Consider the following 115,343-nt stretch of genomic DNA (forward strand, 5'->3'; position numbering starts at 1 on the left):
GCACGCGGATCACGGTCACGCCGTTGATCTCCTCGCGGTCGCCCACGCCGTCCCGGGACAGGGTCAGTACGCCGACGGTGTGGCCCCGGGCGGCGAAGCCCTCGGCCAACTGCTGCACGGACAGTTCCGCGCCGCCCACCTGGATCGGCGTGTAGAAGGTGTTCACGATCAGTATCTTCATGGCAGCTCTCCCGCTGTGCCGAGAACCCGGTTCACCACCCGGTTCAGGTTCTGCGCCAGCCGTTCCCGCTCGGCGTGTTCGGCGCGGGGCGTCTCGTTGCCCTCAAGCACCTGGCGCAGTATTCCGCCCAGTTCCCTTTCGTCATAGACCACCTGGGCCAGGCCGCGGGCCTCCACCTGGCGGGCTGTGGCGATCTGGTGATCATTGCGGTGTTCGTTCAGGTCGTAGCGACGCGGCACCACCACCACCGGAATCCCGCGGTCGTTGCAGGACAGGATGGTCCCGATGCCACAATGGCCCACCACCACCTGGGCGGCGTCCAGGTATTTCTGGTAGCTCTCCGGCTCCAGGTAGCGTTCGTAGCTGATGTGGCGCGGCAGGTACTCGCCCCGGCCGATCTGGGCAAAGGCCGGGTAGGTGTGGTCCGGCCCGATCCATTCATCCAGGCTGCGGACCAGCCGGTCGAACGCCAGTTGTGTGCCTACGGTCAGAAAAATCAAAATGCCGGCTCCTAAAATCCGGGTCCTGTCGTCCAGGCCCTAAAGAACACTGCCCAGGTACACCGGGCCCTTGTTGCTGTCGTCGTCGTTCGCCAGATGCGGCCACTGGGTGCAGCACAGATCCACGAAACGCGCCGCCATGCGCCCGGAACTGGACAGTTCTTCGGCGTTGGCGACGCTGTCGATCCAGATGACCCGGGTGCCGGTCAGCTTGGCGGCCAGCGCCAACAGCAGACCGGGCAAGGCGCCGGTGGTGATCAGCAGATCGGGACGCAGACGCAGCATCAGGCGCAGGCTGCCGCCCAGGCAACGCAGGGCATTGAGGCGCTCACCGGCGTTACAGTCGGTGACCCGGTAATAGTCGGCACCGGCCGCCTCGGGCGGTATCTCCGGCGAGGTGGACACGTAGCTCAGGCGCCGGCTGTCGCCGTCCAGCAGACGGTCGATCACCATCAGCTGTTTCCAGTGGCCGCCGAAGGACGCCGCCAGCATGACGTGCCGGGGCGACTGTTTGGCGGTGCGTTCGTGAACGGGCTCGGCTGTGGTCATAACGATTCCTATGATGCCGCTCGGGCGAGGCACTGCTGGTACTGGTTGAGAATGGCGCGTACTTTTTCGTCCCAGGAATACTGGCTCACGCTGGCCTGCAGGCGCCGCCCCAGATCGTCGAGCGCCGGTGCTTCAGCGGTCTCCCGCAGGACCGCCGCCAGACTGCCCGGCTCGCCGAAGTCGATCAGGTGGCCGCCATGATTGTCGACCAGCTCGCGGAACGGCGGGATGTCGTTGAGGATGGGGATCAGTCCGGCGCCCATGGCCTCCACCGCCGACAGGCCGAAGCCCTCGAACGACGAGGCGCTGACGAAGTAGCGACAGCGGGCGGCCAGCGCCGCGATCTCGGCGGTGGAAATACTGCCGTGGAAGACGACGCGCTCGGGCAGGTTGCGCGCCTGCAGGCGCGGCAGGGTGCCGTCGAAATCGCGGCCCACCAGGTGCAGGCGACGGCCGTCGTCGTCCAGCTCCAGGAAGCGGTCGATCAGCGCCTCCACGTTCTTGTGCCCGGCCATGCGGCCGATGTAGACCATGTCACCACTGCGTTCGGCGTCCGCCGCCGGCAGGAACTTGTCCAGCGCCACGCCGTTCTCCACCAGCATCAGGCGCTCGGGATCCGGAATGATGCGCCCGATCAGCTCGTAGTCGTTGCGGCTGCAGGCGAACACCCGGTCCACCCGGGCCAGTGCCCGGGGCGTGACGAAGCGGTAGAAGAAACGCTTGATGCGGGCAAACTTCTCGGTATGGAAGTACAGCCCGTGGGTGGTCAGGAACACCGCACCCCGGATGCGCCGGCGCAGGAAGATCATCTTGTCCAGCATGGAATCGACGCAGTGGATGTGGAACACGTCGAAGCGATTGACCGTGTCCAGATCCAGCTTCACCAACGGGTACTGGCGAATGCCCCGGAACGGGACCCGGGTGATGCGGATGCCGTCGATCTCGTCCGTCTCCGGCAGGATCTCGTCGCTGCCGAAGGTGCGGTTGAGGGTGAGCACTTCCACCTCGTGGCCGGCGGCGATCTGGCGCCGGGCAATCTGCAGCACCACGTCCTGGATACCGCCCACGGACGGATGGAACTGCCTAACGTAATGCAGGATTCGCATGGGCGCCTCCCCGGAAAGTTTCGAGCAATTGTCGGTGATAGAGGAAAATCATCACGAAGTGCAGCCACACCAGCGGGTAGCGGATGAAGTTGTTGGACATGCAGTTCACGATGAAATAGACCAGCCCCAGCACCAGGAACAGGGCAATATCCCGCTGCGGCGCCATTCGCGCCCGTCGGGTGATGCGGTAGCTGCGCAGGGCCGTTCGGAACAGCACGGTCAGCACCGCGATGACCACCAGCAGGCCCAGGATGCCGGAGTCGAACAGGCTGGTGAGGAACAGGTTGGTGCCCCCGCGCCCGGCGTTCATGATGCCCCCGCTGGCGTACTGCTCGCGCAGGTCGATGCGGTCCACCAGCTCCTGGATGCTGCCGGCGCCGTTGCCCCAGAAGGGCTCCTGCTGCACGAAGTACCAGGTCATCTCCAGGGCGAACAGGCGCGAGTCCAGCGCCCCCGAGTCTGTACTGCTGTCCTCGATGGTCGACACCACGTTGAAGCGCTGGACCAGCGAGTCGGGGATGAACGGTGCCTTGAGCTGGATGCACAGCATCAGCATGAACACCAGGGCGCCGCCCACCGCGATGATCCCGAAGCGCCGACGCACCAGCAGGAAGATCCCCAGACAGCCGATGTAGGCGAAGGTCGCGGTACGCCCGAACGACAGGATCAGCGACATCAGCGTCGCCCCCAGGGCCAGCTGGTAATGCAGTTTCTCGCGGATCAGGTGTTTGCCGCACACGGTCAGCAACAGACCGACATAGCCCATGTACATGGCGTGCCAGTCGGTTTCGGTGAAGATCGACTCCGCCCGCGGGAAGCCCACCGTGTGCGCGTGGGACACCCCCAGGTTGATGCCCCCGAAATAGCCCACGATCTGCAGGAACGAGAGCCCCGCGCAGAACATGCCCACCAGGATGTGCGCGTTGAGTACCTTGATGACCCCGTTTTCGCGATCGTAGAGGTAGGTGTAGGTCAGCGTCAGATAACCCAGCAACAGCAGCTGCCCCAGGGCGATGACGATGAAGTGGTGCATCGAGATGATGGTGCCGCCCAGCGCCGGGATGAACAGGCTGAGCCACCAGGCCACGAACACATTGAACTCGGGCCGCCAGCGAAACCGCTTCACCATGATGCCGTAGTGAAACGCCAGCGCCAGGATCACAATGATGAAGGGCTTGAGGTTCGCCAGACGGCCGATATCAATCTTGACGCTTTCCAGGATCGTCATGAAGACGAAGAACAGCACCATGCCGTCGCGCGCCCGCTGGATCAGCAGGCGGCGACGCGGAGACATCCGCTGTGCGTTATAGGAACTGGCGACCGTGGTCATTGACATGGGCTGGGCAGGCTCGTTCGTTGCTCGAATGACCGCCTGAACGCCTTGCCACCAAAGCGTTCAGGCGCTCCCCAAGGGCGCAGCAGACGGGGCATCAATACTTGTACTGGTACACGTAGTTGCCGCGCTGCTGGTTCTGGCGATGCAGTTGCACGTCGTTGAAGACCACGCCGTTGACGGTGACGCCGGCCTGCTGGAGCTGTTTGGAGGACTGCTCCAGCTCGCGCATCGGATGGGTGCGGTCCTTGACCACCATCAGGCTGGTGCCCGCCAGGCGGCCGATGATGGCCGCGTCGGTCACCGCCAGGATCGGCGGCGCATCGATCAGCACGTAGTCGAAGTGCTCGGCCAGTTCCAGCACCTTGCGGCCGAAGGACTCGTGCAGCAGCAGCTCCGCCGGGTTGGGCGGCAGCTGGCCACCGCTGAGCAGGTGCAAGCCCGGGATCGTGGTCTTGCGCACGTAGCTCATGGGCGAGCCGCCGCGGGTGATCATTTCCGTGACACCCTGGTCACGGCGCATGCCCAGCGTCTGGTGCATACGGCCCTTGCGGATATCGGCATCGATAATGAGGATGCGCTTGCCGCTCTGGGCCAGTACCGCCCCCAGATTCACGGTCACGAAACTCTTACCGATCTGCGGGCTGGGACCGGTCAGCATGATCAGGTTGTTCTTGGCGCCCAGCAGGGAGAAGTGCAGCGTGGTACGCAGGCTGCGCAGGCTCTCCACCGCCTTGTCGTCCGGCGCCACGTCCGCCAGTATCCGTGATTTGCGCGAGGCCTTGCTGCGGCTCATCTTGGCCTGGCGATCACTGTGGATCACCGTGGCGTAAACCGGCAGCCCCAAGTTGCGCTCGATCTCGTCCGGATCCTCGACGCCGCCACGCAGGGCGCGCAGCACCAGCACCACCAGAATGCCGAAGAAGACACCGGCCATGCCGGCCACCAGGACAATCAGCTTACGGTTGGGCGCAACGGGCACGTTCATCGGCACCGCGTCATCGATGATGCGGACGTTCCCCACGGTACCCGCCTTGGCCACCCGCAGCTCTTGTGCGGTGGACATCAGCTTGGTGTAGAGCGCCTTGTTGACCTCCACATCCTGACTCAGACGCAGCAGCTTCTGCTGGGCCTTGGGGAGACTCTCGGACTGCTGGTCGAGCTCCGCCTTGCGCGATTCCAGTCGATTGATCTTCTGGCTGATCGCAATCATGGTCGGGTGGTCGGGCTTGAAGCGTTGACGCAGCTCGTCCCATTTCTGCTGCAGCTGCAGCAGTTCCTGATCCACCTTGACGGCGGTATCGAGCATGACCTTGGTTTCTTCGTCCAGGTTCACCGAGCCGTACTCGATACGGTAGTCGTTGTAGGCTTCCTCGGCGGCGGTCAGCTTTTCCTTGAGCTCCGGCAACTGGTGCTCGAGGAATTCAAGGGATTGCTGGGCCTCGGCGGAGTTGCGGGCGATGTTCTGCTGGACGTAAACCTGGGCAACCTCGTTCAGGATGCGGCTGGCCTGCGCCGGATCGGTGTCGGTCAGGGACAGCCCGAGAATGCCGGAATTCTTGCTGCGCTCGCTAACCGAAAAGTTGCCTTCGACGTGCTTGATGGCTTCCAGCGGCGACACCCGCTCCATGTTGAACTGGGTGCCGGGACGGGCCACCAGCTCGGAAATCATCACTTTCAGCGGCTGGCCGCCGTCGAACGCCGTCTCGCTCACCTGGCCCACCTGACCGGTCAGCAACAGACGACCCTCGGCATCCTTCACCTGGTACTGGCCTTCCTGGCCGGCGACCACGGTAAGCGGCTTGTTGAGCAGCGACTGGGGCACTTCCAGGTTATCGAGCTGGATGGACTCGCCGCCCCAGGCGTACTCGTTGAAGCCGAACATGGGGTCCGCCAGACCCTCGTTATCCCGCTCAAACCGGCGGGCGAAGGTGGCGCCGATCACCGGCAGGTGGCGTGGCGAGGCGCTGTATTCCAGCCCCAGATTGCGGACGGCGTCACCGAGCACCATGCGCGAGCGCAGGATTTCCACATCGGCGACGATGGGCGGCTCCTGGGTCAGCATCGACGCCGGATCGCCGCCCAACTGGCGCAACCCAATCGGTTTCTGCTGCTCGATCTGCAGCAACGCATCGGTCTGGTAGACCGGCGGCGCGGTCAGCGCGTAGCCGACCCCGCCCAGGGTCACCAGGGCCGTAATCAGGACGATCAGCCATTTGCGCTCCATCAGGATCGCAAAGTAATCCCCCAGCTTGACCGACTCCTCGCCCAGTGGGTCCTGCTGGACATGCGGCATGGCGGCAGGCGCGGCCTGCCCCGCCATTCCCGGACGCTCCGAGGTGTAGTTATCCGAGTTCTGCATCGCTATCCCTGCCTAGTTGCTTTGCCGGTTATTGAAAAGCGGGTAACTGGTGTTACTGGTCGATTCAAGCACGTTGACCGTGTTCACCAGGTTGCCGATCACGCGGTTCCAGCGCACGATGCCGGCGGTTTCCACATAGACCAGGTCGCGCTCCTGCAAGGGGAAGCGATCCGCCAGCAGCATGGCGTCCACGGAGCTGGCATCCAGGTGGAAGATCTCCGGCTCCCCGTCGACACCGGCGCCGCGCAGAACGAAGATCTGCCCCGGATCCGATGTCGCCGGATTCACGCCGCCGGCTTCGCTGAGCGCCTGGGCCAGCGTCTTGCGGTTGTTCTCCATCTGGATGTCGCCGGGTTCGACCACCTCGCCCACGACAAAGACCTTATCGTTCTTGATGTCAGGAATATTGACCACGTCGCCGTTCTGGAGCATGAACTCCGGGGGCTTGCGCGCGTCTTCATACAGCGCCTGCAGGTTGACCCGGTAGGTCTGGCCGTCACGACTGAGCGTCACGTCCCTGCGATCCGCCAGGTCGGTGAAGCCGCCAGCACGGTTGACCATCTCCAGCAGGGTCGGCGGCACGTCATCGATGGCCTGCACGCCCGGGGTGTCGACTTCGCCCACCACGTAGACCCGCTGACTGCGGAAGGAAATCACGCGCACGTCCAGTTGGATGTTCTCGATGAAGGGATCGAGCGCCAGCGTGAGGGCTTCGCGAATCTCCTCGGTGGTCTTGCCCGCGACCTGAAGACGACCTGCGTAGGGGAAGAAGATGTAGCCGTCACTGTCCACCAGGTTGCCTGCCTGCTCGGCGGAGCGGAAGGAGCCGGCCGGGATGGTCAGTTCCGGATGTTCCCAGACGGTGATCGACAGGATATCGCCCGGACCGACCTCATAGGCGTAGCTCGCCGGGTCGGCGGAGCCATCCGGCACCTCACCGAGCGATTGCGGTGTCTGGGAGCGCATGGCCGCAATCAGGTTGGCCGTGATCGGATGCACTTTGACCTGGACCGGCCCCTGTCCGGTGTCTTCACCCTTCAGCGTGACCTCATCGGGTACGCCCGTGCCAGACATCTCCATGCCCGGGGCGACGGCGCATCCCTGCAACACCAGGGCCACACCGGCCAGTCCCAGCAATCGCCCATTTTTCCAACGTGGTGGCAACATACACTTTTTCCTAATCCAATCGTGAAATCCGGCTTCGGCGAGCGTCCGATCAGGCGTCGGCCAGCGCTTGTGACAGGCGGCTGACCCAGTCCTCCGAGCACTGGCTCAGGAGCTGATAGGACGCTTCAAACAGCGAGTAATCGCCCTGGTAGGGGTCGGGGACCTGGGCCTTGCGCCAATGGCCAATCAGGAACACCTTGCCGCGCGCCTCGGGGAACTCGCTCTCGATGTACTGTTTCTGGAAGTCTTCCATCACCAGGATCAACTCGGCCCAGGCGATCATTTCCGACTGCACCCGCTGGCTGTGCAGCCCCTGGGATTCCAGGCCGTTGACCTGCAGGACCCGGCGCGCGTTGGTATCCGGCTCGCGTCCGTCGATCGTGGAAATACCCGCTGAACGGATCTGGACCCGGCCCGCTCCGCGGCGTCGGAACCCTTCGCGCAGCAGCACCTCAGCCATGGGGCTGCGGCAGATGTTGCCGACGCACAGCACGAGGATTCGGGAAATGCTCAGTGAAGAAGACACGTTATCGATACCCTGGCCCGTCAATAGGCCTGTTGACCAACGAAGCCGCGGAAGATCGTGAACCAGACAATCTTCAGATCGAGCCACAGCGACCAGTTGCGAATGTATTCAAGGTCGTAATCAATGCGTCCGGTCATCAGGTCCATCGTGTCGGTCTCACCGCGGAAACCGTTGATCTGGGCCAGACCGGTGATGCCCGGCTTGACCTTGTGGCGCAGCATGTAGCCCTGGATCTGGCCACGGTAGAACTCGTTGTGAGCCACCGCGTGGGGACGCGGGCCGACGATCGACATGGTGCCACCGAGCACGTTGAAGAACTGCGGCAGCTCGTCGAGGGAGGTACGGCGCAGGAAGCCGCCGAACGGGGTGATGCGCGGATCCTCCTTCTGCGCCTGGGGCACGTCCGGGCCGTCCTCGCAAACGCTCATGGAGCGGAATTTCCACACCTTGATCTTCTCGCCACGCATCCCGTAACGGGTCTGCTTGAAGAAAACCGGTCCCGGCGAGGACAGTTTCACGCCAGCGGCGATGATCAGCATGGGGATCGCGATCAGCGTGAGGATCGCCAGGGACAGCACCACATCTTCCAGGCGCTTGCTCCAGCCATGATCCACCAGCGGGGTGTCGTAGATGCTCAGGGCGGGAATGCCCTGGATGCCGGTCAGCCGGGAATGGACCAGGTTGAAGCTGAACACATCCGGAATCAGGTAGACCGAGGCAGTGGTATCCGCCAGGCGATCAACCATCTCGCGGATGCGGTCTTCGGCCTTCATCGGCAGGGTGACGAAGATGATGTCGATCTTGCCGTCGCGGGCGTCCTCGAACAGTTGGTCGAAGCCACCGCACACGTTGATCTCCTCACCCTCCAGACGACGCGCCATGTCCTTGGCCGGAGCCCGGTCGTCGTAATAGCCGGTCACCTGGTAGCCCATCCAGGGAATCCCTTCCATGGATTCCACCAGACGCGACCCCAGACGATTGGCACCGGCCACCGCCACACGGCGCGGCTGGGTGCGCTGGCCGCGGTACAGCGACAGGAACTCACGACGCGCCCAGTGCAGGAACACCATCGCAACCGGCGTCACCGCAATCCAGGTCAGCACGGCACTGTGGTCCACGGACTTCACCAGCCCCACCAGCAGCGCCACGGTAAAGGTCACCAGGGCAGTGGCCGCCCAGGCCGCCAGCAGCCGGGAGGCCAGTTTGGGCGTGGACAGGCCGCGCCACAGGTAATAAACCTCGTTGCTCTCGGCGAAGAACCCGAACAGGATGATTGAAAGCACACCCAGGAAGGTGTAACCGTTGTCCAGCGGCACACCCACCACGTTCAGTACACCCCAGAGCATAAACAGGATGACGAAGCAGTCGAATGCGCGGAACAGCGCAAGAATGCGGGACTGGTGCAGTCGAATCACTGGCGACTGCCCTTCCCTAACCACACTGTGAGGCGTGGCATCTTTCAGATGGTGCCCACCCATAAAATCCTCTCCATGCGTTTTATGGCCTGCACTCCAGGAACTACCACAATCCCGGTCTGTCTATACCGCCAGTCACCACTTCCCAGGATGGACAGGCAGCCCGTACAGCACCGATTCGAAGGTCCTCAAGCGAACGCTGCATAATTCAGACCAGCGAGCCGGGCGCGGACCCTGATCCGCACACCGGGCGTCGCCGGGGCTTACATTCCGTGAGTTGTCGGCACGGGCCTTTTACGGTGCGCGACCGTCGACGAAACGGTCAATGTATGCATTGTGGTCACACTGCAAATGTAAAACGGCGCAAAAAGGCGCAAACGCCCGTCCTGTGCGCCCCAAAAGCATGCACCGTTTGCCATGAAGATCAGACTACAAAGCCATGAAGTTTGCGTAAGGAAGATTTAACTCCGAAGGGGATTCGGAAAAGCTGGAAAACCACTATCCTTATGACCACGCTGCCCGCCCTCTAACCTGAAGACAGGCAGGTACTTGCGCCCTCCTACTGCGACGTCGCCCGACGCCATTGCCGGGCATGCATCCACGGATTCACAGATAACCGTTGTCATAGCGCGGAGGCTGCTGCCCCAGACGCACCCGCCAGAGCTGCCGGTACACCTCCGGCAAGGTGGCGAAGCCCCGATCCGCAAGCCTGTTCTGGAACGCTGGCTCCAGCAAGTCGCCCAGCGCCGGCGCCAGACGCTCGCGTCCGCCGGCCTCGGGCGGCAGGTTGACGTAGAGGTAGTAGGCCACCTGCGGGTCGGCGCGGTAGAAATTCGCCTGGTCAGAGTCTTCTTCAGCGGCCTCGCCGTCCGCCGTTTCCCTGGCCGCCACATGAGTCAGGGGCAGCACGGTTGGCCGGTAGCCGTGGGCCTGGCTGAAGGCGAGCACATCCCCTTCCGACCAGGGCCCCTGGGACAGGGCCGCATCAGCGCCGCCCAGAATCAGGACCGCCGGATCCGGAGACACCTTGAGTGGCTGCTCCGCCAGCAGATCCAGCAGCGGCTCGTCGGCCTGCGCCACCTGGCTCGCCAGGACGGCCCACAGGATCAGTCCGTATTTCATTGGGAAGCCTCCTGCCGCTGGTTCTCGGTGGTGTAGATGGTCCATTTGGGAATCGATTCAAGCTGAGGGTAGAACACCCGGACGATGGTACGCCGCTGACGTTGCTGCATGATGTTCGTCAGCGCCGGGTCGTCGTAGACCATATCCACCACCCGGCTTCGGTCCATGCCTCGCCCCACCAGGGCATTGACGATGGTGTTTGCACGGCGCTGGCCCAACCGGTGGTTGTAATCGTCCGTGCCTTCGCTGCTGGTGTCTCCCACCAGCACGATGCGGGCCTGTGGATGCGCCCGTAACATCTGCAGCACCTCGGTCAGCACCGGAATCTGGTCCTCGCGCAGGGCCTGCGTGTCGAAATCGAAACGGAACACGAAGTCCCGGTGGCGCGACTCCAGGGTCCACTCGGCACAGCCGTCCACACCCACTTCGCTGGTGGTCGGTGTGTCGCCGCAGAGGTCCCGGACGTTGACCACGCCGTCGCCGTCCAGGTCACGGATGTCCAACAGTTGGGTACGGCTGTAGCCCTCCTCCACGTGGGCCGACTGGCAGCCCGCCAGCAGTAACCCCGCCAACAGAACAACTGGCAATGGATGGTTCATTCGCTGTCCTCCCGGTTGGCTTCATTCCACTCGTCCGGATAGTTCAGGCGCAGGGCGTAGCCCAGGCGTCCGGTGGCGTTCAGCACGCGGTAGCGGGCCTGGAGCTGGTCGTAACGGGTGTTGATGTAGGTGCGCCGGGCGATGAACACCTCGACTTTGGCGTTGAGCAGGTCCAGCAGGGAACGCTTGCCCAGTCGGAACTGGGTGATGTAGGCGGTCTCCGCCAGGGTCGAGGCGTCCACGCTTTGCTGCACCAGGGCGCGCTGGTCATTCAGGGCCTGGTAAGCGTTCCACGACAGTCGAGTCCCCTCGACCAGATCTTTCTCGGTCCGCTCACGCACCGCCAGGGCCTCGTTGTAGCGCCAGTTGGAGGATCGGGACCGTGCCTTGTCGCGCCCGCCGTTGTAGAGGTCGTATTCCATGACCAACATCAACCGGTAATCCTCCTCACGGCCCTCGAAGCCGCCGATGTCCTCGCCGGTGGTGGCGTAGCCCTCCAGGCTCAGGCGCGGGTAGTAGCCCGACTGGCTGGCTTCCACTTCTTCTTTCGCGGCACGGATATCGGCGAAGGCGGCCTGCAGCTGGGGATGGGTCTGCCGCGCCCAGTCGATGGCCTGGGTGACGGTGTCCGGCAACAGGGTATCGTCGGTAACCGGATCCTTCAGATTCACCGGGGCCTGGTCCACCAGCCGCAGGAAGCGCGCCCGGGCATCCTGGTAGTTGTTGTTGGCCGCCACCAGCGAGGCGCGGGCGTTGGCCAGGCGGGCGCTGACCTGGGCGATGTCGGCTTCGTTGGCGTAACCGCGCGAGGCCAGGTTACGCACGTCGTCGAGGATCTCCAGGTGCCCGCGCACGTGGCGCTCGGTCAGTTCGACCAGCTCTTCGGCCTTGCGCACATCCAGGTAGACCTGGCTGGTGGCCAGGGCCAGATCCTCGGCTTCGGCGAGCAGCTGCAGGCGTTCCGCATCCGCTTCGTATTCCAGCCGGTCGCTGTTGGCACTGGTCTCGAAGCCGTTGAACAGCAATTGGGAGACGCTCAGGCTGGCCTCGCTGCGGGTCAGGTCCTCGTCGATCAGCTGCCCCGAGCTGTATTCCGTATGCTCCGGCCCGATGCCGGCCCGCACACTGACCTGGGGCAGATACTCTGACGTGACCGCTTCGCGATCCTCCAGCACCGAGCGGTAGCGCGCGAAACGCTCGCCCAACCCCGGGTTGCTGTCGACGGCCGCCGCAACCGCTTCCTCCAGCGTCTGGGCACCGGCCGCTCCTGCCAGGCTGCAGGCGAACATCAACACTGCACTCCTTACGGTGTGACGTCTCACTCTCATGAAATACCTCAATCAGGGTTCTCGCATTGCCTCAGCCTGCGCACGCAGCAAGGGCTTCAGCCAGTATTGAAGGATGGTTTTTTTGCCCGCCAGGATGTCCACCTGTGCCTGCATGCCGGGGATCAGCGGCTTCCCCTGCCAGCTTGCAGCGCCCCAGTCGCCGGAGTCGCCAACCACGTGGGCGAGGTAATAGGATTCGTCGTCTTCGTTGGTCAGCGCGTCGGGGCTGATGTGCTCCACGCGTCCGCGAATGCCGCCGTAAATCACGAAGTCGTAGGCGCTGAGCTTGATGATGGCGTCGTCGCCCTCGTGGATATGGGCAATGTCCCGGGGCGCGATGCGAGTCTCCACAAACAGCCGGTCGCCCTCGGGCACGATGTCCAGGATGGTTTCGCCGGGGCGGATCACGCCGCCGATGGAGGTTACGTCGATGGCTTTCACGGTGCCCGCCATGCCGGCGTATAGACGGGTCTGCTGCAGCTGGCTGTTGAGGCCGGCCAGTTGCTCACGCACCCGCGCCAGCTCGGCGGTGGTGTCGGACAGGTCAGACTGGGCCCGGGCGCGGAATTCCTGGAACAGTGAACCGCGCGCCTGTTCCGCCTCGGCGATGGTGGACTCGAGCCGCCCGATCTCGTAATCCAGCGCTTCGATCTGGCCCTCCAGACTGACCCGGTCGCGCTTGAGCTTGCGCAACTCGGCCGCGCTCAGGGCGCCCTGGTCGACTGCATCGGCGGTGATGCCGATCTCGTCCCGGAGCAGGGCCAGTGAGCGTTTCAGGGTCTGGCTTTTCTGCAGGGCCTCGGAGTAGCCCCGGCGCTGCTGGACGATTTTTTCGCGGGCGCTGTTGATGCGGCCCTGCAACTGCGCCAGGTTGGCGCGATAGCCGGCCGCTTCGCCGCCCAGTTTTTCCAGCGAGGCGTCTGTCAGCGGCGTGCTCTCAAACCCGCCGCCCGCGACCGCCTCCAGCTCCAGCAGCAGCCGGTTGCGGCGGGCCTCCAGCGCATTCTCCCGCGCCAGCGCTTCGGCGTAGCTGGCCCGCGCTCGGGTTTCATCCAGGGTGACCAGCAGTTGGCCTTTTTCCACGGTCTGGCCCTCCCGCACGTGGAGCTGGCGCAGGATGCCGCCATCCAGGCTCTGCACCCGCTGCACCGAGGCCGAGGGCACGAGCTTGCCCTGGCCCTTTACCACCTCGTCGATGGCGGCAAACGCCGACCAGGCGATGCTGCTGATCACCAGCGCCCCGATCAGCCAGATCACCTTGCGGGCGCCGTAGGCGCGCCGGAGCTGTTGCCAGTATCCGGACGTGCTCATGAGCCCTCCGCCCGCGATCGCACGGTCACCTTGCGCCGTGCCGCGGTCTTGCTGCGGACCCGGGAACGCTGCTCGAAGTCGGCGCGGGGCTGGTCGAGCACGACGCGCCCCTGATCCATCACCAGCACCCGATCGCAGAGTTTCAGCAGCCCCTGGCGATGGGTGGCGATCACGAATCCGCGGGTCTGGGGCAGGCCCGCAAGCGTCGCCGCCACCCGTTGCTGCATGGCGTCATCCATGGCGCTGGTGGGTTCGTCCAGCAGCAGCCACAGGGGATCGCGCGCCATCGCCCGGGCCAGCGCCACCAGTTGCCGCTGGCCGCCGGACAGGGCCTGACCGCCCTCGCCCACCTGGGACTGCAGGCCGTTGCCCAGTTGCGCCATGAAGCGGTCGATGCCCAGGTCGACGATCAGCCGGCGCAGGTCGGTCTCATCGGTGACCGGCTGGCCACAGGTGATGTTTTCCAGCACCGTGCCCCACTGCAGCAGCGGCGACTGGGGCAGCCAGCCGATGTGTTCGCGCAAATGCGCCAGGGGCCAGCAGGAACGTTCCACGTCGTCGTAGTACACCAGCCCCCGGCTGGGCTCATGCTGGCCGGCCAGCAGCGACAGCAAAGTGGACTTGCCGGAGCCGCAATTACCGACAATCGCGACCCGCTCCCCCGGCTTGAGCTGCAGTGACAAGGCCTCCAGCGCCGCTTCGTTCTGCTCCGGGTAGTGGAAGCTGCAGGCGTCGGTACGGATGGCACCGGCAAAGGCCAGCTCGGTGACACTGTGCTGCTGGTTCTCCTGCTCCATCGCCATGATCGTGTCCAGCCCGGTGATGGCCGAACGGGTCTGGGTGTAGCGCAGCAGCAACACCGCCACCTGCCCCATGGACTGGGCCGCGCGCCCGCTGAGCATGACGATGGCGATGAGCCCGCCCATGCTGAGCAGGCCTTCGGAGATGCGCATCACCCCCATCACCAGCAGCGCCACGGTCACCAGGTACTGGCTGAGCATCATCAGGTGGGACAGCGACGCGGTGACGCCCCGGGAGCGGATGCCCTGGTCCGCCAGCTCGCCGACCAGTTGCTGCCAGCGCCGGGACAGGCGATCTTCCTGGTTGGTCTGTTTGAGGTCCGGCAGGGTCTGCAGGGTTTCAATCAGCTGCGCCTGGCGCTGGGAGGACAGCCGGCCGGTTTCGGTAATCGCGGCTGCCATCCTGGGGCGAGCGATTAGGGCAGCCGTCACCAGCACCGCCAGCGCGACCATCGGCACCAGCACCATGGGCCCGCCAAGCCAGGCGATCAGCCCCAGGAACATCAGCGTGAACGGCAGATCCACCAGCGCCACCAGCGTGGCGGAGGTCAGGAACTCGCGCACGCTGTCCACGTCCTGCAACTGACGGGCGAAGGCGCCGGCGGACTTGGGGCGCTGGGACAGTTTCATGCCCAGCACCTTGCGATAGAGCTGGCCGGACACGGACACATCGATGCGGCGCCCGGCCATATCGGTAATCTCCGCCCGGGCGTTGCGCAGCAGCCAGTCGAAGAACAGTGCCAGGGTCACCCCGGAGGCCAGCACCCACAGGGTGTCCATGGTCTGGTTGGGCACCACCCGGTCGTAGACGTTCATGGTGAACAGCGGCACCAGCAGCGCCAGTACGTTGACCATCAGCGAGGCGAACAGCAGGTCGCGGTACCAGGGTCGCGCATGCCACAGGGCCTGCAGCAACCAGTGCCGCTCCTTGCGCGGAATCAGGTCCTCGGCGCGGGCGTCGGACGGGCTCCCCGCCGACACCACCAGACACGGCCCCGTCAGCGCCGCCAGAGGCGCATGAAAGCGCAGCCGTTCATTGCCCAGCGGGCAGAGGATCGCCTGGTCGCCGTCGACTGACTCCACCAGGGTCAATTGCTCGTTGTGGATCACCAGAACCGGCAAAAGGTTGACGTCAGCCTGTTCCCTGGCCCGGAAACGTCCCGGTTCCAGCTCGATGCCGAAGCGGCGCGCCAGGGCCAGCGGCGCCGGCGAATTCAGCGACAGCTGCTCTTCCTGATCCAGCTCCCGCAGCTCCGCGCCGGGTATCGCCGGGCGCTGGAAGTGCTGGCACAGGTAACGCAGCAGGCCGGCCCACTGTTCAGCCGGCGTGAGGCGCTGGTGGGACGATTCCGGCTGGATGGCGGCGGTCGGTGGACTCATGGGTCAGCCTCCCGTCAGCAGCGTCTGGTCATCCAGCATCTTCTGCAGGATGTCGGCGTCCGACACGCCGGAGCTGGACGCCCCGTAGAGATCGTCCTTGCTGACGCCATCCAGGGCGATGGTCTGGACGTTGCCGGATCCCAGATCCACTTCCAGGGTGGTGGTGCCACCGCTTTCCTCGAGGTCTACCACGGTGTCCACCTCGGCGCCGGTGCTCAGGCCGGCGGCCAGGTCCGACAGGTTGACCGCGTCATCGCTGACGCTGAAATCGGTAATGGTATCCGCCGCCGGCGACCCGGCCGCTCCGGCGTCGACCGACCGGAACAGAAAGGTGTCGGCGCCGCCATTGCCGGTCAGCGTGTCGTTCCCGTCGCCACCGATGATGACGTCGTTGCCGGCGGTGCCAATGAGCGTGTTGTCGCCGGTGGTCGCGTCGACGGTGATATCGATGGCGCTGACCGCCCCACTGACGGTGTCGCCATCCAGGGTCGCCCGTGGCTCAATCCGCAGGGAGTATGCATCCCCCGGATTGGCGTTGGTGATGCTCAGACCCTCGACATCCGCCGCGTCGATGATCCAGTCCGATCCGGACCGGGTCCCCGCGCTGAGGGTGATGCCGTCCGGCAACCCGGACACTACGATATCGCTGGTCTCCCCCGGCGCCGGGTTGATGGTTTCCAGGGTGATACCCAGCGGAATGACCGTGTCTGCCGCGACGATCTGGTCGCCATCCAGCGTGATCAGCGGCGGCGTCGGCTCCGGCTCGATGCTGACCGAGACGGTGTCCTGCAGGGTGCTGCCATCGGCGGTTTCCGCGGTGACGGTATCGCCCAGCACCACCGCTGAATCCACCGCCCCCACTTCAATGCTGATGTCGAAATCGCCGTAGGCGTGTTCGCTGGTCAGCAGTTGCATCGTGGCAATCTGCGCCGCTGTGGTGACCACCCGCGCCACGAGCTCACCGCCCTGGGACTGGAACAGCCCCACCTTGCCGTCCGGCGAGCGGATACCGATCAGGCCGTCGGGCGCCGGTTCGGTAATGCGGAAGGTGACCACCAGGGTCTCGTTGGGATCGACCGCCTCCTGAGTCTGGGCATAAAGGCCGATGGTGATGGGATCGCCCTCGCTGGCGCTCACGCTGTCGTCATTATCGCGGTAGAACGCTACCGGATCGGCCACCGGATTGACGCCCACGGTGAAGTCCGCCGAGCTGGTCACCACCTCGCCGGTCGAGCTTTCCGCCGAAATGGACGTCAGGGTCAGGTCGATATCGCCGGCGAAATCCCGGGGCGGGCGCAGCACCAGGTCGTCGATCTGGTCCGCGGCGAAGGTCCAGACAGTGCCGCCGTTCCCGTCCGGTCCGGCCTGGGAGAGCTGCACCAGACCGCTGCCGCTGTCCCAGAACAGGACCGCGCCGCTGGGCACACCGGAGATTTCCATCGACAGGGATTCCGAGCCGTCGTCGTCCACGTCCGTCACGCTCAGGCCGGTCAGGGCGATGTCGCTGTCCTCGTCGCCGATGACGGTGTCGGCAGTGACCGGTGCCTCGTCGGTGACCGCCCGGATGTCGAACGTCACGCTGGACTGGACAGTGTCTTCCGCCGGGTTCTCAAGGCTGCCCAGGGTCAGGCCGGTGGTTTCATCGCGGATGGTGAGTTCGAAATCGAGCTGGACACTGCCGTGTTTGTTCTCCGGCGGGACATAGAAGATATCGGAGATACGGCTCGGATCGCTGAGGATGTAGCCGCCGGAGCCGTCGCTGGTGAGCAGTCCGTCCGGATCCAGGAAAGAACCTTCCACCGGACCTATGAAATGCAGTTCGGTGACCGTTTCAATGCCCTCGGTGGCCTCGGTGCTGCGATCCCCCACCAGCGTATCCAGGTCGATGTTCAGCCGCTGGGGCGTGTCTTCCAGCAGTTCGTACGTGCCCAGCGACGCCACGTCGTCCACTACCGGGCCAATCTCGATGGCGAGATCTTCCTGGATGACCACCGTGTCCCCCAGGGGATCGGTCGAGATCTTGTTGACCGTCATCGACGTGGCACCGGCAAAATCCCCATCGATGCCGACAATCTGCAGGCTGCCAAGGCTCGCGTTGGTGAACAGGTACTCGATCGGCGTGGTGCCGTCGTCGGCGTAGCGGACGATCACGTCGTCCCCGCTGATGGCGCCGCCGTAGGGCACATCGGCGGCGTCGATGCGGAAACTGACCACGTCGTTGGCGTCGCCGGCCGCGCCGGTGTTGAGGTGGCCGTCGGTATCGACGGTCTCGTTTTCCAGGCCATCGATAATGGAATCCTGAACCGTATCCACCGCGTCGGCGGAGCCGGCACTGCCGCCGGCCTGGAAATCCACCTGGAGCGTATCGCGGATGATGTCCGCGTCATCGCCCACGCTGGTGTCGATCACCCGCGCCTCGATCAGCACCTCCACCGCACCCGAGGTGCTGTGGTCGCTCACCAGGGTGGCGCCGGCCAGCAGTTCGGCGGCGGCATCCACGGCACTGGTCGAGGTCAGGCCGGTCGCCGGGATCAGCCAGGTGCCGTCGCCGTTGTTGATGGCCCCGTTGGGATGGGACACAAACCAGCCATCGGCTTCCGGTAGCGTGATGCTGATGTAGTCCAGGTACTCCGAGCCGTCGATGTCCTCTTCCACGAACTGCGCGGCGCCGTCGAGGCTGATGGCCGAGCCGTCGCTGGACACCAGCGTGTCGTCGGTGGTTTCGATGCGGGTAATGCCGTCTTCCGGTTCGTCATCGACAATCGCGGTGACGCTGGCATCCAGCGAACCGGACACGGTGCGAACCGCCGTCTCGCCGCCCGGCGCGGTGTCGGTAATTTCGAACACGGCGGTAACACTCTGCGTACCGGCGGCGTCTTCCGACGGCTGGACCGTCAGGTCTCCGGACGCGTTGAGTTCGGCCAGGGTCAGGCCCTGGCTGTCCGCGAAGGCCGCCAGATCCAGACCGCCCGGCGGGATGTTCAGCACGGTGCCGGCATAGAACAGTTGGGCGTCGTTGGGCAACGCCTGAATGATGATATTGGTAACCGTCTCCGAGCCGTCGATGTCGGCCGTTGCCGGGAAGAGATTGATCTCGATTAAACGATCCTCCGCACCGGTACTACCCACCGAAATACCATTTTCGGTGTCCACCACCGGCGAAAGAGTGATATCCACCGTCAGATCGAAGCCGCCGGTATCCCCATCCGGTTCGGTGTTGAACTGCTGCAGGCTGAAGCTGAGGTCGCCGCTGTAATCCTGAGGCGGTTTTACATACAGGTTGCCAAGCTGGGCGGCGGTCAGCGAATAAGTGGGTTGGCCGTTGTACTCACCGCTGATCAGCAGGTCCACGGGATTGCCATCGGCATCCACCAGCGCCACACCCTCGGGCAGGTCGCGAATAACGAAGTCGAACACTTCCGAACCGTCGTCGTCGTTGGTGCCCACCTCGAAATTGAGCGGGATCAGCTCATCTTCGTCGTAGGTGCCGCCGATCGTCAGGGAGTCCTGATCGAAATCCCAGGCGTCGTCCGGGCCGGGGCCAACGGACGGGGTGTCCACCACGCCCTTGATCACCAGGGTCACGTCCCGGGGATTGGAGCGGGTTTCCTCAACGCTGGGTTCGATGCCGTCGGCGCTGGATTCGGTCGCGATCGCCACCACCGACACGGTGAAGTTGCCGTTGATGGAGCTGATGTCTTCCTTCGGTTTCAGGAAGACGTCGCCGTTGGCCACCGCCTCCGCCGACACCCGGAACACGCCGTCGGACACGCCCCCCAACGGGTTGCCGTCGGCATCGGTAACCGCCCAGTCGGCCGGCACGGTCAGTTCGAAGCTCAGGGTCTCCGAGCCGTCGGTATCGGTCAGTTCGCCATCAATGACGTTCGACAGCGGGATCAGCTCGTCCTCCAGGCTGAAGACGTTCGAGGTCTGCAGCGTCGGGGTGTCCGCCACCGGCGCCACGTCCAGCGTGACCGTCTCCTGGATCTCGGCGGTCTCGCCGGTGGACGTTTCCTCGGCAATGGCGATCACGTCGAACGTCTGTCGCCCGGCGTAGTTTCCGGTCACGCCAACCGTCAGGCTCGCCAGCTCCGCCGGGGTCAGGGTGTCGCCGTTGCCGATGGTGCGCCCGGACGTGCGCAGGGTGATCTCGCTGCTGATGTTCTCGATGCGGTAGCCGAGCGCTTCCGAGCCATCCGTATCGAACAGGTTGGCCTGCAGGTTCAGGTCCGGCGCGGCGGCGTCCTCGTCCATGGTGTAGCTGAACACCGCGGCGTCGTCCCAGACCGGGTCGTCCACCACCGGCGTGACGCTGAGGTCGAAGCTGGCATCCTGGCTACGCGTCCCCGAATCCGCCTCGACGGTCATGGACACGTCCAGTGCAAAGTCGTGGGTGGGATCCGAGGTGTTCAGCGCCGGGGTGAACACCAGCGTGCCGCCGGGCTGGACGTCGCCGGTGGCGGCATCCACCAGCACCAGCGACCCATCGGCGATGCTGAGCACCGGATTGCCGCTGCCGTCCGTGGCCAGTGGCTGGCCATCCAGCGTCAGGGTGCCGCCCTGCAGGCCAGCGAGGTCGAAGGTGATCGAGCGGATCACCTCGTTGTCGTCCAGGTCGCCGGGGTTGGCCGTCAGCGTGAGCGTGAGCGCCGTATCCTCCGGCGTTTCCAGCGGGCCGATGTCGATGACGCCCTCCTCGTCCCGGATGTCCAGGTCGAGGGTGTTGGTGGCCTCGTCGCCGTCGAAATCGGTGACGGTGAAGTCTAGGGCATCGGCAAAGCTGGCGTTGAGGGACGGTATGGTTTCGATGGTCACCTGGCCGTTGGACCGGATGGTCGCCTCGCCGTACTGCACGTCGCTGGCGTCGAACAGCGGAATAACCAGCGGGTCGCCGTCGGTGGCGAAATCGTAGCCGGTGCCGTCGTAGGTGATGCTCGTCAGGGTGGCGCCGTCCGCCCCGCCGCGACCATCCGCCAGCAGGTTGATGGACCGGCTGGAGCCTTCGGTCAGTCGCAGGGACTGGTCCTGCTCCACGGGCACATCGTCGGTCACGTCGACGGTCATCGTGACCGCATTGGACACGTCGCCATCGCCGTCCAACGCCGTTACCGAGAAGTCCACCGGCAGATTGTTCTCGCCGGCCCCATCCGGATGATCCAGCGGACCGGCTAACCGGAACTCGGTCGTGCCATCCAGCCCCAGGCGCACCCGGAAGACCTCGTTTCCGCCGGCGCTGGCGATCCACCAGCCGTCGGCGTTGGCCGACGACGCCAGGGTCACGGCATTGCCCTGGCTGGTGAGCGCGGTATCCAGTGTCACGCCAAACCCGGTCAGGCCGTCGCTGCCCACCAGGCCGCCCACCGTACCGGTGTCGTCGGACGTGCCGGACAGGGTTTCGTCTTCGTCGGTCGCCAGATCGTCGATGCTGGAGATGTAGGGGTCGCGACCGTCGTAAATGCTGACGTCCGCGTCGAGGCTGGTTACGGTGCCGTCGCTGTCGGCGAAGCCAATGCTGACCGGCAGGGTCAGGTTGTCCGAGGCAATGTGATCGATGTTGGCCAGCACCTCGACCGTCAGGGGGACGGTCTGGCTGCTTCCGGACGCGATATCGATGGTGGTTGGCAGGCTCAGGCGCACTACGGTGCTGCCCTGGCTGTCGACCGCTTCCCAGCGGCGGCCATCGAGTTGCGTCCAGGTCAGCGCCTCACCGTTGCGCGTTAGGGTGTTGCCGCCATCGTCCTGGACGGTCGCCCCCTCGGTCAGGTCGAAGACGGCGTCCACGATGGGGTCCTGGGTCGCGGTCAGACTGAAGTCGACCGAGGCCGATGACGGCGTTCCGGGATTGGCCAGAGCCACCGGCGATTCGGTGAGCTGGACCGAGACACCGCTGCCCGTGGCCGGGTCGCCGTCGCTGACGCTGACACTGATCTGGCCGTTGGTGCGGTCACCATCGGCATCGTCGACGTGGTAGTTCAGGCCGAAGTCCAACGGATCGGAGCGGCTGCCGTCCGCATCCAGCTGGTCCAGCGCGCGATACAGATCGAAGGTATAGCCGACGCTGGCATCGGCGGTGCCCGCCCCGTCCCCGTCCAGCCCGATCTGGAATACCGGGTCGCCCGGATCGTCGGTATAACCGGTCAGCGTCAGGCCATCCGCGGACACCTGGAACTGGATCGGCTCGCCGCCACTGGTCAGGGTGGCCGACTGCTCGGCGCTGAACGCCAGACCATCGATAGTGTCGCTGCCGATCGTCAGATCAACCGATCCGGTGACCTGGGCCGTGGTGGCCAGGTCATCCTCGCTGAGGGCGGCATCCGTGGATGTGGTGCTCGGGTCGGCCCCATCGGCGATAACGAGCGTGGACTGTGCAGTGGCTTCGGTGTCATCCAGATCCACTGCCACGGCCACCAGCGGAAAGGACAGTTCCTCGCTGTCCAGATGATCCAGCGGCAGGCTCTGGGTCAGCGTGGCCGTCGCCTGCAGGTCGCCGTTGTCATCCACCGCTGACAGCACCATCTCGAACACGGTGTTGCCACCGGCCGAGGCGGTGACGTTATTGCCCGATACCGTGTAGGTGACCGCCACACCACCGCTGGTCATGTTGAGGGCGTCAAGCAGCGCCTGCTGGCCTTCACCGAAGGCGATCGAGCCCGGGTCCAGGTCGTCGGAACCAGCCTCCACCCGGAACGCCACTTCTTGCTGTGTGCCGCTGCCGTACACCGGTTCGCCGGCATTCACGACGCCGCTGCCCACCACCCCCGGAGCCCCGTCGCGGATATCAATGGTGACTTCCGAGGTGTCGAAGTCCCGGTCCTGGTCGAGGGCGTCGTATTCGAACGTCAGGCTCTGGTCGACGGTGTTGTCCAGGTTGCGGGATGAGGTAAAGGTCCAGCTGCCGTCGACGTTGACCGTCAGTTCCCCCTTGGACGTGCTGACGACCGCGGGGTTGGCCCGCGTCACCGTGTACAACGTGCCATCGACGCGGATGCTGGTGAGCGTCAGGGGGCCCTCGGCCAGGTTGTCGTTGTCGAACACGTTGCCGCTGACCGGCTCAGCCTCAACGGCGGTGTAGGTATCGTCGACCGTAAAGGTACCCGCATCGCGGATATCCACCTGCGCATCCACGATTACGGTTTCGCTGGTGCCGTCGGCGTCGTTCTGGGTGGCTTCCAGGGCCAGCGCCGTGCGGGCCACATTGGTCAGCAGTGTCTGGTCCACGGGCTTAAGCAGGGTGACGGTGATGGTGCCGTCCGCGCTGATCATCGCGGTCAACACATCGTCCGTACCATCGCTCGCCGTCAGCGACTGGCCATCGGCGGCCACGTCCACCGTGAGGGGTATACCACCGGCGGTGATGCTGGCCAGGTCATCCTGGCCCTCGCTAAAGCGCACTTCGTCGTATTGCTCGATGCGGATCGTGCTGGTGGCGGAATAGCCGTCCGGGAACACGTCCAGCGCCTGCTCCGAAAGAATCGCCCGGGTGGGGGTGATCAGGGTCGGCGTCGCATCGGCGGCGGTATTGCCCGCCACGTCGGTCACGCTGGCGTTGAGGGTCCAGGGCGACAGACTCCCCAGTTGGTCCACCTGCACCGTCGTCGACCAGGTGCCATCCGCCTGGACCGTCGCGGTAAAGCGCTGGGACTGCCCCAAGTTATCGGCGAACGTCAGGGTCACCGTCTGGCCGGCCTCGGCATCGGTCACCCCGGAAATCACCACCGGAGACTGGGTCCGCAGGGCCTGGATATCCAGTGCTGTGTCAGCATTCACGTCCGCATCGATGTCGATGGTGACTTCGGTGTCCTTCTCGGTGGTCGTGGTGTTGCTGGCATCGTTGCCGGCCACGTCGGTGACGTCCGCCTCGGCGGTCAGGGTGCCATCGTCCCAGTCGCTGACATCCAGGGTTTCCGTGGTCCAGGTGCCATCGTCGGCAACGATCGCGGTGACCGTTTCGCTGTTGGTGCCATCGCTGACCGTCACCGTCACGGTCTGGCCCGCCTCCACGTCCTGCACGGTGCCGGTGACCGCAATCGCCCCCACCTCACCCTCACCGTAGGGCGGGTCGCCGGCGAAGCGCAGATCGATGGCCGCCTGGGTATCCTTGACGATCGTGGTCACGCTTTCGGCGATGTTGCCGGGCAGGTCGGTGCTGGTCAGGGACACGCTGATGTCGCCGTCCGCCAGTCCGGACAGGTCCACGTCGCCGATGGCGTAGGCGCCGTCCGCATCCAGGGTGGTTTCACGGCTGACCGAGGCGCCGGCACTGTCGGTGAAGGTGATCGTGATGGCCCGCCCTTCGCCGATGTCCGAGGTGCTGCCGGTCATGTCCACGTCCAGCACTTCCTCGGCGTTAAGCAGCGTACCGCCGTTGTACTGATAGTCGTCGTTGATCTCGGCCAGGGTGTCGATGACGGAGCTGTCGGTGGCGGACACCGAATTGCCGTAGTTGTCCCGCGCGGTGACCACGACGGTGACCTCGCCCTCGGCCAGGGTGCTCAGATCCCGCGCCGGCAGACTCCAGGCATTCCCGTTGACGCCGGTGCCGAAGGTGATGGACTGCCCCTCGGAATCGGTCACCACCACGTCGAGGAACTGACCGTCGCGCAACTCGACCGTGTCGCCGAACAGGTCGACCACCGGAATCTCGTAGCGATTGATGAAGCCGTCGCCGTTGTCGTCGATGGTGACGGTGACGGCGGCGTTGGGGTCCAGCGGCGGTAACGGCGACTCCTCGCCGAAACCGCCGGCCTGCAAAGCCCCCAGGCGGCTGCTATCGTCAAACTGGCGGGTCTGGAAGCCGGATTCCGGCAGGACCTCGTCGCCATCGCGGCGGACCGTGTCAAAGAACGAAGCCACATTGATGGTCGGGGGCGCACCGCTGATGGCTGAGGGCGCCTCGCCGCTGTCGGCCGGCGGCGCTTGTGGGCTGGCGCTGATGCCGTCGATGGCATCGATGACCTGGGCCTCCGGCGGGATGTCGTCCGGGGACACCGCCACCAGGGTGCCGTCGTCCAGCACCTGCCAGAACTGGCCATCGATCAGTATGTAGAGAGGTTCGCCTTCCTTCGCCACGCGACTTCCGTCCTGGATTGCAATCGACACCGACCTGTCGGCGAAAGCGCCTGCTATAACAGCGTGACATCAAGGCGCTACGTTTAATTAAGACTAGATCAAGGGCGAAAAGCGTCAAATTGTGTTAAGGAGCGCCCTGGCGAGCGTCTCAGTAATGTGGCCGCGATTGACGACGCTCGGGGTTCGGGCGACGATAAGCGCCAAGGGAACATGCGACGCGCCTTCACATGACAGAGCGCACAAGCAACGACTAAAAAAGCAAAGACCATAAAAAGAGCACGACGACACAGAAGCGCCTCATCGGTTGCCACCCCGTCAGGATGCCACCCAGCTCGCCTCCGCACAGACACCGGAAAGCACGCCGTCCCAGGATGGTGTGACGTCGCCTGCCCCAACCGCAGGCCGATTCATTCAGCGATTGTAAGGAGTCACTCACCGTGTCAGAACCAACCAAGCCAGCAACCGCCGGGTCCGACAAGCCCAGTGTCCTGATCGTCGGCGCCGGCGCCATCGGCAGCTTCTACGGCGCCATCCTCAAGCGGGCCGGCTGCCCGGTGAGCGTGGTTATGCGATCCGAGTACGACGCCGTGGTCGCCAACGGCATCCAGATCGAGAGTGAACTGGGCGACCTGTCCTACCACCCCGATCACGTCTACCGCGACGGCGACTCGCCGGCCGCCGCCCCCGACTACCTGATCCTCTGCGTGAAGGTACTGCCGGGCGTAGACCGGGCCGCGTTGATCCGCCCCTGGCTGGGGGACAAGACCCGCATCGTACTGATCGAGAACGGCCTGGACATCGAGCGCGAAATCGCCGAAGCCTACCCCCAGAATCCGATCATAAGCTGCCTGGCCTTCATCGGCGTGAGCCGCGTGGGACCCGGCCAGGTGCACCATAACTCCTACGGCCGGCTGGTGATGGGGCAGTTCCCCGAGGGCGTCGGTGAAGACTGTCAGACGCTGGCGGGGCTGTTCGACGACGGCGGGATCAAGGTCAAGCTGACGGAAACGGTGGTGGGCGAACGCTGGAAAAAGTGCCTGTGGAACACCCCGTTCAACCCGCTGTCGGTACTGGCCGGCGGCGCCGACACCGACACCATCCTCGACAGCGAGGGCGGTGAGGATCTGATCCGGGCGCTGACCGAGGAAGTGATCCAGGTGGCGGAAGCCGACGGCTACCCCATGGACCGGGACATCATCGACAAGCAGATCGCCGGCACCCGCAAGATGACCGCCTACAAGAACAGCATGGCGCTGGACTACCTGAACGGCCGGCCCATCGAGCTGGACGCGGTGCTGGGCAACGTGGTGGCCATCGCCGAACAACACGGCGTGGCGGTGCCGCACCTCAACACCATGCTGGTGACCCTGCGCATGCGCGAACTGCTGAAACAGCGGGAAGCGAACTAGCCGGACGGGACACTAGGCCGACAGCAGCCTTTTCAACTGATCCACCACCCGGCGGAACAGGGCCTCGTCGAAGCAGTCGGCGGGGTCAAATCCTGCTGATCGATAGGCCAGCTCGCCGCACAACAGGGCGCCTCCGGCCCGCGCCAGCCCGCAGTCGAGCATCAGGTTGTCGGCCAGACCAAAGGGTTCGATGGCGGCGCCGTTGGCATCGGTATCGCCCGGTCCCACCCGCTGATTGTACGGCGTGGCGCAAACCGAAAACCCCATCGACGGCTTGCTCAGCGCCAGCATGTAGCCCAGTTCGTAAACGGTCCCGGCATCGGCGCTGGGACCGCGAAACGGCGTGAGGTTGGCGATCAGCGCCGAGGCCTGTTGCATCAGATCCCGGTTGGCGTCGTAGATCCACTGCGCCGGGTCGTCCACGCCATCCGGTAACACGTTGTCGGACGGCGACAGGCCTTCCAGCCCCGCCTCGTGCAGGACAGCTTTCTTGCGCTGGTCGATGTGCGCACGCACCGGCTCCGGAAAGAAGACTTCCGGGCCAGCCAGATAAACCGTCGCTGGCGGCGCCGCTGCCACCTCCGCCGATCGCCATTCAGGGCGTGTTTCTGAAACAGGCTCACTTCGTCGATTCACGTTCAGTCCGCCGGCTCAATGGTCGGGGGAGTCCAGTCGCCGTTCGTGATCGCCTCCTTCGGCCAGTACGCCCGGATGTACAGCGAGAAGTGGTCCTCGGGCGCCGGCAGCCAGTTGGCCTCGCGCTCACCGCCGGGATTCTCATTCTGGACGTAGATCGTCAGGCTGCCGTCGTCGTTGGTGACGAGGGACTTGTTCTTCGTGCCCAGCGAGAAGCGGTCGAGCTCGTTCGGGTAGAAGAAATGCTGTTCGTTATAGAGGGTCAGCGACCAGAAACCGTTGACCGGCGGCAACTGCCCGGCGGGGAAGGTAACGGTGTAGTTCCCGGCGCCATCAAGCCGATCGCCAGTGCTGTCGAAATCGGCCCCGAAATACATCGTTTCCTGGGGCACGTTCGAGAACATGTTGCCCTTGGCCGTTGCGGTGCGCTGGAAGTAGTCGTAGCCGAAGCGAGCCGCGTTCTGCTGCGTCCGCCAGCCGTTGCCCGCATCGACGCCGTTATTGCGGAACTCGAACATGTCCGAGATGACCTGCTCTTCGGTCTCTACCGCCGTTTGCGTTAGCGCCTCCATCAAATCGGGATCGTCCGCGGCGGCGTCCAGCACCTGCCGCACCGTCGCGTAAATACCTTCCTCTCCCGGCAGCGGAGGGGTTTCAGCCAGCACCTCCGGCAGGACCTTGAAGAACTCCTCGGGCACAACCCACTGGGTTTCGCCATCGCCGCCCTCGTTGGGGTTCGGGATGGTGGGCGATTCCGACCAGTCCGTGGTTTTCATCTCGCCGGTGTACTCGGCCAGCGGATAGGCCATCACCTGATCGATGAGGGGCTGGATTGCTTCCCGGTCTTCTGCGGTGTCATCCATAAAGATGCGGGGAAAGACCGCGCCGAGATGGGTCTGGGAGTGAAAAACCCCCTTGATCCCGTCCGGCGTTTCACCGTCCCAGTCCGGCCCGACCAGCAGGTAATGACCGGGTTCGGTACCGTACTGGATCCCCATCGCCGCAAACGAATCCGACCGCTGGTCGACAACCTGATAGACCCAGAAGCGGTCGCCGAAATCGGGCACCTGAACCACGACCGCATCCTGATCAAGCGCGAGGAAGCCGGCCCCATAGACCACATCCTGATTGGGCGAGGTAACAAAGCGCTGTTCCGGTCGCAAATAGTCCGACAGCATGCTGACCTGGTTCAGCGGCGCAACAGGCAGGACGCCGCCCAGAAGCCCGGGTTTCGGCGCGGTGGCGAACAGCGTCTGGCGGTTGTGCATGTTCACCAGCGGCCAGCCCCAGACGTACGCCATTCGACCGATGGCCGACGCGTACTCCGGGGCGAGAGGCGCGCCGGACACGGGTTCAGGCACATCGCTGGCGGATTGCGGAGGAGGCACCTGCCCACCGTCTTGCGCCGCTTGCGCGGCGGGGGTGAGCATCATCATGAAAAGCGCTGAGCCGAGCAGCGTGTTGAAGTAGCGTTTCATCGTCCATCCTTGTCGTCTTGAGGGTGCGGTCAATGCGGGAGCATCGTGAGCGCCCGAGGTCCGTGCAGCGCCCCACTCTGGACAAAGTCTAGACAAAGAATTCGCCACCGCCAGTTTTCGGAAGCATTACAAACGCTTACCCATTGCGGCCTTTGGTGAGCCTGAACAGCATTTCCGGCGCGATCCGCTTGACCCACAAAGCCGCCATTTCCTTGCCCTTGCCGACCGGGATTTCACGCGTCTTCGCGTTCAGCCCCTTGACCACCACCTCGGCGCACTCGTCCACGTCCATGCCGCCGGCGATGTCGTCGTCGACCTGCCCGAAAGCCGACCCATCGGCGGCCAGGGCGTTCTCGGCAATCGAGGTACGGATGAAGCCGGGCACGATGGTGGACACGTGCACGCCGGCGTCCTCCACTTCCGCCCGCAGCGCGTCGAAGAAGCCCATCACGGCGTGTTTGGCGGCGCAGTAGCCGGTGCGCTGGGGCACGCCCACCTTGCCCGCGACGCTGGCGGTTACCGCGATGTGGCCGGAACCGCGTTCCAGCATGTCGGGCAGCACGGCCTTGGTCAGGGCGATCTGCCCCATCACGTCCACGTCCATCAACTTGCGGTAGACACTCATGTCCGTGTCCTTGCACAGCGAGCGCTGGGACACGCCGGCGTTGTTGATCAGCAGGTCGATAGAGCCGAATTGCGCCGTCACCCGGGACACCGCCCCCGGCAGGGATTCCCAGTCGGTCACGTCGAGCGGCAGCACCAGCACCTGATCGGCGTGCAGCCCGGCGTCCAGGCAGCGGTTTTCAACCCGCCGCAGCTCGCCTTCGCGCCGCGCGGACAGAACCAGGTTGGCGCCCTCCCGGGCAAAGCGGATCGCCAGCGCCTCGCCGATGCCCGAGGAAGCGCCGGTGATCCAGATGGTACGGGACGTCATGAATGCTCCTTGTTATGGTTTTTGACAGCCCCGTTAATGTACCCGACGGCGTCCCTTCCCGCCTAATCGCGCGGACCAGCGTCAAGGAATTGAGAAGCGAACAGGACCACCAACCCGGTTTTTTCGCATTGAACGAGGCTTTCGCTTTACCCGCCCGCGCCACTGGCCGACAATAGCCGCCTTTCTCTTATCCCTGCGAGACCGGCCATGGCGCTCAAGTCCACGGTATTCAAAGCCCACATCAACATCGCGGATATGGATCGCGGCTACTACGCGGACCATACCCTGACCCTGGCCCGGCACCCTTCGGAGACGGACGAGCGGCTGATGTTGCGGCTGCTGGCGTTCGCCTATTACGCCGACGAAGCGCTCGCTTTCACCAAGGGGCTGAGCACGGACGACGAGCCGGATCTGTGGCGGAAAAGCCTGAGTGACGAGATCGAGCTCTGGATCGAGTTGGGGCTTCCGGATGAGAGCCGTATCCGCAAGGCCTGCGGCAGGTCGGAACAGGTGGTGATCCTGGCCTACGGCGGCCGGGCGGTGCCGGTGTGGTGGGACAAGATGGCAGGCAAAGTCAGCCGCTTCGACAACCTGACCATCCTGCAGGTCAACGACGACGATGCGGACGCGCTCGCCGCCCTGGCGGAGCGATCCATGACCTTCCAGTGCACCATCCAGGATGGCCAGGCCAGTATCGGCGACGGCGAGCAGATTGTGGTGGTCGAACCGGAGCGGCTTTACCCGCGCCCCTGACCCCGCGTCCCCTAGCCCCCCGTTACAAGGCGGACTGGAAACGTTTCTTCATTGCCTTGAACACCGCCAGCGGCTGCCCTTCGGTATTGAGCAGCAACAGTTCATCGTCCTTGATGTCCACCGCCACGGTCTGGCGCATGGCTTTCATGAACGCCGGCTCCACCGGCTCGCCCGGGCAGATCTTGCGGGTGGCGGCCATTTCGACGAAGCGGAACTGGCCTTCGAAGGTGCCGTAGCGGCCGCGAAAATCGTTACAGCCGGCGAAGCCGTTCACCCGGCCATCGTCGAGGAAGACGATGTAGGGCGCGTTCACGCCGTTCTCCGCCGCCACCTTCTCTCCGCCCACGTGCGCCAGGCGCCAGAAGGTGTTGGTAAAGGTGATTTCAGCTTCGGCGGCTTCTTCTTCCGCCGGCACCGTGGTGCAGGCCGACATCACGCAGCCGGCCAGCAGCAATAACAGAACGCGCAGATAGGGCGCCGCCTTCATCATGGGGTATCAGTCCGTTGTGTCGTCCCGGCCCTGGTTGAGCAGGGAAGGTTTCTTCAGGGCTTTCTGGAACAGGTCCTTCTCTTCGGCGATGGCCAGGGCGCATTGCTCGGCCAGCTCATCGGACAGTCCGTCCACCCGACCCTGCAGAAATACCATGATTTCCTCGGACAGTTCCAACATCCTGTCCCGTGCGTCGGCGTCCGCCTTGTTGGCAAACAGCATGGTATCCGGATGCTTCAGTGCCATCGCCTGCCCGTCCCTCTCTGAAAAGTACAGCGCTTTTACTGCCATGAATCAATCTCCTGTCGTCATCGCCGGCGCAGCAATCGGTCGCCGGCGCTCGCGTCGGAGCAGCATAGCAGCAAATTACTGTATATAAAAACAGTATCGAGAGAGCGACACGTCAGTCGCGGAACTCGGCCTTGTCCAGGCCGTGCTTCTTCATCTTGTCGTACAGGGTCTTACGGGCAATACCCAGTTGCACCATGGTGTCCTTGAGGCTGCCCTGGCAGGCGTTGAGGGCGCTGACGATGGCGGAGCGCTCGAAGGCGTCCATCATCTCGCCCAGGGTGCGCCGGCCGGGCACGTTATCGGTGACCGCGGTGCCGGTTTCCTCCAGCGCCGTCGGACCCAGCAGCACGTAGCGCTCGGCCAGGTTGCGCAGCTCCCGCACGTTGCCGGGCCAGGTGTGCTGCATCAGGCGCGCCGCTTGCTCGGCATCCAGCGGCACACTCTCGCGGTCGTAGCGGGCGGCAGCGATCAACACGAAGTGGTGGAACAGCAGCGGCACGTCTTCCTTGCGCTCGCGCAGGGACGGGATGTCCACCTTGACCACGTTGAGCCGGTAGTAGAGGTCGGCGCGGAAGTCGCCGGCATCGCTCAGCGCCTTCAGGTCGGACTTGGTGGCGGCAATCACCCGAACATCGGTGTCCAGTGGCGTGTTGCTCCCAAGCCGTTCCACCTTACGCTCTTCCAGTACCCGCAGCAGCTTCACCTGCAGCGCCAGGGGCATGCTCTCCACTTCGTCCAGGAACAGGGTGCCCTTGTCGGCGTGTTCGATCTTGCCAATGCGGCGCTTGTCCGCGCCGGTAAACGCCCCCGCCTCGTGGCCGAACAGCTCGCTTTCGATCAGGTTCTCCGGCACCGCGCCACAGTTGATGGCGACGAAGTTGTGGGCGCTGCGCGGGCTGTTCTCGTGGATGTAGCGCGCCAGCGCGTCCTTGCCGGAACCGGTCTCGCCGTGGATCAGGATGTTGGCGGAGATGTCCAGCAGCGGCTCGACGGTGGCGATCACCTTCTGCATCGCCGGCGAATCCCCCAGGATGCGCGGGCCGGGTCGGGCCAGCTGGCGCAGTTGGGCCTTCAGGCGCCGGTTTTCCAGGGCCAGGTGGCGTTTCTCCAGAGCATGGCGCAGCAGCTCGATCAGTTCGTCGTGGTCGAACGGCTTCTCGATGAAGTCGTAGGCGCCGCGCTGCATGGCGGACACGGCGGTGCTGATGTCCCCCTGCCCGGTCAGGATGATCACGGGAATGGCGTCGTCCATGGCCTGGACCTTGTCCAGCAGTTCCAGCCCGTCCATGCCCGGCATGTTGTAGTCGCACAGGATCACGCCTTCGTAGTCCGGCCCCAGACCGGCCAGGCCCGAGGCGCCGTCGGCGTGGCAGTCCACCTTCAGGTCCTCCAGCGCCAGGGTCTGGGCCATGGCCTGGCGAATCGACTCGTCGTCGTCGATGAAGAGTACGTCAGCGTCTGTCATTCCATGGCCTCCCGTCGGGTCAGGGTGAGGATGAATTCGGCACCGGGTCCGTCGCTGCGGTTGTGTCCGGTCAGTGTACCGCCCAGGGCGTCGACGATCTGCCGGGAGATGGACAGCCCCAGACCGAGCCCCTGCTTCATCGACTTGGTGGTAAAGAAAGGTTCGAACACCTGCTCGGTGTCCGCCGGCAGGCCGGTGCCGTTATCCCGCACCCGGCATTGCCAGCCGTCGGCATCGGCCAGCACGTCGATCAGCACCTCCGGCTGGTCGGCGCCCTCGACCGCCTGCACGGCATTGGCAATCAGGTTGACCATCACCTGCTCGATGCGGATCAGGTCGCCGTGGATCATGACCGGATCGTCCGGTCGCTGCCAGCGGATACCGACGCCCTCACTGTTGCTCTGGGCAGCGATGATCTTGAGCGCGGCGTCCACAGACTGGCGCAGGTCCACTGGCGCCGGCGGCCCCTCGGACTTGCGCGCGAACACTTTGAACTGGCGGGTCATCTCCGCCATTTTCTGGCACAGGTTCTGGATCTCCTGCAGGTTGGCGTCCACCATCGCGCCCTCGCCCCGCTCCAGGAAGCGCCGGCTGTTGCGGGCGTAGGTCTGGATGGCGGTCAGCGGCTGGTTCATCTCGTGGTTCAGGCCCGCCGACATCTGCCCCAGCACCGCCAGTTTGGCCGCCTGGATCAGCTCCTGCTGGGTTTCCTTGAGTTCGTTCTGCGCCTCTTCCCGCTGGCGGATTTCCTCCAGCAGCTGGCGGTTGGAATTCTCCAGATCGGCGGTACGCTCCGCCACGCGTCGCTCCAGTTGTTCGCCGCGCTGGGCCAGCTCCGCCTCGCGCCGGTAGCGCTCGCGCAGATAGAGCCAGGTCAGGAAGACGCCGATAAAGGCCAGGAAGCCTCCCACCAGGAACTGCAGGCGAATCCACATCACCGGCTGGGTGCCGATCATCACCTGCAGCGACCAGTCCATCTTGGGCAATGGCGAGCGGATACTGAGGAACTCCGCCGGCGTTTCCCCTTCGGAAATCAGCACTTTGCGCGAACGGTCGGACACGCCCCATGGCTGACTCAGCGCCTCGATGGGCATGGGCGCCAGATCCCGCTTGGGATAGCGCAGGTTGGGTGTCTGCGCCTGGCTGGCGGGTTCGAAGTCCCGGTACAGCCAGCTGTCCCGGCTCGCCAGGAAGCTGATGCCGCCGCCGTCGAGCACCGCCATCTCCGAATCGTGCAGCAGGTCGGGCCGCTGCCACTGGGACTCCAGCTCGTCCACCTGCACTTTCACCGCAATCACGCCCAGAATGCCGCCGTCCGTGGCTTTTACCGGATGGGAGAAGTACAGCCCGCGGATATCGGAGGTGGTGCCCAGGGCGAAATACACCGCCGAGCCACCGCTGGCCATGGCCTGCTGGAAATACGGGCGGTAGTCAAACTGACGCCCGATGAAGCTGTCCTGCCGACGGTAGTTGCTGGCGGCGATGGTGTAGCCGGTGCGGTCCATCAGGTAGACGTCGGAGCTACCGACGATTTCCGCCATGCGCTGCATTTCCTGGTTGGCCTGCAGCACCAGGGACTGGTCGCCCGGCTCGCGCAGCACGCTTTCCAGCAGCGGATGCTCGGCCATCAGCTCGGGAATGGGCCGGTAGCGCTTGAGCTCGTTAGCCACCAGCTGGCTGTAGCGAAAGGATTCCTCCTGCCCTTCCTGCTCCAGCATCCGGTATCCGGCCCAACCGCCCAGCAGCCAGCACACGCCCATCGTCAACAGGAAAAGCAGCAAGGCCCAGAGTCGATAGGTCATGGGTGCCTGCTCCTGAAAGTCCGGAGCAAGCCTACTCTTGAGGCGGGATGGGAACAATAGCCGGCGCAGCGGCAGGCGCAAAAGAAACGACCGGCCGGCTGACGCCGACCGGTCGTTCGGGGACGGGCATGAGGTCACGCCGGAATCAGGACGCCTCGGCTGCCTGGCCATGCCCCGGTCCCCGCTGCTTCTGCAGCAGGTAGGTGACCACGGCCAGGGCGATGCCCGCCAGGTCGGAGACCCAGCCACCGGCAATCATCAGCAGCGCGGCCGACAACAGCAGGAGACGGGTGAACCAGGGCGCGAAGGCCTGGAAGATCCAACCCTGCACCGCACCGGACAGCAGGTAGACACCGAAACCGGCGGTGATCAGCGAGCGACCGATGGCCAGCCAGCTGGCATCCATCAGCAGTGCCCCGTTGTAGAAGAACATGAAGGGCACGATGAACGCCGCCAGGCCAATGCGGAACGAGGCCACCGACGTCTGCATGGCGTTGGCGCCGGATATCCCCGCCGCCGCGTAGGAGGCCAGCGCCACCGGCGGCGTGATGGCCGAGACCACCGCGAAGTAGAACACGAAGAAGTGCGCGGTCAGCGGCTCGATGCCCAACTGCACCAGACCCGGCGCCACCACGGAGGCGGCCACGGCGTAGGCGGCCGTCGTCGGCATCCCCATCCCCAGCAGGATGGAAATGAACATGGCGAACACCAGCGCCAGCAGCTGGCTGTGCTCGGCCACGCCCAGCAGCAGCGCGGAGAAACGCGCGCCCACGCCGGTCAGCGAGATGACACCAACGATGACACCGGCACAGGCACACACGGCGATGATCTGGATCGACATGATGCCGGCCAGTTCCAGCGCGTGCAGGATCGAGCGGATGCCCATCTTGTGCGGCGACAGCCAGCTCACCACCACCGCGGACACGGTGGCCAGGGTGCCGGCGCGGATCACCGAATAGCCCATGAACAGCGCCACCACCAGGATGACGATGGGCACGAACAGATAGATCTGCTTGATCAGCTTCGACAGCTTGGGCAGCTCGTCGGAGCGCATGCCGCGCATGCCCAGCTTGGCGGCCTCGAAGTCCACCATGAAGAACACCGAGGCGAAGTACAGGATCGCCGGGATGATCGCGGCGATGGCGATCTCGGTGTACGGGATGCCGGTAATCTCGGCCATGATGAAGGCGCCGGCACCCATGATCGGCGGCATGATCTGCCCGCCGGTGGAGGCGGCGGCTTCCACCGCGCCGGAAGTCTGCTTGCTGTAGCCCACCCGTTTCATCAGCGGGATGGTCAGCGAGCCGGTGGAGACCACGTTACCGGCACTGGTGCCGTTGATCATGCCCATCAGGCCGGAGGCGAAAATCGACACCTTGGCGGGGCCGCCGCGGGAGCGACCGGCGCAAGCGAAGGCGAAGTTGACGAAGTAATCACCGACTTTCGACGCCTGCAGGAAGGCGGCAAAGATGATGAACAGGATGATGTAGGTGGAAGACACCGCCGTGGTCGGCCCCAGTACGCCGGCGTCGGTGTAGACCTGGCTGAAGAAACGCTGCACCGACAGCCCCGGATACCCCAGGAAGCCCGGCATGTACGGCCCGGCGAAGACGTAGCCGAGGAAGATCAGGGCGATGACAACCAGCGCCAGACCGGCGACCCGGCGGGTCATTTCCATGATCAGGGCGGTGCCGGCAATGGCCGCGAAGGAAATGCCGATGGGCGCAAACGAGGTGCCCGTGCTCATGCGCATGGAGGTGTTGTAGACCTCCAGGAAGTAGACCGCGCTGGCCACGGAACACAGGATCAGCACCAGGTCCGGCAGGCTGAACAGCGAGCGCTGGCGCTGGTGGAACCAGCTCAGCACGATACCGCCGGCGGTGGCGGCCAGCAGCGGCCAGCCAAAGTGCCAGCTTTCCAGCTCCGGCGGCAGGCGCATGGTGCCGCCGGCAATCATCTGGTGGAAATTGAACGTCTGGTACAGGGCGTACAACGCCGGCAGCAGAAAGACCGCGGCCAGCCAGGTGGTCCAGCGATGACGGGCCTCACCCTCCTGCTCGGACACGAAACGCGCGCCGGTGTAGAGGATGAAGCCGAGAATCAGCGCGCCGCACACGTGGACGATACGGAACGACCACGTTTCCAGGGGCGCAATGTTCAATGTGTACAGGTGAAACGCCGAGTACAGGATGGCGAGCGCGCTCACCACCTTCAGCACCCAGCCGGAGTAGAGTCGGCGATTGGGTTCAACCGGTTCGTCGTCCACTCCATGGGCCAGCATGTGATCGTCGTCCGGGTTGACCGGCGCCTGATCCTTGTTGGAGTTATCAGTAGTCATGATGCAACCTGATCGGGAAAGAAGAGTGGCCGGAAGGCGGCCAACAGCCTGAAGAAAAGGACCGGCCTCGTGGCCGGTCCGGTCAAGTCACGATTCCCGTGGAACGCTTACTTGATCTGGCTATCGTCGATGTCGTAGCCGTTCTCATTGAACCAACGAGCCGCACCCGGGTGCCACGGCAGAACAGTGTTCTTGCTGTAGTTCTCGGGGATGGTGGACTTGGCGGCCTTGTGGATGCCTACCATCTTGTCGTTGTTTTCCATGGTCAGCTTGGTGATTTCGTAGACAAAGTCTTCCGGCATATCACAGTTGACGATGGAGAAGTTCCACATGGACACCACGTGGGACTCGCCTTCCAGCGACTGGTAGGTACCGGACGGAATGTTGAACTCGGCCACCGGGAAGTTGTCGATGATCTTCTGACGCTCGGCGTCGGTCATGCCGATGATGTTGACGTCAGTCTGGACTTCCAGCTGGCTCACGGCCGGGATGGGAATACCGGCGGCAAACGCCACCACGTCGATCAGGCCGTCCTGGAGCTGACCGCCGAGGTCGGACCAGCTGCCGTTACGACGCTCGTAGTTCACGCCCAGGGTATCCATCATCTTCGGGAAGTAGGTGTCCGAGGTGGAGCCGGCCGGGCCGAAACCGATCTTGGCGCCATCCGGAATGTCGGAGATGGAGGTGATACCAGAGCTGGACAGGGCCGTGACGGAGAACGGGGTCTGGTACATGGGGAACATGGCGCAGACGTTGTCCATCTTCATTCCCGGCGCCAGCGGGCTGTTGCCGTCGATGGATTCCTGGGCGGGCCCCAGGGTGGTCAGGCCGAACTTCAGGTCGCCGGTGTGGACCAGCGCCATGTTCTGCATCGGTCCACCGGTGATTTCAGCACCGCCGGACACGCCCAGGCTTTCGGAGATGTAGTGCGCCCAGCCCGAACCGTAGGCGAAATAGGTACCGCCCTGACTCGCCGTGCCGACGGTGAATTTTTCCGGCCAGTCGGAACGATCCTGGGCCGAAACGGAACCGGATACGATCAGTGCAGAGGCGAACGTCGCCGCCAGCAGGGATTGCGCTTTCATTATTCTTACTCCTGTACTGTCATTGTCGTTATGCATGACGCGCCGGAACAGCCAGCTCCGACGACGTGAATCTTCGAGGCCTGCGCAGGTCCTCTATCAGCAGTCAGTAGCTCAGCAAGCAACGGGCCAGGTCAGTAGAATTCGCGACTTTTCGGGCCTGGCAGGCTATGGGCATAATAGACCACTCACCGCCAATGGGTGACATTTCACCCAGACTTTCCGGACCAATGGGTAGAAACCCACACATGGATCCGGCAAAGACATGACCTTGGCAAAGGCCAATTACCGGCCGTTCAGCCAACCCCATCCCCAAAATGCGCTGTTTTCGCTACAATACGACTCCGGTTGGCGACACCGGATCCCAAGCACCATCCCCCGAAAGCCTGTCACGGACAGCGCTGTCCCCCTGACAGACCGGATCCGGCCACAACCGGCGCGTCATCTCTTGACGCCATCCTGTACGGGCAATGAGGCCTGTCCCAGCCAAGGAATGCGACAACGTGTAGCTATTTGCGACCTATACGTTTGGCTACTAGATTACGCGTAACGTGAACAAATCGACGGCAGTTATGGTACGAATGGGGGTGGTCCGAAGTGTAGGGAGTCTCTGAAAACGCCCTGACGTTTTCCCGCGTCGGGCAGGACGTTTTCAGCGGTTTCCTGGTACTGGGAGTTTCTGAACAGCTCCCCGGTTCACCCTGATGACTACCAGCGGATGCAGCCCACAAGGCCGCATCTGAACCATCCGTCCTGACCCACAACGACGACCTGAAGACGAAACATGACAGAATCCAAATCCAAGATTATCTATACCCTGACGGACGAAGCTCCCGCCCTGGCCACCCGCTCTCTCCTGCCGATCCTGGAGACCTTTGCCAAGCCGGCCGGCATCGACTTCGAAACCAGCGACATTTCCCTGGCGGCCCGTATCCTGGCGGCTTTCCCGGAGCGTCTGAACGACGACCAGAAAGTGCCGGACCACCTGGCCGAGCTGGGTGAATACACCAAGAACCCGCACGCCAACATCATCAAGCTGCCGAACATCAGTGCCTCGATTCCGCAGCTGCGCGCGGCGATCAAGGAGCTGAACGAGCAGGGCTTCGACGTTCCCGAGTACAAGGAACACCCGGAGACCGACGAGGAGAAGGACGTCACCGCGCGTTACGCCAAGGTCCTGGGCAGTGCCGTTAATCCGGTCCTGCGGGAAGGCAACTCCGACCGTCGCGCCCCGGCCGCGGTCAAGGCGTTCGCCCGCAAGTACCCGCACAGCATGGGCGAATGGAGCCCGGCGTCACGCACCCACGTGGCCCACATGCGCGGTGGTGACTTCTACTCCAGTGAACAGTCCCTGACCCTGGACAAGGCCACCAGCGTCAACATCGTCTTCGAGAACAAGGCCGGCAAGCAGACCGTGCTGAAGTCCGACCTGGCCCTGCAGGAAGGCGAAGTGCTCGACGGCATGTTCATGAGCTGCAAGGCGCTGCGCAAGTTCTTCGCCGATGCCATCGAGGACTGCCAGAACACCGGCGTCATGTTCTCCCTGCACGTCAAGGCGACCATGATGAAGATCTCCCACCCGATCGTGTTCGGTCACGCGGTGAAGATTTTCTACAAGGAGCTGTTCGACAAGTACGGCGACCTGTTCGACGAGATCGGCGTCAACCCGAACAACGGCCTGTCTTCCGTCGTCGAGAAGATCAAGCAGCTGCCGGAGTCCAAGCAGGAGGAAATCCAGGAAGACCTGCACGCCTGCTACGAGCACCGTCCGGAAATCGCCATGGTCGATTCCGTCAAGGGCATCACCAACCTGCACGTGCCCAGTGACGTGATCGTCGACGCCTCCATGCCGGCCATGATCCGTAACTCCGGCAAGATGTGGGCCCGCGACGGCAAGCTGAAGGACACCAAGGCGGTCATGCCGGAGTCCACCTACGCCACCATCTACCAGGAAGTGATCAACTTCTGTAAGACCCACGGCGCCTTCGACCCGACCAAGATGGGTACCGTGCCGAACGTGGGCCTGATGGCGCAGAAGGCCGAAGAGTACGGCTCCCACGACAAGACCTTCGAAATCCCCGAAGACGGCACCGTGCGCATCGTCGATGCCGACGGCACCGTCCTGACCGAGCACAACGTCGAGAAGGGCGACATCTGGCGCGCCTGCCAGACCAAGGATCTGCCGATCCGCGACTGGGTCAAGCTGGCCGTCAACCGCGCCCGCGCCACCGGCATGCCGGCGGTGTTCTGGCTGGACGACGAGCGTGCCCACGACGCGCAGCTGATCAAGAAGGTCGAGACCTACCTCAAGGATCACGACACCGACGGCCTGGACATCCGCATCATGTCCCCGGTCCGCGCCATCCGCTGGACCATGGAGCGCCTGATCCGCGGTCTGGACACCATCTCCGTGACCGGCAACGTGCTGCGTGACTACCTGACCGACCTGTTCCCGATCCTGGAACTGGGCACCAGCGCCAAGATGCTGTCCATCGTGCCGCTGCTCAACGGCGGTGGCCTGTACGAAACCGGCGCCGGCGGTTCCGCGCCCAAGCACGTACAGCAGCTGATCGAGGAAAACCACCTGCGTTGGGATTCCCTGGGCGAGTTCCTGGCCATCGCGGTCTCCCTGGACGAGCTGGGCGAGAAGGAAGACAACGCCCGCGCCCGTCTGCTGGGCCAGACCCTGGACAAGGCCACCGAGCGCCTGCTGGAAAACAACCAGTCGCCGTCACGCAAGACCGGCGAGCTGGACAACCGCGGCAGCCACTTCCACCTGGCCCGCTACTGGGCGGAAGCACTGTCCAAGCAGGACGAGGATCCCAAGCTGCGCGACTTCTTCGCCAACCTGTCCAAGGAGCTGGAGTCCAACAAGGACAAGATCCTGGAAGAGATGACCGTCATCCAGGGCAATCCGGCGGACATCGGCGGCTACTACCACGCGCCGTCCGACAAGGTCTGCGCCGTGATGCAGCCGAGCGAAACGCTCAACGGCATCCTCGCCAAGGCAGGCGAAGCGGCCAAGAACTCGTAAGCGCCGCCTGAAACAGAAAGCCCGGCCGGGGAAACCCGACCGGGCTTTTTTGTGTCTGCCGTACTTCCAAATCAGGAACACTCCGTCCATGTAGCGGGAGCTTCAGCTTCCGAGCAGGCCAACGGCCTGCCCCGATCTATGGCCCGGCACAAGCCCTCCGGCAGGCTTCCGCCGGCTCCGAAGCTAAAGCTTCGGCTACATTAGAACCTGCGCCTCAAGCTCATCCACACCATGCCGACACAATCCACCAGAACGGCAGTGAACTCCGTCCATGTAGCGGGAGCTTCAGCTTCCGAGCAGGCCAGCGGCCTGCCCTGACCTACGGCCCGGTAAAAGCCCTCCAGCAGCTCCGAAGCTCAAGCTTCGGCGACAAGGTCGCGTGGCCGTTGCCTTCCCGCAAGAAGGGCCCGACGATCTCCCAAGAACTCAGGTCCCGATCACCCCGCCATCGTCCCTGGTCACCAGCATCGTCGACGACCGGGGCCGGGTCTGGCCGTCGGAGGCCGGGAAGCTGCCGCCGGGATGCTGGATATTGACCCACAGGGTGCGCCCGTCCGGCGTGCCGGTGACCCCGGTGACCTCGCAACCGCGCGGCCCCACCAGGAATCGCTTCACCTCGCGGGTGGCGGGATCGGCGCACAGCATCTGGTTGGTCCCCATGTTGGCGTTCTGCGCGTCGTCATCGCCATAGTCGGTCTGAATCCAGAGCCGCCCTTGCGGATCGAACCAGAGACCGTCCGGCGAGGAAAAGATGTCCCCCTTGATGGTGCCGGTCAGGTGGTCCGGGCTGCCCGCTTCAGGCCGGTCGCCGGCCAACAGGAATACCTCCCAGGTGAATTCGGTGGCGTCCAGCCGACCGCCCTGCTCGCGCCAGCGCACGATCTGGCCGTGCAGGTTGGTCGGGCGCGGGTTGGCGGCGTCCACCGGCTGGTCCGGTTTGTTGCCGCGATGCTTGTTGTTGGTCAGGGTCACGTAGACGTCTTTCGAGTGGGGGTGCACCGCCACCCATTCCGGCCGGTCCATGGGCGTCGCCCCCAGCACGTCCGCCGCCGCGCGGGCGTTGACCAGCACGTCCTGCTGGCTGAAGAAGCCGTTGCGGGCGGTCAGCCCCAGGTTACCGTGGCGCAGGGCGCGCCATTCGCCGCGGCCGTCTTCATGGAACACCGCCACGTACAAGGTACCTTCGTCGAGCAGTCGACGCTGACCCGCCGTGTCGCCCTGGCGATAGCGGCCGGCGGGCACATACTTGTAGACGTACTCACCCCGGGTGTCGTCGCCGGAATAGACAGCCATGGTGCCGTCGTCGTCCACCGCCACCGTGGCGCACTCGCGGACCAGCCGGCCCATGGCCGTGCATTTGCGCGGCTGGCTGTCCGGATCGAACGGATCGATCTCCACCACCCAGCCGAAACGGTTGGTCTCGTTGACGTGGCCCTGGTGCGGCTGGTCGTCGTCGGGCGTGGCGTTGAAGCGGGCATCCACGCTTTCCCAGGCGTAGTACTCGCTGTTCTGGCCACTGGCCACGCCGTAGCGCTTATGACCGATGCGGCGCTCGTAATCCTCGGGGTCGCGGTTGACGAAGTAATTCTTCCAGTTCTCCTCGCAGGCCAGATAGGTGCCCCAGGGCGTGGCGCCCATGGAGCAGTTGTTGAGGGTGCCGAGAATGGTCTCGCCGGCGGGATCACTGGCGGTTTTCATGGCCTCCGCGCCACGCATCGGCCCGCTGATGGCGATGGGTGTGGTGGCGGTGATGCGGCGTCCGAAGCGGGAGTCGCTAACCTGCTGCCAATGGCCGTCCGCGTCGCGGCGCACCTCGATCACGCTCACGCCGTGAGCGGCCTGCTCCTTCTTCACTTCCGCTTCGGGCCGGCTGATACGGCCATCGTCCGACGCGCTGGACGTAAAGCCGCCGGGATGCAGGGTCGGGTTGATGTACTCGTGGTTCATCACCAGCAGACCGTGGTCGTTGGGCGCCTCCGGAAACGGGAAGTAGGCCATGCCGTCGTTGTTCTGGCCGGCCTGTTTGGCCTGGGCGCGCCAGTCGTCCGACGCATCGGCCTTCCAGGCGGTCGCGCCCTTAACCACCGGATCGCCCCAGGAGAAAAAGCGTTCGGCCCGGTAACCGTCCGGCACCCGCACACGGTCGAAATCCGGATCCAGCATTGGCGGCAGCGGTTTGAAACCGATGTGGCCGTCCGCCAGCCCCGGGAACAGGGTGTGCGCCTGGGCGGCCTCGGCGCGCGGCGCCGGCACACCACCCAGGAAGAAAGCGCCCACCGCGGCGCCCAGGCCACCCTGCAGGAACCGGCGGCGGGAGCGGCCGATCACCTGGTCCAGACCTGGCTCGGCGCTGGTGTGGTCCGGCGTGTCGTCCACACGCTCGATGGCGTCGTGATAATCCGCGTCGGACGCGGGGTTCGAATGGATCAGGCTCATCAGGGTCTCCTTGTTCGGCTCGGGCCGACTCGCGTTAGTGGGCGGCGACGCGTTGGTCGAGGAAGGTCAGCCATTGCTGCGCCGCGGATCGGGTTGAAGGGTCGTTGGCGGCCCGGGCCAGCGCCTGACGGGCCGCCCCGAGTCGATTCGCGCGCAGGCGGGCCACGCCCAGCAGCAGGTTGGCGCGGGCCCGGTCGTCCACCTGTTCCGCCAGGGCCTGTTCGAAGGCCCCGGCGGCCTCGGCCCAGCGCAACTGGCGCAGGTAGGTACGCCCCATCAGCATCTCGGCGGCGCCGTCGTCGGTGGATCGGGCCAGATCCTCCAACACGGCCAACGCCTGATCGTTCTCGTTGGCCTGGAACCAGGCCTGGGCCAGGTAGCGGCGGTTCTCGACGCTGGCTGCAAGCTGGCCGCGCTCGATGCCGGAGGCCATCAGCCGCGCCGCGCGCCAGGGCATGTCCTGCTGCAGATACAAACTGGCCAGCGCCTGCCACTCTTGCGGGGCATCGAGGGCGTCCTGGCTGTGCAACGACGCCAATAGGCCCAGCTGCCGGCGCGGCTGGTCGAGCATCCCGTACAGGGTGGCGAGCGCACGCAGGTAGTCGGTTTTGGGGTAGCGGTCGACCAACCGTTCCAGGGTGTCGGCGGCGGACGCGTAGTCCCCCAACTGCTGGTATGCCGCGCGCAACAGGTTGAGTGACGCCTCTTCAGGCTGCTGGGCGACGGTTTTCTCCAGCTGTGCGGCGGCGTCGGCGTACGCCTCCAGCAGGTAGAGACAATGGGCACGCAGACGCTGGAGCGGGATGTCGTCTGCCAGCACCGACGGCGGCAGCGCATCCAGCCAGGTCAGGGCCTGTTCGTAGCGCTCGAGTTGGTAAGCGAGCTGCGCCAGGTTGCGCCGAGCACTCTGGAGCAGGGCGTCGGGCAAGCCGGGGATGGCCACCAGGCGTTCGTAGCGTTTGACCGCCGCGGCCGAGCGGCCCTGCCGGCTCAGGGCATAGCCCCGCAGGTTGAAGATCTGGGCCCGCTCGTAGCCGCTCAGGTCGTCCAGTCCGGCCAGGCGCTCCAGCGCGGCCATCGCCGCCGGGTACCGCGACTGGCCGACCTGGTCGCGGGCCTTTTCCAAGCCGTTGTACACCGACTCGCGCATGGCGTTTGCCTGGGCCTGGGTCGGCGTCGTCCCGAGCAGCAGCAGGAGGCCGGCGACGCAGGCCAGCCAACGGGAAGGCGTCATCTCACTGCTCCTGTATGCGAAATTCGAACTTGTTGCGCACGCCCTGCACGGCCACCGCTTCGCCGTTCACCATCCGTGGCTGGTAGCGAAACCGCCGGGCCGCGTCGATGGAGGGGGTCTCGAACAGGTAGCTGTCGCAGGCGTCCTCGACCACCGCCACGTCGGTCACTGTGCCCTGCGGCGTGACGGTGTAACGGACCGTACAGTCGCCCTCCACCCCGCGGTTCAGCGCCCGGCCGGGATAGACCGGCGCGATTTTGACCAGCGGCTGGAACTCCCCCGCCTGGCGCTGCCCCAGGTTGAAGCCGGAGCCGTCCACCGCGAACCGGTCGATGCCGGGCACGTCGATGGGCGGCAACTCCGCGCGGGGCGCCGCCGGCGCGGCCATGACCGGCATCGAGGGCGTCGTGGGCGTGGGTTCGGGTTTGGGCGGTGGGTCGGGTTGCTCTCGGGGCTGCGGCGCTTCCGTAGGCGGCGGCAGACGCACGAAGTCCAGCCGGCTGCCGCTACGCGGTTCGTCACCGTCGGCGCCATCCACCGCCACCAGCACGCGGATGCCGGACACCAGCAGCACGCAGGCCAGCACACCGCCGATCAGCGCCAGCAGCGCGACTGGCACACGCGGACCGGTCTGCAATCGCTGTTGGATGCTGGCCGCCGCGGTCATTGCCCGTTCCCCTGGGTGGCCAGGGCGATATCGCTCACGCCGGCCCGGCGGGTGGCGTCCATCACGCGGACCAGGGTGTCCGTGGTGGCAGCGGCGTCGGACTGGATCACGACGGTGCCACGCGGGTTCTCCGCGTGCAGCCGCGACACGTTGGCGGTCAGTGCGGCGGGGTCCACCTGGCGCTGGTCGATCCAGATGCGGTTGCTGGCGTCGATGGCCACCAGAATGGCGGCGTCCTCGCGGGACTCGGCGGTGGTGGCCTCGGGCCGGTTCACCTCGATGCCGGTCTCGCGCACGAACGAGGCGGTGACCAGGAAAAAAATCAGCAGGATGAACACCACATCCAGCATGGGGGTGACGTCGATGCCGGTATCGGCGCTGTCTTCGGCTTCGTTCCAGGCAAATCTACGCATGGGCAACGCCCTCCGGGGCGGCATGAACTGGGGGCAAGTCACCGGCGGCCAGTCGCCGGTCCAGGCGCTGGCGCCGTACACGAATCTGGCGTTGCAGCATCATCACGGTGATCAGCCCGCTCAGGCTGACGGCCATCCCCGCCAGGGTCGGCAGGGTGGCCCGGGACACACCGTCGGCCATGGCGCGGGCGTTGCCGGTGCCGGTGAACGCCAGCACGTCGAACACCACGAGCATGCCGGTGACCGTCCCCAGCAGGCCCAGCAGCGGGCAGACCGCCACCAGCGAGCGAATCATCGGGATACCGCGTTGCAGGCGCTGGTCGACGATCGACACCAGCCGCGCCCGCAGGCGGTCCCTGACCCAGGCGTCCGCCGCCGGCAGGCTGGCCCAGAGTTGCAGCACCTGGCGCTCGAAGCGGCGATGGGGCCAGAGCAGGTAGATCGCCCGTTCCAGGATCAGCGCCCAGAGCAGCACGGTCACCAGGGCGATCACCCACATCACCGGACCGCCCTGGTTGAGAAAGGCCGCCAGCGGCTGGATCAGCGCGGAAGACAGGTCAGGCATCATCCCTCCAGCGGCTCGGTTGCCGGGTGCGGACGGCGCGCCGGGCCGGTCGGTACCGCGTCGGCCGCCGGCAGCAGCTGCTCGGCGATCAGCCCCGCCGCCTGTTCCTCCAGCACCTGCCAGACCGAGCGCGAGCGCGCCGCCACCAGGGTATGCAGCAGCAGGACCGGGATCGCCACCGCCAGCCCCAGCACGGTGGTCACCAGCGCCTGGGAAATACCGCCGGCCATCATCTTGGGATCGCTGTTGCCGAACAGGGTGATCGACTGGAAGGTGAGGATCATGCCCACCACGGTTCCCAGCAGGCCCAGCAACGGCGCCACGGCGGCGATGATCCTGATAAAGCCCAGCCCGCGCTGGATGAGCGGCCGTTCCCGCAGCATGGCCTCGCCCATGGCGGTTTCCAGCACCTCCGGCGAGCGGTGGCGGTAGCGCTGCGCCGCCTGCAGGATACGGCCCAGGGGATTGTTGCCCGGCGCAGTCGGGTGGCGCGCCTGGCGCGCGACCTTCGCGCCCATCACACCCAGCACCAGCAGCCGCTCCAGAGCCACCAGCAGCGCCAGTGCGCCCAGCCCCAGGATGATGTAACCGACAACGCCCCCCTGCCCGATCCGCTCGGTCACACTGGGCGACTGCAACAGCATGTCCAGCAGCTGGCCGCGGGCCGGATCCAGCGCGGCGACCACAGGCTCGCCCTCCGGCCTGGCGTCCGCCGCCAGCGTGGCGTACCCGCTGCCCGGCTGGCGCGCCAGGGCGTTGAGCTGACCGGTGGCCGGGGAATACTGGATGTAGTGGCCGTCGGCAAACACGTTGAAGGGGCCGGCGCGGACCACGGTCCTGTCCTCGGTCGTGCCGTCCAGGCCCACCACCGGCGCCTCGAAGCGCACCACCCGGCCGGACTCGACGATACCCCGCTGGATCTCGAACCAGAGCCGGCGGATGTCCGCCAGGGCCGGCAGACGGTTGGTGTTCTCCAACTGCTGCGAGAAGGTCGCCAGGAAGTCGGTCCGTTCCGGAAACTGCACCTGGCTGGGAGAATCTTGGAACCGGGCGCGGGCCTGGCTGGCCGCCTGGCCCAGCACGCCGAACAGCTCCTGCAGGTCGCCCAGCGTCCGTTTCAGCTCAGCGCGCTGGCTCTGCAGATCGGTGGCGTTGTCCTCAAACGCCTGCTCCAGCGACTCGCTACGCGCCCGGGCCTGTTGCAGCTCAGCCCGCAACGCCTCCAGCTGCGCCGCCTGGTCCGACTGCTCGGCCCGGAAGCGCGCCAGCCGCTGCTGGTTGAGGCGGCTGTCTTCCCGGGAGGCCTGCTGGATGGAGTCCAGCAACCCGTCCAGGGACAGGGCGTCCTCCTGCGCCAGCGCCGTGGAACCAGCCCCTAGAAGGCAGGCGCAGATCAGAATGCGGGACAGGGTTTTCATCACTCGCCCTCCTCGATGTTGAACACCGGCATGGCCAGCAGGTCCGGCGCGGTCTGTTTGCGGGCCACGCGCAGGGCGTTTTCGAAGCGCCGGTCCCAGACACCGGCGTCCAGCGGCTGCCACTGTGCACTGTCCGGATTCCAGGCGCCCAGCGCCTGGTGATCAAGGCTTCGGTAAAGCAGCGCCACCCGGCCGAAGCGCAGGATCTCCACCTCCCGTTCGCCGTCGCCCAGGGCAATGCGGTCGCGATAGGTTTCCAGGGTGCGGCCGTAGTCGGCTTCGGCGTCGTAGGCGGCGAACACCTTGCGCAGGGTCGCGGCCAGGGCATCGCCCGGGTCTTCCAGGCTGGCGCGCAGGGCGTCGACGCGCGCCTTGCGTTCATCCAGCAGGAACGGCCGGTCCAGGCCGACGAAGCGGTCCAGGCCATCGATCATGTCCGTCACCAGCGGCAACAGGCGCTTCTCCAGGCCGGCGGAGGATTCGATGGAGGCCTGGATGTCGGCCAGCTCGGCGCTCTGGCTGTCCACCTGGGTCTGCAGCAGCGTGTTGTACTGCTGCACCTGGTCCAGCTCCGCCAGCAACTGGCGGTATTCCAGCTCCATCGAGCGGGTCTGGCCGGCGACCTCGGTCACCTGGCGTTCGGCGGCCTGGTTCTGCTGCACCCGGGCCTGGGCCTGGCGGTCGACATCCGCCAGGTCCGCCGCCGGCACCCCGGCGCTGCCCAGCACCAGCAGGGCGGCAACCAGCCGGAGGGTTATGGGGCGGGATGGGCCAATATTCACAGGCTAGTCTCCTTGTCCGGACAACGCCGGGCCGTCATGAGCGGGCAGGCCCAGGGTCTCGCGCACCGCGCGCCAGGGCACCAGCTTGAAGTTCTGGGTGTCGGCGGGCAGCACGTTGCGACCGTCCTGCACCACCAGCAGGCCGTCACTCCAAGGGCCGCCCAGGTCGCTGGCCACCACGGTGAGGCCATCGGTCTCCGAGGCGCCGTCGATCATGGCGCCGTGGTTGGCGCCGATACGGAATCCCCCCACCGGCGCAAACGGCGGCTTGGCGTCGTAGACCACGTAGCTGTTGTTGCCCTGGCTGGAAGCCACCAGGTAATCGCCGGCGTAGAGCGACAGGCCCTCCACGTCGTCGTGCAGGCGCTCGCCCACCGCATCCACCAGGGTCAGGCGGTCGTCGCCATCCGGCTCGGCGTCCAGCACCCAGATCCCGTAGCCCTCTTCGCCCACAAACAGGCGTTGCCGGTCGTCGTCGGCGACGCAGCCTTCCGGCTGGCTGTCGAGGCTGAATTCACGCACCGCCTCGCCGCCCCAGTGGTCTTCGGTCAGGTCCAGACGGTACTGGACGTAGCGGCCGGACTTGTCGTTGGCAAAGGCGTAGAGCCGGTCCGGCCCCGGCTGGTAGAGGCACAGACCGTAGATTTCCGGCAGGTCGGTGGCCAGCTCCACCACGGGAACCACGGTGCCGCTGTCCCGCTCGATGGCGAACAGGCTCAGGCTGTTGCGGGTGCGGTTGCTGGCGACCGCCACGTCGGCAACCTGGCCGCGGTAGTCGACGCCGTAGCGCACGTCCACGTTGTTCACGCGACCCACCGGCAGGGATTGCCGTTCGCGCCCGTTCAGGTCGTAGACGTGCAGACCCTGGCGCTTATTGGTGCCCAGCACGCGGCTGGCGCCGGGGTCCGAAGCGTTGACCCAGACCGCCGGATCGTCGGCCGCGTCCCCGGCGTTGGGTACGGGCGCGGTCTCCACCAGCGGCGCCACCGCCGGCAGGCGTTCGACGGGCTCGGCCGACGGCGCCGGGGCGGCCAGCTCCGCGCTCCGGTAGAAGCCGGTGCTGTCGTCGAAAATGGCGACCTGCGCGCGGTCATGCGACCAACGCACGCTCAGGGTCTCCGGCGCTTCGGCACCATCGAGGGCGATGTCGCGGGTATCGCCCGTACGCAGCTGCAGACGGTCGCCGGCCAGCACCAACAGGCGCCCCGGGGCCGCGGCCAGCGCCACCGGTCCGCCCGGCAGATCGCCGAACGGCGTTGCCATGGCCACTGGTGTGCGTTCGATGGCCGCTTCGGGATCGGCGTCGTAGCCCCAGACGCCGACGCCGGCTTCGGCCACGTAGAGCCTGCCCGAACGATCGTCCACCGCGCAGCCCGCCGACTCCGGCGGAATCGGCAGGCTGCGCACCGGTTGCAGCGCCAGCTCCGGGCCATCCTCACGCACCCGGTACTGGTCGGCCCGGTGCAGCTCGCTCAGGACGAACAGGTAGAGGTCCTGGTCCGCGTCCCGATACAGGCACAGGCCCTCCACGGGATCGTTGATCGGGGCTGGCTGGGTGACCGGCTGGAACGACAGGGCCGCGTCGTCCGCGCGATAGAACAGCAGCCGGCCGCTCGCGCTGTCGAAGCTGACGAACAGCCCGCCGCGCTGGTCCAGGTACTCCGCCGCCACAGGGTGGTGATCCAGCGTGTCGGCGCCGTCGCTGAGGCGGATGCCGCTGGCCTCGCCCACGCTCAGCCAGCGCTCCGAATCCAGCGGGTAGGCCCATTCGCCGGCCAGGTCGCGGGTCTGCCAGGCCACGTTCTCCACTGTGTCGGCGCGGGTGGACGTATCCTGGCGGGTTTGGCTTTCGCATCCTGCAAGCAGCGTGACGGCGAGCAGCGAGGACGCCAGGCCGGCCAGCTGTGCTTTTCGGTTGTTGATCATGTTGTTGCCTGTGTGCGTGAAACGATCGCCCGGCCCTGGCGAGGAACCGCGCCGGAACGCGGCTCCCCGGGGATCGGGATCAGAAGTTGGTGTAGGTCAGTCCCAGCCGGTAGGTTCGGCCGTAAGTTTCGTACTGGGCGTTGTAGTCCGAGCTGCCGGCGTAGGTGTAGTAGGGCTCGTCGGTGATGTTCACCGCGTCGAACTGCACCTGCAGGTTCTCGGTCACGAAGTAGCCGGCGCTGAAATCGAGCTGGAACTGATCGTCCTGGTAGACGTCGTAGCGGGCGTCGTCCGGGTCACTGACTTCCATCAGGTAGTCGGACTTGTAGTTGCCCGCCAGGCGCAGGCTGAGGCGGTCGTCCTCGTAGCCCAGGGTCAGGTTGCCGGTGGTGTCGGACTGGCCGGGCAGGGAGATATCGCGATCACCGGCACTGGTTTCGATGGTCGCATCGGACCGGGTCCAGGCGGCGTTGGCACCGATCAGCAGGCCGTTCCAGGGCGCGGGCAGGCGGCTGAACTTGTGGTTGATGGCCACTTCCAGGCCGCGCAGCGTGGCGTCCTCGCCGTTGCGGTAGGTGATCGCTTCGTCGAAGGCGGCGAAGTCGCCGGTACCGGCCAGGTCGCGGGTGTAGACGAAGTTCTGGATGTCCTTGTAGAAGATGTAGGCGGACACGGCGCTGTCCGGGCCGAAGTAGTGCTCGATCCCCAGGTCGATGTTGTTCGACTCCATCGGGTCCAGGTCGGGGTTGCCGAACTCGGCCTCGTCGCCGTCGATCACATAGGCCGGCGAGAGCTGCTCGAACGTGGGCCGGGCAATGGACTGGGTGAAGGCGGCGCGGACCTGGGTGCTGTCGGTCAGCTCGTAGCGGGTGTGGAAGTAGCCCAGCAGGTTGCCGTAGCTGTTCTCCACGCGGCGGTCGCTGAAGGTGCCGTCTTCCAGCCGGGTGCCGCGGGCATCGGTGTCGGTGTGCTCGTAGCGGGCGCCGGTCAGGATGTTGAGGCCGCGGATGTTGATGCTGCCCATGAGGTAGCCGGCGTTGATGTCCTCGTCGATGCGATAGTCGTTGACCCGTGAACCTTCCTCGTCTTCGTTGCCGGCTTGCCCCTGCGCGGCGATCATCGAGCGCAGGGCGCTGGCGCCGGTGTTGGCGTTCGCGTCATCGAGATCCTCATAGACCCAGACGTTCTCGTCGTTTTCCTTTTTGCGCCGGCTGGCCTTGGCGCCGAACTTGATCCGCGCCGGGTTGTTGTCGATCGACAGATGGCGGGTGATGTCGAACCGGGCGCTGTTCTGGCGGTCGGTGGCGTCGGATTCGGTCTGCTCGACCTCGTCCAGGGTGTAGGAATCCGCCGCGTAGAAAGACGCCGGCGCGCTAATGTCGGGCGAGACCGTACCGGTGTAACCCACGCCGCTGAAGGTGTCGTTGCCGGCAAAGGTGGCGTTGATCTCATCCGGGTTCTCTTCCGACGCTTCGCTGGCACTGGCACTGTACTCGATGGTCCAGTCGCGCAGGTGGTGCTCGGCGCCCAGGGTGGCGGACAGGATCTCCTGGGTCTCCTCGCGGGATTTCAGTTCGCGCGCCGCCTCGGCGTCGCCGGATTCGCCCGGCGTCTGCGGCTCGTCGAACTCGACAATGTGGGCCCACCGCTCCTCGGTGTCGGAATAGCGGCTGTAGAGGGTGTGGAGGTACACCCGGTTGTCGGGATCGAGTTCGTAATCCAGGTTCAGCGCCGCGCCCAGACGCTCGCGGGTGATGTTGTAGTCCCGCTGCTCCAGTTCCTCCAGCGTCGCCGGATCCTCGTCGAAATCCCAGGCCCCGCCGGTTTCCACATTCTCGGAGCCGAACTTGCGTTTCTCCCAGCTCAGCGCCCCCGCCACGCCCAGGCGCTGGCCGTTGTCGAAGTCGAAGGTGCGACCGCCGGACACCGAGCCGCCGGGGCTGGTCTGGTCGGTCAGCTCGTTGTAGCTGCCTTCCACGCTGGCCTTGAAAAAGGGACGGTCCTTGTCCAGTGCGGAGACGCTCTTGAGCTCGATGTTGCCGCCGATGGAGTTGGCGTCCATGTCCGGCGTCAGGGCTTTGGTGACCACCAGCGAGGACAGCAGGTCGGATGGCAGCACATCCAGCGCCACCGCACGACGGTCGGCTTCCGGCGCCGGCAGCTGGGTGCCGTTGACGGTCACCGTGTTGAGGTCAGCACTGGTGCCGCGCACCCGCACGAAGCGCCCTTCCCCCTGATCCCGCTCCACCGACAGGCCGGGCAGGCGCTGCAGCGATTCGGACACGTTCTTGTCCGGCAAGGCGTTGATGGCGTCGGAGTTGACCACGGTTTCCAGGTTTTCCGCCTCGCGCTGCTGGTTGAGGGCGGAGCGGATGCGTGCGGCCTGGCCCACCACCGTGATGGTTTCCAGGGCGGTGGTATCACTCGCGGCGCTGGATTGCTCACTACTGGATTGGTCACCGCTGGATTGACCACCGGACCTGGCGGCGTCGTCGGACGCCATGGTCTGGGCCGGCGCTGTCAGCGGCAGGCTGCAGGCCACGACCGCCAGCCACAGGCGGGCACGCCGGCATGACGCAACGGTCGCGGGACGGGCTGTCACAGAAGGGGAAGTCATGATCAGGTTGTCCTTGCGTTTCGGTGTCTGAACGGGCCGGCGCATCCGGCCATCGGCGTTGGAGCTGTCGGCAACGCTAGGCAGGACAGATGTCAGAACCGTGACAACTTTTTGAACAAGGCCTAAAAATCAGCAAGTTAAGAGACGATTCAGGCTACCGATGAGCTTTTTTGACCGCCTCGCCGGGGTCCCGCCCGGCCATGCCTCCCCTGTATTGGCGGGCCCGTGCACCGCTCCGCCGACCGATCGGATACGAAAATTTCCCCGTCTGCCCCTCGGAAGAGTGAGCCAAATTGACCCCCTGCCCTGTCACGGATCTGTCATCCGCCCCTGATACAGACAGGACTACACAGACATCATGAACCCTTCAGGAGATTGCGATGGCACCCCGGAACCTGCGACTGCACGGTCCCAAACTGGTGGCCCTGGGCCTGGTCGCCAACCTGTCGCTGGTGGCCTGCCTGGCGCTGGGCGACACCAAGACCTGGGCCGAGATCCAGTGGCTGGACGTGTTCGGCGAGGGCGGCGGCGCGCTGATGGTGCTGGCCTGGCTGGTGATGGTGCTGGGCAGCCGGCCCGCCGGCCGGGTCAGCAATCTGATGTTCGCTGGCATCGCCTTCATCTTTCTCGCCATGTGGCAGGACGCGCTGGACGAATTCATCCGCATGCCCCCCGGCCAGTGGTGGGATACCTGGCTGGAGTCCGCCTCTTTGCCCATCGGCATGGCGCTGCTGACCCTGGGGCTGTTCCACTGGCATCGGGAGCAACTGGTGATCAGCGAGCAGCTGCGCAAACGCGAGCGCCACTTTCGCGAGCACAAGGAAGTGGACCGGCTGACCCAACTGGCCAGCGTGGGTTACCTGCGCCGCCAGTTGGAACAGGAGCTGGGCCGGGCACGGGAAGCCGGTACGCCGGTGTGCCTGCTGATGGTGGACATCGACCGTTTCGACGACCTCAACCGCCGCTTCGGCACCCGGGAAGGCGACCGGCTGCTGCAGGCCATGGCACAGCTGATCGTGATGAACATCCGCCAGACCGACCTGGTATGCCGCTATGCCGGCGACCGGTTTGCCGTACTGCTACCCAACACCGGCGAGGTGCTGGCGCGGATCCTGGCCCGCCAGATCGAGGCGGCGGCGAGCCATTTCGCCTACAAGACCAGCCTGGAGGGCGAGACCGCCTATCACACCGTCAGCGTCGGCACCGCGCTGGCGCTGAACGCTTCACCCCAGGACCTGCTGGAACGGGCCAACCGCGACCTGGCCTGGGCCAAGTCGGACAAGGCCCCGGACCGGGTCGCATGAGCCGCACCCCGTCCCAGGCCGCGGTCGAGACACGCTGGTACGATGCCGACAGCCGGTTTATCGCCGCCCATCACCAGCCCGCCCTGCTGATTGAGCTGGCCCAGGACCGCGGCGCCCGCAGCCACAAGCTGCTGCGGCACACCGGCCTGTTCCTGGACGACCTGTACCGCGGCCAGGCCTGTATCAGCCCGGCCCAGTCCCTGCGTCTGATCGACAACGCGCGGCAGATGGAGCGTGGCCAGGAACTGGGATTCCTCTGGGGAAGCCGCCTGTTTCCGGGCCATTACGGCGCAATCAGCACCCTGCTGCAGCAGGCCGGGAGCCTGGCGGACATGCTCGCAGTGATTCGCCGCTACCAGCCGCTGCTGTTTCCCTGGCTGGTGCCGCAGGTGGTGGAGGACGAACGCTGGTGCTACCTGGTCTGGCTGGACCCCATCGGCACCGGCGCGTTGCGCCCGTTCCTGACCGAAACCGCCATGAGCGCGGTCGCCTCTGTCAGCGCCTGGCTGGCCGGCCGCAAGCTGCCCTGGCGCTACCTGTTCCACGGCAAGGCCCCGGCCCACCGGGCCCAGTACGACGTCTATTTCGGCGAACACCTGCGCTTCAGCGCGGCCGTGGACGTGATGCTGATCGAACGCCAGTGGCTGCACCAGCGCTGGCGCCCCGGTTCCGAGATGATCACCACCGTGGCCCGCGGCGAGGCGGATACGCTGCTGGCTGAGCTGGGTGCCGGACGCGGTTTCCTGGAAGTGGTCTATCGCCATCTCTACCAGAACCTGTCGCGGCCGCTCAGCCTGGAGCAGGTCGCCGGTCATTTCGGCATGAGTCCGGCCACCTTCAAACGTAAACTCAAGCACCACCAGTGCAGCTTCCAGCGTCTGCTCGACGACGCCCGCCTGCACGCCAGCCTGTACCTGTTCCACATCAAGGCCTGGAGCAATGAGCAGGTGGCGGACTACCTCAACTGCAATGACCCCACCAACTTCCGGCGCGCCTTCAAGCGCTGGACCGGCAGTACCCCCAGCGACTACCGCGGCCAGATCCTGACGCCGTGAACCAGGGCCCCGAGCGTCCTTTTTCGCCCACCCGGGACGTTGCGTCGGGGACGACCTGCCGCCGCATCAGGCCGTCCGGAATCGACGACACAGCCCGGATTGCGACACATCCACTCCAACGGGCAAAATGGAGGGAGAATCGTTACGCGGAACCACGCATGCGCTTGCACCGGGCAACTTTCACGGCACTGATCATTACCCTGCTTCTTACCCTGACGGCCCACGCCGACAGCTCGTTCCGCCCCGCGATCCTTTTCAACTCCGACGTGGTGCAGGACAACGCCTTTAATCAGCAACTGCTGGAAGGCGTGCAGACCTACGCCGAACGCAAGGGCATCGACTACGCCTACAAAGCCTCCGCCAACCCGCGACAGTACCACCGCTACCTGGATACGCTGATCCGCGGCGGCCGCAACCCCATCCTGGCCCCCGGCGCCGCCACCGCGCGTATCGTCCGTGCCGCCGCCGAGGCCCATCCGGACACCACCTTCATCACCATCGACTACTCGCTGGACCTCCCCAACGTGCGCTCGATCCTGTTCCGCGAACGGGAAGCCGCCTACCTGGCCGGGGTCCTCGCCGCCTATCGCACCGAAAGCCAGGTGCTGGGTTTCGTCGGCGGCATGAAAATCCCTGCCATCGAGGATTTCCGGGAGGGGTTCTTTGCCGGCGCCCATTCGGTCAATCCGGTGATCCAGACCCGCACGCTGTACCTGTCGGACAACAGTGCGCGCCCCTTCGACGACGCCGACGCCGGCTACCAGGCCGGCCGGAAACTGCTCGCCGACCAGGCCGACATCGTCTTCTCCGCCGCCGGCAGTAGCGGCGAAGGCACCCTGCGCGCCCTGGCGGAAGCCGGCGCCCTGGGCATCGGAGTGGACAGCAACCAGAATGACGTGGCCCCCGGTCATGTACTGACCTCGGTGCTCAAGAAGCTGGACCGGGCGGTCTACGTGGCGCTGGTGAGCGAGCGCTGGGGGCTGTGGCGCAATCGCGTCAAGCATCTGGGATTGGCCCAGGACGGCGTCGGCCTGGCCATGGACGAGCACAATGCGCCGCTGATCACCCGCGCCATGCACGACGCGGTGGACCAGGTGCGCAACGACATCCTGGCCGGCCGGCTGATCGTCAGCGACAGCGACGGCAGCGCCATCGCCACCGAACGCCGCCCCCTCAGCATCCGCGTGCTGCTGCCCGATACCCCACAGTGGCCCTACATCACCAACGCCCCCCAAACCGGCGGCGCCGACCGACCCGGACTTGTCATCGACGCCCTCAACCTGGCCAGTCAGGAACTGGGTGTGCCCTTCCACTACGAGCGCCAGCCCCTGCGCCGCGGAATCTACAGCCTGGGCCGCAACGAGGCCGACGCCCTGCTGGTCAAATCAATCAGCCCGGAGCTGGACAACATCGCCGTCTATCCGGTGGAGGACGGCCGGCCGGATCCTTCCCGTGCGCTCATGCACTGGGACCTGGCCGTCTATCGCCGGGCCGACAGTCCAACCGGCGTCGATTACCGCCTGATGCCCATCGCGGTCCCGCTGGGCACGCGCATCGCCGAGGACCTGGCGCGCAAGGGCGTCGACCTGTCACGCAACGACAACCTGCGCAGCCGCCTGGGGATGCTGGAACGGGCCCGGGTCAACACGGTGGTCGCCGATCCACTGCACGCCGACTACCTGATTGGCCGTTCACCCCGGTTGCGCAACACCATCGTCAAGACGGCGGATGCAATCGGCGAGGAAGCCAGCTACCTGCTGTTGAGCCGGGACTTCTACCGCACCTACCCGCGCTTCAGCGAGGAACTCTGGAATCAATTGTCCCAGGTGCGCGAGTCCGTGGCGCTGTGGGACCAGGCCGATCGCTACTTCGAGGGTCCGGGCGTCGAGACGGGTAACAACGGGGTTGAAAAGACGAAGGTCGATGAGGCGAAAGCCGATAACCGACCACCGGGAGCGGCATGGACCCAGTGATCGACGCCAGGGTCTATACTCCCGGTTAGCCATCGGAGGCTCCGCCGGATAGCACGGCCCAACATCAGGGAGGAAGCAACCATGGACGACGACACGTTCGATGCATCCGAATCCCGCAGCACCCGCGATTTCGAGGAAAAAAGCAGCCTGGCGCGCAAACTTGAGCACCTGCAGCAGCAATTCCGCGCCCATCTCCCGGCCCGTATCGATGCCATTGTCGCCGCCATCCATCGCATACAGCGCACGGAGCAAGCCCCCGACCCCGGCGCGCAGGCGGCGGCCCGCCTGGCCGGCGACGGCCTGCATAACCTGATCGGCGCCGCCAGCACCTACGGATACCGGGAAGTGGGTCGTACCGCCGAAGCCATGGCCCGGCTACTCCGGCGCCAGGCGCTGGAAACGGCGCCAAGCGACAGCATCGAGTGGCGCGAACTCCGGTTCCTCGCGGATCACCTGACCACCTTGCGCGATCAGCCGCCAGACCAGATGCTGATCTCGGTCCTGCCGCCGGAGGCGCCCCCGCAAACGCGCCACATCCATATCGTCGATGACGATCCCCAGCAGACGGCTCTCATCGCGCACTGGCTGACGGAGGCGGGCTACCGCACCGAAACCTTCCATTCCATCGCCGTCTACGCGGACCTGTTCCCCGGCCTGACACGACCCGACGCCATTATCATGGACATGCGCTTCGACGGCGCCACCTACGCCGGGGCCGAATACCTGAAACGGCTCAAGCGTCACTGGACCCACGCCATCCCCATCCTCTTCGTGTCGGTGATGGACACCCTGGAAGCCCGCCTGCGGGCCCTGCGCGCCGGTGCAGCGCGCTACCTGACCAAACCGGTGGAGCGGGAGACGCTGTTGCGGCTGCTGGAGCCGTTCAGCAACCCCGATAGCGACACACCGCTGCGGGTCCTGCTGGTGGACGATGACGTGGATCTATTGGCAGCGGCCGCCGCCAGCCTGCGCGTGGCCGGCCTGGAGGTGCGGGAAATCGCCAGCCCCCTGGATGCCTTTGACGGCCTCGACGGCTTCCGGCCCGACGTGATCGTGCTGGACGTGATGATGCCGGACGTGTCCGGCCCGGAACTGGCAAGTATCATTCGCGAGAAGGAGGCCTTCCAGTTCACACCCATGGTGTTCATCTCGGGTGAGATCCAGCACTGGCGGGAACTGGAAGCGGCGAGCCTGCTGACCGAGCTGTTCCTGATCAAGCCGGTGCCGCCGCAACAGCTGACCCTGACCGTTCAGGCCCTGGGCCATAAGGCCCGGCGCCGGGCCCGATTGCAGTCGGCGCGTACGTAACCGGTTACCAGGGCAGTTCTTCGCCGTTGCTGTGCCAGAAGGAGCCGGTGTTGTCGAGATTCAGGGCCTCGATGCGGGTGGCCAGCCCGAGCGCCGATTCGGCCGGTGTGATCAGGCCACCGAAGTTGACCATGCGGGTCTTCACGAAGCCCGGATGCAGCTGGGCCACGGCGATTCCGCGGGGTTTGAGGTCCATGGCCAGGGAACGGCCAAAGGCGTTGAGGGCTGCCTTGGAGGCACGGTACCCGTAGCGGCCACCGGAGTCGTTGTCGGCGATCGAGCCCATGCGGCTGGTGATGTTGGCGATCTTGGCGCCCTCGCGCAGATAGGGCAGCAAAGCCTCGGTGACCCGCAGCGGCGCGTAGGCGTTGATTTCCATCTGGGCGCGGATCGAGTCGAAGTCGATGTCGCCCAGCACTTCATCGTGCAGCAGGCCGGCGTTGTTGATCAGCAGGTCCAGGCCGTCGGTCTGGCTGACCGCCGACACCAGCCGCTCAATGCCCGCCGCCTGGGTCACGTCCACGCCGTCGATGACCTGCTCGGCCACCGCGGCCAGCTCCTCAGACGACTGCCGGCAAACGCCAATCACGGCCCATTCCTGGCGGGCATAATGGCGCGCCAGTTCCAGTCCAACACCACGGTTGGCTCCGGTAATCAGTACCCGTTCCATCTGTCTCTCCTGATCGTTATCCGCTGAACCTGATTGGCGGATCAATGCATAAGGCGCAACACGCTGCGCGAGACCCTATAACAGCGACGTCCCCCGCGACAAATACCCAGTCAGCCCATAACTGGATCGTCAGGAAGCGGTAATCGCCAGTTCAGGCGGTTGCTCCGGTGCTTTGCCCTGCCGCTCGGACTGCCACTGGTCGCGCACCAGGCGGGCGAACACCTCCAGTTCCGGCAGGTCGTGATGGCGGTCGCAGCGCATCACCAGGTACAGCGGAACCCGTGCATTGGTCTCCGAATAGAGCGTGACTTCGCCGCGGCAAGCCGCCATCTGGGCCAGGTTGATTTCCACCAGCCCCAACCCAAGCCCCGCCTTCACCATGGCGATGGTGGAATACTCGTCGTCCGAGGTGGCCACCACGTTGGCGCCGGCATAATGGTGCCCCAGGGTCTGGCGCATGAGGTTGATGTAGGGGCATTGCTCGGTGGGCGAGATCCACGGACGGCGGGCCAGCTCGCTGACGTCGGTGGGCAGCGGTCCCTGGTCGCCACAGGGCGGACCGATGGTGACGATGGTCACATGGCCCAGCTCCATGCGCAGCAGGTCGGGGTGGTCGCGACCGCTGAACACGAACCCGGCGTCCAGTTCCCCGGCCAACACGGCGCGCTGGTTATCCGGCGAGGTGCCGGAGCGGATCACCAGCGACACGTCCGGCAACGCCTTGGCGGTGGCGTCCATCAGGGGTTCGAAGCGCAGCAGCTCGGGCAGCGCGTTGAGACCGAACAGCAACTGGGTGCGCGCCCGGCCGGCGATGGCCTTGGCGGTGGTTTCGAATTCCGCCAGATTGCCCAGAATACGATTGGCCAGGGGCAACAGGCGGCAGCCCGCGTCGGTCAGCAGCATGCCCTTGCTGGTGCGTTCGAACAGTTGCAGCTCGAGCGCGTCCTCCAGCTGTTTGAGCTGGGCGCTGACCGCCGCCGGCGTGGAAAAGCGCCGTTCCGCCGCCCGCGTCAGGTTCTTTTCCTCCGCAATCAACGCAAAGGAACGGAGTTTGTCGATCTGTATGTGCATCTCGCCCTCCCTTCCAGCCGGTTCTCCTTCCGACTGCTCCCGGCAGAATAGCAGGGTGCGACACCGGCGTCTGCCGCGCCGCCCTTCCCCACGTTCAGGATTTCTTAACGCCGCGTGAAAAATTAATAGATTCCGCCCCGAACGCTCAGTGCCTAGCATCAAAGGACGTTGACCAGCGCGGCACCGCCGACGCTTACAGGGAGGAACTGCCATGTCCACCATGATCCTGAACACCCATCGCCGTTCGCTGCGGGGTTTCGATCCCGCCCGCCTGACCCTGGTCCGCCGCTGGCGCATCTGGCGCCGCCGCGCCGCCAACCGGCGCGCCCTGCGTGACGAATTCGGCCGCGCCACACCGGCCTGGCTGGCACACATGGAACGGGATATCGGCCTCGAACCCGGTAGCCTGCAGCGCGAAATGAACAAGCCGTTCTGGCAGGAATGATCCCCCGGCCTGTCGCGGGGCCCAACGGCCCCGTTTGGGGTGAGCTGTGCCGGCTCACCCCTTTTTTTGTGCGGGACTTTTATTCAGGGGCATGGTGTACGCGGGCATGTCTCCAACAGACATTCAGTGCCCGGAAGGCTGTTCAGAAAGCGGTCTGACGGGTAACACAAGACGCAGAGCACGCTGACGGCGGCGGAGGATCCCGCCTGCTCGTTTGCGGGACCCTTCGGATACGGCCACCGGTCAGCTCAAGCGGGAAGCGAATGCGTGTGCTTGCCGAACAACGCCAGGGATGGCCGTTAGTAGCCGCATCGACAAGATCACCCATTCGCTTCCGATCACCGCCACAGCCCAGTCACGCGGACGGCACGCGCTTCAGCGCGGGCTGCGGCGCGGTGGCCGTCCGGCGGCGACGCTGGAAAAGACTGCGCAGGAACTGCGCGCGGGCCCGGCGGGTGGGGTCCGCCGCGGTGCCCTGGGTGTGGATCAGTTGCTCGAGTTGGTGGGTGCGATTCGGTTTCATGACAAACCTCCCGATGACGACGGTGTTGGATACTGGCTCAACACCATGACAACGCAGTTGCCCTGTCCCGATCCATCGAAAGGTTTTTGACGTCGGCGTTCAGCAAAACTGAACGCCCGCATCTGGCGCCTCAGGCCGGGTCGTTTTCGGGGAGTACGGCGCCCTGCAGCTGCTGCCTCTGGCGGTAGCGCCAGCCCACCACCGCCGCACCGGACAGGTACATCACCAGGGAGTACACGGCCGCCGGAACCGCCATCTGGGCATTCCCGAGAAAGGTGGTGGCCACCAGGATCGCCAGGGTGGAATTCTGGATGCCAATTTCGAGGGTGATGGAGGTGGACTGGTCGGCATTGAGACGGAAAGCCCGGGCCAGACCGAATCCGATCCCCATCATGCCCGCATTGAGCACCAGCGTCGCCAGCCCGGTATCCGCCACCTGGGTGATCATGGTTTCGCCCTGCTGGGCCACGATCACCACGATCAGGAACACCAGGAACAACGCGCCGAACACGTTCACCTTGGGCTCCAGCCAGGCGGCCACGCGCTCGGCCCGGGCACGCACCCCCATACCCAGCATGACCGGCAGCAGAGTGATCAGGAACAGGGCGCCCATCATCGTGCTGACCGGCACCTCCACCTGAGTCCGGGCGTCGGCAAAGGCGACAAACGCCAGGCCGGTAATCAGTGGAATCGTGACCAGTGTGAGCAGGCTGCTGATGGCGGTGAGGCTGACCGACAGCGCCAGGTCGCCCCGCGCCAGATAGGTGACCAGATTGGAGGTGGTGCCGCCGGGACAGGCCGCCAGCAGCACCAAACCGATGGCCAGTGCCGGCGTCGGCAGCAGCCAGGCGGCCACGGCAAACCCCATCAGTGGTAAAAGCAGCATCTGGCCAACGCTGCCCAGCAGGACGGCACGGGGAAAACGGGCCACGCGGGTAAAATCCGCCACCCGGAGCGACAACCCCATGCCGAACATGATGACAAACAGACTCAGGGGAAGAATCACCTGCGAGAACACGGAACTGGTCATGATCGGAACACCTGAATGATTGTTGTTATTCGTCCACCGCAGCGGCGATTATGGACAGCCTACCAGCCGGCCAGACGGCTAAACTGTCAACGCGTTGACGTTTGTCCACGAAACAGTCGCGTCACAAAAGGCGTGCTAAGCTGGCTGACACATCATGGGTTCCGAGCCATTCATGAAGCATCTCTTCCTGATACGCCACGGCAAGTCCAGCTGGTCCGATGCCGCGCTAGAGGACTGGGAACGCCCCCTGAACAAGCGCGGCCAGCGCCAGCTCGGCCTTATGGCCGGCGCCCTGCGACGGATCGGCGCGTTCAACGGCGTCATCTACGCCAGCAACGCCATGCGGGCCCGGCAAACCATCGAAGGCATGATCGCCAGCCTCAACGACGACCGCCTGCCGCCGCGGGTTCACTTCAAGTCCCGACTCTACACCTTCAGCGCCGACACCCTGTGGAAATGGCTGCTCAAGCGCGACGAAGACCGCGTGACCCTTGTGGGCCACAACCCCGCCCTGGAAGAGCTGGCCAACCGCCTGTTGCGCAAGCCGGTGGATGCCCTGCCCACTGGCAGCGGCGTGCACATCCTGCTGCCGATCCAGCACTGGTCCGAGCTGGAGCCCGACACGGGCGCCCTGGGCGAACACCTGAAACCGGGCTGGGTGAGCTATCACGAGTTCCAGCGCAAGCAGCCCGGCGACCCCGGCAAGAAACAGGGCGGCAGCGCGCTGCGCGGCATGGCGCTGTCGCTACAGCATCTGATGGCACGGTTACAGGCATTGGAACCCGGCACGGCGCTGGGCTTCGACCCCGAATTCCTGCACCAGTACCGGATCAGTATCCGCAAGGTACGCGCGGTGCTGGAAACCCTCTACGCCCTGTCCGGCGACAAGGCCCTCAAACCGTCGGTGAAGCGACTCAAGCGCCACGCCCGGGCCACCAGCGACCTGCGCGACCTGGACGTGTTCATGGACACCCTGGCCGACTGGGAGCGGGATCCCGACTACCGTGACGCCCTGGCCGACACCGGCGCGCTGGCCGCCTTCCGCGAACGCCAGCAGGCGGCCCAGACCGGGTTCGCCGGGCATATCCAGACCCGCGTCTACCTGGACGACATGGAGAGCCTGAGGGAATTCATGCACTCCGCCACCCTGGAAAAGACACTCAAACAACAGAACAAGCACCTTATCCGCGAGGTCCTGGACGCCCGCATCGCCGACCACAACGCGCGGCTGGTGGCGCTGTCGGACCTGTCCGCCGACGAGGACTTCCATCGTCTGCGCAAGAACCTCAAGCGCATCCGCTACCTGGCGGACCTGGACCGCGCCCTGCCGTCGGATTTTCGCAAGGATCTCAAGCAACGCCAGTCGATCCTGGGGGAATTCCAGGACCGCCATGTGCAGGAAACCTTCATGCAGGCCTACCAGCGCGACAGCGACCCGGACGGACGGCTGACGCCGCTGATCCAGCGCCTGACCGGCCAGAAACAGGCCGCCCGCCAGCACATCCTGACCCTGGACCCCATCGATCCACCGGAACCGGTGACCCGCGCCCGCAAGACCCGCCCGGCCCCGGAAGGCGCCTGATCAGCGGTCGAGCAGTTCGATCCAGTGCTGCACCGGCCGGTCGGCGCGGCTGCCCAGGTGCAGCTGGCAGCCGATGTTGGCGGTGACGATGCGGTCGGGCTGGTCCACGGTCAGGGCCTTGAGCTTGTTGCCCAGCAGGCGCTGGCTCATCTCCGGCTGGAGGATGGAGTAAGTCCCCGCTGACCCGCAACACAGGTGCTTGTCGCGGGTTTCCGCCAGATCGATGCCGGCCTTGCGCAACACCTGCTCCACCACCCCATTCTGTTTCATGGCGTGCTGCAGGGTGCAGGGGCAGTGGAACGCCACCCTGCCGGTGTGCTCCCCCGGGCGCAGCAGCGACAGATCCTGCTTGAGCAGATAGGCGCCCAGATCGCAGGTCATGGCGCTGATCTTCGCCGCCTTGTCGGCGTAATCCGGATCGTTGCGCAGCAGGTGGCCGTAGTCCTGCACCATGGCACCGCAGCCGGAAGCGGTCATGACGATGGCCTCGGCGCCGGCCTCCACCTGCGGCCACCAGGCGTCGATGTTACGGCGCATCTGCTCCAGACCCGCTTCGTGGGCGGACAGGTGGTGATTGATGGCGCCACAGCAGCCGGCGTCCGGCGCTTCCTCGAAGGAAATCCCCAGCCGGTCCAGCACGCGCGCCGCCGAGGCGTTGGTGTTGGGCGTGGCGGCCGCCTGCACGCAGCCGGCCAGACCGATCACCACCCGCTCGTGGTGGGCGCTGGGCCAGGCGCGCGGGGTCTGTTTGGGCGGCACCTTGTCCTTCAGCGCGGTCGGCAGCAGGGGGCGGAACAGCTGCCCCAGGGCCAGCAGCGGCGTGATCAGCTCGCGGTTGGGCACAATGCGGCGCAGGGCCCACCGGAGCAGCCGTTCCCGGCGCGGGCGTTCGATCTTCTGATCGATGAAACCGCGGGTGATGTCCACCAGACGCCCGTACTGAACGCCCGACGGACAGGTGGTCTCGCAGCTGCGGCAGGTGAGGCAGCGATCCAGGTGGGTCTGGGTCTTTTCCGTCACCTCGCCGCCTTCCAGGAACTGCTTCATCAGGTAGATGCGACCGCGTGGGCCGTCGCGCTCGTCGTTGAGCTCCTGATAGGTGGGACAGGTGGCGGTACAGAAGCCGCAGTGCACGCAGGCGCGCAGGATGGCTTCGGCCTCCTGGCCTTCTTCGGTGGCACTGAATGCCTGAACAAGATTGGTCTGCATAGGATTACAACCCGCTGTAGAGACGTCCGGGATTGAAAATGCCCTGGGGATCGAAGGCCTGTTTCAGACGCTGCTGCAGGCCACGCAGGGCCTCGGGCTGGCGATGCATCACCTCGCCGCTGCGGTCGCCGCCCCGGAACAGGCTGACCTGGCCGCCGGCGGCGGCCGCCAGAGGCTCCATGTCGGACAGGTTGGCCTCGCCGCGATACCAGCGCTGGGCGCCGCCCCAGTCCAGCAGCCAGGGGCCGTCGAGCGGGGGATTGGGAGCCGTCGGACTGACCGAGAAGCGCCACAGCGGCGCGTCGCCGGCGAAGAAATCCAGCCGCTGGTCGCGCAGGTCGGCCCAGAAACGCTCGGCGTCCTCGATCACCTCGCCGGGCCAGTGATGGGCCGTGGCCTCCACCGCCGACCGGGCGCCGGACAGGCGCAGGTAGAGCTGGCCGTCGAGCCAGCAGGCGCCGGTCAACGGCTTGGGCTCGCCGGCGCGCTGGTTCATGAAGGGAATGGCATCCTCCATTGGCATCGGCTGCACCAGGGTCAGGCTGTGGGCCGGGCGCGGCATGACTTTCAGGCTGATCTCGGTGATCACCCCCAGCGTGCCGAGGGCGCCGGCCTGCAGGCGGGACACGTCGTAGCCCGCCACGTTCTTCATCACCTGGCCGCCAAAGCGCAGGTGCTCCGCGTGGCCGTTGATCAGACGCAGCCCCAGCACCTGGTCGCGTACGGAATAGGTCCAGGGCCGGCCGGGGCCGGACTGGTTGCAGGCCAGGGTGCCGCCGATGGTGGCGCTTTCGGAAAAATGCGGCGGCTCGAAGGACAGGCACTGGTTGTGCTCCGCCAGCGCCGCCTCGATCTGGCGCAGCGGCGTGCCGGCGCGCACCGTGAGCACGAGTTCCACCGGCTGGTAGTCGACGATGCCGCTGTGGCCGGACAGCTCCAGCGAATCACAGGGCACGTCGCTCTGCCGCCCCATGAACGCCTTGCTGCCGCCACCGACGATGGCCAGCTTGCGGTTGTCCTGCAGCGCGGCGCGGACCTGCGCCTGCAGGTGTTCGGTCTGGTCGCTCATCCGGCCTCCGCAGGGGCTTGCTTGGGTTCCAGGGCACGGTATTCCTGGCACTGGCGCAGGGTGGGCACCCCTTTGCCCGGGTTGAGAATGCCCTGCGGGTCAAAGGCCGCCTTGAGGGCATGGAACTGGGTCAGCTCCAGGTCACCGAACTGCACTGCCATCTGGCGGATCTTCTCCACGCCCACGCCGTGCTCGCCGGTGATGCAGCCACCGACCCTGACACACAGCTCCAGGATACGGCTGCCAAAGGCTTCGGTGCGCTCGAACTCGCCGGGGACGTTGGAATCGAACAGGATCAGCGGGTGCATGTTGCCGTCGCCGGCGTGGAACACGTTGGCCACCCGCAGGCCAAATTCCTTTGACATCTTCTGCATTTCCGTCAGCACGTAGGCCAGCTGGCCGCGGGGAATGGTGCCGTCCATGCAGTAATAGTCCGGCGAGATGCGGCCCACCGCCGGGAACGCGGACTTGCGGCCTTTCCACAGCAGCGCCCGCTCCTGCTCGCTCTGGGAGGTGCGCACCGAGGTGGCGCCGAACGAACGGAACAGGTTCTCGGCCTGTTCGATGTGCTCCTGCACTTCCTCCTCGGTGCCGTCCACCTCGCACAGCAGCAGGGCCGCCGCCTCGCGCGGGTAGCCGGCGTGGGCGAAATCCTCGGCGGCGGAGATGGCGTAGCCGTCCATCATTTCCAGGCCTCCGGGAATAATGCCCTGGGCGATCACGCCGCCCACCGCGTCGCCGGCGTTCTGGATCGAGTCGAAACCGGCCATCACCACCTGGGCCTTCTCCGGCTTGGGCAGGAGTTTGACCTTCACCTCGGTGACGATGCCCAACAGCCCCTCGGAGCCGGTCATCAGCGCCAGCAGGTCCATGCCGCAGCTGTCCAGGCCGTCGCTGCCGACGATCACCACCTCGCCGTCCACGGTGACCATTTCCACGCTGAGGATGTTGTGCACGGTCAGCCCGTACTTGAGGCAGTGCACACCGCCGGAGTTCTCGGCCACGTTGCCGCCGATGGTGCAGGCGATCTGGGAGGACGGATCGGGCCCGTAGTAGAGGCCGTACTGGGCGGCCTCCTCGCTGATGGCCAGGTTGCGCACGCCGGGTTGCAGGCGCGCGGTCCGGGCCAGCGGGTCGATCTCGAGGATGCGGTTGAACTTCGCCAGGGACAGCACCACGCCGTCCCTGTGGGGCATAGCGCCGGCGCTCAGACCGGTACCGGCACCGCGGGCCACCACCGGGACGCCGAGCTCGTGACACAGGCGCATGGCCTGCTGTACCTGCTCGACGGTCTCGGGCAGGACCACCAGCAACGGCATCTCGCAGTACATCGACAGGCCGTCGCATTCGTAGGGACGGATGGTTTCGTCATCCTCGATGACGAAATCGGGGTCGATGAACGTCCGGAACCGGCGCGCCAGCTCCGCACGATCGACCGTGGACTCGGTAGCCATCGGGCTCTCTCCCGGCCATGAATGGCCGATCTATTATTGTCGTTGTTCTTAGATTTACAGGGAGAAGCGGCCGAATCAACCCCGCTTTTCGAGGAAATAGTCCAGCCCGGCCTGGGCGCACTCCATGTCCTGCTGCGGGGTGCCGGAACTCAGGCCGATGCCGCCGACCACCTCGCCGTCGACACTGACCGGCAGGCCGCCGCCGACGGAGCTGATGCGCCCGCCCACTTCGGTGTGGATACCGAACGCCAGTTGGCCCGGCTGGTTGGCGGCGTTGTACTCGTGGGTGGCCTTGCGCGCGGCGGCGGCGGTGTAGGCCTTGTCCTGGGCGATGATGACGCTGGAGGTCTTGCCGCCGTCCATGCGTTCGAACGCCACCAGGTTGCCGGATTCGTCGGTGATGGCGATGCACATGGGCACGCCGATCTCCCGGGCCTTGGCGGCGGCGCCTTCGATCAGGATGCGGGCGTCGGCGATGTCCAGGCGTTTGAGTGTCAGCATTGCAGTGTCTCCTTGTTCATTCGATGGAAAGCCGTCCCCGACTATAAACGGGGACGGCCGGATCCATCATGCGACTTTTATCGGAACCGTCTTCATCCCCGCTTACCGTCAGCCATAGACGATGCTCGGCAGCCAGGTGATCACCGCCGGGAACAGGATGCACATGGCCAGCCCCACGCACTGCAGCGCCAGGAACACCAGCGATGAACGGAAGATGGTGCCCATGGAGATTTCCGGCGGGCACACGCCGCGAATGTAGAACAGCGCGTAACCGAACGGCGGGCTGAGGAAAGACATCTGCATGTTCACCAGGTAGAGCACACCGAACCAGAGCACCACGTCCTCGCCGGGCACCGCCGGCAGGCCGAACAGGCCGTCGAAGGTCAGCGACTCGACGATGGGGATGAAGATCGGCACCGCCAGCAGCAGGATGCCCACCCAGTCCAGGAACATGCCCAGCACCACCAGCAGGAACATCAGCAGGAACAGGATGCCGTAGGGCGACAGGCCGGTGCCCAGGATGGCGTTGGTGATGAAGTCCTGGCCACCCTGCAGGATGTAGAAGCCCACGAACACCGAGGCGCCGAACATGATCCACAGCACCATGGCCGATGCCTTGGCGGTGGTGATCGACGCTTCCTTGAGGGTCTGGATGGAGAAGGACTTGTGCATCACCGCCACCACCATGGCCCCGAAGGAGCCGATACCGGCCGCCTCCACCGGCGTGGCGATGCCGCCGAACAGCAGCCCCAACACCAACGCCACCAAGATCAGCGGCGCGATCAGGTCCTTGAGCAGCAGCAGTTTCTGGCCCAGGGAGATGCGTTCCTCTTTCGCCACCGGCGGCCCCAGTTTGGGGTTGATGGCGGTGCGGATCAGCACGTAGGCGATGTACATGCCCGACAGCATCAGCCCCGGCACTACTGAGCCCAGGTACAGCTCGCCCACCGACTGCTGGGCCACCACCGCGTAGAGAATCGCCAGGATCGACGGCGGGATCAGGATGCCCAGGGTGCCGCCGGCCATGATCGACCCCAGGGCGATCTGGTGATCGTAGCCGCGCTTGAGCATCGCCGGCAGGGCGATGATGCCCATGGTGACCACCGCCGCGCCGATCACGCCCACCATGGCCGCGAGGATGGTGGAGGCGAGGATAGTGGCCGAGGCCAGACCGCCGCTGAGGCCGCCCATCCACTTGTAGACCACGTTGAACATCTCCTCGATCAGCCCGGCCCGCTCCAGCATTGCCGCCATGAAGATGAACAGCGGGATCGCCGCCAGGTCGGAGTTGGTCATCATCGGGAAGATGCGGCTGGGCACGATGTTGAGCATCAGCGCATCGCCCACCAGGTAGATGAACACCACCCCCAGGCCGCCGGTCACAAACGCCAGCGGCAGCCCCATCATCAGCGCCACCAGCAGGGAGCCGAACATGAGGAAGGTCAGCGTGCTGATTTCCACGCCGTAGAGGCTGCCCGCCAGGCGGAACAGGAAATACTCGTCGCCGTAGGGGTCGTAGAACAGGATGTTGATCAGCTCGACGGCGATGATAAAGGCCAGGGACACGGTCGCAATGATCATCAGCCAGGTACCGAACTGGCCGATCATGCGGTTCGCGGCGCTGGCCGCCGGATTGTACTTGCCGGTGTCGGTGCTCATCAGGCGCCCTCCTTACCCAGACGGACAAACAGGGCAATGTCCTTGATCAGCTTGGACAGGCCCGCCAGGAAGATAAGCACCGCGCCCACCAGCATCATGAACTTCACCGGGTAATACTGGATGCCCCAGGTTTCCACGGTGGTTTCCTTCATCGAGAGAGAGTTCTGGAAGAAGGTCCAGGAGGTGATGGCCAGGATCAGCGCGAAGATGAAGAAGAACATGGATGTGAAGATGTCCATGCCCACCTGGCCGCGCTCGGGCAGCAGGTTGTAGAGCACGTCCACCCGCACGTGGGCGCCGTGCAGCATGGCGAAGGCGCCGGCCAGCAGATATTGCATCCCCAGCAGCAGGAAGCTGGCCTCGTGCACCCAGATGGTGGGCATGTTGAACACATACCGCATCACCACTTCGAAGAAATAGAAGCACACCGCGTTCACCGTCCAGAAGGCCACGAACACGCCGGAGTGCTCGCTGATCCAGTCGATGGTGCGGGTAAACCAATTGACGCCGGCATCCGGGTGGCGCGTGTAGACGGTATCTTCCGCGTCCTGCCCCTCGCCGGGTGTGGCCGTCTCATCGCGAGGCTCGGCCGGTTTGCGTTTCTGGTACCAGCGGTCGAGTGCCATCATCAGCAACGGCATGACCGCCAGCCAGCCCCAATAAAGCCAGTGCGGCAGTACGAATCCAAAGCCTTCCAGATCGGACATGGTTTCCCCCGGGACACGCCCGAGCCCCCGGCGTTTCAGCCGCCGGGGGCTCGATGGGGCAGGCCTGAACCAGCCCGCCCGCCTGTTGTTGTTTTATCGACCTCGCAGGCACCGCCGGTCGATACGGCGGCGCTGTTCGCGGGTGTTACTCCATGCCTTCGATATCTTCCGGGCTCACGTACCCCACCGTCTCATTCATCATGTATTCGAGCTGCATATCGAAGATGGCCCGGGCGTCCTCGTCCTTGTTGGCCCACTTGTACCAGATGGGAATGGCGGCCTGGCGGAAGCGCTGCAGGTCGTCCGTGCTCAGGCGCGAGACGGTGTCCCCGGCTTCCTTGAACTTCTCCATGGCCTCCACATTGCGCTTCTGGATGGTCAGGTAGTGTTTCTGGGAGTAGATGCGCACTTCGTCCTCGACCAGTTGCTGCAACTCTGGAGAGAGGTTGTTCCAGGCGCGCAGGTTGACGGTCAGGTCCATCAGGTCCACCGGCTGGTAGATGGACATCACCCCCGGCGGTCCGAACAGGATGTAGTCGGTCACCTGGGAGAAGCCCAGTTCCCAGTTCACCGCCGGGCCCACGTAGTCGGCCGCGTCGATGGTGCCCTTCTCCAGGGCCGGGAAGATGTCGGAACCGGGCAGGCTGACGGTGGACACGCCGAACTGCTGGAACACTTCGGCCACCATGCCGCCGGGCACGCGGATCTTCATGCCCTTGAGGTCGTCCAGGCTGCTGACCGGCTCCTTGGAGTGGATGATGTTGGCGTCATGCTGGATGGGCCCCACGTAGAACAGGCCGTATTTGCGGTAGATCTCCCGGGTTTTCTCAAGCATGCCCAGGGAATAGAACATGGTGTCCCACTGGTGCGGCTGATCCGGGCCGGCCGGGTAGGAGGACAGGAACACCGTCGCCGGGATCTTGCCGGACCAGTACAGGGTGAACGGGTTCATGCCCTGCAGCACGCCGTTGCGCACCGCTTCGAACAGGGCGTTGTTGTCCGCCGCCACCGCCTTGGCTGGGAAGCACTTGAAGACCAGCTCACCGCCGCTCTTCTTCTCCATGCTGTCGCACCAATCCTCGAACAGCGAATAGCCCACGGTGCCGGCATCCCAGACGGACTGGATCTTCCAGGTGGTGGCCGCCGAGGCGGACGAAGTCGCGAACAGGGAGGCTGTCGCCAGCGCCAGGGCGCTCAGGAAACCACGGCGAAAAGCCACGGTCTTTCGGATGATTCCGCTTGCACGTGTCGTCATTTGCGTTGTCCCCAATCTTTGTTGTTGTCAGCGTTCGGGGCCTTGTCGGAGGCTCCTCCGGGCACAGGCAATCCGGGCCCGGGAGGGTCCGGCTGTTTCTGGAAAGATGCTTTTTCTGATTGTTGCTGTACCAAACTAGAGCATCGTCACAGATCGCGGTTTCGTCCAGAAATTGAGCAATAAACCCAGGCTATCACCACAATTAGCCAGCCATGAACGTGTAACCAATTGAGGGAAAAGCAGTTATCCCGTGCTGTCACAAAACTGCCATTTGGCTGCTATAACGTAGGGAGCGACTTGAGACCGTGCAGTGCCGCGGAGGTTGTCGGCGACTGCCGGAACAACAAACCAGGTTCAACGACCAGGGATAAAAAACCATGAAAAAGTTGCTCGCCCTTACCTGTGCTGCGCTGCTGTGCCCGGCGCTCTCCCACGCTGAATTCAAACTCGACAGCCGCTACACCGACGCCGACGGCGACCTGGTGGCGGACATTCCCAGCGACCCGTCCCAGCAGGTGGACCCGTCCACGCTGATCTTCGCCTACACCCCGGTGGAAGACCCGGCGGTCTACAAGGACGCCTGGTCGGACTTCCTCGACTACCTGTCCGAGAAGACCGGCAAGAAGGTCCAGTTCTTCCCGGTACAGTCCAACGCCGCCCAGATCGAAGCCATGCGTGCCGGGCGTCTGCACATCGCCGGCTTCAACACCGGCTCCAACCCGCTGGCCGTGGCCTGCGCCGGTTTCCGCCCGTTCACCATGATGGCGTCCGAGGACGGCTCCTTCGGCTATGAGATGGAGATCATCACTTACCCGGGCTCGGGCATCGAGGAAGTGGAGGACATCAAGGGCAAGGAGCTGGCGTTCACCTCCCAGACCTCCAACTCCGGCTTCAAGGCGCCGTCCGCCATCCTCAAGGCCGACTACAACATGATCGCCGGCGAGGATTTCGAACCGGTGTTCTCCGGCAAGCACGACAACTCCATCCTGGGCGTGGCCAACAAGGACTATCCGGCCGCCGCCATCGCCAACTCGGTACTGGATCGCATGCTGCGCCGTGACGTGGTGAGCGAGGACCAGATCAAGACGGTCTACACCTCCCAGACCTTCCCCACCACCGGCTACGGCATGGCCTACAACCTCAAGCCGGAGCTGCAGGAGCAGATCAAGGACGCGTTCGCGACCTTCGACTGGGAAGGCACCTCCCTGCAGGAGGAGTTCTCCAAGTCTGGCGAGGCGCAGTTCATCCCCATCACCTTCAAGAAGGAATGGGAAGTGATCCGCAAGATCGACGCCGCCAACGGCGTCCAGTACAACTGCCAATAAGGACCGGATAGCCCGTGCTGGAACTCAAGGCCGTATCCAAGACGTACAAGACCGGCGACCAGGCGCTGACCGACGTCAGCTTCACCATTCCCGCCGGTCAGGTGGTGGGGCTGATCGGCCCTTCCGGTGCGGGCAAATCCACCCTGATCCGCTGCATCAACCGGCTGGTGGAGCCCACCGCCGGTCAGGTGCTGCTCGGCGGCACCGACCTGACCCGCCTCAACGGGCGTGCGCTGCGCCAGGCGCGCCGGCGCATCGGCATGATCTTCCAGGAGTACGCCCTGGTGGAGCGGCTGACGGTGATGGAGAACGTGCTCTCCGGCCGTCTCGGCTACGTCTCCGCCTGGCGCTCCTTCCTGCGCCGCTACGCCCAGGCGGACATCGACCAGGCCTTCGCCCTGCTGGAGCGGGTGGGTCTGGGCGACCATTTCAACAAGCGCGCGGACGCCCTGTCCGGCGGCCAGCGCCAGCGGGTGGGCATCGCCCGCGCCCTGGAACAGAATCCCGAGCTGCTGCTGGTGGACGAACCCACCGCGTCGCTCGATCCCAAGACCTCACGCCAGATCATGCGCCTGATCCAGAGCATGTGCCGCGAGCGCAACCTGCCGGCGATCATCAACATCCACGACGTGATGCTGGCGCAGCAGTTCGCCGACCGCATCATCGGCCTGCGCAACGGCCAGGTGGTGTTCGACGGACCGCCGGATGATCTGGGCAACGAGGTGCTGACCACCATCTATGGCGACGAGGACTGGAACCAGCTGCGCGGGGACGGCGAGCACGCCGAATCCGACGCCGGCAACCTGTCCGTGGCGGAGGGCCTGTGACCGCGTCGTCCACCCCCGAATCCAACGCGCCGCGCCCCTGGAAACGCCCACCGGCGCTGTTCACCCACACCGGCTGGCGCCGCACGATCTACATCGGCGCGCTGGTCTACCTGGTCCTGGCGGTGCAGTCCATTGAGGTGGACTGGATGCGCGTCTACGAAGGCCTCGAACGGGGCTGGCGCTTCGTGCAGGGCTTCCTGGTGCCGGACTTCACCAGCCGCTGGGACGACATCCAGGCCGGACTGATCGAGAGCCTGACCATGACGGTGACCTCCACCGTGGCCGGCATCCTGATTTCGGTGCCGATCGGCATCGGCGCCGCCCGCAACCTCACACCCATGCCGGTGTACCTGCTGTGCCGGGCGATCATCACCGTGTCGCGCTCGTTCCAGGAGATCATCATCGCCATCCTGCTGGTGGCCATGTTCGGCTTTGGCCCGTTTGCCGGCTTCCTGACCCTGGCGTTCGCCACCATCGGCTTCCTCTCCAAGCTGCTGGCCGAGGACATCGAAGCCTGCAACGCGGTGCAGATCGAAGCGGTGCGGGCCACCGGCGCGGGCTGGTGGCAGGTGGTGAACTACGCCGTGCAGCCCCAGGTGATGCCGCGTCTGATCGGCCTGTCCCTGTATCGGCTGGACATCAACTTCCGCGAATCGGCGGTGATCGGCATCGTCGGCGCCGGCGGCATCGGCGCAACGCTCAACACCGCCATCGACCGCTACGAATACGACTCCGCCGGCGCCATCCTGATCATCATCATCGCCATCGTGCTGCTGGTGGAATACAGCTCCTCCCATGTAAGGCGGTGGGTGCAATGACGACCGGGACCCACGAATCGCAATGGCAATACCGCACCCCGAAGCAGCGCCTACTGCGCTGGGTGGGCTGGTTCTGGCTGGTGGCGCTGACCGTGTTCTGCTGGCAGGTGATGACCCGGGACACCATCTGGGCCTTCGTCACCGACGCCCCGCGCCAGGCGGCCGACATCGGCGGGCGCATGGTGCCGCCGGCCTGGGGCTACATCAACACCCTGTGGGAGCCGCTCTGGGACACCCTGAACATCGCCACCCTGGGCACGCTGCTGGGCGTCATCATCGCGGTGCCGGTGGCCTTCCTGGCGGCCCGTAACACCACGCCCAGCGTGTACCTGGTGCGGCCCGTCGCGCTGCTGATCATCGTCGCCTCGCGCTCGATCAACTCGCTGATCTGGGCGCTGCTGCTGGTGGCCATCATCGGCCCGGGACTGCTGGCGGGAATCATCGCCATCGGCCTGCGCTCGATCGGCTTTGTCGCCAAGCTGCTGTATGAGGCCATCGAGGAAATCGACGAGAAACAGGTGGAGGCGGTGCGCGCCACCGGCGGTTCCAGGCTGCAGATCATCGATTACGGCATCGTGCCGCAGGTGCTGCCCACCTTCTGGGGCATCAGCGTGTTCCGCTGGGACATCAACATCCGCGAATCCACCATCCTGGGGCTGGTCGGCGCCGGTGGTTTGGGTCTACAGTTACAGGCATCGCTTAACGTACTGGCCTGGCCCCAGGTGACCATGATCTTCATCGTCATCCTGGCCACGGTGGTACTCTCGGAATGGGTTTCGGCCCGGGTGAGACAGGCAGTCCTGTAGTCATGACAACATCGGAATCGTTATCGGCGGTGCACGACCTGATGCCGCCGACCCCCCGCTGGGCCTTTTCGGAATACGAACGCATTCGCCATCGCCTGCCGCGCCGTTCGCCACTTGCCACCACGCGCCCACCGTCGGTCTACCACTCGCTGGATGGTCTGACGGCGCTGTTCGACGCCTTCGTGTTCGACGCCTTCGGTGTCCTCAACACCGGCGACCGGCCGCTGCCCAACGCGGTGTTCCGTTTCGCCGAACTGCAGAAGGCGGGCAAACGCTGCCTGATTCTGTCCAACGCCGCCACCGCCAGCACCCGCGACCTGGTCGCCAAGTACCGCCGCTTTGGCTTCGCCATCGAACCGGAGCAATTGATCTGCAGCCGCTGGCTGCTCGAACAGGCCCTCGCCGAGAACCCGCGCCAGGGCTTGTGGGGCGTGATTGCCCCGCCCCATGCGCGCCCGGAAACCCTGCCGGTCAACGCCCTCGCCATTCACGGCAACGCCGACCGCAGCCTGCGCGAACGCATGGACCGCTGCGACGGTTTCCTGTTCCTGAGCACCCAGGACTGGACCCGATCCCACCAGTCCATACTGGAAGCCAGCCTGTCCAGCTACCCGCGCCCGCTGGAAGTGGCGAACCCGGATCTGGTGGCCCCGCGCGGCGACCGCCTGACCCTGGAACCCGGTTTCTTCGCCCATCAACTGGTGGACCGAACCGGTATCACGCCGGTGTTCTATGGCAAGCCCTATACGCCCGCTTTCGAGGCGGCGATGGCCCGTCTTGGCAACCCCGATCCGGATCGGGTCCTGATGGTCGGCGACACCCTGCATACCGACATCCTGGGCGGGCAAAGCGCCGGCATGAGCACCCTGCTGGTGACCGAACACGGCGCCCTGAAGGGCCTCGACGCGGGCCGCTGTATGGAGCGTTCAGGCATATTCCCGACGTATCAGGCGCCGGCGATCTGAAGCCGGCCCCTGTCAGCCGAGGCCTGCTACCAGCCCTCCAAACCCCGCCATGGACTTCGGCAGCAAGGGGCCGCCCAGGGTCCGCAGCTCGTCCGGAAAGTCCTCCCCGCCCACCGGTTCACTGCGGCGTGACAGCGCCTGCCGGGCGAACCCGGCGACGGCGGGATCGCGTTCCAGGCCGATGAAATCCTGCACCCATTCCAGCGTCTCGCAGGGTCGTGACATGAGTTCGCCGTAGCTGATCTCCATGAAATCCTCCGGCGGCAGGGTCGCCAGGAAATCCACCACCGCTTCGGTGCTCATGCGCCACTCCAGCAACCCGCGCTGGAAGTCGCTCAGGCAGTGTGGCGCCAGCGATGCGTAGTCCGGATGGCTCCCGGCGAAATGCGCCAGGCGCTGCCACTTGTAGCCGTCCGCGCCGAACCAGGGCTTTTCGGCCTTGAAGCGTTCGATGGAGCGGGCCACTTCCAGGCCGTTGCGGTAGATGTGGATGAAGCGGGCATCCGGGAAAGCGGCGCGGATGAACGGCAGCCGGAAATTGTTGATGGGCAGTTTTTCCACCAGTATCGGCCGCCGCCGGCGCAGGGTCTCGAAGCGGAACAGGCGGGCCAGCTTGCGGCTCCGGACCGGGTCGGCGTGCTGTTCGTCCAGGCAGAGCCGGCCACCGCGCCGGACCGCCTTGCGGCTCCAGATATCCGTTTCGGGAAACGCCGAGAACCAGAGATCACGCCGTTCGTTCAGATAGGTGACCGCATCGTGCCGGGACAGCGCGGTTCCGAAAATCGTGGTGCCGGAACGACCGCAGCCGACGATAAACACCGGGCGTTTTACGCCGGGCAGGGGCAAGCGGCAAAACAGGGACCGGGCGAGCGAACGAGGTTTAAGGCGAGACCTCAGGCGGGGCATACGGCAACTCCATAGACAGCAATCGCGAGCAGTATATGGAGGCCGCTTCCATAGCCACAACCTAATTAACCTAACTTTACGATAGTAAAGAGTATGTATTCTACAGCTTGCCTTCCCTGGCCGGGCACCGCTCCGTAGCGGGCCAATTGTGCGGTTTCAACGGGCGCCTTAATCCCCACCTGTGGCCGTCACCCCGGCCCCGGTAAACGCGCTCTCGATCACGTCCCGGTAGTTGCGGATGCGCGTGACGTAGTGCACCGGCTCATAGCCCCGGGCGTAGCCGTAGCGCAACTGGGCGTAGTATTCCTCTTCCGCCAGCAGCGGCAGCACGTCTTTCATGTCCGACCAGGAATCCGGGTTCTTGCCCAGCTTCCGGGCCAGGGTGCGGGCGTCCAGCAGGTGGCCGCGGCCGACGTTGTAGCTGGCCAGCGCCAGGAAGGTACGGTCCGGCTCGGGGATGGTCTCGGGCAGGCGCTCGTGGCGGTCGGCCAGGTAGCGGGCGCCGCCGTCCACGCTCTGCACCGGGTCCAGCCGGTTTTCCACACCCCAGGCCTTGGCGGTGTTCAGGGTCAGCATCATCAACCCGCGCACACCGGTGGGGCTGCGCGCCTGCGGGTCCCAATGGGACTCCTGGTAGGACTGGGCCGCCAGCAGGTCGGCAGGCAGGCCGGTGCTTTCTTCCGCCTGCAGGAACAGCGGTTTGTATTTGGGCAACCGGTCGTCGATGCGCCGGTTCAGGGCGCGCAAATCGACGAAGTCAAATTCGCTGATGTAGGCGTAGTAGCGGTAGTCGACGCTGTTGGCCGCCAGCGCACCGCTGTCGCTGTCGAACCAGGCGCGGGTGGTCTGGGCCAGCGCCTCATACTCCTTGGGCAGGTACCACCCCAGCGACTGTGACGGCGTCAGATCCATGGCGATGTCCAGGTGTGGCATGTAGCGCCGGTTCACCTGCACGATGTTGGAGTCGGCGACCGTACAGTCGAGCTTGCCCTGCTCCACCTGGCCCAGCAGGCGTTCGGTGCTCATGCGGTCGTCTTCCTCGAACAGGATCTCCGGGTTCTCGGCCTGCAGCGCCGCGAGCGTTTCCACGTAACTGGAGCCGGCCGTAACGCGGATGTTAAAGGTGGCCATTTCCGCCGCCGTATCCGGCAACGGGCGCAGGGCCCGGTTGCACACGAGTTGCTCGGTGATGGCGCGATACTGGCCACCGCGCAGGAACGCGGCGTCCCGCGAGGCCAGATGGGTCAGGCCGGCGGCGGCCAGATGCACATCACCGGCCCGCAAACGTTGGAGCACCTCGGCCGTGGACGGCACCACAACCCATTCCACCGCCCAGCCCTGCTGCCGGGCGAACGCCTGCACCAGGTCGTGTTCGGGACCGGCGGGCTCCTCCAGACGGTCCAGGTAATAGGTGGTGGAACCGTTGCGGGTGACCACCCGCAACACACCGCTTTCGCCGGGCGGCTGCAGGCGATCTTGCTCTTCACGCGGCGTTTCGGCCGGTGGCGAGTCCGTCCCGCCGGCGGTCGCGGCCTGATCCTTCGAAGTGTCATCCCGTGTGTCGCACGCGGCCAGCGTGAGCGATAAGCACAGCGTGGCCAGGCAGGGAACCGTCGATCTCATAATGGGATCTCCCCGTTGTTCTGTTTTTTCCTGCTTCCTGCTTCCTGTTTTCTGTTTTCCTGATTGCTTTCTTTTTTCCAGCCGATTACGTCAGCGGATGCCCGACGGATGCCCGCTAACCACCGCCCGCCTGTCGACGGGCGTAGAAATCCGCCTTCTGTGCCTGCCCCGTCGCGCGCAGGTAGGACACCAGAGCCGCCAGCACGTCGCGGTCGCCGGGATCGTCGTTGTGGGTCATTTCCAACACCTCGATGGCCCGGCGCACATCGCCACTGGACTGCAGCGCGACGGCATACACATAACGATAGCGGGTGCTGGCCGAAGGCGCCTCCGCCGCCTGACGCAAGTGGGGCAACGCGGCGCCAAGCTGCTTCTGGCGCACCAGCAGTAGCCCCAGGGCGTGATGAATCGGCGCCGGATCGCGCACGCGGCTCAATCCCTGTTCCAGCACCTCGCGCCCCGCCTCATCACGGCCCTGGCTGCGCAGGAAATCCGACAGGTTGACGTAGGCCGGGGTGTATTCCGGCGCCAGGTCGATGGCGTCGCGGTAGCTGGCCTCCGATGCTTCGGCGTCTCCCTGCCGGCCCCGGATGTCCCCCAGGTTGGTCAACGACTCCGGCCGGTCGGCGTTGTTGCGCTGGGATTCGATGTATTCGCCGAGCGCCGCGTCATAGCGCTGCCGCAGATCCGGCGGATTGGCGGGAATGCTTGAGGGCGACAGGCTGCTGGCCGTCAGGCTGCGAATGACCCGGTGGCCATCGTACAGGCCGGGCAGGCCAAACATGGGACGGTACTGCTGGGGAAGGCCATCCAGCGACTCGGCGGCACCCAAAGCGATCAACGGATCGTCGGAGCGGCTGGCCTGCTGCAGCACCGGCGCCGATTGCTGGGACAGGTAGCGCGGCAGCAGCGACACCGCCGTGGCCCGGGCGATGGCCGGCTGGGTGGTATCGAGGATCAGGTCGGACAACCGCTGTTCCGCCTGCGGTCCACCGTAGCGCCCGGCGTACAGCGCCCGGGCGAAATGCCCCTGCGGCGGTTCGCCGTGGCGCTTCTCCAGGGCCTCGGCGGCCCACTGGGCATCGCGGTCGTCGTGGCACTGGGTACAGGCGTTGGGCACGCCCAGCTCGACGCTCAGGTCCGGACGCGGGATGCGGAAGCTGTGATCGCGCCGGTCGTCGACGCCCATGTAGGTTTTCTCGGGCATGTGGCAATTCACGCACTGGGCGCCTGGGCTGCCCTGGGGGTGGCCGTGATGGGTTTCCGCGTCGTACTTGGAGACCTGGTGGCACTGGCCGCAGACGGCGTTGCCCTCGGCTTTCAGCGCCAGGCTGTGGGGGTTGTGGCAATCCGAACAGGTCACGCCCGCCTGATGCATCTTGCTCTGCACGAAGGAGCCGTAGACGTAGACTTCCCCGTCGATCTGGCCGTCGGCGTGGTACAGGCCATCTTCCAGCAGGGACGGCATGAAATGGTTGAACAGGCCGTCGTCCGGGCGCGCGCCGTGGAACTGGGTGGCGCGGCGGGAATGGCACTGGGCGCAGACTTCCAGCTCCGGCTGGGCTTCGGGGCCGCTCTGCCAGGGGTGCGGATTGCCGGTTTTCGGGTCGATGGCCCAGACCCGGGTTTCCGCCCGGGACAGGGAGAGCTGGAAACCGCTGTGAGGCAGATCCCAGTTGTCCGCCTGCATCGCCTCCACGTGGGGCTGACCGGGCCCGTGGCAGCTTTCGCAGGCGACATCGATCTCGCTCCAGGTGGTGGCGTAGGTGTGCGATTCGCGGTCGTAGTTTTTCTGCAGGTTGGTGGAGTGGCAGTCGGCGCACATGAAGTTCCAGTTCTGGTCGCGCCCGGTCCAGTGCAGCGGATCGCCAGCCCGGATTGGCTCGTCCGGAAACAGGTGGTACCAGCGCTGCCCGCCGTCGCTTTCGGGGCGGGCATCCCAGACGATACTGAGTGCCTGCAGGCGGCCGCCGGGCATCTCAATCAGGTACTGCTGCAGCGGTTCCACGCCGAAGGTGTAGGCGATGCGAAAGTCCGCCAGTTCGCCGTCCGGGCCGTCGGTACGGACGAAAAAATCGTCGCCGCGACGAAAAAAGCGGGATTCCGTGCCGTAGTAGTCAAAGCGGGCATTGTCGAAATCGCCGAGCACGGTGTCCGGCGTGGCCGGCTCCATCGCCAGATCGTGGTGGGAATCCCGCCAGTCGGCGGTCGCTGTCTGGTGGCAGCCGGCGCAGGTTTCGGTACCAACGTAGCCGGCCGCATCCGGCAGGGATACACCCCGTTCCATCGCCATAACGACACCCACGTGGCACAACAAAACCAGACACATCCATCGTCTGCTCAAGACATCAACCTCTGCTCAGGGAGTGGTACCCGGTGGGCGAACACTGAACGGCACCCCGCTCGTCGACCCGGCGGTAATTCCCTTGCTGGCCAAGCCGTTATACATTTCGAGACGCCTGAGATAAGCCTAGAAGGAAACCGGGAGATTGCCACTGGTCGGGCTGGATTCCGCGCGGCATGCATCCGGAAGCCGTTTGCGACGTATGCATTGGAAACCTATCGTTTAGACAACACACAACATCGAAAACCAAGGATTCACGATGCGGTTACCCGGACGTTTGCTGGCTCTTGTTGCGCTTACCCTGCTTTGTTCCCTGTCCTACGGCCAATCCACCACGCCCCTCAAAGTGGGTATCACCGAAGTCCCCCCGTTTGTCATCCAGGACGACGACGGCACGTGGTCCGGGATCAGCATCGAGCTGTGGCAGCAGATCGCCGACGACTTGGGACGGGACTTCGAGTACGAGCCCCTGCCCTTTCGCGAATTGCTTGAGCAGGTGGAAAGCGGCGAGATCGACGTCGCCGTGGGCGCGCTGACCATGACCGCCGACCGGGAAAACCGCTTCGATTTCAGCCACCCGTTCTATCAGACCGGCCTGTCCATCGCGATTCCGCCGGTGCCGGAAACCAGCCTGTTCAGCACGTTCAGGGCGCTGGTGAGCTGGCAGTTCCTGAGCGTCATCGTGGGCCTCGCGGCACTCCTGCTGGCCGTGGGCTTTGCGCTGTGGCTGGTGGAGCGGCGGCGTAATCCGGAGCAGTTCGGCGGCACACCGGCCCAGGGCATCGGCTCCAGCTTCTGGTGGGCGGCGGTGACCATGACCACCGTGGGCTATGGCGACAAGGCGCCGGTGTCCCTGGCCGGGCGCCTGATCGCGCTGGTGTGGATGTTCGCCGGGTTGATCATGGTGGCCAGCTTTACCGCGGCGATCACCTCGTCGCTGACCGTCAGCAACCTGCAGAACCAGATCCAGGGTCCCTCCGATCTGCCCGGAAACCACATCGCTACCGTCGCCGGCACCGCCAGCGAGGAGTACCTCAAAGAACAGCGCGTGCGCCACTCGCTGTACCCCGACCTGACCAGCGCCCTGCGCTCCACCGCCAGCGGCGACACCGACGCCATCGTCTACGACCAGGCCCTGCTGCAATACCGCAACCAGCAGGAAGGCCGGCCGCTGACGGTGCTGCCGGGCGTGTTCGAACAGCAGCTCTACGCCCTGGCCCTGCCCGAGGGCAGCCCGCTGCGCGAGTCCGTATCGGCGGAAGTGTTGGCGGTCACCGAATCCCCCGGCTGGCAGGCGACCATCGATCGCTACCTGGGACGGCGGGACTGATCTGGCGTAGGATAGGGGCGGACACTCGCAAGAAGCCTGATTATGCCCTTCCGCCTCAACGGCAACGTCACCTACGAGACCGGGGATGCCCTGGGTCCCATCCGCGTTCTGGATTACCGCAAGCACCGGGTGCTGACTTTCGACTCGGTGTTCGAACAGAGCAAGATCGCCCGCCGGAAACCCTGGCTGCCGGTGCACGAATACAACCGCGCCATGCTGCTGCCGCTGGCGTTCACGGAGCCGGCGCGGGCCACGGTGCTGGGTGTCGGCGGCGGCGTGATGATCGGCGCCCTGCACCGGCTGCTGCCGGACTGTGACATCCACGGCGTGGAGCTGCGCCAGGCGGTGGTGGACGTGGCGCGGGAATATTTCCACATGCCGGACGACCCGCGCGTGCGCATCAGCGTCTCCGACGTGCGTCCGGCCCTGCGCGACATGCCCGACACCAGCACCGACCTGATCCTCACCGACCTCTACAGCGCCGACCGCATGAGCCCGGTGCAGGCCCACCGTCGCTTCATCGACCAGTGCAGCCGGGTGCTCAGCGACACCGGCTGGCTGGCCATGAACTTCCACCTGGCCCCGGCCCGGGACGGCACCCTCGTCCGCCATCTGGCGCGGCTGTTTCCCGAAGTCATGCTCTACCGCACCCGGACCAACAACTACGTGATCTACGCCAGCAAGCAGCCGGTCGCGATCCCCCCATCCAGTGACCCCACCCTGGCCGCGCTGGAAAAGCGTCTGCCCATCGGCTGGAGCGGACTGGTGGAGAAGTTGATGCCGCAGTATCGGGCGATGGCTGAGGCGGAGGAAACGACCGCCTGATCCACGATTCTACCTGGGAAAAAGAAACACGATGTTGACCCGCGCGCCCCAGCCTTCGGGGCCGCTGTCCGGGCTTTCGGCGTAATAGCGTGGCCCGGCCTGGACCTGCATCGTCTGCGATCCGACCTTAAACACCTGCGCGGCGAACAGCCCGACGGGGATCGTCCAGTCGTTGGTTTTCCAGTTGTAGGTGGAGTCGGCGGTCAGGGTAACGCTTAGCGCGGTGGGTGTGGTGTAGGTGAAAAACGGCTGGACGAACGTCTGGCTCACGTCCTCGCGGTCGTCGTCCCCGGCCACGGACCAGATGTGATTCGCCAGGCCGCCGGTGGTCCAGGGGCCGGACTGCTTGAGCGCCACGGCCGTCGGGCCGAGGCCCCATTTATCCGAGCCCAGCAGGTCGTCCGTTCCGGTCGGCAACAGGAACACCGGCCCGGCACCCCAGATCCAGCCGTTGGCGGTGGGTTCCACCGGCGACAGGAAAAGGCTCTGGACCGTGTCCCCCAGCCCGGACTGGCTGCCCGCCCCGGGGAAAATATCGCTCTGATCGATGATCGGCAGGATGGTCCGGCTGATCAGGTTCCAGTCGTCATTCAGCGAAAAGGGCACCACCGGCTGGACGTTGACCGTCAGGCGTTCGCCGTCGTCTTCCGGGCCGATGTTCCAGTCGAAATTGGACTGGATCGGCACCGAAATCAGACTGGCGACGGGATTGGCCAACTGCTTGGCCAGGTCGGACGCGTCCTGCGCCCAGGCTGCCGGGCTGGACAGACTGGCCCCCAGCGCCACCGCCAGACCTACCGCAAAGTTACCGGTTCGCGCCGATAGACGCCTTATTTCCATCATTATGATTCTCCCTGACTGGCCAACACATTCCGGGCGCCGGCCGCACTATGCGTGCCGGCGCCGCAAACCATTACATAGCGGCCTGTTTAGGCGTCACAATCGGCCACCAGGGGTCGAACTCAACCAGCGTCGACCGGAATTCGTCGAACTGGCTGGAATTCCCATCGATCGTGGCATCGCCCGCCTCGATCAGATCCTGCAGGGACGACTGCCCCATGATGACTTTGTTGAAGTTCTCGCGGGTGACCGAAATCGACAGATCTGCCTCATCCTGCGGTTCGGCGTAGTAGTTCAGAACCGCGTTCTCCAGCACCAGGCCATAGCGCTTGTCCAGATCCGGCAGTTCAATATTCATGACGATGGTTTTCCCCGCCGCCTTCTCGCCATCCACATGCACCGCCAGGAAGTCGAAGAACATTTCCATGGGCATGCTTTTCACGATATCCGGCGAACTGGTGTTGGGCATCGGCAATACCTTGACGCCCTGACGCAGTTCCTTGGCCCCGGACAGGTAGAAGTTACGCCACGGCCCACTCTCGGCCTGGTAGCCCATTTGCGTGAAGGCGGCCGCCATCAGATCCTTGGCTTCCTGGTTATCCGGCTGGGCCATGACCAGTTTGTCCAGCACCTGGGCGACCCAACGGTAGTTGCCTTCGTCGTAGTCCTTTTGAGCTTTTTCCAGGATGGCGTCGGCCCCGCCCATGTACTCCACGAACTTGTCGCCGGCTTCCACCGGGGGCAACGGATGCAGGCGCGCCGGGTTGCCGTCGAACCAGCCCAGGTAGAAGTTCCAGGTGGCCTTCACGTTGTGGTTAAGGCTGCCGTAGTAGCCATGGCTGGGCCAGTACTGGTCGAGCTCGTCCGGCAGCTCGATCATCTCCGCCGCCTCGATCATGTTGTAGCCCTGGTTGGCCAGACGCAGGGTCTGGTCGTTGATGTACTTGTACAGGTCTCGCTGCTTCTTGAGGTGGTTGACGATGTTTTCGTTGCCCCACATGGGCCAGTGGTGCGGCGCGTAGAGCACCTCCACCTCATCGCCCCAGCGTTCCAGGGAGGCGTGCAGGTAACCGGACCACGCCTTGGCGTTGCGCACCTTGGCCCCGCGCAGGGTGTAGAGGTTATGCATGGTGTGGGTGGCGTTCTCCGCAGTGGTGAGCGCTTTCAGCTCGGGCGCGTAGAAATGCATCTCCGCCGGCGCCTCACTGCCCGGCGCCATCAGGAACTCGAACTCGACGCCATCCAGGGTCATTTTCTGTCCGGTTTCCGTGATGAGATCGGTGGGCTCAATCAATGTGGCGGTGCCCGTCGAGGTGGAGAGCCCCAGCCCTGTCCCCAGACTGCCTTGCGGCCCTTTTTCAATCAGGTTGCCGTACATGAAACCGGCGCGGCGAGTCATGTGGTTACCCGCGAAAACGTTCTCGCTGACCGCTTCCTCGACAAAACCTTCCGGCGCCACGACCTTGGCCTTGCCAGCCTCGACGTCGGCTTCATCCAGCACGCCGCGAACGCCGCCGAAATGGTCGATGTGACTGTGGGTGTAGATCACCGCCGTGACCGGCTTGTCCCCGCGATGCTCGCGGTAGAGTTCGAGAGCCACCTTGGCGGTTTCCGCAGAGATACAGGGATCAATCACGATGATCCCCGAATCGCCCTCGATGAACGTGATACCGGAGAGATCGGCCCCGCGCACCTGATAGATGCGATCGGTGACTTCATACAGCCCGGGCTGGGCCAGCAACTGGAGCTGACGCCAGAGGCTGGGGTTGACCGTGTCGGGCGCGTCCTTGTCCCTGGCGAACATGAACTGGCTGGCGTCCCAGATGGTATCGCCCTTCTCATTCTTGATGACGCCGTTGTCGGGTAACGGAGCGATGAAGCCCCGGCTGGAATCATCGAAATCCTGCCGGTCGCTGAACGGCAGTTCTTCCAGGAGTTTCTGGTTGGCGGATCGCGTCGCGTCCGTGGCGGCGTCCTGAGCCGGGGCAGTGCCCGCACCGAATGCGAGCAAGCCGGCGGCGAGGCCGGAAAGCAGCCGATGGCGTTGGAACAGGTGTTGCATATTCATGTCTGGATGACTCCCTTTCGAGCTTGAGACTCAAGGGAAGACGAAAACCGATACCACGTGCCTTCCACTTGGCTGGGATCGGCGCCAACGGGTGCGGCGCATCGACCATCACAGGAGGGCGTCACACACGCCCGACCGCAATTCGAGATAACCTGTTGTTCGGGTACGGCAGGACGGCACGCGATATCGATCTGGTTCAGGCAGGATGCGGAGTGACTCTATGGCCTCGACACACTTGAGGCATCCGACAGCTATGACCAGCAACTCCATCTGCAATGGCGCAGGGCAAAGACCCTGCCTCACCGTCGCTACTTCGGTGGCCCGTGGACTCCCTCTCAACGGGCCAACCGCCTCAGACGTAAACAAGACGTTTCATTGAAACGCCTCCTGTAAGCGTAGAAGGCGTTCGAAAAATATCCACTGTACAACAGCCTGGAGCTCTCTACCGGACGTCCGGGACGACTCAAAAAGCCCGGCCAAAGCGCACGTAAAAGCCGCTGTTTTCGCCTTCGCCCTTGGCGTAGTCGAGCGTCACCACCATCTGTTCCGACGGTTTGAGCAGGTAGGACATCCCCACACCCGCACTGGGATAGAGGTTATCGCGCTCGCCACAGTCTTCCCCGTCACCATAGAGACAGGCGACGCCGGCAAACACGTTGACACCGAAGCGTTCGTATAACGGCAGGCGTTCTTCCACTTCCAGGCTCACCGAATGCGGCGCCAGGTACTGCCCCCGGGTGTAACCGCGCAGGTGAACACTGGAATAACCGCTATTGGGGGCGTCGTGCGTCCAGCGTCCGGCAATGTGATAGGCAAACACAGCGCCCTTGGCGTGGGCGATGTAATGTGTGAAATCGAGATTAAGGGTATCGAAGTTTTCTTCCCCACCGAACGCTTCGCGGTAGGCGAAATTGTTGATGTCGAGCAGTTTACCGGCGCTGGGGTCGTTCTGGTTGTTGCGGTCGTCGTACATCAGCACGAGCCCCAGCGCGCCGGAATCGACGCCGTTCAACCCCAGGGCCTTGAGGACTTCGTCGGTGCGGAAGTCATCGCCCACAGCCAGGTAGTTGGTGTAGACACCCTGAACACCCACGAACCAGTCGGACCGCACGGCCTGAAGGTAGCGCGCGTAGGCCAGTTTCATCTCGTCGGTGGTGGAGGCGGGCAGGCCGGAGCCGAGGAAATCGGAATAGTCGTTCCTGATCCGACCGCCGCCGATGGCCGCCGTCAGGCGCTTGCGGTCTTTGTCCCAGTAGGAACGCAGGAAGGCCGTGGCGAGGTAGGAATCGGTGTTGCTGTAGGTGCCCATGGCCCCGGCCATCGACGATGTGGAGCCGGGATCGAGCTTGAACAGGTAACCGGCCAGGAAACCCAGCGACGTGCCAACTTTCGGGTCACTGCTGAACTTGGGAGCGACCACCCAGGGCGACGGTGCCGGTTCGGATGACTGAGTGACTCTCTCAGCGCCCGCCCCGAATAACGGGACTAGACAGGCACACGCACCGCAAACCAGACGCCATCCCAGACTCCTACCCCGCACCCTGATCTCCCATCCCTGAAAGCGTGACTCCAGTGTTGTCGGCACGGTGCGTTTCGTCCAGTTCACAATCGGGCATGAGGCCAAACCGCTCGGGACGTTGATTGACCTGGCGGGCCCGCAGTGCAGACCGCTTCGAAACCGGAACAGACACCGGCCCACATCGTCGAGGGGAAGCAGACACGTGCCGCGGGGGTGGCCCCCGCGTCTGTAAACTTACTCCACCACGTCCACCTCGGGCGGCTGCCAGGACCCTTCCAGAATCCCCTGTTTGCCCCAGTAGGCGCGGATATAGAGGGAGAACTCACCGTCAGGCGCCGGCAACCAGTTGCTCTCCTTGTCCGCGCCGGGCGAGGTGCCCCCCGCGTACAGGGTCAGCGAGCCGTCGTCGTTGCGCTTGAGGTTCTTGTTCTTGGTCCCCAGGGAATAGCGGTGCAGATCATTGGGGTAAAAGAGGTGTTTGTCGTTGTAGAGGGTGAGTGACCAGAATCCGTTCACCGGCGGTTCCTGTCCTTTGGCGAAGGTCACGGCGTAGGTCTTCGAGCCATCGAGCTGCTCGCCGTCGGAATCGTAGTCGGTGTAAAAATACTGGGTCTCACTGGGCCGGTTGTCGAACATGTTCGACTTGGCGGTGCCAGTGCGGTTGTAGTAATCAATGCCCCACTCCGAGTTATGCACCGAACGGTTCCAGCCGTTGCCGGCGGGTTTGCCATTGTATTCCCAACGGAAGAACGGCTTGATGACGTCCTTGTCGGCGGCGACGGCCTCGTCGACGATGACTTGTCTGATGTCCGGATTGGTTTCCGCCACGGCCAGTAACCAGCGCAGTTGCGCGTACAGGGCTTCCTCGCCCGGCAGCGGCGGCACGATGTCGAGCACCGTCCCCAACTCGTCGAAGAATTTTTCCGGCACCACCCACTGGGTTTCTCCACCGCCGCCCTGGTCCGCATTCGGATTGGGAATCGACGGCAGTTCACTCCAGTCCATGGTCTTCATCGAGCCATCGAACTCGGACAGCGGATAGGCAACGATCTGATCCACCGCGGACTGAATCGCCGCGCGGTCGGCCTCCGTATCGTCCATAAACGCCCGTGGAATGACATTGGCCAGCGATGTGGTGCCGTGAATCACACCGTTGATGCCATCCGGCGTCTCGCCCTCCCAGTTGGGTCCGACGACCAGGTAAAAGCCGGGCTGACTGCCATAAGGCTTGCCAAGTTCGCCGAACTGGTCGGTGCGGGCATCGTAAAAGGCGTAGATCCAGAAGCGGTCGCCAAAATCCGGCACCTGGATAACGATCGGCTGGCTGTCCAGGTCGAAGAACCCCAGTCCATATACCACGTCCTGGTTGGGGCACGTCACGAAGGTTTCGGCGGGATCGATATAATCGCTGAGCATCGCGATCTGCCCCTGCGGTGCAACGGGCAGGATGCCGCCCAGGAGGCCGGGCTTTGGTGCCTGGGTAATGGTCGCCCGGCGGTTGTACATGTTGACCATCGGCCAACCCCAGACGTAGGCCTTGCGAGCCAGCATCTTCGCGTACGCCGGCGTCATGTTGACGTCCGTACTCGGTTTGGCCAGTTCGTCGAAGGTGGGTTTCTCGGGGGCTGCAAGCGCCGCCGCGCTGATCACCCCCAGCACGACCGAGAAAGCCGCGCACAGAAATCTATCGATAACCGTTTTCATGTCGGATGCTCCATTCCGGAATGGTCAAAACGATTGAACCCATGAGCCCCGCGCCGGAAAGCCTACCCTGCGCCGGCCGGGGCGTCTTTGCAGTTACTCCACTTTCACGATGTCGTCCGGCTTCCAGGTCTGGTCGTAAAAAGCATCCTCCGCGCCATAAAGCCGCAGGGCGACCAGGAAGTTGCGCCCCGGTATGGTCTTGATGAAGGCCGCATTTACCACACCGTCCGGCTGTTCCGGTCCGAACCAGATGTCGATGGAGCCATCGTCGTTCTTGGGAATGTCGTAGTAGCCGTTGGTGGATGGCAGCAACTGGTCGGTTTCCGGCATGGTGCCGTCGGTCACGTTATAGGCCGTGACCGCCCAGAACAGGGCCGCCGGGGGATTGGGCGGCAGGTGCAATTTGTAGGTGTTGCCGCCGGTCAGGAAGGCGCCGTCCTTGTCACGGGCGGTGAACGGGTACTTGGACCCGGCGCCGGTGGTGCGCATGACCATCGCCGGCGCGGAGGAGTAGGCGTACTGGAAGAACGCCGAGCGGGCAGTCAGGTCCAGGTAACTCTGCTGCATCCATTCGGCGGTGCCGGCGGACCAGGCGCGTTCGTACTGGCGATCTTCGTAGTAGAGGTTCCGGCGATCTTCCCGGCCCAACTGGCGCGAAGCCAGGATCATCTTGGGTGCGGTCTCGACGGCCTTCTCCAACAGTGCCTGCTGCCGGCCGTTGGGCTCGAAGGGCTGGCCCTTCACGATGCCGATGGAGGCCAGCACGCCCCGCAGCTCTGGATCGATGGCGCTGACCGGCTCATAGTCGACAAAGGCCTTGAGCTTGGTCCAGTAGTCGAAGTCCGTCGGGTACATCATGTTCACCCGCTCGTCACTGGCGTTGGGGAACTCCATCGCCGGAATGGTTTTCTCCTCCGCCCATAACGGGTAAATCCGGGTGGTTTCGGCCAGCTCGACCGCGGGCTTGGGATCGGGCACGCCATCGCCCTTGGCCATCACCGTGCGGAAGAATAGGAAGACGTTGTAGGTGCGGGAACGGACCGCGTAGTAGCTCGACGGCACGTGTCCGTCGTAACCCGGCGGCAGCAGCAGGTAGAGGCCACCCCGCGCCCGGTCCGGTCCAATGGCGCCGACGTCGGTGAGGGTGCGCTGGAAGAAATCGGTGAACATTCCGATCACGTTGGGCGGCGCCTTGACCACCAGCGGCCCGGTTCCCTTCAGGTCCAGATAATTCATCGAATAGATGACGTCCGCGTTGGGCGTGGGCACCCAGGTGCGGCTGTCCATGCGGTCCTTCCAGATCGGCAGCACGTTGTAGCCCGATCCGAAAGCCTGCTCCGAACCGTCGCGCATGCCGATCACATTCATGGCCGGCAGCATGGTCATGTAGGCGTACACGGCCCGCTGGTAGTAGAGCTCCTCGCGCAGGGACTCGGCCTCGTCCTGCGGCAGCCAGTTTCCGTCGTTGATCTGCTGGACCAATGGCGGCGCATCCGCCGCCTCGGCAACGGCGCTTCCCGTGCTGAAAGCCAGCAGGCCAAAAGCCAGTCCGGCGATCACCGCGCGGCGTGGAAACGGTGTCTTGCGGTTCATGTCTGGAATGCTCCCCTTCGTTGATACAGAGGCGTCGATGCGCCTGCGTCAATACAACTACGGGGAAGGCAAATACCGAACAGCGTGCCTTCCATGTCACTTCGGAACGAACGACCCGCAACCCGAGCCGCTATCCTTCAGGAGGAAGCAGGAAGGCTCTGTAGCTCCCAGCAGCGGGAGTCAGCCAACGACACCGCTTGCCATGACCTCCAGTGCATCCTGCAACGACGGCGCTGATCACAGCGCCTGGGGTACGGTTACCCTCTCGCCAATGGCGGGTGGAAACCTCGAAATCCGATGCAGATTACTCAATAAGCGTAGAAAGGTTTCAGGCAAATGCCACCGCATCAGCACTCGGCCAAGGACCCTGGTCCCATCAGCGACCGGGCCACTCCCGATTGAGTGACAGGTGCCCCGGAACGTCAGGATTCCGCCAGATCCAGCAAGGCCTGTCCGGTCAGGCGGTAGCCGATCCACTCGCTCTGGGGCTTGGCGCCGATGGATTCGTAGAAGTTGATCGCCGGTTCGTTCCAGTCCAGCACGTTCCATTCGAAACGGCCGCAGCCTCTGGCCACGGCAATCTGCGCCAGGTGCCGGAGCAGGGCCTTGCCGGCGCCGCTGCCGCGCTCGTCCGGGGTGACGTAGAGGTCTTCCAGGAACAGGCCGTTCTTCGCCAACCAGGTGGAATAGTTGTAGAAATACACCGCAAACCCGATGGGTTGGCCGGCTTTCTCGCAGATCAGGGCGTGGACGGTGGAGTCCGGCCCGAAGATGGACCCGGCGACGGTCGCCTCGGTGGCCACGACCTCGTGCTCGGCTTTCTCGTAGATGGCCAGTTCGCGCACGAAGGCGAGGATTTGCGGCACGTCGTCGACGGTCGCGGTGCGGATTTCGATAGCGGACATGGTGACTCCGGGAATAAGGGGGTCGACCATGCCATCACAATCGCCGGAGTTTGGCCAGTCGCGGCCGTGGTAAGCTGAGTCACAGGAATCCGTTTACAAGGCACCACAAGGAGGTGCGACAGGCATGATTCGCCCTGCCACACCCGACGACGCCGAAGGCATCGTCCGCATCTACAACCACTACATCCGCGATACGGTCATCACCTTTGAGGAAGAGGCGATCACGGCCGGCACCATGGCCAAGCGTATCGAAAGCGGCGTCAACGCCGGCTTCCCCTGGCTGGTGGCGGAGGAGGACGGTGCCGTGCTGGGCTACGCCTACGCCGGCCCCTGGCACCCGCGCTACGCCTATCGTTTTTCGGTGGAAGTGACGGTTTACCTCGATCCCGACGCCGGCGGGCGGGGCCTGGGCTCGCAGCTCTATGAGTCGCTGTTCGAGGCACTGATGGGCCTCGGCGTGCACGCCGTCATCGGGCTGATTGCCCTGCCCAACCCCGCCAGCGTGGCCCTGCACGAGAAGTTCGGGATGACACCGGCGGGGAAGCTGCACGAGGTAGGCTACAAGTTCGACCGCTGGGTCGATGTGGGTCTCTGGCAGCGCACCCTGACGGCCGACCGCTAGCGCCAAAGGCCCTCGTGTTCAAGGCATACCTTATTGCAGATCGAATTATATGTCGATAATATTGGACATATGGACACATTAAACACCATCGAAGCATTCGCGGCCCTGGCTCAGCCCACACGTCTGGACGCTTTCCGCCTGTTGGTCGCCCACGAACCGGAGGGGCTCGCCGCCGGCGATGTGGCCCGTCAGCTGTCGGTGCCGCACAACACGATGTCGGCCCACCTGAGCGTGCTGAGCCGCGCCGGTCTGGTGCGTTCGGCACGCCGCAGCCGCTCCATCATCTACCGTGCCGACCTGGAAACCGTGCACCAGGCAATCCGCTTCCTGGTCCAGGACTGCTGCGGTGGCCGGGCGGAACTTTGCCAGCCGCTGATAGACGACCTGGCGCCCTGCTGTACCCCGAAAACAGACGCCTGAGAGACTGACATGATCACCGTGATCTATCACAACCCCGACTGCGGTACATCGCGCAACACGCTGGCCATGATCCGGGCGTCCGGTGAGGAACCGCACGTCATCGAATACCTGAAAACGCCGCCTTCGCGGCAAAAGCTGGAAGCCATGCTACAGGCGATGGCCATGCCGCCCCGGGAACTGTTGAGACGCAAAGGCACCCCTTACGACGACCTGAATCTCGACGACCCGGCGCTGACTGACGGCGAGCTGATCGACGCCATGATGGCACACCCAATCCTGATCAACCGGCCCATCGTGGAAACCGACCTGGGCATCCGGCTGTGCCGTCCGTCCGAGACTGTATTCACCCTGCTGGCCCACCCTCCCGCACGCTTCGTCAAGGAAGACGGGGATGTCGTGGTCTCCGGAGATAATGACTTATGAGCCTGTCCCTGCACGATCTGCCCAACATCGACCCGGAGCAGCTCCGGCCCATCGATCACGACCGCCTGGCCGCCCCCGGTGCGCCGCAACACGCGCCGCGCATCCTGGTCCTGTACGGCTCGTTGCGGGAGCGGTCCTACTCGCGACTGTTGTCGGAGGAAGCCAGCCGCCTGCTGCGCTGGTTCGGCTGCGAGGTGCGCACGTTCGATCCCCACGGCCTGCCGCTGCCCGACGCCGCCGAAGCGGACCACCCCAGGGTGCGGGCACTGCGTGACCTGGCCGAGTGGTCCGAAGGCATGGTGTGGGTCAGCCCCGAGCGGCACGGCGCCATGACCGCGGTGATGAAGGCCCAGATCGACTGGATTCCGCTGTCCCTGGGTGGTGTACGCCCCACCCAGGGCAAGACCCTGGCGATCATGCAGGTGTCCGGCGGCAGCCAGAGCTTCAACGCGGTCAACCAGCTGCGGGTGCTGGGCCGGTGGATGCGGATGCTGACCATCCCCAACCAGTCATCGGTGCCCAAGGCGTTCAACGAGTTCGACGACGCCGGCCGCATGAAACCCTCGCCCCTGTACCTGCGGGTGGTGGACGTGTGCGAGGAGCTGGTGAAATTCACCTGGCTGACCCGCGGCCACGACGCCTACCTGACCGACCGCTATTCCGAGCGGGTGGAGAGCGCCGAGGCCGTGTCCCGGCGCGTCAACCAGACGTCCATCTGACGGAATCGATATGCTGGCATTCGCAATCTTCGTCGTCACCCTGGTGCTGGTGATCTGGCAACCCCGGGGGCTGGGCATCGGCTGGAGCGCGCTGGGCGGGGCCGCCGTGGCGCTGGCCACCGGTGTCGTGCACTGGCCGGATGTGGCGGTGGTCTGGGACATCGTCTGGGACGCCACCTTCACTTTCGTCGCCCTGATCATCATTTCCCTGATTCTGGATGAGGCCGGCTTCTTCGCCTGGGCGGCGCTGCATGTCGCTCGCTGGGGCGGCGGGCGCGGGCATGTGCTGTTCCCGCTGATCGTGGTGCTGGGCGCTTTCATCGCCGCGTTTTTCGCCAACGACGGCGCCGCCCTGCTGCTGACGCCGATCGTCATGGCGATCCTGCTGCGGCTGCAGTTCCCGCCGCCGGCAGCCCTGGCGTTCATCATCGCCACCGGCTTCGTGGCGGACACCACCAGCCTGCCCCTGGTGATCTCCAACCTGGTCAACATCGTCAGCGCCAACTACTTCGACATTTCCTTCGAGCACTACGCCCTGGTGATGGTGCCGGTGAACCTGGCATCCCTGGCCGCTACTCTGGCCGTGCTCTGGTGCTTCTTCGGGCGGCGCATCCCCCGGCGTTACGACGTGAGCGCGCTGGCCGAGCCGGCCACGGCGATTCGCGATCCGCAGGTGTTCCGCGCCGGCTTCCCGCTGCTGACGATCCTGATGGTGGCCTATTTCGTGACCGCGCCGCTGGATCTGCCCATCGCGCTGGTCACGGGCATCGCCGCCCTGATCCTGATGGCCATCGCCGGACGCTGGTACGTCGCCAAGCGCGGCCGGGTGATTTCCCTGAAACGGGTACTGAAACACGCGCCCTGGCAGATCGTGCTGTTCTCGGTGGGGATGTACCTGGTGGTCTACGGCCTGGGCAACGCCGGCCTGACCGACCGGGCGGCGCAACTGCTGGGCTGGCTGGCGCAGCAGGGGCCGCTGGTCGCGACCGTGGGGACGGGGTTCGCCTCGGCGCTGCTGGCCTCGATCATGAACAACATGCCCGCTACGCTGGTGGGCGCGCTGGCCATCGACCAGGCGCCGGTGTCGCCGCTGATCCGGGAACTGATGGTGTACGCCAACGTGATCGGCAACGACCTGGGGCCCAAGTTCACGCCCATCGGCAGCCTGGCCACGCTGCTCTGGCTGCACGTGCTCGCGCGCAGCGGCCATCGCATCAGTTGGGGGCAATACATGAAGGTGGGGCTGATCATCACACCGCCGGTGTTGCTGGTCACCCTGCTCGCCCTGGCCTGGTGGCTGCCGCTGGTTAACGGCGGCTGAGGTGGATCTGGTACGCCAGGCAGTCGATCCGACGCGGGCCGACCTCAGCCATACCGGGGCGGCGCCCAACGACCCGGAAGCCCTGCCTCTCCAGCACCCGTCGGGAGGCCGGGTTATCCACAGACACAAACGCCGTGAGCTGGCGCAGTTTGTAAGTCGTTCTGGCTAGATCGACGATCGCGCTCACCGCGAAGCGGCCCACGCCCTGCCCGGCCGCATTCTCGGCGACACGGTAGCCCAGCCGCGCGGTGCCGCGAGTCCGGTCGATCTCCCGCAGATTCACCCGCCCCAGTAGCGCGCCGCCCTGCACCACCAGTCCGGGAAACATCACCCCGTCGGCGTGTTCGGCGAGACTCGTCCGGACGTGGTCCGCCACCGACCGCGCGGAGTAGAACGCCTCCCCACGGCTCTCGATAAACCGCTCGAACCAGTGACGGTTGTCGCGCTCGAACGCCAGCAAGGCGTCGCTGTCGTCGTGGCGGAGCCGGCGTAATCGCATCGATCTTCCCGGGTCAGGTGTTTGTGGCTTCAGACGGCGGCGGGCCGTCGTGCGTCCCCCGCATACTGGCGCTCGAACCGTTCCATCAACTGAGCCGCGAGTTGCCGCGCCGCTTCGCTGGGACGGCCGGGGCTGCGGTGCAGGGTGATTTCAGTGTGGGGCAGGTCCGGCAGTCCATCGTCGACGCCCAGCGTGCGGATCTCCGGCCCCACCATGGAGGGCGTCAGCACGGTAAGCGCCAGACCCGCGCGCACCGCCGCCGACAACCCGGACAGGCTGGCACTGGTGTAGGCAATGCGCCAGGGGATGCCGGCCGCGTCCAGCGCCGCCAGCGCCCGTTCGCGGAAGACGCACACACCTTCCCGGGAGACCGCCAGCGGCAGCGGCGAGCGTTGGTGGGTGTCGTAGCCGGTGGCGCCGGCCCAGACCATGGGCTCGCGCACCAGCACTTCCCCGCCCGGGCTTTTCGGCTGCCGGGTGACGATGGCCAGATCCAGCGACCCGGCTTTGACCTCTTCCATTAACTCCACGCTCAGACCGCAGCGCACCTCCAGTTCCACGCCGGGATAGCGGGCCTCGAACTCGGCCAGGGCCTCCGGCAGGTACACCACGTAGTCGTCCGGGATGCCCAGCCGCACCACGCCGTCGAGGCGCTGGTCCAGCACGTCCTGCCAGGCCAGGGCATTCTGGCGCAGCATCTGACGGGCGTGGGCCAGCAATCGTTCGCCGGCTGGCGTGGGCACGGCGGCGCGGCGCCCGCGCTGCAGCAACGGGCGATCCAGCGTGTCTTCCAGCCGCGCCATGTGGGCACTGACCGTGGACTGGGCCAGGTGCAGGCGCTCGGCGGCGGCGGTGAAGCCACCGCTTTCCACCACCGTGACGAAGGTTTTCAGCACCGCCAGATCGAGGGGTCTCGGGTTCGGCATCGTTGCATCACGTTTCGTGATCGATTGATCGAAAGACTTCGTTTCACCGATTGAGCTGTGTTCTCCAAAATACGCCGGGTAATGGCATCGGACAAGCGTTAACAGGAGTGACATCGATGTGTCATAAACGTCAGTACGCGGGCATGTTGGCGGGGCTTGTGACGGTCCTCCTGTGGTCCTGTCTGCCGGTCCTGCGCAGCTTTGCGCACCTGCCGCCGATGCTGATCGCCGCCGTCGCCATGATCTGCGCCGCGGGGCTGGCTCATATGGCCAGCCTGCATTACGTGCGCAAAGACACCAGCCGGATCCGGGAAGGACGTTACTGGCTGATGGCCGTGGGCGGCCTGGCCGGCGCGCTGTATTTCTACTTCCTGGCTTTGCAGAACGGCGATCCGGCCAGGATCACCCTGGTGACCTACACCTGGCCGCTGGGCTTTGTGCTGATCGCCAACCGTCTCGCCGGCCAGGGCCTGAGTTTGCGGCTGCTGCTGGGCTCGGCGATCGCCTTCACCGGGCTGGCGCCGCTGGTGCTGTCCGGCAGCGAGGGCCAGGCGACGTCGCTCATCGCCTACGCCGCAGGACTGGCCGCCGGCATCTGCTGGATCGCGTTCTCCGTCTACCTGCGGCAGGCCGGCGCCCTGTCCCTGCACGGCTACCGCTCCCTGTTCCTGCACGTGAGCCTGGTTGCCCTGGCGATGCACGGGCTGTTCGAGCAGTTGCCCGAAGCCGCCACATCCCGCGACTGGGCGGTGGCCGGCCTGATCGGCCTGGGCCCCTACGGCGCGGCTTTCATCAGTTGGGGCTTCGCCCTGCAGCGCGGACCCGCCACGTTGCTGGGGCTGATGACCTATCTGGTACCGGTTCTGGCGGCGCTGCTGCTGGTCCTGCTGGGCTGGAGCCCGGCCAGCTATCAACTGGCGTTGGCGGCCACGGCGGTGGTAGCCGGGGCGCTGCTGTCACAGGGGATGCGCATCCGGCCCGGGACAACCTGATCGATCCGGACTGGTCGGCTTCGATCGAAAAAGCGTAAATTGGAACGGTTCTCGCTTATCGATTGAGGTTACCCCAGCTGCGGATTACACCATGCACTCTTCCATGAAGTTCACATTCCGCTGGACGCTGCGCGCCGTCCTGCTGCTCATCGCACTCCTCGTCGGGCCCTTGTTGATGGCCGCCTGCAGCGGCCTGGCCACCTCCCAGAGCTGGTACGACGCGGACCGTTCCAGTGCGGGCATTGCGCCGCAGCCGGAGGACGCGCCGGAAGCCATCGTGCAGGTTTACCACGCCCGCGCCTTCGGCTGGCGCGGCTATTTCGCGGTGCACACCTGGATCGCCACCAAGCCGGCCGGCGCCGGCACCTATGAGGTGCATGAAGTGACTGGCTGGAGCCGCCAGAAGGTCCGGTCCCGCCCCGGCGACCCGGATCGCGCCTGGTACGGCAACGAACCCCACCTGATCGCGGACATCCGCGGCGACAAGGCGGCCGAGCTGATCCCAAAGATTGAGGCGGCGATCACCGACTACCCCTACCAGCGCGAATACGAAGCCTGGCCGGGCCCCAACAGCAACACCTTTACCGCCTGGGTGATCCGCGCCGTGCCGGACTTCGACGTGGCGCTGCCCAACATTGCCATCGGCAAGGACTATCTGGACCCGCCTTTCGTCGCGGAAACGCCCAGCGATTCCGGCTTCCAGGTGTCCGCCTTCGGCTATGCCGGCGTGCTCGCCAGCGCCTATGAGGGACTGGAGATCAACCTGCTGGGCCTGTCCTTCGGCATTGATCCGCTGGCCCTGGGAATCAAACTGCCGGGTATTGGCCAGCTCAGCCTGCTGGATCCCTGGGAGCCTGCGTCGACGCCGGTCACCGGACCCTGACAGACCCGACCGCACAATCTTGTGACTTTAACAGAGACAGGTTTAGCGAGACTGGGGACAGCGGTCTAAACTGCAATGGCAAGGATTCACCAGGGTGCGCGGCAGCGCGTTGCAGCGAAGCAGTCGTAACAGGGTCTGTCGCCAGGGAAATTGACCTGTCACCAGGTCGGTCACGAGGCGCAGGCACCATGAAACTCTCCGAGCTGGGCGATCTTTACTCAACGCTGTTGGAAGCCGCCGTCGATGCCATCATCACCATCGATGAGCAGGGCTTCATCACCAGTTTCAACAGCGCCGCCGAGCGACTGTTTGGCTATTCCCGGGACGAGGTGGTGGGGCGCAAGGTGAACCTGCTGATGCCCCCGGACACCGCCGCCCGACACGATCGATACCTGCAGAACTACCTGAGCACGAGAAAACCCCGCGTCATCGGCATCGGACGTGAGGTCGAAGGACAACACCGGAACGGTTCGCGCATTCCCCTGCATTTCTCCGTCGGCGAGGCCGTTCACGAGGGCAAACGCACCTTTATCGGCATCTGCCACGACCTGTCGAAATACCGTGAGATCGTCGAGCAGCTGGAAGAAACCGAACAGCGTTACCGCGACATCGTCGAAAGCCAGAAGCAACTGATCTGCCGCGTCGACAGCCAGTTGCGTATCACCTTCGCCAACGCGTCGTTTTCCCAGGTGATCGGCGTCCAGCACGACGCCCTGATGGGCCTTCCGCTGACGGAAATCGCGGACGATGACGAACACCGGCTGGGCCATTTGCTCGCCGGCATGTTCCGGGCCCACGGCAACCTGAACGAAGTAAACATCAAGGTGACGATGAAGTCCCGGGACAGCGGTGCCCTGGTGGACTGGTCGTTCAAGCGGGTGGACGGCGCCGGCGACCCGCAGGAACCGGAGCTGCAGGGTTTCGGCATCGACATCTCGCAACAGGAAGCCGCCCTGCAGCAGGCCCTGTACCTGCGCAACCACGACTACCTGACCGGCTTTCTGAACATGCGCGCCTTTTCCAGCGCAATGAAAGCATGGATCGAGCCCCGTCGCCGTTACGCGCTGCTCCACCTGGCCTGCGGCCGGTTCGAGATGATCAACCGGCAGTACGGCTATGACGCCGGCGACAACGTCATTGTGGAGGCCGCCAAGCGTATCCGCCTCACCCTGATCCGGCCCAACCTGTGCGCCCGAACCGGCAGCGACATGCTGGTGGTGATCGGCGTCCGGGATAACGAAGAAGCCCACGACACGGCCCTGCAACTGGTGCAGAGCCTGGAGCGCCCTTACCGGGTCAATGGCTCCAGCCTGCGCCTGGACGTGGTCTGCGGCATTGCCCTGTATCCGGCCGATTCGGCCTCCCAGGAAACACTGCAGAACATGGCCAGCTCCGCGGCTCGGGATGCCCGCGATCATGGCGCGACGGCGGCGTATTTCGACGCCGACTACCACGAGGACCTGAAGAAGCAGATGGAAATCGAGCAGGGCCTCAAGGAGGCGCTCGATAATCAGGACATCGAAGTCTACCTCCAGCCCAAGATCGGACTCGACGACCACACCGTTCACAGTTACGAGGCGCTGGTGCGCTGGCAGCATCCCGAACGGGGCTTTATCTCGCCGGCTGACTTCATCCCCATTGCCGAACGCAGCGCCCTGGGTCAAAAACTCGACCGCTACGTGCTGAACATCGCCGCCCAGCTCATCGCCCGCTGCAGGCATCAGAGCCGCCCCGTCCCGGTGATCGCCGTCAACGTCACCGCCAGACACTTCTCCGATCTGGCACTGCCGGAGTATCTGGAGCAGCTGATGCGCCGGTACAAGTTTCCTCCTGAGTCGCTGCAGTTGGAAATCACCGAGGGCATGGTCATGCAGATGCGTCAGACCACGACGCAGGTGATGGAACGGCTACGCACGCTGGGTATCCAGGTGAGTATCGACGATTTTGGTACCGGCTATTCCTCCCTGAGTTACCTGAGCCACCTGTTGGTGGACGAACTCAAGATCGACAAGGTCTTCATCGACGATCTGCAGAGCGAACGCGGCGCCACCCTGGTGCGCTCGGTAATCGCCATCGCCAAGGCCAACAACCTGCGCATCACCGCCGAGGGCATCGAGACGGCGGCCCAGGCCCGCATCCTCAGAGGCATGGACTGCGACATGGGCCAGGGTTATTTCTTCGCCCGCCCCAAACCGGGCCACGAGGTTCTGGGGCTGTCGAGCTGACGCCGCCCACTTGGACAGCGCGGCTGCTTTACCGCAGACTGGTCGCCGTTCGACGTCGCATGGAATCCCGAATCCCTCATGGCCCCACCCTTTGATACCCCGCTGTTCTGGCTGCTGGCCGTCATCGGCGTCATCCTGACCGGCATCTCCAAGTCCGGCTTTGCCGGCGGCGCCGGCGTGCTCGCCGTGCCGTTGCTGGCACTGGTCATTCCGCTGCCCATGGCGACGGTGATCATGCTGCCGGTGCTGCTGTTCATGGACGTTCGCGCCATCCACCTGTACTGGCGTCACGCGGACCGGGCGGAGCTGAAGCGGCTGGCGCCAGGGGTCCTGATCGGCATCGGGTTGGGTGGGTTGCTGCTGGGGGCGCTGTCCACGGACCGGCTGGAACTGATGACCGGCGTGGTCTCGATCCTGTTCGCCAGTTGGCAGAACCTGGCCGGCTGGCTGCAGCGCTTCCAGCGGGCGGGCTGGTTCTGGGGCGGCGTCTCCGGGGTCACCAGCACGCTCATCCACGCCGGCGGCCCGCCGCTGAGCGTCTACTTCCTGGGCCAGCAACTGGACAAGCTGCGCTGGCTGGGCACCGCCGCAGTACTGTTCGGGCTGATGAACCTGACCAAAGTGGTGCCTTACCAGATCAATGGGTTCTGGGAGGGCCGGCTGCTGCTGGTTTCCCTGTGCCTGCTGCCGGCCGCCTGGATCGGCATCCAGCTCGGCTACCGGATCCAGAAGCACTTCGACGGCGCCACGTTTATCCGCATCTGCCGTGGCCTGCTGCTGGTTTCCGGCTGCCTGCTGGTGGTCAAGGGCGTCTGGTTCTAGCCTACGCCATCCAGAACGGCTTGCGCGCTTCCCGGTCGAGGCTGCCGGGCCGCAGGCCAATATCCTTCTCGATCCGTCCCGAATCGGACCATTCCAGTTGGCGCCTGAGTGAGCGCCGTGTTGCTGCGCGTTGCTGCCAGACTCGCAGGGTCTGGACGACGGTACCGGACATGATGCTTTCCTCCGCTGAAACCGTGAAGACGAACCGGGCCGGATGGAACGGGCCCGGTAGCACACAGCATCGCCAATCGACGGTTATGCGGGCAGACACAGGAAAGGGCATTGTGGGCGTGACAGTGGGTCGGGATTGAGCCTCTGTATCCATCACAGTTTCCGGGGGACAGAAACCGCTTCGGCGGCAGGGGATACGGCGGCGCCGCCGGCTGGCCGCACTCAGTGCAGGCGGCGCATGCGTCCCGGCGTTTCGCCGTACTGGCGGCGGAACGCGTGGGTCAGGGCACTCTGGCTGGAGAATCCCACCTGGCAGGCGATATCCGCCAGCGGCAGGGTGCTTTGCAGGAGCAGTTCCCGGGCCCGGCGCAGGCGCGCTTCGAGCAGGTAGCGATAGGGAGTCATGCCGGTCATGTCGCGGAACAGCAGATGGAAATGGCCCACACTCATGTGGACCACGCCGGCGAGTCGGGAGACCGGCAGGGGCTCGTGCAGGTGGCGGTAGATGAAGGCATCAAGAGCCGCGAGATCCAGCTTGCCGAACGACTTGCGGTCGAGATCGCGGTCGAACGTGCGATGATGCAGCGCCGCCAGCAGCCCCTGGGCCATGCCGTCGGCCGCTTCGGGATAGTCCTGCCAGATGGAGGCTTCGCGCTGGATATAGGTCAGCAGCAGACGCAGACCGGAATCCGCCTCAAAGTAGCGCGGCCCGTCAAACAGTCGCACCACATTGGCCCCGACATGTTCGGACGGCAGGTCCACGACAATGTGCGTGTTCTCGCCGATTCCCTCGTAGAAGTGCACTTCCCCACCCGGCACCAGGCAGCCATGCAGGGCGTCCACGCGACCGCCTTTGCCGGCGATCTCGAATTCCGCCTGCCCCTTCATGGCGATTACCAGCTGGTGGTAGTCGTGATCATGATGCAGACAACTATTGGGAAGGGGGAACGTCCGGATGCGCGTCGTCATAACTGATTATCATTTCGATGCTAACATGGATGATCTTACCGATAGACGAAGTCTATGCAAACAATAAACCAAAAAACATCCAACTTATCGTTTTTTATCGTTTCGATAGACATATTCTTGATCAACTCAGGAGCTTGACACAAAAACCCCGCACCCCTGAGCAAGACCGTTACGGGTTCCCCTTACGACAATCGTATGAAGCATCGTTCATGCCGTCATTCATGGGGCCCAGCGCCAACCGATGAAGCTGGCTCCCGCCCGTAACCAGAGAGCAACACCATGAACCAGACAGTCGCCTTCATCGGTGCCGGCAACATGGCCGGCGCCATCATCGGAGGATTGATCGATAGCGGCCTGGCCGCCGACCGGATCACCGCCACGTCCCCGGACACGGCCGCCCAGGACAACGTTCGCGAAAAGTTCGGCATCCACGCCCACGCCGACAACAACCAGGCCGCTGCGACCGCCGACGTTCTGGTCCTGGCGGTCAAACCGCAGATCCTGAAGGCCGTCTGCGAGCCCCTGAAAGACACCATCCAGTCCCGCGACACGGCACCGCTGATCATCTCAGTCGCGGCCGGCGTGCTGGGCGAACACATCGACACCTGGCTGGGCGGAAACCTGCCCATCGTGCGCTGCATGCCCAACACCCCCGCGCTGGTCCGCGCCGGTGCCTCCGCCCTGTGGGCCAATGACCGGGTCTCCGAAGACCAGCGCGCCCGTGCCGGCGAGCTGCTGGCCGCCGTCGGCCAGGTGGAGTGGATCGAGCAGGAATCCCTGATGGACGCGGTGACCGCCGTTTCCGGCAGTGGCCCGGCCTACTTCTTCCAGATTTTCGAGGCCATGGAAGAAGCCGGTGCGTCCCTCGGCCTACCCCGGGACACGGCCCGCCGCCTGGCGCTGCAGACCGGCTTTGGCGCCGCCTGCATGGCCCTGGCCAGCGACGAGTCGCCGGCCCAGCTCAAGCGCAACGTGATGTCGCCGAAGGGTTCCACCGAGCAGGCCATCGCCAGCTTCGAGGCGTCCGACCTGAACGAGGTTTTCAAAAAAGCCATGACCGCCTGCGCCAACCGCGCTCAGGAAATGCAGAAAGAGTTTTCATCCTGACGGGTGCACCCACGACACCTGCGGGCTCTTCCCACCAAAAAAAGAAAGGCACAACTATGAAACCGATGCACAAACTCGCTTCCGCTGCGCTTTTGTCGGCAGCCATCGCCGGCAGCATTGCCCCGGCTCAGGCCGAGGAGAAATCCTGGCGTATGGCCACGCCCTGGAGCGGCGGCCCCTGGCTGGAACGTGACGCCCAGGACTTCGCCGACCACGTCACCGAACTGAGCGACGGCGAAATCAACCTGCAGGTCTTCCCGGGCGGCACCCTGGGCAGCGCCCTGAAAGTCACCGAAACCGTGGAAAGCGGCGTGGCCCAGGTCAGCCACAACTACCTGGCCTACGATTACGGCAAAGATCCCACCGCGGCCCTGCTGGCTGGCCACTCCAGCGGCCTGACTCCGGAAGAGTTCATGCTGTGGATGTACCAGGGCGGCGGCGCCAAGCTCTACGAAGAGTTCCGCATGGAAGAATTCGGCGTGGTGGCCTTCCCGTGCTCCATTCTGGGTACCGAGATCTTCCTGCACTCCAACAAGAAGGTGCAGACCCTGGAAGACTTCAAGGGCCTGCGCCTGCGCACCTCCGGCGCCTGGGCTGAAATCGCCTCGCGCCTGGGCGCGTCCACCGTGGTCATGGCCGGCTCCGACATCTACACCGCGCTCGAGCGGGGCGTGATCGACGCCGCCGAGTGGGGCAGCCCGGAAATGAACAAGCCGACCGGCTTCCAGAACGTCGCCAAGTACGTGATCGTACCGGGCGTTCACCAGTCCGGCGGCGTGCTCGAGTGTCAGATCAACAAGGATGCCTGGGCCGAGCTGAACGACCAGCAGAAGAACGTCATGCGCGAGGCGGCCAAGCTGTCCGTCTTCGACTCCTGGCTGGCCGCCTCCTACTCGGATCTGGAAGCCTACCGCGAGCTGGAAGAAGGCCCGAACGAAATCGTTCGCCTGGACCCGGCCTTCGTTGAAAAAATCTACGACGAGACCGAAGCCTGGGAAAACGAAAAGGCCAAGGACAACGACTGGTTCGCCAAGGTTCTCGAATCCCAGCGCAAGTTCAAGAAGGACATGGAAAGCTGGCCTCAGTACCGCCTGACGATCGGCAAGTCTGAAGACTGATTTCCACTAAGAAACAACCGGGGTGGCCGCCCGTGGGCTACCCCGGCTTTTATTTGTCCGGAACACGCTCATGAAACTGATTGCATTTATAGAAAGCCTCACCCGGTACGCCGGGCACCTGGCGGCCATCCTCATACTTCCCCTGGTAGCCGCCCTGGTCTACGAAGTCTTCAGCCGATACGTGCTAGGCTCCCCCACCCTGTGGGCCTTCGAAACAAGTTACATGGTGATGGGCGCCATCTTCATGCTGGGCATGGCCAACGCCCTTCGCGTCGGTCAACACGTGAGCGTGGATGTAATCACCCTGAAGCTGTCGCCGCGTGTCAACGCCGCCATCCGCACTCTGTGTTACCTGTTTTTCCTGCCGTTGATGATCTGGCTGACCTGGGAAGTGTTCAAGTACTTCCACGACGCCTGGGAAAGCGGCGAGCGTTCCGGACGCTCGGCCTGGAACCCGATCGTCTGGCCGGTGTACCTGGTCTGGTGTGTCGGTTTTTCCCTGATGTGCCTGCAGTTGCTGGCCGAATTCCTGAAATCCATTCGCACCCTGATCAAGGGTGACGGCCAGGCAGAGCACCGGGAGGAACTGGTATGAGCGATTACCTGTCGCTGTTGATGTTCCCGCTGTTGATGCTGCTGATCTTCGCGGGCTTCCAGATTGCGTTTTCGATGATCCTGGTGGCGGCGGTGTTCGGCCTGATGATTTTTGGTCAGACCGCGCCCTATCAACTGCTCACCAAGATTGAGGACACCGCCTCCAACGCCATCCTGGCGGCGGTGCCGCTGTTTATCTTCATGGGCGCCATGCTGGAAAAATCCGGCATCGCCGAGCGCCTGTTCAAGGCGGTCCACATGTGGACCGTGCGCCTGCCCGGAGGGCTGGGCGTGGGCGCCATCGTGCTGGGCACGATCTTCGCCGCGTCGTCCGGCGTCGTCGGAGCCACCGAAGCCGTGATCGGCATGCTCGCCATCCCGGTGATGATGAAGCACCACTACGACAAGAGCCTGATGTCCGGCGTGATCTGCTCGGCCGGTTCCCTGGGCACCGCGATTCCGCCGTCGATCACGGTGGTCGTACTGGGTCCGGTGGCCAGCGTCTCCGTCGGTTCCCTGTTCAGCGGTCTGCTGATCCCGGGTCTGCTGATGGCCGCCCTGTTCGTGATCTACATCATCGGTGTGGCCTACTTCAAGCCGTCCATGGCGCCGCGCGTCGATGACGAGGCGGTGCACTATTCCCTCGGCCAGAAGATGAAGGTCACCGTCTACGCCCTGTTGCCGACCGCGGCCCTGATCTTCACCGTGCTGGGCACCATCCTCATGGGCCTGGCCACGCCGACCGAAGCCGCCGCCTGCGGCGCTGCCGGCGCGCTGCTGCTGTCCGCCTTCTACCGCAACCTGAACCTGAAGGTGTTCTGGGACTCCTGCGGGCGCACGGTCAACATCACCGCCATGATCCTGCTGATCCTGCTGGGCGGGCACATGTTCGCCGGCGTGTTCTTCGCCGCAGGCGGCATGGCCACGGTGCAGTCCATGCTCATGGCCACCGGCCTGGAGCCCTGGGCCATCATCGGCCTGATCCTGCTGATCGCTTTCCTGGCCGGCTTCGTGCTGGACATGATGTCCGTGGTCCTGATCGTGATCCCGGTCGCCATGCCGGTGGTGCGCGCCCTGGGCTTCGACGACATCTGGTTCTGCGTGGCCTTCCTGGTGGTGCTGCAGACCAGTTACCTGACGCCGCCACTGGCTCCGTCGATCTTCTACCTGCGGGCCATCACGCCGCCGGAGATCACCCTCAAGCACATGTACAAGGGCGTGATCCCGTTCATTGTGATTCAGCTGATCGTGCTGGCCGTGGTGCTCTTCTACGAGCCGGCGGTCATGTGGCTGCCGGGCATTACCGGCGGGCCGTCCTGGTAAGCCGACGTGCAAACGACGCCGGCAGCCCCCGGGGGTGAAGCCGGCGATGTGCACTATGCTGATAAGGACAGCTGTTAAGGACGGTGTTTTTGAGATGGGGCCATTCAGGCGGAGTTGGCTGAACTGGCAGTGGCGCGCATCCCGGCCGCACCCGGGATGACGCCATCACCCTCTTCACCTCCGTGGGCGTATCGCTGAGCCATTGGGCGGCGGCCCACAAACCAAAAAAGCCCGGCGGGAGCGATCCCGCCGGGCTTTTTCTTTTTCCGGTTCTGGAAGAGTGCCGTCGATCAGCTGCCCTGACCGTCCAGCACGAAGGCGGACGAGTACTTGTCTACATTGTCCGGTGTGATCAGGGCGCAGTCGAACAGCTGCTTCTCACGTTCCACGCCGGTCTCGCCGGTGCGGATGAAGTGGTCGGCCTGGCGCACCGCTTCGGCGGAGAAGATGGCCACCGGCTGCAGCACGGTGTAGGCCAGCTCGCCTTCGCGCACCGCTTCCACCGCGTCCGGTGAGCCGTCAAAGCCGCCGACGACCACACCGTCCAGCTTGCCGGCTTCCTTCAGGGCGGCGATCGCGCCCAGCGCCATCTCGTCGTTACCGCTGATTACCCCGTCGATGTCCGGATTGGCCTGCAACATGCTCTGCATCTTGTTGTAGCCCTGGGTGCGGTCCCAGTTGGCCACGTCGGACGCCACCCGGTCCAGGCTCGGGTACTGGCTGAGCACGGTGCGGAAACCGTTGGAACGGGTCGCCGCGTTGTTGTCCGAAGGCGCGCCCTTGAGCTCCACGTAGTGGGCGCCGTCACCGGCGGCCTGCACCCATTTCTGCGCCCCCAGCGCCGCGCCCTGGGCGTTGTTGGACACCAGTTGCGCCTTGGCCAGACCCTGCTTGTTGATTTCCGCGTTAACGATGAACACCGGGATACCGGCGCTCACCGCCTTGCGCACCGCCCCGATGGAGCCGTTGGCGTTGGCCGGATCCAGGATGATCGCCTTGGCCTGGTTGGTGATGGCGGTATCCACCTGATTGCTCTCGGTGTTGGTATCGCCCTTGTGGGAGCTCACGTTGGCGCGGTAGCCCAGTTCCTCGGCGGTGGCCTTGGCAACCTTGCCTTCCGTGAACCAGTAGGGGTTGGAGGTGTCGTTGACGATGATCGAGATGAGGCCCTGATCCTCGGCCGCGGCGACCGTCGCGAACAGCGAGGTGGTCGTCATGACGGCGGCGATCAGCAGGCGCTTTGCGTTTTTCCACATCATTGGTTCACCCTTGTTTTCTATTGTGCTTGTTATACCGGCGTACCGGCGATGGCTTGCGCATCAGTGCCCGACTGCCTGTTCCCGGGCGCTATCGTGCGAAGATGGAGAAGACGGAGAAGCATCCGGCGACGCCGGCCGCGACGCGCTTTTCGACGACTCGGCGGCCGGCGGCTGTTTCTTGCGGCCCTTGTACTGGATGCTGTTGAGCAACACGGCCAGGACGATCACCGCACCGGTGAACACGGTCTGCCAGTAGGACGACACGCCGATGATGACCAGGCCGTCGGACAGGAAACCAATCACGAAGGCGCCCAGCAGCGTGCCGCGCACGTTGCCCCGGCCGCCGGCCAGGGCCGCGCCGCCGATCACCACACCGGCGATGGCGGTCAGTTCGTAGGTGGTGCCGGCGGTGGGGCCAGCGGAAGTGAGCTGGGAGGACAGCACCAGACCGGCAATCGCCGCGCAGATACCGGACAGCACATACACGGACACCTGCACCCGCTTGACCGGCACCCCGGACAGTTCCGCCGCCCGGGCGTTGCCGCCGGTGGAGTAGACCCAGCGACCGAAGGGCGTGCGATTGAGCATCAGCATCACCAGGATGGCCACGGCCGCCAGTACCAGCACGCCGATGGGCACGCCGAACAGCCGGTTGAAGCCGAGCCACTCGAAGCCGGTGTTACCCAGCTCCGCCGAGCCACCCAGGTTGTTGAAGGTCAGGCCGTCGGTCATCAGCAGCGCCGCGCCGCGGGCGACGTAGAGCAGCCCCAGGGTGGCCACGAACGCCGGCACCTTGAAGTAGGCAATCAACACGCCGTTGATGGCGCCGACGAAAGCGCCCAGCGCGCAGGTAAGGATCACCACCACCCACACTGGCGGGTAGAGCACCACGCCCAGGGCGTCGATCTGCACGCCCTGCATCAGGTAGCCGGCCACCACGCCGGCCAGGCCGAGGGTCGAGCCCACCGACAGGTCGATCCCGCCGGTCAGGATCACCAGCAGCATGCCGATCGACAGCAGGCCGAAGATGGCCACGTGGGAGGACATGGTCAGGAAGTTGTTGGTCGAGAAATAGACCGGCGACAGGATCGAAAAGATCACGATGATGGCGATCAGGGCGAAGAACGCCCGGCCATCGAGGAGCATGCGCCCCAGGTCAAACTGGCCGCCCGGGAACGGAAATCCCGGCCGGCTGGCCGCTTGGCTGGTATCGGACATGGTTCTGGACTCCGCTGTTATTGTTGGTTCGGGGCTGTTATCGATGGTTCGGGCCGGTCAGGCGACCACGGCCTCGCCGGAGGCGGCCATGATCTCCGCCTTGCTGGCATCGGCCCCGAACTCCGCCGCGATACGACCGCGGCTCATGACCAGGATGCGGTGGGCGATGCTCAGGCATTCCCCCACCTCCGAGGTGGAATAGATCACCGCCAGGCCCTGTTCGGCGCCTTCGCTAAGCAGGCGGAAGACTTCCGCCTTGGCGCCGATATCGATCCCCCGGCTGGGCTCATCGAGCAGCACCACACGCGGCTGGGTCGCCAGCATCTTGCCGATCACGACCTTCTGCTGGTTGCCGCCGGACAGGGAACCGATGCCCGCCTCGGGACCGTCGGTCTTGATGTGCACATCTCGGATGGCCTCATGCACCACACCCTGCTCGCGGCTGGACGAGGTCAGCCCGCCCCAGGTAAAGGCGCCGATGCTGGCCAGAGACAGGTTCTCCCCCACCGACATGGTCTGCACCAGGCCATCGCGCTGCCGGTCTTCGGGCACCAGCACCAGGCCGCGCTCGATACGCTCGGCGATGCTCAGGGCGGACACGTCGTGCCCGTCGAGCCGCACCATGCCTTCGCTCCGGGGCATCCGCCCGGCCACGCACTCGAACAGCTCGGTGCGGCCGGCGCCCATCAGGCCGTAGATGCAGACGATTTCGCCGGCGCGCACGTCCAGCGACAGTTCGTCCACCACGCGGCGATCCGGCAGCACCGGGTCGGGCACGGAAATCCGGTCCAGGGACAGGGCCACCTCGCCGAAGGCGTGGCCGGTGGGCGGCTCGCCCAGGTTGAAGTTCTCCCCCACCATGTTGCGCACGATCCACTCCAGGTCGATGTCCTCGCGCCGGGCGTAGGCGGTCATGGTGCCGTCGCGCAGGACCACCGCGTGATCGGTGATCTGCAGGGCCTCTTCCAGGTGGTGGGAGATGTAGACGATGGACACGCCGCGGCTCTTGAGATCGCGGATCACCCGGAACAGCACCTCCACTTCCGAAGCGCTGAGCGCCGAGGTGGGCTCATCCATGATCAGGATGCGTGCGTCCACGGACAGCGCCCGGGCGATTTCCACGATCTGCTGCTGCCCCAGGCGCAAGTCCTCCACCGGGGTGCGCGGATCGATGGGCTCGTCCAGTTCCTCCATCAGCAGGCGGGTCTGGCGTTCTTCCTCGGCGTAGTCTATGCCGCCGCGACGGACCAGCTCGCGCCCCATGAAGATGTTGTCGCGCACGCTCAGGTTGGGCGCCAGACTCAGCTCCTGGTGGATGATCGAAATCCCCCGGCGCTGGGCGTCGGTGGTGGAGGCGAACGACACCGGCTCGCCCTCCAGCAACACCTCGCCGGAGGTAGGCTGGATCACGCCGGACAGGATTTTCATCAACGTCGACTTGCCGGCGCCGTTTTCACCGAACAGGGTGGTGACCTGACCGCGGTGCACGTCGAAGTTGACGGTCTTCAGCGCATGGACGTTGCCGAAGGACTTGGCCACGTTGCGCGCGGACAGCACCACCTCGTCCGGCCCGGCGTCGCTGGATACGGTCTCTGGGGTCATTGCACGTCCATCCCGACCGGCGTCACCAGCCAGTTGTTCGGATTGATCAGCTTGAACACACCGGTGACCGTGACGGTCTTGCCCGCCAGACTGTCGGTGTCGACATTCGCCAGCACGTCCGCCTTCATGGCGTTGTTGATCGCCGCGCCGGCGTTCTGGTATTCGATCTGGTTGGTGAACTGGCCGAATTCGATCTCGCCGGTGGCGTCGCGCAGGTCGGTACCGTTGATGGCCGGGCCGGTCTGGACACGCACGGTGACTTTCCCGGGCACGCCGTCGACCGTCACGGGATAGATGCCGGATTTGCCCTCCCCGGCCACACCGGTGAAGGTTACGGGCATGATCGGCCCGATACCGGCCGGCGTGCCGTATTCCTGGCCGGCCGCGGTCTGGTCCTCGGCGATGGCTGACGCCAGGGTGGCGGCGCTGACCGCGCGCTCCTCGACATGGGAACGAATCGCGGGAAACTGGCTCTGGCCGTATTGCTCGGGGTTGAAACCGTCGTCCCGGGCATCCTGTGCCGAGCCGATCTCAACGACGGTCGTGTCCAGCGCCATCAGGATCAGCACGGCCACGCCAACGACGATGGCCGCCAGACGCGCGGGGGACTGTCGCGGTGAAAGGGCCGATGGAAGACTGGCCGATGGGTTCATGATGTGGACCTCTGGCTTTTGTTGTTAGTCGCTTGAGGGTCTTGGGCGCGTCGCGGCCGGAACGGCCGCGACGTTTGAACGATGCGATCAGGCGCCCGGCACCAGCATGATCTTGAGGGCACTGCTGTCGTGCTTCATCAGGTCGATGCCTTTGTGGAACTCCTCCAGCGGCAGCTTGTGGGTCACCACGCCGTCGGTGGGGAAATCACCGCTCTCGATGCCCTTGATCACGTGGGGATAGCAGTAGGGCCCCAGGTGGGCGCCGAGCACGTCCAGCTCCTTGCGGTCGCTGATGATGCTCCAGTCCACGGTGACCGGGTCCTTGAACACGCTGAATTCAACGAACCGGCCCAGCTTGCGCAGCATGGCCAGGCCCTGTTCCACCGACTTGGGCGCGCCGGTGGCTTCGATGTAGATGTCGCAGCCGTAGCCGTCGGTCATGTCCTTGACGATCTGGACCACGTCCTCTTCGCTGGGGTTGAGCACCACGTCGGCGCCGAACTTCTTCGCCAGTTCCAGACGTTCGCCGTGCAGGTCCAGGACCACCAGCTTGGCGGGGCCGGATTTCTTGGCCGGGCCGATCATACCCAGGCCCAGGGTGCCGGCGCCGGACAGCACCACCACGTCACCCAACTGGATCTGGGCGCGCTCCACCGCGTGCATGGAGCAGGAGAAAGGCTCGGTCAGTACGATGTTTTCCACCGGCACATCGTCCGGCAGCTTGTGGTTGATGGCTTCCTTGGGAAACTTCATGTACTCGGCCATGCCACCGTTGACGTTGTTCTGGAAGCCGTAGACGTCGTGCTTCTCGCACATCCAGTACTGGCCGCGATGGCAGAAACGGCAGTCCCAGCAGGGCACGATCTGTTCGGAGATCACCCGGTCGCCGATCTCGAAGCCCTTGGCCCCCGGCCCCATCCTGACCACATGTCCCACGAACTCGTGCCCCGGAATCATCGGTGCCTTGATGTAGGCAGGCTGGCTCTCATCGCCCCAGAAACTGGGCGCACCCTCGTAGGCCTTCAGGTCGCCGGCGCAGATACCGCAGGCTTCCACCTTGACCAGAATTTCCTTTTCACCGATCTCCGGGACATCGACCTCTTCCAGGCGATAGTCGCCCGGCGCATAGGCCACGATGGCCTTCATGGTCTTGGGAATGGACACTTGCGAGGATTCGGGTTGGGCGAGGGTGTCGTTCATGAGGGCCTCCTCTAGGCTGATAATGCCTTTTCATTTGATCTTGTTGTGTACATTTGCATTAAGAACTTTAGGAAAGCCGCCGTCAATGAGACGGTAAAACTTTTTTGTAAGACTTTAGTCTTATTATATTAAATTATTGTTATTATTGAGTTTTTAATAAATAGCCAAAAATTACAGGAAAAGCAGGCCAAAAAACCAACAGACCAAGCCGCAATCCTATATTCAGATCGCGCACATATGTTCAGGCAGGAAATACGGGAATCACGACCACTCCCTGGCCGACGCCAACCTCAGGAGTCCAGGTTCGGCGTGGCCTCATCCAGGCGCAGAATGGTGTGGGCATTGGTAACGCTGGTCGCCAGGGTATCGATGACACCGGTACGCAGCGCCCCCAGGATACCCACCGCCTTGGTGTTCTCGCTGGCAATGGCAATCACATCCGGAATACGGGCCAGGTCACCGATCGTCAGACCGATCACTCGTCCCTGCATGGGCGTCACCGAGGGTTTGCCGTACAGGTCGATAAAGTCGTACCCCATCATGTCGCCGACAGCACCGGACAACCGGGCCTCGGCAATCTCCTCCGCCGAGAACCAGCCCATTCGCACCATATTGCTGTTCTCGCTGATATCCCCCACACCAATCAGGGCAACATCAGCCCGCCGCGCCCGATCCAGCGTCTGGCGCACCGTCGGGTTCTCGCACATCGCATCGCGCAGGGCCGAGTCCTGCACCAGCGCCGGCGCGTAGAGCGTCTCGCTGTCACCGCCGTACTTCATCACCAGGCGCCGACAGATGTGATCCGGGTTCATGTACTCACCAGCGCGGATGGAGCCCCCGATGGCGCAGACGAACGAACATTTGCGCTCTCCCTGATCGAAGGTGTTCTCCGCGACGGCACCGACGTTGCGCCCCATCCCCACCGCGACAATGGAACCGTCGTGCAGATTACGGGACAAATGATCCGCGACCAGGCTGGCTACGCCGGAACGCTGCACATCCTCATCCACGTGATCCAGCGCAATCAGCGCCCGCTTGATATTGAAGCGGCGCATCAGCTCCTTCTCCAGCTCCGCGCTGGCCGCCGGATGCTGGCGCACGCGCACGTCCACCACACCCTCCGCATGGGCCCGCTTGAGCAGGCGCCCCACTTTCACCCGGGACACCTTGAGCCGCCGGGAGATGACCTCCTGGGTTTCGCCCTCCACGTAATAAAGAGTGGCGATCTCGGTCATCAGGCTGATATCAGCGTTATCGACTTTCTCTTCCATGGCAACGTCTCATGCGGTCGGAATTCAATGACCGGGCAACGATACCATAATGAACAGGCGAACCCTCACTGATCAGTTGTTAGGGGCATCGCGGAAGAATTCACGCTCGTAATCGGCGATACGCGCCACCTTGTCCGCCGAGGCGCCGCCGCCGAAGTCCGCACCGAGAAACACCGCAACAATGCTTTTCGCCAGCTCCGGACCGACCACGCGCGCGCCCAGCGTCACCACCTGAGCATCGTTGCTGGAACGAGCCTTGGCGGCGGAATAGGTATCGTGCGCCTGGGCGGCGCGGATGCCCCGCACCTTGTTGGCGGAGATCGCCACACCGATGCCGGTACCGCAGACCAGCACACCGCGCTCCACCTCTCCGGCGCTAATGGCCTGAGCCACGCGCACCGCCACATCCGGATAAAGTACGGGCTCGGCGTTATAGGTCCCGAAATCCACCACTTCGAAGCCCAGTTCGCGCACGTGCTCGATCAAGGCCTCCTTGAGCTCGAACGCCGCCTCGTCCGCGCCCAGAGCGATTCGCATGGCGGCCGGCCTGGCCGTGGTTGGTTCAGACATAGGTAGCCCTCCACTGGTGTCGGAGTCGCCGGCCCAATACCGGTCGATCGAATTTACAAATTATCATTGTTAGATCATTTGTAAACCACGAAGGACATCCGTTGCAACATTTATTCGATGACCGATCTTACGATCGAAAAACCAGAAAATATAAATAAAACCATTATTTTCAATGGATTGAGGATTAAGCGCCAAGAGAAAAGGACAAAATATAGACAAAAGGCGAACCCGCAAACCGGAGTTGCCGCTTGACAGAGACCGGCAAGATCCCTAAACATTTGATCGCATATAGAACATTAATCACCGGGATGATCGATCGCACTATCCGTCATGGCGCTCATCAACCCGCGTGCTGGGCCTCGAGTCGGAACCCGCATAGGATGAGGGTTCCGATCACTCCCTGGATTCACAACAACAAGCCATCCATGAGGAAGATCCCATGCAACGCATCATCAACGATCCCGATAACGTGGTGGACGACGCCGTACGCGGCTACCTGCGCGCCTCCCCCACTCTTTACGCCGCCACCGACCATCCCCGGGTCCTGAAGTACGCGGGCGAACCCCGCAACAAGGTCGGTGTCGTCACCGGCGGCGGTTCCGGCCACGAACCCGCCTTCCTCGGCTACGTCGGCGAGGGGCTGTGCGACGCCGTGGCCATCGGCGAAATTTTCTCCTCCCCCACCGCCGACGCCTTCTTCCAGGC

At 64.8% G+C, this 115,343-nt stretch carries 94 protein-coding genes (2 of these 94 running past the window's edge); 30 read left to right on the top strand and 64 right to left on the bottom strand.

Going from position 1 to position 115,343, the window contains the following annotated elements; all coding sequences use genetic code 11:
* The 15 genes from GQB00_RS11540 to GQB00_RS11610 all read right to left on the bottom strand — a co-directional run.
* Nucleotides 1–181, bottom strand: partial view of a glycosyltransferase family 4 protein gene (locus tag GQB00_RS11540; RefSeq protein WP_165856318.1) — the beginning only. 1,043 nt of this gene lie to the left of the window's left edge; only the first 181 of its 1,224 coding nucleotides appear in the window; its start codon is at nucleotides 179–181; its stop codon lies off the left edge, out of view.
* The gene (locus GQB00_RS11545; protein ID WP_162628708.1) at nucleotides 178–681 is read right to left on the bottom strand and encodes a glycosyltransferase; all 504 of its coding nucleotides are present in this window, start codon (nucleotides 679–681) and stop codon (nucleotides 178–180) included. The genes GQB00_RS11540 and GQB00_RS11545 overlap by 4 nt, the downstream gene beginning before the upstream one ends.
* A gap of 39 nt (nucleotides 682–720) precedes the next feature.
* Nucleotides 721–1,230 carry a hypothetical protein gene (locus tag GQB00_RS11550; protein WP_165856319.1) on the bottom strand — a complete coding sequence of 170 codons (510 nt, stop codon included), beginning with the start codon at nucleotides 1,228–1,230 and terminating at the stop codon, nucleotides 721–723.
* Nucleotides 1,231–1,238: 8 nt separating this feature from the next.
* Nucleotides 1,239–2,336 carry a glycosyltransferase family 4 protein gene (locus tag GQB00_RS11555; protein ID WP_165856320.1) on the bottom strand — a complete coding sequence of 366 codons (1,098 nt, stop codon included), beginning with the start codon at nucleotides 2,334–2,336 and terminating at the stop codon, nucleotides 1,239–1,241.
* On the bottom strand, nucleotides 2,314–3,672 hold the full coding sequence (locus GQB00_RS11560) for an O-antigen ligase family protein (protein ID WP_111493570.1): 1,359 nt from the start codon (nucleotides 3,670–3,672) through the stop codon (nucleotides 2,314–2,316). Before GQB00_RS11560 ends, GQB00_RS11555 begins: the two co-directional genes overlap by 23 nt.
* Nucleotides 3,673–3,766: 94 nt before the next feature.
* Nucleotides 3,767–6,031 carry a polysaccharide biosynthesis tyrosine autokinase gene (locus tag GQB00_RS11565; protein WP_111493568.1) on the bottom strand — a complete coding sequence of 755 codons (2,265 nt, stop codon included), beginning with the start codon at nucleotides 6,029–6,031 and terminating at the stop codon, nucleotides 3,767–3,769.
* A 12-nt stretch (nucleotides 6,032–6,043) separates the two neighbouring features.
* The gene (locus GQB00_RS11570; protein ID WP_111493566.1) at nucleotides 6,044–7,198 is read right to left on the bottom strand and encodes a polysaccharide export protein; all 1,155 of its coding nucleotides are present in this window, start codon (nucleotides 7,196–7,198) and stop codon (nucleotides 6,044–6,046) included.
* 49 nt (nucleotides 7,199–7,247) lie between these two features.
* Nucleotides 7,248–7,724 (bottom strand): low molecular weight protein-tyrosine-phosphatase, encoded by a 477-nt coding sequence (locus tag GQB00_RS11575; RefSeq protein WP_162628707.1) that lies wholly within the window; start codon nucleotides 7,722–7,724, stop codon nucleotides 7,248–7,250.
* Nucleotides 7,725–7,744: 20 nt separating this feature from the next.
* Complete coding sequence (locus tag GQB00_RS11580) at nucleotides 7,745–9,139, bottom strand: undecaprenyl-phosphate glucose phosphotransferase (RefSeq protein ID WP_207950673.1); 1,395 nt, start codon at nucleotides 9,137–9,139, stop codon at nucleotides 7,745–7,747.
* A 606-nt stretch (nucleotides 9,140–9,745) separates the two neighbouring features.
* Nucleotides 9,746–10,261, bottom strand: coding sequence for a hypothetical protein (locus GQB00_RS11585; protein WP_111493560.1), 516 nt, complete (start codon nucleotides 10,259–10,261; stop codon nucleotides 9,746–9,748).
* Nucleotides 10,258–10,860 (bottom strand): OmpA family protein, encoded by a 603-nt coding sequence (locus GQB00_RS11590; RefSeq protein ID WP_165856322.1) that lies wholly within the window; start codon nucleotides 10,858–10,860, stop codon nucleotides 10,258–10,260. The genes GQB00_RS11585 and GQB00_RS11590 overlap by 4 nt, the downstream gene beginning before the upstream one ends.
* On the bottom strand, nucleotides 10,857–12,149 hold the full coding sequence (locus tag GQB00_RS11595; RefSeq protein ID WP_165856323.1) for a TolC family outer membrane protein: 1,293 nt from the start codon (nucleotides 12,147–12,149) through the stop codon (nucleotides 10,857–10,859). The genes GQB00_RS11590 and GQB00_RS11595 overlap by 4 nt, the downstream gene beginning before the upstream one ends.
* 51 nt (nucleotides 12,150–12,200) lie before the next feature.
* A complete protein-coding gene (locus GQB00_RS11600; protein WP_165856324.1) occupies nucleotides 12,201–13,499 on the bottom strand; it encodes an HlyD family type I secretion periplasmic adaptor subunit in 1,299 nt (432 codons plus the stop codon).
* On the bottom strand, nucleotides 13,496–15,679 hold the full coding sequence (locus tag GQB00_RS11605) for a type I secretion system permease/ATPase (protein ID WP_165856325.1): 2,184 nt from the start codon (nucleotides 15,677–15,679) through the stop codon (nucleotides 13,496–13,498). The genes GQB00_RS11600 and GQB00_RS11605 overlap by 4 nt, the downstream gene beginning before the upstream one ends.
* Before the next feature lie 3 nt (nucleotides 15,680–15,682).
* Entirely contained in the window at nucleotides 15,683–24,778 is a 9,096-nt protein-coding gene (locus tag GQB00_RS11610) for a type I secretion C-terminal target domain-containing protein (RefSeq protein WP_165856326.1), read from the bottom strand.
* A gap of 407 nt (nucleotides 24,779–25,185) precedes the next feature.
* Between GQB00_RS11610 and GQB00_RS11615 the strand changes: the two genes are divergently transcribed.
* Nucleotides 25,186–26,157: a ketopantoate reductase family protein gene (locus GQB00_RS11615; protein ID WP_165856327.1), complete on the top strand. Its 972-nt coding sequence runs from the start codon at nucleotides 25,186–25,188 to the stop codon at nucleotides 26,155–26,157.
* Between the two features lie 12 nt (nucleotides 26,158–26,169).
* On the opposite strand, the gene GQB00_RS11620 is transcribed toward GQB00_RS11615, so the two are convergent.
* The 3 genes from GQB00_RS11620 to GQB00_RS11630 all read right to left on the bottom strand — a co-directional run bounded on the left by GQB00_RS11620 (nucleotide 26,170) and on the right by GQB00_RS11630 (nucleotide 29,205).
* Nucleotides 26,170–26,736 (bottom strand): nucleoside 2-deoxyribosyltransferase, encoded by a 567-nt coding sequence (locus GQB00_RS11620; RefSeq protein WP_165856328.1) that lies wholly within the window; start codon nucleotides 26,734–26,736, stop codon nucleotides 26,170–26,172.
* Nucleotides 26,737–26,795: 59 nt separating this feature from the next.
* Nucleotides 26,796–28,271: a DUF1254 domain-containing protein gene (locus GQB00_RS11625; protein ID WP_165856329.1), complete on the bottom strand. Its 1,476-nt coding sequence runs from the start codon at nucleotides 28,269–28,271 to the stop codon at nucleotides 26,796–26,798.
* Between the two features lie 136 nt (nucleotides 28,272–28,407).
* Nucleotides 28,408–29,205, bottom strand: a complete 798-nt coding sequence (locus GQB00_RS11630) for an SDR family oxidoreductase (protein WP_165856330.1) — start codon at nucleotides 29,203–29,205, stop codon at nucleotides 28,408–28,410.
* 207 nt (nucleotides 29,206–29,412) lie between these two features.
* Between GQB00_RS11630 and GQB00_RS11635 the strand changes: the two genes are divergently transcribed.
* The gene (locus GQB00_RS11635; RefSeq protein ID WP_111493540.1) at nucleotides 29,413–29,958 is read left to right on the top strand and encodes a YaeQ family protein; all 546 of its coding nucleotides are present in this window, start codon (nucleotides 29,413–29,415) and stop codon (nucleotides 29,956–29,958) included.
* Nucleotides 29,959–29,980: 22 nt separating this feature from the next.
* Here the strand turns inward: GQB00_RS11635 and GQB00_RS11640 are convergent, their stop codons facing one another.
* From GQB00_RS11640 to GQB00_RS11665, 6 genes are all read right to left on the bottom strand, one after another.
* Nucleotides 29,981–30,448 carry an META domain-containing protein gene (locus GQB00_RS11640; RefSeq protein WP_111493538.1) on the bottom strand — a complete coding sequence of 156 codons (468 nt, stop codon included), beginning with the start codon at nucleotides 30,446–30,448 and terminating at the stop codon, nucleotides 29,981–29,983.
* A gap of 6 nt (nucleotides 30,449–30,454) precedes the next feature.
* Complete coding sequence (locus GQB00_RS11645; RefSeq protein ID WP_111493536.1) at nucleotides 30,455–30,739, bottom strand: YebG family protein; 285 nt, start codon at nucleotides 30,737–30,739, stop codon at nucleotides 30,455–30,457.
* 112 nt (nucleotides 30,740–30,851) lie between these two features.
* Nucleotides 30,852–32,204, bottom strand: coding sequence for a sigma-54-dependent transcriptional regulator (locus GQB00_RS11650; protein ID WP_111493534.1), 1,353 nt, complete (start codon nucleotides 32,202–32,204; stop codon nucleotides 30,852–30,854).
* On the bottom strand, nucleotides 32,201–34,006 hold the full coding sequence (locus GQB00_RS11655; RefSeq protein ID WP_165856331.1) for a sensor histidine kinase: 1,806 nt from the start codon (nucleotides 34,004–34,006) through the stop codon (nucleotides 32,201–32,203). The genes GQB00_RS11650 and GQB00_RS11655 overlap by 4 nt, the downstream gene beginning before the upstream one ends.
* A 145-nt stretch (nucleotides 34,007–34,151) precedes the next feature.
* Complete coding sequence (locus GQB00_RS11660) at nucleotides 34,152–36,344, bottom strand: TRAP transporter permease (RefSeq protein WP_165856332.1); 2,193 nt, start codon at nucleotides 36,342–36,344, stop codon at nucleotides 34,152–34,154.
* Nucleotides 36,345–36,451: 107 nt separating this feature from the next.
* Nucleotides 36,452–37,429 (bottom strand): TAXI family TRAP transporter solute-binding subunit, encoded by a 978-nt coding sequence (locus GQB00_RS11665; protein ID WP_111493528.1) that lies wholly within the window; start codon nucleotides 37,427–37,429, stop codon nucleotides 36,452–36,454.
* Nucleotides 37,430–38,210: 781 nt separating this feature from the next.
* Here GQB00_RS11665 and GQB00_RS11670 point away from each other — a divergent pair.
* Nucleotides 38,211–40,460: an NADP-dependent isocitrate dehydrogenase gene (locus tag GQB00_RS11670; RefSeq protein WP_165856333.1), complete on the top strand. Its 2,250-nt coding sequence runs from the start codon at nucleotides 38,211–38,213 to the stop codon at nucleotides 40,458–40,460.
* Between the two features lie 426 nt (nucleotides 40,461–40,886).
* On the opposite strand, the gene GQB00_RS11675 is transcribed toward GQB00_RS11670, so the two are convergent.
* From GQB00_RS11675 to GQB00_RS11715, 9 genes are all read right to left on the bottom strand, one after another.
* Complete coding sequence (locus GQB00_RS11675; RefSeq protein WP_165856334.1) at nucleotides 40,887–42,896, bottom strand: PhoX family protein; 2,010 nt, start codon at nucleotides 42,894–42,896, stop codon at nucleotides 40,887–40,889.
* A gap of 34 nt (nucleotides 42,897–42,930) precedes the next feature.
* Entirely contained in the window at nucleotides 42,931–44,130 is a 1,200-nt protein-coding gene (locus GQB00_RS11680; RefSeq protein WP_165856335.1) for a tetratricopeptide repeat protein, read from the bottom strand.
* Between the two features lies 1 nt (nucleotide 44,131).
* Nucleotides 44,132–44,797, bottom strand: coding sequence for an energy transducer TonB (locus GQB00_RS11685; protein ID WP_165856336.1), 666 nt, complete (start codon nucleotides 44,795–44,797; stop codon nucleotides 44,132–44,134).
* Nucleotides 44,794–45,210 (bottom strand): ExbD/TolR family protein, encoded by a 417-nt coding sequence (locus GQB00_RS11690; RefSeq protein WP_165856337.1) that lies wholly within the window; start codon nucleotides 45,208–45,210, stop codon nucleotides 44,794–44,796. The genes GQB00_RS11685 and GQB00_RS11690 overlap by 4 nt, the downstream gene beginning before the upstream one ends.
* On the bottom strand, nucleotides 45,203–45,775 hold the full coding sequence (locus tag GQB00_RS11695) for a MotA/TolQ/ExbB proton channel family protein (protein ID WP_165856338.1): 573 nt from the start codon (nucleotides 45,773–45,775) through the stop codon (nucleotides 45,203–45,205). The genes GQB00_RS11690 and GQB00_RS11695 overlap by 8 nt, the downstream gene beginning before the upstream one ends.
* Nucleotides 45,775–47,193 (bottom strand): MotA/TolQ/ExbB proton channel family protein, encoded by a 1,419-nt coding sequence (locus GQB00_RS11700; RefSeq protein WP_165856339.1) that lies wholly within the window; start codon nucleotides 47,191–47,193, stop codon nucleotides 45,775–45,777. Before GQB00_RS11700 ends, GQB00_RS11695 begins: the two co-directional genes overlap by 1 nt.
* A complete protein-coding gene (locus tag GQB00_RS11705; protein WP_165856340.1) occupies nucleotides 47,193–47,975 on the bottom strand; it encodes a DUF3450 domain-containing protein in 783 nt (260 codons plus the stop codon). The genes GQB00_RS11700 and GQB00_RS11705 overlap by 1 nt, the downstream gene beginning before the upstream one ends.
* A 3-nt stretch (nucleotides 47,976–47,978) precedes the next feature.
* On the bottom strand, nucleotides 47,979–49,901 hold the full coding sequence (locus GQB00_RS11710; protein ID WP_165856341.1) for a phytase: 1,923 nt from the start codon (nucleotides 49,899–49,901) through the stop codon (nucleotides 47,979–47,981).
* 79 nt (nucleotides 49,902–49,980) lie between these two features.
* Nucleotides 49,981–52,404, bottom strand: a complete 2,424-nt coding sequence (locus tag GQB00_RS11715; RefSeq protein ID WP_416234158.1) for a TonB-dependent receptor — start codon at nucleotides 52,402–52,404, stop codon at nucleotides 49,981–49,983.
* Between the two features lie 494 nt (nucleotides 52,405–52,898).
* On the opposite strand from GQB00_RS11715, the gene GQB00_RS11720 reads away from it, so the two are divergent.
* The 4 genes from GQB00_RS11720 (at nucleotide 52,899) to GQB00_RS11735 (ending at nucleotide 58,158) form a co-directional block, all read left to right on the top strand.
* Nucleotides 52,899–53,822 carry a GGDEF domain-containing protein gene (locus GQB00_RS11720; RefSeq protein WP_165856342.1) on the top strand — a complete coding sequence of 308 codons (924 nt, stop codon included), beginning with the start codon at nucleotides 52,899–52,901 and terminating at the stop codon, nucleotides 53,820–53,822.
* The gene (locus GQB00_RS11725) at nucleotides 53,819–54,877 is read left to right on the top strand and encodes an AraC family transcriptional regulator (protein WP_165856343.1); all 1,059 of its coding nucleotides are present in this window, start codon (nucleotides 53,819–53,821) and stop codon (nucleotides 54,875–54,877) included. Before GQB00_RS11720 ends, GQB00_RS11725 begins: the two co-directional genes overlap by 4 nt.
* Before the next feature lie 158 nt (nucleotides 54,878–55,035).
* Nucleotides 55,036–56,850 carry a BMP family ABC transporter substrate-binding protein gene (locus GQB00_RS11730; protein ID WP_165856344.1) on the top strand — a complete coding sequence of 605 codons (1,815 nt, stop codon included), beginning with the start codon at nucleotides 55,036–55,038 and terminating at the stop codon, nucleotides 56,848–56,850.
* Nucleotides 56,851–56,931: 81 nt separating this feature from the next.
* Nucleotides 56,932–58,158 (top strand): response regulator, encoded by a 1,227-nt coding sequence (locus GQB00_RS11735; RefSeq protein ID WP_165856345.1) that lies wholly within the window; start codon nucleotides 56,932–56,934, stop codon nucleotides 58,156–58,158.
* A 4-nt stretch (nucleotides 58,159–58,162) separates the two neighbouring features.
* On the opposite strand, the gene GQB00_RS11740 is transcribed toward GQB00_RS11735, so the two are convergent.
* Nucleotides 58,163–58,828, bottom strand: a complete 666-nt coding sequence (locus GQB00_RS11740; protein ID WP_111493500.1) for an SDR family oxidoreductase — start codon at nucleotides 58,826–58,828, stop codon at nucleotides 58,163–58,165.
* A 129-nt stretch (nucleotides 58,829–58,957) separates the two neighbouring features.
* Nucleotides 58,958–59,899 (bottom strand): LysR family transcriptional regulator, encoded by a 942-nt coding sequence (locus GQB00_RS11745; protein ID WP_162628703.1) that lies wholly within the window; start codon nucleotides 59,897–59,899, stop codon nucleotides 58,958–58,960.
* A gap of 211 nt (nucleotides 59,900–60,110) precedes the next feature.
* Here GQB00_RS11745 and GQB00_RS11750 point away from each other — a divergent pair, with 211 nt between their 5' ends.
* Nucleotides 60,111–60,344 carry a hypothetical protein gene (locus GQB00_RS11750; RefSeq protein ID WP_162628702.1) on the top strand — a complete coding sequence of 78 codons (234 nt, stop codon included), beginning with the start codon at nucleotides 60,111–60,113 and terminating at the stop codon, nucleotides 60,342–60,344.
* Nucleotides 60,345–60,699: 355 nt separating this feature from the next.
* Here GQB00_RS11750 and GQB00_RS11755 read toward each other — a convergent pair whose 3' ends face one another.
* Entirely contained in the window at nucleotides 60,700–60,867 is a 168-nt protein-coding gene (locus tag GQB00_RS11755; RefSeq protein WP_165856346.1) for a hypothetical protein, read from the bottom strand.
* 130 nt (nucleotides 60,868–60,997) lie between these two features.
* Nucleotides 60,998–61,897 (bottom strand): bile acid:sodium symporter family protein, encoded by a 900-nt coding sequence (locus GQB00_RS11760; protein ID WP_111493496.1) that lies wholly within the window; start codon nucleotides 61,895–61,897, stop codon nucleotides 60,998–61,000.
* A 172-nt stretch (nucleotides 61,898–62,069) separates the two neighbouring features.
* Between GQB00_RS11760 and GQB00_RS11765 the strand changes: the two genes are divergently transcribed.
* Nucleotides 62,070–63,479, top strand: coding sequence for a CHAD domain-containing protein (locus tag GQB00_RS11765; RefSeq protein WP_165856347.1), 1,410 nt, complete (start codon nucleotides 62,070–62,072; stop codon nucleotides 63,477–63,479).
* Here GQB00_RS11765 and glcF read toward each other — a convergent pair whose 3' ends face one another.
* The 7 genes from glcF to dctP (GQB00_RS11800) all read right to left on the bottom strand — a co-directional run bounded on the left by glcF (nucleotide 63,480) and on the right by dctP (GQB00_RS11800) (nucleotide 71,333).
* Nucleotides 63,480–64,688, bottom strand: coding sequence for a glycolate oxidase subunit GlcF (gene glcF / locus GQB00_RS11770; RefSeq protein ID WP_165856348.1), 1,209 nt, complete (start codon nucleotides 64,686–64,688; stop codon nucleotides 63,480–63,482).
* Between the two features lie 4 nt (nucleotides 64,689–64,692).
* Entirely contained in the window at nucleotides 64,693–65,757 is a 1,065-nt protein-coding gene (glcE, locus tag GQB00_RS11775) for a glycolate oxidase subunit GlcE (protein ID WP_165856349.1), read from the bottom strand.
* Nucleotides 65,754–67,211 carry an FAD-linked oxidase C-terminal domain-containing protein gene (locus GQB00_RS11780; RefSeq protein ID WP_165856350.1) on the bottom strand — a complete coding sequence of 486 codons (1,458 nt, stop codon included), beginning with the start codon at nucleotides 67,209–67,211 and terminating at the stop codon, nucleotides 65,754–65,756. The genes glcE and GQB00_RS11780 overlap by 4 nt, the downstream gene beginning before the upstream one ends.
* A 75-nt stretch (nucleotides 67,212–67,286) precedes the next feature.
* A complete protein-coding gene (locus GQB00_RS11785) occupies nucleotides 67,287–67,712 on the bottom strand; it encodes a GlcG/HbpS family heme-binding protein (RefSeq protein ID WP_111493486.1) in 426 nt (141 codons plus the stop codon).
* A gap of 108 nt (nucleotides 67,713–67,820) precedes the next feature.
* A complete protein-coding gene (locus tag GQB00_RS11790) occupies nucleotides 67,821–69,371 on the bottom strand; it encodes a TRAP transporter large permease (RefSeq protein WP_165856351.1) in 1,551 nt (516 codons plus the stop codon).
* Nucleotides 69,371–70,078 (bottom strand): TRAP transporter small permease subunit, encoded by a 708-nt coding sequence (locus GQB00_RS11795; protein WP_111493482.1) that lies wholly within the window; start codon nucleotides 70,076–70,078, stop codon nucleotides 69,371–69,373. The genes GQB00_RS11790 and GQB00_RS11795 overlap by 1 nt, the downstream gene beginning before the upstream one ends.
* Before the next feature lie 145 nt (nucleotides 70,079–70,223).
* Nucleotides 70,224–71,333, bottom strand: a complete 1,110-nt coding sequence (gene dctP, locus GQB00_RS11800; RefSeq protein WP_165856352.1) for a TRAP transporter substrate-binding protein DctP — start codon at nucleotides 71,331–71,333, stop codon at nucleotides 70,224–70,226.
* 377 nt (nucleotides 71,334–71,710) lie between these two features.
* On the opposite strand from dctP (GQB00_RS11800), the gene phnD reads away from it, so the two are divergent.
* The 5 genes from phnD to GQB00_RS11825 are packed head-to-tail and all read left to right on the top strand — an operon-like array spanning nucleotide 71,711 to nucleotide 76,074.
* Entirely contained in the window at nucleotides 71,711–72,658 is a 948-nt protein-coding gene (gene phnD, locus GQB00_RS11805; RefSeq protein WP_111493478.1) for a phosphate/phosphite/phosphonate ABC transporter substrate-binding protein, read from the top strand.
* 14 nt (nucleotides 72,659–72,672) lie between these two features.
* Nucleotides 72,673–73,485 carry a phosphonate ABC transporter ATP-binding protein gene (phnC, locus tag GQB00_RS11810; RefSeq protein WP_111493476.1) on the top strand — a complete coding sequence of 271 codons (813 nt, stop codon included), beginning with the start codon at nucleotides 72,673–72,675 and terminating at the stop codon, nucleotides 73,483–73,485.
* The gene (gene phnE, locus GQB00_RS11815; RefSeq protein ID WP_111493474.1) at nucleotides 73,482–74,303 is read left to right on the top strand and encodes a phosphonate ABC transporter, permease protein PhnE; all 822 of its coding nucleotides are present in this window, start codon (nucleotides 73,482–73,484) and stop codon (nucleotides 74,301–74,303) included. Before phnC ends, phnE (GQB00_RS11815) begins: the two co-directional genes overlap by 4 nt.
* On the top strand, nucleotides 74,300–75,109 hold the full coding sequence (phnE, locus tag GQB00_RS11820) for a phosphonate ABC transporter, permease protein PhnE (RefSeq protein ID WP_165856353.1): 810 nt from the start codon (nucleotides 74,300–74,302) through the stop codon (nucleotides 75,107–75,109). Before phnE (GQB00_RS11815) ends, phnE (GQB00_RS11820) begins: the two co-directional genes overlap by 4 nt.
* A 2-nt stretch (nucleotides 75,110–75,111) precedes the next feature.
* The gene (locus GQB00_RS11825; protein WP_165856354.1) at nucleotides 75,112–76,074 is read left to right on the top strand and encodes an HAD-IIA family hydrolase; all 963 of its coding nucleotides are present in this window, start codon (nucleotides 75,112–75,114) and stop codon (nucleotides 76,072–76,074) included.
* A gap of 12 nt (nucleotides 76,075–76,086) precedes the next feature.
* On the opposite strand, the gene GQB00_RS11830 is transcribed toward GQB00_RS11825, so the two are convergent.
* The 3 genes from GQB00_RS11830 to GQB00_RS11840 all read right to left on the bottom strand — a co-directional run bounded on the left by GQB00_RS11830 (nucleotide 76,087) and on the right by GQB00_RS11840 (nucleotide 80,896).
* On the bottom strand, nucleotides 76,087–76,980 hold the full coding sequence (locus tag GQB00_RS11830; RefSeq protein ID WP_165856355.1) for a sulfotransferase family protein: 894 nt from the start codon (nucleotides 76,978–76,980) through the stop codon (nucleotides 76,087–76,089).
* Nucleotides 76,981–77,148: 168 nt separating this feature from the next.
* Nucleotides 77,149–78,603, bottom strand: a complete 1,455-nt coding sequence (mltF, locus tag GQB00_RS11835) for a membrane-bound lytic murein transglycosylase MltF (protein ID WP_165856356.1) — start codon at nucleotides 78,601–78,603, stop codon at nucleotides 77,149–77,151.
* A gap of 115 nt (nucleotides 78,604–78,718) precedes the next feature.
* Nucleotides 78,719–80,896 (bottom strand): cytochrome c3 family protein, encoded by a 2,178-nt coding sequence (locus tag GQB00_RS11840; protein WP_228276702.1) that lies wholly within the window; start codon nucleotides 80,894–80,896, stop codon nucleotides 78,719–78,721.
* 310 nt (nucleotides 80,897–81,206) lie between these two features.
* On the opposite strand from GQB00_RS11840, the gene GQB00_RS11845 reads away from it, so the two are divergent.
* On the top strand, nucleotides 81,207–82,277 hold the full coding sequence (locus GQB00_RS11845) for a transporter substrate-binding domain-containing protein (RefSeq protein WP_165856358.1): 1,071 nt from the start codon (nucleotides 81,207–81,209) through the stop codon (nucleotides 82,275–82,277).
* Between the two features lie 42 nt (nucleotides 82,278–82,319).
* The gene (locus GQB00_RS11850; RefSeq protein WP_165856359.1) at nucleotides 82,320–83,102 is read left to right on the top strand and encodes a spermidine synthase; all 783 of its coding nucleotides are present in this window, start codon (nucleotides 82,320–82,322) and stop codon (nucleotides 83,100–83,102) included.
* Nucleotides 83,103–83,111: 9 nt separating this feature from the next.
* Here the strand turns inward: GQB00_RS11850 and GQB00_RS11855 are convergent, their stop codons facing one another.
* From GQB00_RS11855 to GQB00_RS11880, 6 genes are all read right to left on the bottom strand, one after another.
* On the bottom strand, nucleotides 83,112–83,945 hold the full coding sequence (locus GQB00_RS11855) for a transporter (protein WP_228160479.1): 834 nt from the start codon (nucleotides 83,943–83,945) through the stop codon (nucleotides 83,112–83,114).
* Nucleotides 83,946–84,015: 70 nt separating this feature from the next.
* A complete protein-coding gene (locus GQB00_RS11860; protein ID WP_111493458.1) occupies nucleotides 84,016–86,010 on the bottom strand; it encodes an alkyl/aryl-sulfatase in 1,995 nt (664 codons plus the stop codon).
* 463 nt (nucleotides 86,011–86,473) lie between these two features.
* Nucleotides 86,474–87,430: a BamA/TamA family outer membrane protein gene (locus tag GQB00_RS11865; protein WP_111493456.1), complete on the bottom strand. Its 957-nt coding sequence runs from the start codon at nucleotides 87,428–87,430 to the stop codon at nucleotides 86,474–86,476.
* Between the two features lie 333 nt (nucleotides 87,431–87,763).
* Nucleotides 87,764–89,233 carry a DUF1254 domain-containing protein gene (locus GQB00_RS11870; RefSeq protein ID WP_111493454.1) on the bottom strand — a complete coding sequence of 490 codons (1,470 nt, stop codon included), beginning with the start codon at nucleotides 89,231–89,233 and terminating at the stop codon, nucleotides 87,764–87,766.
* Nucleotides 89,234–89,326: 93 nt separating this feature from the next.
* Nucleotides 89,327–90,826: a DUF1254 domain-containing protein gene (locus tag GQB00_RS11875; protein ID WP_165856360.1), complete on the bottom strand. Its 1,500-nt coding sequence runs from the start codon at nucleotides 90,824–90,826 to the stop codon at nucleotides 89,327–89,329.
* A gap of 422 nt (nucleotides 90,827–91,248) precedes the next feature.
* The gene (locus GQB00_RS11880; RefSeq protein WP_165856361.1) at nucleotides 91,249–91,731 is read right to left on the bottom strand and encodes a GNAT family N-acetyltransferase; all 483 of its coding nucleotides are present in this window, start codon (nucleotides 91,729–91,731) and stop codon (nucleotides 91,249–91,251) included.
* A 124-nt stretch (nucleotides 91,732–91,855) separates the two neighbouring features.
* Between GQB00_RS11880 and GQB00_RS11885 the strand changes: the two genes are divergently transcribed.
* The 5 genes from GQB00_RS11885 (at nucleotide 91,856) to GQB00_RS11905 (ending at nucleotide 95,236) form a co-directional block, all read left to right on the top strand.
* Nucleotides 91,856–92,353: a GNAT family N-acetyltransferase gene (locus GQB00_RS11885; protein WP_165856362.1), complete on the top strand. Its 498-nt coding sequence runs from the start codon at nucleotides 91,856–91,858 to the stop codon at nucleotides 92,351–92,353.
* A 69-nt stretch (nucleotides 92,354–92,422) separates the two neighbouring features.
* Nucleotides 92,423–92,773, top strand: a complete 351-nt coding sequence (locus GQB00_RS11890) for an ArsR/SmtB family transcription factor (protein ID WP_165856363.1) — start codon at nucleotides 92,423–92,425, stop codon at nucleotides 92,771–92,773.
* Nucleotides 92,774–92,782: 9 nt separating this feature from the next.
* Entirely contained in the window at nucleotides 92,783–93,196 is a 414-nt protein-coding gene (gene arsC / locus GQB00_RS11895) for an arsenate reductase (glutaredoxin) (protein ID WP_165856364.1), read from the top strand.
* Nucleotides 93,193–93,915 (top strand): arsenical resistance protein ArsH, encoded by a 723-nt coding sequence (gene arsH / locus GQB00_RS11900; protein ID WP_165856365.1) that lies wholly within the window; start codon nucleotides 93,193–93,195, stop codon nucleotides 93,913–93,915. The genes arsC and arsH overlap by 4 nt, the downstream gene beginning before the upstream one ends.
* 10 nt (nucleotides 93,916–93,925) lie before the next feature.
* Nucleotides 93,926–95,236, top strand: coding sequence for an arsenic transporter (locus GQB00_RS11905; RefSeq protein WP_111493442.1), 1,311 nt, complete (start codon nucleotides 93,926–93,928; stop codon nucleotides 95,234–95,236).
* On the opposite strand, the gene GQB00_RS11910 is transcribed toward GQB00_RS11905, so the two are convergent.
* Together GQB00_RS11910 and GQB00_RS11915 are read right to left on the bottom strand one after the other, a co-directional pair.
* Nucleotides 95,223–95,735: a GNAT family N-acetyltransferase gene (locus GQB00_RS11910; protein ID WP_165856366.1), complete on the bottom strand. Its 513-nt coding sequence runs from the start codon at nucleotides 95,733–95,735 to the stop codon at nucleotides 95,223–95,225. The genes GQB00_RS11905 and GQB00_RS11910 overlap by 14 nt on opposite strands.
* 29 nt (nucleotides 95,736–95,764) lie before the next feature.
* Nucleotides 95,765–96,661 (bottom strand): LysR substrate-binding domain-containing protein, encoded by an 897-nt coding sequence (locus GQB00_RS11915; protein WP_111493438.1) that lies wholly within the window; start codon nucleotides 96,659–96,661, stop codon nucleotides 95,765–95,767.
* A 116-nt stretch (nucleotides 96,662–96,777) separates the two neighbouring features.
* Here GQB00_RS11915 and GQB00_RS11920 point away from each other — a divergent pair, with 116 nt between their 5' ends.
* From GQB00_RS11920 to GQB00_RS11935, 4 genes are all read left to right on the top strand, one after another.
* Nucleotides 96,778–97,653: a DMT family transporter gene (locus GQB00_RS11920; RefSeq protein WP_165856367.1), complete on the top strand. Its 876-nt coding sequence runs from the start codon at nucleotides 96,778–96,780 to the stop codon at nucleotides 97,651–97,653.
* 103 nt (nucleotides 97,654–97,756) lie between these two features.
* Nucleotides 97,757–98,536 (top strand): DUF3750 domain-containing protein, encoded by a 780-nt coding sequence (locus tag GQB00_RS11925; RefSeq protein WP_165856610.1) that lies wholly within the window; start codon nucleotides 97,757–97,759, stop codon nucleotides 98,534–98,536.
* 188 nt (nucleotides 98,537–98,724) lie between these two features.
* Nucleotides 98,725–100,761 (top strand): putative bifunctional diguanylate cyclase/phosphodiesterase, encoded by a 2,037-nt coding sequence (locus GQB00_RS11930; RefSeq protein ID WP_165856368.1) that lies wholly within the window; start codon nucleotides 98,725–98,727, stop codon nucleotides 100,759–100,761.
* Between the two features lie 78 nt (nucleotides 100,762–100,839).
* Entirely contained in the window at nucleotides 100,840–101,583 is a 744-nt protein-coding gene (locus GQB00_RS11935; RefSeq protein WP_111493432.1) for a sulfite exporter TauE/SafE family protein, read from the top strand.
* A 1-nt stretch (nucleotide 101,584) separates the two neighbouring features.
* Here the strand turns inward: GQB00_RS11935 and GQB00_RS11940 are convergent, their stop codons facing one another.
* Together GQB00_RS11940 and GQB00_RS11945 are read right to left on the bottom strand one after the other, a co-directional pair.
* Complete coding sequence (locus GQB00_RS11940; RefSeq protein ID WP_165856369.1) at nucleotides 101,585–101,755, bottom strand: DUF1127 domain-containing protein; 171 nt, start codon at nucleotides 101,753–101,755, stop codon at nucleotides 101,585–101,587.
* A 221-nt stretch (nucleotides 101,756–101,976) separates the two neighbouring features.
* Nucleotides 101,977–102,723, bottom strand: a complete 747-nt coding sequence (locus GQB00_RS11945; protein WP_111493430.1) for an AraC family transcriptional regulator — start codon at nucleotides 102,721–102,723, stop codon at nucleotides 101,977–101,979.
* 279 nt (nucleotides 102,724–103,002) lie between these two features.
* On the opposite strand from GQB00_RS11945, the gene proC reads away from it, so the two are divergent.
* The 4 genes from proC (at nucleotide 103,003) to GQB00_RS11965 (ending at nucleotide 106,865) form a co-directional block, all read left to right on the top strand.
* On the top strand, nucleotides 103,003–103,830 hold the full coding sequence (proC, locus tag GQB00_RS11950) for a pyrroline-5-carboxylate reductase (RefSeq protein WP_165856370.1): 828 nt from the start codon (nucleotides 103,003–103,005) through the stop codon (nucleotides 103,828–103,830).
* Between the two features lie 56 nt (nucleotides 103,831–103,886).
* Nucleotides 103,887–104,948, top strand: coding sequence for a TRAP transporter substrate-binding protein DctP (gene dctP / locus GQB00_RS11955; RefSeq protein WP_165856371.1), 1,062 nt, complete (start codon nucleotides 103,887–103,889; stop codon nucleotides 104,946–104,948).
* Nucleotides 104,949–105,018: 70 nt separating this feature from the next.
* Nucleotides 105,019–105,543, top strand: coding sequence for a TRAP transporter small permease subunit (locus GQB00_RS11960; protein WP_165856372.1), 525 nt, complete (start codon nucleotides 105,019–105,021; stop codon nucleotides 105,541–105,543).
* Nucleotides 105,540–106,865 (top strand): TRAP transporter large permease, encoded by a 1,326-nt coding sequence (locus GQB00_RS11965; protein WP_111493422.1) that lies wholly within the window; start codon nucleotides 105,540–105,542, stop codon nucleotides 106,863–106,865. The genes GQB00_RS11960 and GQB00_RS11965 overlap by 4 nt, the downstream gene beginning before the upstream one ends.
* A 290-nt stretch (nucleotides 106,866–107,155) precedes the next feature.
* Here GQB00_RS11965 and GQB00_RS11970 read toward each other — a convergent pair whose 3' ends face one another.
* The 7 genes from GQB00_RS11970 to rpiB all read right to left on the bottom strand — a co-directional run bounded on the left by GQB00_RS11970 (nucleotide 107,156) and on the right by rpiB (nucleotide 114,605).
* Nucleotides 107,156–108,124, bottom strand: coding sequence for a D-ribose ABC transporter substrate-binding protein (locus GQB00_RS11970; RefSeq protein WP_204355695.1), 969 nt, complete (start codon nucleotides 108,122–108,124; stop codon nucleotides 107,156–107,158).
* Between the two features lie 60 nt (nucleotides 108,125–108,184).
* Nucleotides 108,185–109,342, bottom strand: a complete 1,158-nt coding sequence (locus tag GQB00_RS11975; protein WP_165856373.1) for an ABC transporter permease — start codon at nucleotides 109,340–109,342, stop codon at nucleotides 108,185–108,187.
* A gap of 57 nt (nucleotides 109,343–109,399) precedes the next feature.
* Nucleotides 109,400–110,944, bottom strand: a complete 1,545-nt coding sequence (locus GQB00_RS11980) for a sugar ABC transporter ATP-binding protein (protein ID WP_165856374.1) — start codon at nucleotides 110,942–110,944, stop codon at nucleotides 109,400–109,402.
* Nucleotides 110,941–111,597, bottom strand: coding sequence for a DUF2291 family protein (locus GQB00_RS11985; RefSeq protein ID WP_165856375.1), 657 nt, complete (start codon nucleotides 111,595–111,597; stop codon nucleotides 110,941–110,943). Before GQB00_RS11985 ends, GQB00_RS11980 begins: the two co-directional genes overlap by 4 nt.
* 87 nt (nucleotides 111,598–111,684) lie before the next feature.
* Nucleotides 111,685–112,797, bottom strand: coding sequence for an MDR/zinc-dependent alcohol dehydrogenase-like family protein (locus tag GQB00_RS11990; RefSeq protein ID WP_165856376.1), 1,113 nt, complete (start codon nucleotides 112,795–112,797; stop codon nucleotides 111,685–111,687).
* 290 nt (nucleotides 112,798–113,087) lie between these two features.
* A complete protein-coding gene (locus GQB00_RS11995) occupies nucleotides 113,088–114,068 on the bottom strand; it encodes a sugar-binding transcriptional regulator (RefSeq protein ID WP_111493412.1) in 981 nt (326 codons plus the stop codon).
* 72 nt (nucleotides 114,069–114,140) lie between these two features.
* The gene (gene rpiB / locus GQB00_RS12000; RefSeq protein ID WP_165856611.1) at nucleotides 114,141–114,605 is read right to left on the bottom strand and encodes a ribose 5-phosphate isomerase B; all 465 of its coding nucleotides are present in this window, start codon (nucleotides 114,603–114,605) and stop codon (nucleotides 114,141–114,143) included.
* Between the two features lie 472 nt (nucleotides 114,606–115,077).
* Here rpiB and GQB00_RS12005 point away from each other — a divergent pair, with 472 nt between their 5' ends.
* Nucleotides 115,078–115,343, top strand: the beginning of a protein-coding gene (locus GQB00_RS12005) for a dihydroxyacetone kinase subunit DhaK (RefSeq protein ID WP_165856377.1). Its footprint extends 727 nt past the window's final position; only the first 266 of its 993 coding nucleotides appear in the window; the start codon lies at nucleotides 115,078–115,080; its stop codon lies off the right edge, out of view.

Source organism: Marinobacter sp. JSM 1782161 (assembly GCF_011421605.1).
Taxonomy (GTDB): Bacteria; Pseudomonadota; Gammaproteobacteria; order Pseudomonadales; family Oleiphilaceae; genus Marinobacter_A; species Marinobacter_A bohaiensis.

What these genes read in the sequence shown, in the direction of transcription:
- GQB00_RS11550 (WP_165856319.1), bottom strand. Translation starts at nt 1,230, where the DNA reads ATGACCACAGCCGAGCCCGTTCACGAACGCACCGCCAAACAGTCGCCC.
- GQB00_RS11555 (WP_165856320.1), bottom strand. Translation starts at nt 2,336, where the DNA reads ATGCGAATCCTGCATTACGTTAGGCAGTTCCATCCGTCCGTGGGCGGT.
- GQB00_RS11560 (WP_111493570.1), bottom strand. Translation starts at nt 3,672, where the DNA reads ATGTCAATGACCACGGTCGCCAGTTCCTATAACGCACAGCGGATGTCT.
- GQB00_RS11565 (WP_111493568.1), bottom strand. Translation starts at nt 6,031, where the DNA reads ATGCAGAACTCGGATAACTACACCTCGGAGCGTCCGGGAATGGCGGGG.
- GQB00_RS11570 (WP_111493566.1), bottom strand. Translation starts at nt 7,198, where the DNA reads ATGTTGCCACCACGTTGGAAAAATGGGCGATTGCTGGGACTGGCCGGT.
- GQB00_RS11585 (WP_111493560.1), bottom strand. Translation starts at nt 10,261, where the DNA reads ATGAAATACGGACTGATCCTGTGGGCCGTCCTGGCGAGCCAGGTGGCG.
- GQB00_RS11590 (WP_165856322.1), bottom strand. Translation starts at nt 10,860, where the DNA reads ATGAACCATCCATTGCCAGTTGTTCTGTTGGCGGGGTTACTGCTGGCG.
- GQB00_RS11595 (WP_165856323.1), bottom strand. Translation starts at nt 12,149, where the DNA reads ATGTTCGCCTGCAGCCTGGCAGGAGCGGCCGGTGCCCAGACGCTGGAG.
- GQB00_RS11600 (WP_165856324.1), bottom strand. Translation starts at nt 13,499, where the DNA reads ATGAGCACGTCCGGATACTGGCAACAGCTCCGGCGCGCCTACGGCGCC.
- GQB00_RS11605 (WP_165856325.1), bottom strand. Translation starts at nt 15,679, where the DNA reads ATGAGTCCACCGACCGCCGCCATCCAGCCGGAATCGTCCCACCAGCGC.
- GQB00_RS11625 (WP_165856329.1), bottom strand. Translation starts at nt 28,271, where the DNA reads ATGAAACGCTACTTCAACACGCTGCTCGGCTCAGCGCTTTTCATGATG.
- GQB00_RS11630 (WP_165856330.1), bottom strand. Translation starts at nt 29,205, where the DNA reads ATGACGTCCCGTACCATCTGGATCACCGGCGCTTCCTCGGGCATCGGC.
- GQB00_RS11635 (WP_111493540.1), top strand. Translation starts at nt 29,413, where the DNA reads ATGGCGCTCAAGTCCACGGTATTCAAAGCCCACATCAACATCGCGGAT.
- GQB00_RS11640 (WP_111493538.1), bottom strand. Translation starts at nt 30,448, where the DNA reads ATGATGAAGGCGGCGCCCTATCTGCGCGTTCTGTTATTGCTGCTGGCC.
- GQB00_RS11645 (WP_111493536.1), bottom strand. Translation starts at nt 30,739, where the DNA reads ATGGCAGTAAAAGCGCTGTACTTTTCAGAGAGGGACGGGCAGGCGATG.
- GQB00_RS11650 (WP_111493534.1), bottom strand. Translation starts at nt 32,204, where the DNA reads ATGACAGACGCTGACGTACTCTTCATCGACGACGACGAGTCGATTCGC.
- GQB00_RS11655 (WP_165856331.1), bottom strand. Translation starts at nt 34,006, where the DNA reads ATGACCTATCGACTCTGGGCCTTGCTGCTTTTCCTGTTGACGATGGGC.
- GQB00_RS11660 (WP_165856332.1), bottom strand. Translation starts at nt 36,344, where the DNA reads ATGACTACTGATAACTCCAACAAGGATCAGGCGCCGGTCAACCCGGAC.
- GQB00_RS11665 (WP_111493528.1), bottom strand. Translation starts at nt 37,429, where the DNA reads ATGAAAGCGCAATCCCTGCTGGCGGCGACGTTCGCCTCTGCACTGATC.
- GQB00_RS11670 (WP_165856333.1), top strand. Translation starts at nt 38,211, where the DNA reads ATGACAGAATCCAAATCCAAGATTATCTATACCCTGACGGACGAAGCT.
- GQB00_RS11675 (WP_165856334.1), bottom strand. Translation starts at nt 42,896, where the DNA reads ATGAGCCTGATCCATTCGAACCCCGCGTCCGACGCGGATTATCACGAC.
- GQB00_RS11680 (WP_165856335.1), bottom strand. Translation starts at nt 44,130, where the DNA reads ATGACGCCTTCCCGTTGGCTGGCCTGCGTCGCCGGCCTCCTGCTGCTG.
- GQB00_RS11685 (WP_165856336.1), bottom strand. Translation starts at nt 44,797, where the DNA reads ATGACCGCGGCGGCCAGCATCCAACAGCGATTGCAGACCGGTCCGCGT.
- GQB00_RS11690 (WP_165856337.1), bottom strand. Translation starts at nt 45,210, where the DNA reads ATGCGTAGATTTGCCTGGAACGAAGCCGAAGACAGCGCCGATACCGGC.
- GQB00_RS11695 (WP_165856338.1), bottom strand. Translation starts at nt 45,775, where the DNA reads ATGCCTGACCTGTCTTCCGCGCTGATCCAGCCGCTGGCGGCCTTTCTC.
- GQB00_RS11700 (WP_165856339.1), bottom strand. Translation starts at nt 47,193, where the DNA reads ATGAAAACCCTGTCCCGCATTCTGATCTGCGCCTGCCTTCTAGGGGCT.
- GQB00_RS11710 (WP_165856341.1), bottom strand. Translation starts at nt 49,901, where the DNA reads ATGATCAACAACCGAAAAGCACAGCTGGCCGGCCTGGCGTCCTCGCTG.
- GQB00_RS11715 (WP_416234158.1), bottom strand. Translation starts at nt 52,404, where the DNA reads ATGGCGTCCGACGACGCCGCCAGGTCCGGTGGTCAATCCAGCGGTGAC.
- GQB00_RS11720 (WP_165856342.1), top strand. Translation starts at nt 52,899, where the DNA reads ATGGCACCCCGGAACCTGCGACTGCACGGTCCCAAACTGGTGGCCCTG.
- GQB00_RS11725 (WP_165856343.1), top strand. Translation starts at nt 53,819, where the DNA reads ATGAGCCGCACCCCGTCCCAGGCCGCGGTCGAGACACGCTGGTACGAT.
- GQB00_RS11730 (WP_165856344.1), top strand. Translation starts at nt 55,036, where the DNA reads ATGCGCTTGCACCGGGCAACTTTCACGGCACTGATCATTACCCTGCTT.
- GQB00_RS11735 (WP_165856345.1), top strand. Translation starts at nt 56,932, where the DNA reads ATGGACGACGACACGTTCGATGCATCCGAATCCCGCAGCACCCGCGAT.
- GQB00_RS11740 (WP_111493500.1), bottom strand. Translation starts at nt 58,828, where the DNA reads ATGGAACGGGTACTGATTACCGGAGCCAACCGTGGTGTTGGACTGGAA.
- GQB00_RS11745 (WP_162628703.1), bottom strand. Translation starts at nt 59,899, where the DNA reads ATGCACATACAGATCGACAAACTCCGTTCCTTTGCGTTGATTGCGGAG.
- GQB00_RS11750 (WP_162628702.1), top strand. Translation starts at nt 60,111, where the DNA reads ATGTCCACCATGATCCTGAACACCCATCGCCGTTCGCTGCGGGGTTTC.
- GQB00_RS11755 (WP_165856346.1), bottom strand. Translation starts at nt 60,867, where the DNA reads ATGAAACCGAATCGCACCCACCAACTCGAGCAACTGATCCACACCCAG.
- GQB00_RS11760 (WP_111493496.1), bottom strand. Translation starts at nt 61,897, where the DNA reads ATGACCAGTTCCGTGTTCTCGCAGGTGATTCTTCCCCTGAGTCTGTTT.
- GQB00_RS11765 (WP_165856347.1), top strand. Translation starts at nt 62,070, where the DNA reads ATGAAGCATCTCTTCCTGATACGCCACGGCAAGTCCAGCTGGTCCGAT.
- glcF (WP_165856348.1), bottom strand. Translation starts at nt 64,688, where the DNA reads ATGCAGACCAATCTTGTTCAGGCATTCAGTGCCACCGAAGAAGGCCAG.
- glcE (WP_165856349.1), bottom strand. Translation starts at nt 65,757, where the DNA reads ATGAGCGACCAGACCGAACACCTGCAGGCGCAGGTCCGCGCCGCGCTG.
- GQB00_RS11780 (WP_165856350.1), bottom strand. Translation starts at nt 67,211, where the DNA reads ATGGCTACCGAGTCCACGGTCGATCGTGCGGAGCTGGCGCGCCGGTTC.
- GQB00_RS11785 (WP_111493486.1), bottom strand. Translation starts at nt 67,712, where the DNA reads ATGCTGACACTCAAACGCCTGGACATCGCCGACGCCCGCATCCTGATC.
- GQB00_RS11790 (WP_165856351.1), bottom strand. Translation starts at nt 69,371, where the DNA reads ATGAGCACCGACACCGGCAAGTACAATCCGGCGGCCAGCGCCGCGAAC.
- GQB00_RS11795 (WP_111493482.1), bottom strand. Translation starts at nt 70,078, where the DNA reads ATGTCCGATCTGGAAGGCTTTGGATTCGTACTGCCGCACTGGCTTTAT.
- dctP (WP_165856352.1), bottom strand. Translation starts at nt 71,333, where the DNA reads ATGACGACACGTGCAAGCGGAATCATCCGAAAGACCGTGGCTTTTCGC.
- phnD (WP_111493478.1), top strand. Translation starts at nt 71,711, where the DNA reads ATGAAAAAGTTGCTCGCCCTTACCTGTGCTGCGCTGCTGTGCCCGGCG.
- phnE (WP_165856353.1), top strand. Translation starts at nt 74,300, where the DNA reads ATGACGACCGGGACCCACGAATCGCAATGGCAATACCGCACCCCGAAG.
- GQB00_RS11825 (WP_165856354.1), top strand. Translation starts at nt 75,112, where the DNA reads ATGACAACATCGGAATCGTTATCGGCGGTGCACGACCTGATGCCGCCG.
- GQB00_RS11830 (WP_165856355.1), bottom strand. Translation starts at nt 76,980, where the DNA reads ATGCCCCGCCTGAGGTCTCGCCTTAAACCTCGTTCGCTCGCCCGGTCC.
- mltF (WP_165856356.1), bottom strand. Translation starts at nt 78,603, where the DNA reads ATGAGATCGACGGTTCCCTGCCTGGCCACGCTGTGCTTATCGCTCACG.
- GQB00_RS11840 (WP_228276702.1), bottom strand. Translation starts at nt 80,896, where the DNA reads ATGGCGATGGAACGGGGTGTATCCCTGCCGGATGCGGCCGGCTACGTT.
- GQB00_RS11845 (WP_165856358.1), top strand. Translation starts at nt 81,207, where the DNA reads ATGCGGTTACCCGGACGTTTGCTGGCTCTTGTTGCGCTTACCCTGCTT.
- GQB00_RS11850 (WP_165856359.1), top strand. Translation starts at nt 82,320, where the DNA reads ATGCCCTTCCGCCTCAACGGCAACGTCACCTACGAGACCGGGGATGCC.
- GQB00_RS11855 (WP_228160479.1), bottom strand. Translation starts at nt 83,945, where the DNA reads ATGATGGAAATAAGGCGTCTATCGGCGCGAACCGGTAACTTTGCGGTA.
- GQB00_RS11860 (WP_111493458.1), bottom strand. Translation starts at nt 86,010, where the DNA reads ATGAATATGCAACACCTGTTCCAACGCCATCGGCTGCTTTCCGGCCTC.
- GQB00_RS11870 (WP_111493454.1), bottom strand. Translation starts at nt 89,233, where the DNA reads ATGAAAACGGTTATCGATAGATTTCTGTGCGCGGCTTTCTCGGTCGTG.
- GQB00_RS11875 (WP_165856360.1), bottom strand. Translation starts at nt 90,826, where the DNA reads ATGAACCGCAAGACACCGTTTCCACGCCGCGCGGTGATCGCCGGACTG.
- GQB00_RS11880 (WP_165856361.1), bottom strand. Translation starts at nt 91,731, where the DNA reads ATGTCCGCTATCGAAATCCGCACCGCGACCGTCGACGACGTGCCGCAA.
- GQB00_RS11885 (WP_165856362.1), top strand. Translation starts at nt 91,856, where the DNA reads ATGATTCGCCCTGCCACACCCGACGACGCCGAAGGCATCGTCCGCATC.
- GQB00_RS11890 (WP_165856363.1), top strand. Translation starts at nt 92,423, where the DNA reads ATGGACACATTAAACACCATCGAAGCATTCGCGGCCCTGGCTCAGCCC.
- arsC (WP_165856364.1), top strand. Translation starts at nt 92,783, where the DNA reads ATGATCACCGTGATCTATCACAACCCCGACTGCGGTACATCGCGCAAC.
- arsH (WP_165856365.1), top strand. Translation starts at nt 93,193, where the DNA reads ATGAGCCTGTCCCTGCACGATCTGCCCAACATCGACCCGGAGCAGCTC.
- GQB00_RS11905 (WP_111493442.1), top strand. Translation starts at nt 93,926, where the DNA reads ATGCTGGCATTCGCAATCTTCGTCGTCACCCTGGTGCTGGTGATCTGG.
- GQB00_RS11910 (WP_165856366.1), bottom strand. Translation starts at nt 95,735, where the DNA reads ATGCGATTACGCCGGCTCCGCCACGACGACAGCGACGCCTTGCTGGCG.
- GQB00_RS11915 (WP_111493438.1), bottom strand. Translation starts at nt 96,661, where the DNA reads ATGCCGAACCCGAGACCCCTCGATCTGGCGGTGCTGAAAACCTTCGTC.
- GQB00_RS11920 (WP_165856367.1), top strand. Translation starts at nt 96,778, where the DNA reads ATGTGTCATAAACGTCAGTACGCGGGCATGTTGGCGGGGCTTGTGACG.
- GQB00_RS11925 (WP_165856610.1), top strand. Translation starts at nt 97,757, where the DNA reads ATGAAGTTCACATTCCGCTGGACGCTGCGCGCCGTCCTGCTGCTCATC.
- GQB00_RS11930 (WP_165856368.1), top strand. Translation starts at nt 98,725, where the DNA reads ATGAAACTCTCCGAGCTGGGCGATCTTTACTCAACGCTGTTGGAAGCC.
- GQB00_RS11935 (WP_111493432.1), top strand. Translation starts at nt 100,840, where the DNA reads ATGGCCCCACCCTTTGATACCCCGCTGTTCTGGCTGCTGGCCGTCATC.
- GQB00_RS11940 (WP_165856369.1), bottom strand. Translation starts at nt 101,755, where the DNA reads ATGTCCGGTACCGTCGTCCAGACCCTGCGAGTCTGGCAGCAACGCGCA.
- GQB00_RS11945 (WP_111493430.1), bottom strand. Translation starts at nt 102,723, where the DNA reads ATGACGACGCGCATCCGGACGTTCCCCCTTCCCAATAGTTGTCTGCAT.
- proC (WP_165856370.1), top strand. Translation starts at nt 103,003, where the DNA reads ATGAACCAGACAGTCGCCTTCATCGGTGCCGGCAACATGGCCGGCGCC.
- dctP (WP_165856371.1), top strand. Translation starts at nt 103,887, where the DNA reads ATGAAACCGATGCACAAACTCGCTTCCGCTGCGCTTTTGTCGGCAGCC.
- GQB00_RS11960 (WP_165856372.1), top strand. Translation starts at nt 105,019, where the DNA reads ATGAAACTGATTGCATTTATAGAAAGCCTCACCCGGTACGCCGGGCAC.
- GQB00_RS11965 (WP_111493422.1), top strand. Translation starts at nt 105,540, where the DNA reads ATGAGCGATTACCTGTCGCTGTTGATGTTCCCGCTGTTGATGCTGCTG.
- GQB00_RS11970 (WP_204355695.1), bottom strand. Translation starts at nt 108,124, where the DNA reads ATGATGTGGAAAAACGCAAAGCGCCTGCTGATCGCCGCCGTCATGACG.
- GQB00_RS11975 (WP_165856373.1), bottom strand. Translation starts at nt 109,342, where the DNA reads ATGTCCGATACCAGCCAAGCGGCCAGCCGGCCGGGATTTCCGTTCCCG.
- GQB00_RS11980 (WP_165856374.1), bottom strand. Translation starts at nt 110,944, where the DNA reads ATGACCCCAGAGACCGTATCCAGCGACGCCGGGCCGGACGAGGTGGTG.
- GQB00_RS11985 (WP_165856375.1), bottom strand. Translation starts at nt 111,597, where the DNA reads ATGAACCCATCGGCCAGTCTTCCATCGGCCCTTTCACCGCGACAGTCC.
- GQB00_RS11990 (WP_165856376.1), bottom strand. Translation starts at nt 112,797, where the DNA reads ATGAACGACACCCTCGCCCAACCCGAATCCTCGCAAGTGTCCATTCCC.
- GQB00_RS11995 (WP_111493412.1), bottom strand. Translation starts at nt 114,068, where the DNA reads ATGGAAGAGAAAGTCGATAACGCTGATATCAGCCTGATGACCGAGATC.
- rpiB (WP_165856611.1), bottom strand. Translation starts at nt 114,605, where the DNA reads ATGCGAATCGCTCTGGGCGCGGACGAGGCGGCGTTCGAGCTCAAGGAG.